The organism is uncultured Arcticibacterium sp., from assembly GCF_964021845.1.
GTDB lineage: Bacteria > Bacteroidota > Bacteroidia > Cytophagales > Spirosomataceae > Arcticibacterium.
On record NZ_CAXHZC010000001.1, the window covers coordinates 807,402 to 922,744 of the forward strand.

General features: G+C 36.8%; 89 protein-coding genes and 1 other RNA gene (2 of these 90 cut by a window edge). 42 read left to right on the plus strand and 48 right to left on the minus strand.

Annotated features, from left to right (window positions below; genetic code table 11):
- A protein-coding gene (locus AADJ06_RS03390; RefSeq protein ID WP_341224994.1) for a M48 family metallopeptidase crosses the window boundary here: on the plus strand, positions 1 to 718 show its 3' portion. The gene continues 116 nt to the left of window position 1, outside the view; 718 of the gene's 834 nt are visible here — the last part of the coding sequence; its start codon lies beyond the left edge, outside the window; the stop codon is at positions 716 to 718.
- 4 nt (positions 719 to 722) lie between these two features.
- Here AADJ06_RS03390 and AADJ06_RS03395 read toward each other — a convergent pair whose 3' ends face one another.
- From AADJ06_RS03395 to sucC, 3 genes are read right to left on the minus strand one after another with little or no spacing between them, the layout of a single operon-like run.
- On the minus strand, positions 723 to 1,568 hold the full coding sequence (locus AADJ06_RS03395; RefSeq protein ID WP_341224995.1) for a mechanosensitive ion channel domain-containing protein: 846 nt from the start codon (positions 1,566 to 1,568) through the stop codon (positions 723 to 725).
- Positions 1,565 to 2,911, minus strand: coding sequence for a TIGR00341 family protein (locus tag AADJ06_RS03400; RefSeq protein WP_341224996.1), 1,347 nt, complete (start codon positions 2,909 to 2,911; stop codon positions 1,565 to 1,567). Before AADJ06_RS03400 ends, AADJ06_RS03395 begins: the two co-directional genes overlap by 4 nt.
- 55 nt (positions 2,912 to 2,966) lie before the next feature.
- A complete protein-coding gene (sucC, locus tag AADJ06_RS03405; protein WP_341224997.1) occupies positions 2,967 to 4,178 on the minus strand; it encodes an ADP-forming succinate--CoA ligase subunit beta in 1,212 nt (403 codons plus the stop codon).
- Positions 4,179 to 4,298: 120 nt separating this feature from the next.
- Here sucC and AADJ06_RS03410 point away from each other — a divergent pair, with 120 nt between their 5' ends.
- The 3 genes from AADJ06_RS03410 to AADJ06_RS03420 are packed head-to-tail and all read left to right on the plus strand — an operon-like array spanning position 4,299 to position 6,576.
- A complete protein-coding gene (locus tag AADJ06_RS03410) occupies positions 4,299 to 4,949 on the plus strand; it encodes an ABC transporter ATP-binding protein (protein ID WP_341224998.1) in 651 nt (216 codons plus the stop codon).
- 50 nt (positions 4,950 to 4,999) lie between these two features.
- Positions 5,000 to 5,809, plus strand: coding sequence for a redoxin domain-containing protein (locus AADJ06_RS03415; RefSeq protein ID WP_341224999.1), 810 nt, complete (start codon positions 5,000 to 5,002; stop codon positions 5,807 to 5,809).
- Entirely contained in the window at positions 5,809 to 6,576 is a 768-nt protein-coding gene (locus AADJ06_RS03420) for a queuosine precursor transporter (RefSeq protein WP_341225000.1), read from the plus strand. Before AADJ06_RS03415 ends, AADJ06_RS03420 begins: the two co-directional genes overlap by 1 nt.
- Here AADJ06_RS03420 and AADJ06_RS03425 read toward each other — a convergent pair.
- From AADJ06_RS03425 to AADJ06_RS03445, 5 genes are read right to left on the minus strand one after another with little or no spacing between them, the layout of a single operon-like run.
- Positions 6,560 to 6,745, minus strand: a complete 186-nt coding sequence (locus AADJ06_RS03425) for a FeoB-associated Cys-rich membrane protein (protein ID WP_341225001.1) — start codon at positions 6,743 to 6,745, stop codon at positions 6,560 to 6,562. The two genes, AADJ06_RS03420 and AADJ06_RS03425, sit on opposite strands and share 17 nt — an antisense overlap.
- The gene (locus tag AADJ06_RS03430) at positions 6,736 to 7,257 is read right to left on the minus strand and encodes a YfiT family bacillithiol transferase (protein WP_341225002.1); all 522 of its coding nucleotides are present in this window, start codon (positions 7,255 to 7,257) and stop codon (positions 6,736 to 6,738) included. The genes AADJ06_RS03425 and AADJ06_RS03430 overlap by 10 nt, the downstream gene beginning before the upstream one ends.
- Positions 7,258 to 7,274: 17 nt before the next feature.
- Positions 7,275 to 8,459 (minus strand): DUF4105 domain-containing protein, encoded by a 1,185-nt coding sequence (locus AADJ06_RS03435; protein WP_341225003.1) that lies wholly within the window; start codon positions 8,457 to 8,459, stop codon positions 7,275 to 7,277.
- A gap of 15 nt (positions 8,460 to 8,474) precedes the next feature.
- Positions 8,475 to 11,015: an ATP-dependent Clp protease ATP-binding subunit gene (locus tag AADJ06_RS03440; RefSeq protein WP_341225004.1), complete on the minus strand. Its 2,541-nt coding sequence runs from the start codon at positions 11,013 to 11,015 to the stop codon at positions 8,475 to 8,477.
- Positions 11,016 to 11,073: 58 nt separating this feature from the next.
- The gene (locus tag AADJ06_RS03445; RefSeq protein WP_341225005.1) at positions 11,074 to 11,667 is read right to left on the minus strand and encodes a WbqC family protein; all 594 of its coding nucleotides are present in this window, start codon (positions 11,665 to 11,667) and stop codon (positions 11,074 to 11,076) included.
- Positions 11,668 to 11,891: 224 nt separating this feature from the next.
- Here AADJ06_RS03445 and AADJ06_RS03450 point away from each other — a divergent pair, with 224 nt between their 5' ends.
- On the plus strand, positions 11,892 to 14,615 hold the full coding sequence (locus AADJ06_RS03450; RefSeq protein WP_341225006.1) for an OmpA family protein: 2,724 nt from the start codon (positions 11,892 to 11,894) through the stop codon (positions 14,613 to 14,615).
- Position 14,616: 1 nt separating this feature from the next.
- On the opposite strand, the gene AADJ06_RS03455 is transcribed toward AADJ06_RS03450, so the two are convergent.
- From AADJ06_RS03455 to truA, 3 genes are read right to left on the minus strand one after another with little or no spacing between them, the layout of a single operon-like run.
- Positions 14,617 to 15,567: an L-threonylcarbamoyladenylate synthase gene (locus AADJ06_RS03455; RefSeq protein ID WP_341225007.1), complete on the minus strand. Its 951-nt coding sequence runs from the start codon at positions 15,565 to 15,567 to the stop codon at positions 14,617 to 14,619.
- On the minus strand, positions 15,567 to 16,028 hold the full coding sequence (locus AADJ06_RS03460) for a GNAT family N-acetyltransferase (protein WP_341225008.1): 462 nt from the start codon (positions 16,026 to 16,028) through the stop codon (positions 15,567 to 15,569). Before AADJ06_RS03460 ends, AADJ06_RS03455 begins: the two co-directional genes overlap by 1 nt.
- Positions 16,018 to 16,773, minus strand: a complete 756-nt coding sequence (gene truA, locus AADJ06_RS03465) for a tRNA pseudouridine(38-40) synthase TruA (protein WP_341225009.1) — start codon at positions 16,771 to 16,773, stop codon at positions 16,018 to 16,020. The genes AADJ06_RS03460 and truA overlap by 11 nt, the downstream gene beginning before the upstream one ends.
- Positions 16,774 to 16,865: 92 nt before the next feature.
- On the opposite strand from truA, the gene AADJ06_RS03470 reads away from it, so the two are divergent.
- The 4 genes from AADJ06_RS03470 to AADJ06_RS03485 all read left to right on the plus strand — a co-directional run bounded on the left by AADJ06_RS03470 (position 16,866) and on the right by AADJ06_RS03485 (position 20,334).
- Complete coding sequence (locus tag AADJ06_RS03470) at positions 16,866 to 17,444, plus strand: pseudouridine synthase (RefSeq protein ID WP_341225010.1); 579 nt, start codon at positions 16,866 to 16,868, stop codon at positions 17,442 to 17,444.
- 56 nt (positions 17,445 to 17,500) lie between these two features.
- Positions 17,501 to 18,904, plus strand: a complete 1,404-nt coding sequence (gene fumC / locus AADJ06_RS03475; RefSeq protein ID WP_341225011.1) for a class II fumarate hydratase — start codon at positions 17,501 to 17,503, stop codon at positions 18,902 to 18,904.
- Between the two features lie 34 nt (positions 18,905 to 18,938).
- Positions 18,939 to 19,238 (plus strand): hypothetical protein, encoded by a 300-nt coding sequence (locus AADJ06_RS03480; protein ID WP_341225012.1) that lies wholly within the window; start codon positions 18,939 to 18,941, stop codon positions 19,236 to 19,238.
- A gap of 61 nt (positions 19,239 to 19,299) precedes the next feature.
- The gene (locus AADJ06_RS03485) at positions 19,300 to 20,334 is read left to right on the plus strand and encodes a hypothetical protein (protein WP_341225013.1); all 1,035 of its coding nucleotides are present in this window, start codon (positions 19,300 to 19,302) and stop codon (positions 20,332 to 20,334) included.
- On the opposite strand, the gene AADJ06_RS03490 is transcribed toward AADJ06_RS03485, so the two are convergent.
- Positions 20,335 to 21,180 carry a DUF2911 domain-containing protein gene (locus AADJ06_RS03490; protein ID WP_341225014.1) on the minus strand — a complete coding sequence of 282 codons (846 nt, stop codon included), beginning with the start codon at positions 21,178 to 21,180 and terminating at the stop codon, positions 20,335 to 20,337.
- A gap of 59 nt (positions 21,181 to 21,239) precedes the next feature.
- Between AADJ06_RS03490 and AADJ06_RS03495 the strand changes: the two genes are divergently transcribed.
- The gene (locus AADJ06_RS03495) at positions 21,240 to 21,782 is read left to right on the plus strand and encodes an NUDIX hydrolase (protein WP_341225015.1); all 543 of its coding nucleotides are present in this window, start codon (positions 21,240 to 21,242) and stop codon (positions 21,780 to 21,782) included.
- Here the strand turns inward: AADJ06_RS03495 and AADJ06_RS03500 are convergent.
- Entirely contained in the window at positions 21,769 to 23,397 is a 1,629-nt protein-coding gene (locus AADJ06_RS03500; protein WP_341225016.1) for a S8 family peptidase, read from the minus strand. The genes AADJ06_RS03495 and AADJ06_RS03500 overlap by 14 nt on opposite strands.
- A 48-nt stretch (positions 23,398 to 23,445) precedes the next feature.
- Positions 23,446 to 24,552, minus strand: a complete 1,107-nt coding sequence (gene mnmA, locus AADJ06_RS03505; RefSeq protein WP_341225017.1) for a tRNA 2-thiouridine(34) synthase MnmA — start codon at positions 24,550 to 24,552, stop codon at positions 23,446 to 23,448.
- A gap of 227 nt (positions 24,553 to 24,779) precedes the next feature.
- Between mnmA and AADJ06_RS03510 the strand changes: the two genes are divergently transcribed.
- The 3 genes from AADJ06_RS03510 to AADJ06_RS03520 all read left to right on the plus strand — a co-directional run bounded on the left by AADJ06_RS03510 (position 24,780) and on the right by AADJ06_RS03520 (position 26,971).
- Positions 24,780 to 25,340, plus strand: coding sequence for a hypothetical protein (locus tag AADJ06_RS03510; RefSeq protein WP_341225018.1), 561 nt, complete (start codon positions 24,780 to 24,782; stop codon positions 25,338 to 25,340).
- Between the two features lie 113 nt (positions 25,341 to 25,453).
- Positions 25,454 to 25,957, plus strand: a complete 504-nt coding sequence (locus AADJ06_RS03515; RefSeq protein WP_341225019.1) for a PspC domain-containing protein — start codon at positions 25,454 to 25,456, stop codon at positions 25,955 to 25,957.
- Between the two features lie 3 nt (positions 25,958 to 25,960).
- The gene (locus AADJ06_RS03520; RefSeq protein WP_341225020.1) at positions 25,961 to 26,971 is read left to right on the plus strand and encodes a DUF5668 domain-containing protein; all 1,011 of its coding nucleotides are present in this window, start codon (positions 25,961 to 25,963) and stop codon (positions 26,969 to 26,971) included.
- 57 nt (positions 26,972 to 27,028) lie between these two features.
- On the opposite strand, the gene AADJ06_RS03525 is transcribed toward AADJ06_RS03520, so the two are convergent.
- Entirely contained in the window at positions 27,029 to 28,252 is a 1,224-nt protein-coding gene (locus AADJ06_RS03525; RefSeq protein ID WP_341225021.1) for an FtsX-like permease family protein, read from the minus strand.
- Between the two features lie 7 nt (positions 28,253 to 28,259).
- On the opposite strand from AADJ06_RS03525, the gene AADJ06_RS03530 reads away from it, so the two are divergent.
- Both AADJ06_RS03530 and guaA read left to right on the plus strand, forming a co-directional pair.
- The gene (locus tag AADJ06_RS03530; protein WP_341225022.1) at positions 28,260 to 29,450 is read left to right on the plus strand and encodes a DUF1343 domain-containing protein; all 1,191 of its coding nucleotides are present in this window, start codon (positions 28,260 to 28,262) and stop codon (positions 29,448 to 29,450) included.
- A complete protein-coding gene (gene guaA / locus AADJ06_RS03535; protein WP_341225023.1) occupies positions 29,450 to 30,979 on the plus strand; it encodes a glutamine-hydrolyzing GMP synthase in 1,530 nt (509 codons plus the stop codon). The genes AADJ06_RS03530 and guaA overlap by 1 nt, the downstream gene beginning before the upstream one ends.
- A gap of 35 nt (positions 30,980 to 31,014) precedes the next feature.
- On the opposite strand, the gene AADJ06_RS03540 is transcribed toward guaA, so the two are convergent.
- From AADJ06_RS03540 to AADJ06_RS03550, 3 genes are all read right to left on the minus strand, one after another.
- Positions 31,015 to 32,193 carry an MraY family glycosyltransferase gene (locus tag AADJ06_RS03540; RefSeq protein ID WP_341225024.1) on the minus strand — a complete coding sequence of 393 codons (1,179 nt, stop codon included), beginning with the start codon at positions 32,191 to 32,193 and terminating at the stop codon, positions 31,015 to 31,017.
- A 112-nt stretch (positions 32,194 to 32,305) separates the two neighbouring features.
- Positions 32,306 to 32,854: a WcaF family extracellular polysaccharide biosynthesis acetyltransferase gene (locus AADJ06_RS03545; RefSeq protein ID WP_341225025.1), complete on the minus strand. Its 549-nt coding sequence runs from the start codon at positions 32,852 to 32,854 to the stop codon at positions 32,306 to 32,308.
- Entirely contained in the window at positions 32,847 to 34,103 is a 1,257-nt protein-coding gene (locus AADJ06_RS03550) for a prephenate dehydrogenase (RefSeq protein WP_341225026.1), read from the minus strand. Before AADJ06_RS03550 ends, AADJ06_RS03545 begins: the two co-directional genes overlap by 8 nt.
- A gap of 334 nt (positions 34,104 to 34,437) precedes the next feature.
- Here AADJ06_RS03550 and hisG point away from each other — a divergent pair, with 334 nt between their 5' ends.
- The gene (gene hisG / locus AADJ06_RS03555) at positions 34,438 to 35,295 is read left to right on the plus strand and encodes an ATP phosphoribosyltransferase (protein ID WP_341225027.1); all 858 of its coding nucleotides are present in this window, start codon (positions 34,438 to 34,440) and stop codon (positions 35,293 to 35,295) included.
- A 48-nt stretch (positions 35,296 to 35,343) separates the two neighbouring features.
- Positions 35,344 to 36,603 (plus strand): histidinol dehydrogenase, encoded by a 1,260-nt coding sequence (gene hisD / locus AADJ06_RS03560; protein WP_341225028.1) that lies wholly within the window; start codon positions 35,344 to 35,346, stop codon positions 36,601 to 36,603.
- A 74-nt stretch (positions 36,604 to 36,677) separates the two neighbouring features.
- Here hisD and fbp read toward each other — a convergent pair whose 3' ends face one another.
- The 10 genes from fbp to AADJ06_RS03610 form a co-directional block, all read right to left on the minus strand.
- Entirely contained in the window at positions 36,678 to 37,688 is a 1,011-nt protein-coding gene (fbp, locus tag AADJ06_RS03565) for a class 1 fructose-bisphosphatase (RefSeq protein WP_341225029.1), read from the minus strand.
- Positions 37,689 to 37,713: 25 nt separating this feature from the next.
- On the minus strand, positions 37,714 to 38,727 hold the full coding sequence (locus AADJ06_RS03570) for a sugar kinase (RefSeq protein WP_341225030.1): 1,014 nt from the start codon (positions 38,725 to 38,727) through the stop codon (positions 37,714 to 37,716).
- A gap of 271 nt (positions 38,728 to 38,998) precedes the next feature.
- Entirely contained in the window at positions 38,999 to 39,763 is a 765-nt protein-coding gene (locus tag AADJ06_RS03575; RefSeq protein ID WP_341225031.1) for an SDR family NAD(P)-dependent oxidoreductase, read from the minus strand.
- Positions 39,764 to 39,792: 29 nt separating this feature from the next.
- Positions 39,793 to 41,091 (minus strand): MFS transporter, encoded by a 1,299-nt coding sequence (locus AADJ06_RS03580; RefSeq protein ID WP_341225032.1) that lies wholly within the window; start codon positions 41,089 to 41,091, stop codon positions 39,793 to 39,795.
- 63 nt (positions 41,092 to 41,154) lie between these two features.
- Positions 41,155 to 41,496, minus strand: coding sequence for a cupin domain-containing protein (locus AADJ06_RS03585; protein ID WP_341225033.1), 342 nt, complete (start codon positions 41,494 to 41,496; stop codon positions 41,155 to 41,157).
- A 150-nt stretch (positions 41,497 to 41,646) separates the two neighbouring features.
- Complete coding sequence (locus AADJ06_RS03590) at positions 41,647 to 43,830, minus strand: alginate lyase family protein (RefSeq protein ID WP_341225034.1); 2,184 nt, start codon at positions 43,828 to 43,830, stop codon at positions 41,647 to 41,649.
- A gap of 49 nt (positions 43,831 to 43,879) precedes the next feature.
- Complete coding sequence (locus tag AADJ06_RS03595) at positions 43,880 to 46,177, minus strand: polysaccharide lyase 6 family protein (protein ID WP_341225035.1); 2,298 nt, start codon at positions 46,175 to 46,177, stop codon at positions 43,880 to 43,882.
- A 1-nt stretch (position 46,178) separates the two neighbouring features.
- The gene (locus AADJ06_RS03600; RefSeq protein WP_341225036.1) at positions 46,179 to 47,009 is read right to left on the minus strand and encodes a cupin domain-containing protein; all 831 of its coding nucleotides are present in this window, start codon (positions 47,007 to 47,009) and stop codon (positions 46,179 to 46,181) included.
- Between the two features lie 147 nt (positions 47,010 to 47,156).
- Positions 47,157 to 48,686 carry a RagB/SusD family nutrient uptake outer membrane protein gene (locus tag AADJ06_RS03605; protein ID WP_341225037.1) on the minus strand — a complete coding sequence of 510 codons (1,530 nt, stop codon included), beginning with the start codon at positions 48,684 to 48,686 and terminating at the stop codon, positions 47,157 to 47,159.
- A gap of 8 nt (positions 48,687 to 48,694) precedes the next feature.
- The gene (locus tag AADJ06_RS03610; RefSeq protein WP_341225038.1) at positions 48,695 to 51,760 is read right to left on the minus strand and encodes a TonB-dependent receptor; all 3,066 of its coding nucleotides are present in this window, start codon (positions 51,758 to 51,760) and stop codon (positions 48,695 to 48,697) included.
- Positions 51,761 to 52,108: 348 nt separating this feature from the next.
- Here AADJ06_RS03610 and AADJ06_RS03615 point away from each other — a divergent pair, with 348 nt between their 5' ends.
- Entirely contained in the window at positions 52,109 to 53,122 is a 1,014-nt protein-coding gene (locus AADJ06_RS03615; protein WP_341225039.1) for a LacI family DNA-binding transcriptional regulator, read from the plus strand.
- A 5-nt stretch (positions 53,123 to 53,127) separates the two neighbouring features.
- Here the strand turns inward: AADJ06_RS03615 and AADJ06_RS03620 are convergent, their stop codons facing one another.
- Genes AADJ06_RS03620 through AADJ06_RS03630 form a run of 3 tightly spaced genes read right to left on the minus strand, consistent with a single transcriptional unit; the run spans position 53,128 to position 58,978 of the window.
- Positions 53,128 to 54,849, minus strand: coding sequence for a PQQ-dependent sugar dehydrogenase (locus tag AADJ06_RS03620; RefSeq protein ID WP_341225040.1), 1,722 nt, complete (start codon positions 54,847 to 54,849; stop codon positions 53,128 to 53,130).
- Positions 54,850 to 54,865: 16 nt separating this feature from the next.
- Entirely contained in the window at positions 54,866 to 55,831 is a 966-nt protein-coding gene (locus tag AADJ06_RS03625) for a ThuA domain-containing protein (protein ID WP_341225041.1), read from the minus strand.
- Positions 55,832 to 55,834: 3 nt separating this feature from the next.
- On the minus strand, positions 55,835 to 58,978 hold the full coding sequence (locus AADJ06_RS03630) for a PVC-type heme-binding CxxCH protein (RefSeq protein ID WP_341225042.1): 3,144 nt from the start codon (positions 58,976 to 58,978) through the stop codon (positions 55,835 to 55,837).
- A 592-nt stretch (positions 58,979 to 59,570) separates the two neighbouring features.
- On the opposite strand from AADJ06_RS03630, the gene AADJ06_RS03635 reads away from it, so the two are divergent.
- Complete coding sequence (locus tag AADJ06_RS03635) at positions 59,571 to 61,169, plus strand: sulfatase (protein ID WP_341225043.1); 1,599 nt, start codon at positions 59,571 to 59,573, stop codon at positions 61,167 to 61,169.
- Between the two features lie 51 nt (positions 61,170 to 61,220).
- Entirely contained in the window at positions 61,221 to 62,999 is a 1,779-nt protein-coding gene (locus AADJ06_RS03640) for an arylsulfatase (protein ID WP_341225044.1), read from the plus strand.
- 13 nt (positions 63,000 to 63,012) lie between these two features.
- Here the strand turns inward: AADJ06_RS03640 and AADJ06_RS03645 are convergent, their stop codons facing one another.
- The gene (locus tag AADJ06_RS03645; protein ID WP_341225045.1) at positions 63,013 to 63,888 is read right to left on the minus strand and encodes an AraC family transcriptional regulator; all 876 of its coding nucleotides are present in this window, start codon (positions 63,886 to 63,888) and stop codon (positions 63,013 to 63,015) included.
- A gap of 212 nt (positions 63,889 to 64,100) precedes the next feature.
- On the opposite strand from AADJ06_RS03645, the gene AADJ06_RS03650 reads away from it, so the two are divergent.
- The 6 genes from AADJ06_RS03650 to AADJ06_RS03675 all read left to right on the plus strand — a co-directional run bounded on the left by AADJ06_RS03650 (position 64,101) and on the right by AADJ06_RS03675 (position 75,425).
- The gene (locus AADJ06_RS03650) at positions 64,101 to 65,123 is read left to right on the plus strand and encodes a zinc-binding alcohol dehydrogenase family protein (RefSeq protein ID WP_341225046.1); all 1,023 of its coding nucleotides are present in this window, start codon (positions 64,101 to 64,103) and stop codon (positions 65,121 to 65,123) included.
- A gap of 11 nt (positions 65,124 to 65,134) precedes the next feature.
- Positions 65,135 to 68,500, plus strand: a complete 3,366-nt coding sequence (locus tag AADJ06_RS03655; protein WP_341225047.1) for a VCBS repeat-containing protein — start codon at positions 65,135 to 65,137, stop codon at positions 68,498 to 68,500.
- Positions 68,501 to 68,764: 264 nt separating this feature from the next.
- Positions 68,765 to 70,261: an alpha-L-fucosidase gene (locus AADJ06_RS03660; protein ID WP_341225048.1), complete on the plus strand. Its 1,497-nt coding sequence runs from the start codon at positions 68,765 to 68,767 to the stop codon at positions 70,259 to 70,261.
- A 272-nt stretch (positions 70,262 to 70,533) separates the two neighbouring features.
- Positions 70,534 to 71,319, plus strand: a complete 786-nt coding sequence (locus AADJ06_RS03665) for a formylglycine-generating enzyme family protein (RefSeq protein ID WP_341225049.1) — start codon at positions 70,534 to 70,536, stop codon at positions 71,317 to 71,319.
- Between the two features lie 87 nt (positions 71,320 to 71,406).
- On the plus strand, positions 71,407 to 75,003 hold the full coding sequence (locus AADJ06_RS03670; RefSeq protein WP_341225050.1) for a TIR domain-containing protein: 3,597 nt from the start codon (positions 71,407 to 71,409) through the stop codon (positions 75,001 to 75,003).
- Positions 75,004 to 75,005: 2 nt separating this feature from the next.
- Entirely contained in the window at positions 75,006 to 75,425 is a 420-nt protein-coding gene (locus AADJ06_RS03675; protein ID WP_341225051.1) for a hypothetical protein, read from the plus strand.
- A gap of 43 nt (positions 75,426 to 75,468) precedes the next feature.
- Here the strand turns inward: AADJ06_RS03675 and AADJ06_RS03680 are convergent, their stop codons facing one another.
- The 5 genes from AADJ06_RS03680 to AADJ06_RS03700 are packed head-to-tail and all read right to left on the minus strand — an operon-like array spanning position 75,469 to position 83,456.
- Entirely contained in the window at positions 75,469 to 76,179 is a 711-nt protein-coding gene (locus tag AADJ06_RS03680; protein WP_341225052.1) for a GDSL-type esterase/lipase family protein, read from the minus strand.
- A 9-nt stretch (positions 76,180 to 76,188) separates the two neighbouring features.
- Entirely contained in the window at positions 76,189 to 77,568 is a 1,380-nt protein-coding gene (locus AADJ06_RS03685) for a c-type cytochrome domain-containing protein (RefSeq protein WP_341225053.1), read from the minus strand.
- Position 77,569: 1 nt separating this feature from the next.
- The gene (locus AADJ06_RS03690; RefSeq protein ID WP_341225054.1) at positions 77,570 to 78,679 is read right to left on the minus strand and encodes a 6-bladed beta-propeller; all 1,110 of its coding nucleotides are present in this window, start codon (positions 78,677 to 78,679) and stop codon (positions 77,570 to 77,572) included.
- Positions 78,680 to 78,691: 12 nt separating this feature from the next.
- The gene (locus AADJ06_RS03695; RefSeq protein WP_341225055.1) at positions 78,692 to 80,209 is read right to left on the minus strand and encodes a DUF1501 domain-containing protein; all 1,518 of its coding nucleotides are present in this window, start codon (positions 80,207 to 80,209) and stop codon (positions 78,692 to 78,694) included.
- Position 80,210: 1 nt separating this feature from the next.
- Positions 80,211 to 83,456 (minus strand): DUF1553 domain-containing protein, encoded by a 3,246-nt coding sequence (locus AADJ06_RS03700; RefSeq protein WP_341225056.1) that lies wholly within the window; start codon positions 83,454 to 83,456, stop codon positions 80,211 to 80,213.
- A gap of 155 nt (positions 83,457 to 83,611) precedes the next feature.
- On the opposite strand from AADJ06_RS03700, the gene AADJ06_RS03705 reads away from it, so the two are divergent.
- The 7 genes from AADJ06_RS03705 to AADJ06_RS03735 all read left to right on the plus strand — a co-directional run bounded on the left by AADJ06_RS03705 (position 83,612) and on the right by AADJ06_RS03735 (position 94,029).
- Positions 83,612 to 84,454, plus strand: coding sequence for an AraC family transcriptional regulator (locus AADJ06_RS03705; RefSeq protein WP_341225057.1), 843 nt, complete (start codon positions 83,612 to 83,614; stop codon positions 84,452 to 84,454).
- Between the two features lie 245 nt (positions 84,455 to 84,699).
- Positions 84,700 to 85,632: an aldo/keto reductase gene (locus AADJ06_RS03710; protein WP_341225058.1), complete on the plus strand. Its 933-nt coding sequence runs from the start codon at positions 84,700 to 84,702 to the stop codon at positions 85,630 to 85,632.
- Between the two features lie 658 nt (positions 85,633 to 86,290).
- Entirely contained in the window at positions 86,291 to 89,368 is a 3,078-nt protein-coding gene (locus AADJ06_RS03715) for a TonB-dependent receptor (protein WP_341225059.1), read from the plus strand.
- A 19-nt stretch (positions 89,369 to 89,387) separates the two neighbouring features.
- On the plus strand, positions 89,388 to 90,959 hold the full coding sequence (locus tag AADJ06_RS03720; RefSeq protein WP_341225060.1) for a RagB/SusD family nutrient uptake outer membrane protein: 1,572 nt from the start codon (positions 89,388 to 89,390) through the stop codon (positions 90,957 to 90,959).
- Between the two features lie 297 nt (positions 90,960 to 91,256).
- A complete protein-coding gene (locus AADJ06_RS03725) occupies positions 91,257 to 92,864 on the plus strand; it encodes a glutamate synthase-related protein (RefSeq protein ID WP_341225061.1) in 1,608 nt (535 codons plus the stop codon).
- Between the two features lie 38 nt (positions 92,865 to 92,902).
- A complete protein-coding gene (locus AADJ06_RS03730; protein WP_341225062.1) occupies positions 92,903 to 93,649 on the plus strand; it encodes a hypothetical protein in 747 nt (248 codons plus the stop codon).
- 98 nt (positions 93,650 to 93,747) lie between these two features.
- Entirely contained in the window at positions 93,748 to 94,029 is a 282-nt protein-coding gene (locus tag AADJ06_RS03735; protein ID WP_341225063.1) for a DUF427 domain-containing protein, read from the plus strand.
- 37 nt (positions 94,030 to 94,066) lie between these two features.
- Here AADJ06_RS03735 and AADJ06_RS03740 read toward each other — a convergent pair whose 3' ends face one another.
- Positions 94,067 to 94,891: an SGNH/GDSL hydrolase family protein gene (locus AADJ06_RS03740; protein ID WP_341225064.1), complete on the minus strand. Its 825-nt coding sequence runs from the start codon at positions 94,889 to 94,891 to the stop codon at positions 94,067 to 94,069.
- A gap of 379 nt (positions 94,892 to 95,270) precedes the next feature.
- Here AADJ06_RS03740 and AADJ06_RS03745 point away from each other — a divergent pair, with 379 nt between their 5' ends.
- Both AADJ06_RS03745 and AADJ06_RS03750 read left to right on the plus strand, forming a co-directional pair.
- The gene (locus AADJ06_RS03745) at positions 95,271 to 96,830 is read left to right on the plus strand and encodes a hypothetical protein (RefSeq protein ID WP_341225065.1); all 1,560 of its coding nucleotides are present in this window, start codon (positions 95,271 to 95,273) and stop codon (positions 96,828 to 96,830) included.
- Between the two features lie 217 nt (positions 96,831 to 97,047).
- A complete protein-coding gene (locus AADJ06_RS03750; RefSeq protein WP_341225066.1) occupies positions 97,048 to 97,776 on the plus strand; it encodes a hypothetical protein in 729 nt (242 codons plus the stop codon).
- A 171-nt stretch (positions 97,777 to 97,947) separates the two neighbouring features.
- Here AADJ06_RS03750 and AADJ06_RS03755 read toward each other — a convergent pair whose 3' ends face one another.
- On the minus strand, positions 97,948 to 98,280 hold the full coding sequence (locus AADJ06_RS03755; RefSeq protein WP_341225067.1) for a hypothetical protein: 333 nt from the start codon (positions 98,278 to 98,280) through the stop codon (positions 97,948 to 97,950).
- 245 nt (positions 98,281 to 98,525) lie between these two features.
- On the opposite strand from AADJ06_RS03755, the gene AADJ06_RS03760 reads away from it, so the two are divergent.
- The 3 genes from AADJ06_RS03760 to nagA all read left to right on the plus strand — a co-directional run bounded on the left by AADJ06_RS03760 (position 98,526) and on the right by nagA (position 102,074).
- Entirely contained in the window at positions 98,526 to 99,869 is a 1,344-nt protein-coding gene (locus AADJ06_RS03760; RefSeq protein ID WP_341225068.1) for a Gfo/Idh/MocA family oxidoreductase, read from the plus strand.
- Positions 99,870 to 100,120: 251 nt separating this feature from the next.
- Positions 100,121 to 100,888 (plus strand): glucosamine-6-phosphate deaminase, encoded by a 768-nt coding sequence (locus tag AADJ06_RS03765; RefSeq protein WP_341225069.1) that lies wholly within the window; start codon positions 100,121 to 100,123, stop codon positions 100,886 to 100,888.
- A 1-nt stretch (position 100,889) separates the two neighbouring features.
- The gene (gene nagA / locus AADJ06_RS03770; protein ID WP_341225070.1) at positions 100,890 to 102,074 is read left to right on the plus strand and encodes an N-acetylglucosamine-6-phosphate deacetylase; all 1,185 of its coding nucleotides are present in this window, start codon (positions 100,890 to 100,892) and stop codon (positions 102,072 to 102,074) included.
- On the opposite strand, the gene AADJ06_RS03775 is transcribed toward nagA, so the two are convergent.
- Positions 102,069 to 103,061, minus strand: a complete 993-nt coding sequence (locus AADJ06_RS03775) for a Gfo/Idh/MocA family oxidoreductase (protein ID WP_341225071.1) — start codon at positions 103,059 to 103,061, stop codon at positions 102,069 to 102,071. The two genes, nagA and AADJ06_RS03775, sit on opposite strands and share 6 nt — an antisense overlap.
- Positions 103,058 to 104,377, minus strand: a complete 1,320-nt coding sequence (locus AADJ06_RS03780; protein WP_341225072.1) for a sugar MFS transporter — start codon at positions 104,375 to 104,377, stop codon at positions 103,058 to 103,060. The genes AADJ06_RS03775 and AADJ06_RS03780 overlap by 4 nt, the downstream gene beginning before the upstream one ends.
- 431 nt (positions 104,378 to 104,808) lie before the next feature.
- Here AADJ06_RS03780 and AADJ06_RS03785 point away from each other — a divergent pair, with 431 nt between their 5' ends.
- Together AADJ06_RS03785 and AADJ06_RS03790 are read left to right on the plus strand one after the other, a co-directional pair.
- Positions 104,809 to 106,023 (plus strand): acetylxylan esterase, encoded by a 1,215-nt coding sequence (locus AADJ06_RS03785; protein ID WP_341225073.1) that lies wholly within the window; start codon positions 104,809 to 104,811, stop codon positions 106,021 to 106,023.
- A gap of 40 nt (positions 106,024 to 106,063) precedes the next feature.
- A complete protein-coding gene (locus AADJ06_RS03790) occupies positions 106,064 to 108,115 on the plus strand; it encodes a hypothetical protein (protein WP_341225074.1) in 2,052 nt (683 codons plus the stop codon).
- Between the two features lie 94 nt (positions 108,116 to 108,209).
- Here the strand turns inward: AADJ06_RS03790 and ssrA are convergent.
- The 5 genes from ssrA to AADJ06_RS03815 all read right to left on the minus strand — a co-directional run bounded on the left by ssrA (position 108,210) and on the right by AADJ06_RS03815 (position 112,412).
- Positions 108,210 to 108,583, minus strand: a transfer-messenger RNA (tmRNA) gene (ssrA, locus tag AADJ06_RS03795).
- Between the two features lie 46 nt (positions 108,584 to 108,629).
- On the minus strand, positions 108,630 to 109,352 hold the full coding sequence (locus AADJ06_RS03800) for a DUF3307 domain-containing protein (protein WP_341225075.1): 723 nt from the start codon (positions 109,350 to 109,352) through the stop codon (positions 108,630 to 108,632).
- Positions 109,349 to 109,936 carry a SatD family protein gene (locus tag AADJ06_RS03805; RefSeq protein ID WP_341225076.1) on the minus strand — a complete coding sequence of 196 codons (588 nt, stop codon included), beginning with the start codon at positions 109,934 to 109,936 and terminating at the stop codon, positions 109,349 to 109,351. The genes AADJ06_RS03800 and AADJ06_RS03805 overlap by 4 nt, the downstream gene beginning before the upstream one ends.
- Positions 109,937 to 110,049: 113 nt before the next feature.
- Positions 110,050 to 110,982 (minus strand): arginine deiminase-related protein, encoded by a 933-nt coding sequence (locus AADJ06_RS03810; protein ID WP_341225077.1) that lies wholly within the window; start codon positions 110,980 to 110,982, stop codon positions 110,050 to 110,052.
- The gene (locus tag AADJ06_RS03815; protein ID WP_341225078.1) at positions 110,982 to 112,412 is read right to left on the minus strand and encodes an arginine deiminase family protein; all 1,431 of its coding nucleotides are present in this window, start codon (positions 112,410 to 112,412) and stop codon (positions 110,982 to 110,984) included. Before AADJ06_RS03815 ends, AADJ06_RS03810 begins: the two co-directional genes overlap by 1 nt.
- A gap of 303 nt (positions 112,413 to 112,715) precedes the next feature.
- Here AADJ06_RS03815 and sufC point away from each other — a divergent pair, with 303 nt between their 5' ends.
- Positions 112,716 to 113,483: a Fe-S cluster assembly ATPase SufC gene (sufC, locus tag AADJ06_RS03820; protein WP_341225079.1), complete on the plus strand. Its 768-nt coding sequence runs from the start codon at positions 112,716 to 112,718 to the stop codon at positions 113,481 to 113,483.
- 19 nt (positions 113,484 to 113,502) lie between these two features.
- On the plus strand, positions 113,503 to 114,810 hold the full coding sequence (gene sufD / locus AADJ06_RS03825) for a Fe-S cluster assembly protein SufD (RefSeq protein ID WP_341225080.1): 1,308 nt from the start codon (positions 113,503 to 113,505) through the stop codon (positions 114,808 to 114,810).
- Here the strand turns inward: sufD and AADJ06_RS03830 are convergent, their stop codons facing one another.
- Together AADJ06_RS03830 and AADJ06_RS03835 are read right to left on the minus strand one after the other, a co-directional pair.
- The gene (locus AADJ06_RS03830) at positions 114,811 to 115,296 is read right to left on the minus strand and encodes an N-acetyltransferase family protein (protein WP_341225081.1); all 486 of its coding nucleotides are present in this window, start codon (positions 115,294 to 115,296) and stop codon (positions 114,811 to 114,813) included.
- A protein-coding gene (locus tag AADJ06_RS03835; protein ID WP_341225082.1) for a hypothetical protein crosses the window boundary here: on the minus strand, positions 115,293 to 115,343 show its 3' end. 624 nt of this gene lie beyond the right edge of the window; 51 of the gene's 675 nt are visible here — the last part of the coding sequence; the start codon falls outside the window, past its right edge — the gene reads right to left on this strand; the stop codon is at positions 115,293 to 115,295. Before AADJ06_RS03835 ends, AADJ06_RS03830 begins: the two co-directional genes overlap by 4 nt.

The window sequence follows — 115,343 nt, forward strand, 5'->3', positions numbered from 1 at the left end:
TCAAATGATGGAGCTAAGTTTTGCTCAATATGATGGATTCAAAGATACCTCTAATGTGGTGCCATTAAGAAAGGCAGATGCTGCAAAAGTAGCTAGGGTAGGAGCAAGAATAAAAACTGCAGTGGAAGATTATCTAATTCAAAACAACTATAGTGCTGTAATTGATGGATACAAATGGGAGTTTATCACTGTTGAAAACGAACAAGTAAATGCTTGGTGTATGCCAGGTGGTAAGGTTTGTTTTTATACCGGTATTTTGCCAATATGCCAATCGGAAGATGGTATAGCTGTGGTAATGGGGCATGAAATAGCACATGCTATAGCAGAGCACGGTAGAGAGCGTATGAGTAGAGCTATGGTGGCTCAAGGTCTTACTCAGGCTGGTGCTATAGCAGCAGGTGTTATTACTCAGAATGAGCAAATAATGAATACGGCTGGCCAAGTTTTAGGTATAGGCACCCAGTTGGGAGGCGTTTTACCAAATAGTAGAAAGCAAGAATCAGAATCAGACCAGTTAGGTTTAATATTTATGGCAATGGCAGGTTATAATCCTGCAGAAGCGGTAGATTTTTGGAAAAGAATGGCTAAGGCAGGAGAAGGCTCTCAGAAGCCACCCCAATTACTTTCAACGCATCCTGCAGATGCTCAAAGAATAGCTGATTTAGAAGCCTCATTGCCAAAGGCTATGAAATATTATCATGCGTACGGAGGAAAATAGAAATTTAAAATTTTCCGCTTTTAACATGAAGGTCTCTCTGAGGGAATGGTATTTCAATGCCATTCTCTTTGAATTTTTGGACTATACTAAATCTCAAATCAGACTTTGTGTTTTCAATTAAGAAACCATTTCTGCTCCAGAAAAGTACTTCAAAGTCTAGGGAACTGTCACCAAAATTGGTAAGCCTAACCACTGACTTGTTCATTTTGTTGTGGGTAACATCTTTATTTTCCTCAACACATTCTAAGAGAATACTTTTTACTAGTTCTGGTTCACTTCCGTAAGCTACACCTACAGTTACTGAGAACCTGGTCAATGTGGCATTATGACTCCAGTTAACTACATTTTCTACAATAAACTTATGGTTTGGCACAATGATGATTATCCCTTCTCTGGTTTGAATTTCGCTGGTTCTTAAATTGATTTTGGTAACTTTTCCTATTAAACCGCCATCCACTTCCATTATATCTCCAATTTTGACACTCCCTTCCACAAGAAGAAAAATACCTGAGACAATATCAGAGAATATTTGCTGGAGCCCTAAACCTAAACCAACAAGTAAAGCTGCCGAACCCGCTAAAAGAATAGTGACTTTAACTCCAAGGGTTTCTAGAATAAGTACGATGGCTATAATCCAGACGAAATATTTAAAGAGCAATTGAAAACTTTGACTGTTTCTGGCATCAAGCGTTTCGCTTTTGACCATTCTGGTAAGAATAGTTCTGAAACCAAAAATAATTAGCCTTGTAAGGAGAATGATAATGGCTACAATAATTAGGTGAGCCACATCAAAGTGATAATCTTTGTATTCAAAAAACCTGAAATCTAGAATGTCTTTTATATTATTCAATTTTGAACGATGTTAATTTTCTCAGTCTTTAATCTAACTTTAAGCCAATCTTTCATTTTCTTTAAGTCGCTGGTTCTAATAGGTTTGACGGCATTAATATAAACCATGGTGACTGTATCTACGGCTGCATCTTTATGATGGATTAGCATGGTATTAAAAGCACTCGCATCTATTTGCGGATACTGTACTTCTAATTCTTTACAAACATCGGCCTGAATTAGTTGATTACTCTTGTAAGCTGAGAGTTCTTTTTCAAGTAAACCAATTTTTTCGTCTTTGTTTTTGACCAAATCCTCATTTTTTCTGTAAAGGTCTTCAATAATACCAGTACGCATACTCTCAGCATCCGGTAAATCAAAGTTTTGCTGATTCTGTCTAATAATCAACTGAGCATCTGCCAAATTATAGTCTCCAAGCTCAGATTCTAATCGCTTTATTTCAAAGGCGTCTATAGGCGAGCCAAAAAGAAAGACCTCAATCTTACTGTCTTTTGGGGTTACATCATGCTCAATAACGTTTGTGTCTGGGTAATCGAATTCGTTTTCAATGAAAAGGTTAGCATTTCTAGCGAATATGCTTCGTTTTACGATATCTACAGCCATGAAAACACTTGGTACAATGGTCACAACAGCTACAAGGAAAACATACGAACGCATTTTCTTTTGTTGTTTTTCATCCACCCATTTTTTACTCGGTATTTTCAAGAACCGAATAATTATCATACTTGAAATACTGATGAATACACTGTTTATAAAAAACAGGTAAAATGCTCCCATGAAGTAGCTCAGGTTAAGCGTGGCAATGGCATAGCCAGCAGTACAAAGTGGTGGCATTAATGCCGTGGCAATGGCTACGCCAGGTATAGCATTACTTTTATCTTTCCTAGTAAAAGCCACGATTCCGGCAAGACCACCAAAGAAACTAATAAGCACATCCCAGACGGTTGGGGTGGTTCTTGAAAGTAATTCTGACTGAGCGTCACTTAATGGAGATAATGCAAAATAAAGAGCAGAGGCCAAAACAGAAATTATGACGGCTGCCGCCAAACTTCGGAATGACTTCTTTATTAATTGGAAATCATAAATACCTACTCCTAATCCCAAACCAATGATTGGTCCCATTAAAGGAGAGATAAGCATGGCTCCAATGACAACAGCAGTGGAGTTCATATTTAAACCAACGGAAGCAACCAAGATAGCGAATATTAAAATCCAGAGGTTAGTACCTCGAAATTCTACACCAGCCTCTATTCGCTCAATAATTTCATTATAGGAAGCCCTGTCTGACTCTAAGTCAAGAAACCTTTTGGTCAGTCCTTTTATTTCATTCCAAATCTGTATCATAAAAAAAGCTCCGTGAAGGGTTAATTCACGGAGCCAATATTAGAAGTAATTCTCCTTATTTTAAAACTTTTTGTATCAATTCGGCCGCTTCTTTCAATTTAACCGCAGAAAATACTTTTAAGCCTGATTCATTGATAATTGCAGCACCTTCTTCGGCATTAGTTCCTTGCAATCTTACTACAATAGGAACTGGTATTTCGCCAATTGACTTATAAGCTTCTACAATACCTGTTGCTACTCTATCACATCTTACAATTCCACCAAAGATATTAACGAAAATTGCTTTTACGTTAGGGTCTTTTAAAATGATTCTGAAACCAGCTTCTACAGTAACAGCATTTGCTGAACCTCCAACATCTAAGAAGTTAGCAGGCTCTCCACCGTATAACTTAATGATATCCATAGTAGCCATAGCCAATCCAGCTCCATTAACCATACAACCTACGTTTCCGTCAAGTTTTACATAGTTAAGATCACTTTCAGAAGCTTCTACTTCCATTGGGTCTTCCTCAGCCTTATCTCTAAGGGCTAATAATTCTGGATGACGGTATAAAGCGTTATCATCTAAATCAACTTTAGCATCAACAGCTAAAATTTTATCATCTGATGTTTTTAAAACTGGGTTAATTTCAAACATTGCAGAGTCTGAAGCTTCGTATGCCTTATAAAGAGAGAAGATAAACTTCACCATTTCTTTGTTAGCTCCACCCGTAAGACCAAGTTTGTTAGCTACTTTTCTAGCTTGAAAACCTTGAAGTCCAACTCTTGGGTCTATCCACTCTTTGAAAATTAATTCAGGTGTGTTTTCAGCAACTTCCTCAATGTCCATTCCACCTTCAGTAGAACACATGATTACGTTACAGCCTTTAGTTCTATCTAAAAGTATAGAAACATAAAATTCTTTAGGCTCACTATCTCCTGGATAATAAACATCTTCGGCTATTAATACCTTGTTAACCACTTTACCTTCCGGGCCTGTTTGGTGTGTAACCAATACATTTCTTAAAAGGTTAGAAGCTGCAGTTTTAGTGTCTTCAGCTGATTTAACTAGCTGTACACCATGTTGCTCCATTCCCACTATCTGGCCTTTTCCTCTTCCACCAGCATGAATTTGAGACTTAATAACAGCAAACTTCGAGTCTGTCATTTTTGCAATTTCCTTATAAGCAGTAACTGCACTTTCAGGTGATTCTGCAACGATTCCTCGCTGAATTCTTACCCCGTATTTCGCTAAGATTTCCTTACCTTGGTATTCGTGAATGTTCATATTTGAGATTATGAGAATTGAACTTTTCTAATTTTTGGGCAAATTAGGTAAATATTCGTTTCATTCATAAGATCAAAAGCTAAAAACTGATAATATTGTTTAACAAAACAAAAGAAATTAATGCTCAAAGCAGAAGGTGTATTTAAAAAATACGGCGAACTAGAAGTTCTGAAGGGAATTGACCTTGAAATCAAGTCAGGAGAGATAGTGGCTATTGTAGGCCCCTCAGGGGCTGGTAAAACCACCTTGCTTCAAATTTTGGGCACTTTAGATGTATCGGATTTAGGGAAGATTTTCTTGGATAATATGGAGGTTAGTTCGCTGTCTGAAAAGCAAATAGTAAAGCTAAGAAATGAACAATTAGGTTTTGTTTTTCAGTTTCATAACCTCATGGCGGAGTTAACGGCTCTTGAAAATGTTTGTTTACCGGGCTGGATAGGGAAACGAAGTGAAAAGGAAGTAAAAGAAAGAGCGATAGAGTTACTAACTACATTAGGACTGAAAGATAGAGAAGAGCATTTACCATCAGAGCTTTCTGGAGGAGAACAGCAGCGAGTGGCTGTGGCCAGGGCATTGATAAATTCGCCTAAAATCATTTTCGCCGACGAACCAACCGGAAATCTCGATACGCAAAATGCTCTTGACTTGCATAATTTGCTTCTTGATATAAGAGAAAAGTTTAATTGTGCTTTTGTGATAGTAACTCATAATAAAGAACTAGCGGAAATGGCGGATAGGGTGATTACGCTTAAAGATGGGAGGGTGGTTTAGGGTTTTCACCAAGAGTATTCAGTTTTAATTAATTTTCAATAGATTGCTCTATGATACAAGTGAACATTTTTAAAACCTTGGTTTATATATTATTTGTCTTTGTGTCAATGTCTTGTTCAGAGTCATTAGAGCAAAAAAGTGCTCAATTTGAGGACTATAAAATTATAGGTGTAGATGTAAAGAATCTTGAACAAAATTTTCGAAAATGGTGGTCATACCACAACAATCATATTATGCTATCCGACGAATTTATAGCATTGAATAATAATTCTGATTCAATTTCGAAAGGAGAATTTCTAGATTCACTTGTAACTGGTAATTATATACCTGTTAAGCTAGCGTCAGTCGATTCGATAGAACTTTATGGTTTATATAAATTATCAAAAGCGGCTGACGCAAGTATCAAGAAGACAATAATTAATAGTGCAAACACTACAATTCATTATTATAGAATGGAAGGTATAAGGTTTCCAGAATTTCATTTTATTGATTTGGATGGAAATGAGTTTACTAATGAGAGCATTAAGAATAAGGATGTTTTAGTTAAATGCTGGTTTATTGGATGCACTGCATGTGTTAAGGAGTTTCCTGAATTAAATAAAATGGTTAGCCATTATAAAGAAAGAGAAGATATGGAGTTCATAAGTCTTGCTTATGACTCCTCCGATGATTTAAGAAAATTTTTGAAGAAAAAGAAATTTGACTATTCAGTAGTGCCAGTTGAGCGTTCTTTTATAGATGAAACTTTAAATATTCATTCCTTTCCGACGCATTTTATTATTAATAAGAAAGGAATTATTAAAAAAGTTATAAATAGCTATGAGGAGCTTGAAGTTGCAATGAAAAGACAAGGGATTTAATGACAAGTAAAAAACAAAAACTATATATAATCCTCTGCGGTATCTTTTTGACCAATGCCATAACGGCTGAGATAATTGGTGCCAAAATATTTAGCCTTGACCAGACCTTAGGCTTCGATGGTGCAGGTTATTCTATTTTTGGTTTTGACATGAGTTTTGCTTTGACCGCAGGTACACTTAATTGGCCCATAGTTTTTATAGTGTCTGATGTTATCAATGAATATTTCGGTAAAAAAGGAGTGAAGTTTATCTCCTATTTAACTGCGGCATTGATAACCTTTAGCTTTCTAGTGATTTATTTGGCGGTTTATGTCAAACCAGCAGCATTTTGGTTGGATGTAAATTCAACTGATTCAAATGGACAGGCCATAAATATAAATGAGGGTTTTGCGATGATATTTCGTCAGGGCTTGGGGATAATCTTAGGTAGCTTATCTGCCTTTTTAGTGGGACAAATATTGGATGCTTTTGTTTTTCATAAACTTAGAAAGTTTACCAAAAATCGTTTTGTTTGGCTTAGGGCTACAGGCTCTACGGTGGTTTCTCAGCTGATAGATTCCTTTGTTGTGATTTTTATAGCATTTTATGTCTTTGGGAACTGGTCTTTAGGGCAAGTTGGTCAGGTTTCTACTAACAATTATATCTTCAAATTTCTTATAGCTATTGCTCTTACACCACTAATTTACCTAGCTCATTATCTCATAGACAAGTGGCTCGGGAAAGAAAATTCGGATGAGCTAATTGACGCTGCTACTTCTGCCGATTAACTATTTCTGGGAAGTCTAGTGGCGTACTGTTCATAGATGAGCATCCTCCAGAAGCACAACCACTACAACCAGTCCCTTCTGAAGAGAATTGCTTGTAAATCATTTTAATTAGGTAGCCTAATGCTAGACCAGCTAGGGCTATAATGACTAAGTTTTCTATTATGACCATTCTCCTTTACAAATTTTAATGTGGGCAATATGGTGTGCTCCATGCCAAGCATAAAGAGCCATCACACTTTCTAATGTGAAACTGTATTCCGTTTCGGGATGTACGTAGCTTCTGTTCAGCGTTTCTTCGTCTAAGTTTTCTAAAAGAGCCACTACTTTAGCGTGTATTACTTTTAGCATATCAATAGACAGCTGAAATGGGAGGGAGTAATCATTCAAAATAGCCCACCTATCTTCGTAGTACGCTTTTATTCTTGGAGAATCTTCTGTCAAAGTCCATTTTAGGCGTGTTAACATATTCATGTGGCTGTCTGCAATGTGGTGAATAACCTGCAGGGCAGTCCAGCCATCAGGCCTGTAAGGCGTGGCTAATTGTTCATCCGTAATTCCATCAACCACCTTCTGAAGTTCAGAAGGAAATTCTTTCAAAGTCTTAAGAAACGCAGCAGCTTCTTCCTTTGTGTAGTCTTTTTTGACCTTGAATTTTCCGATTGGGTATTGCAGATTTTCCATAACCTTAAAACGATAAATTAGTTTGATTGGTTCTTTCTTTTCCAAATAAGATACGACCTCAGCAGCACGGTTCCCTGAATAGGAATAAAGGCAGGATGGAAAGATTGTGGCAAGAAAGAAAAACCAATAATACAAATCAAAGCGAAAATCATTTGAATAAAGAAAAGCGTGCTCAGGCTTTTTTGGGTTCCTTCTGTTCTATTTAAAAATAAGACGGCTGGAAACATTAATGGGAAAGCCCAAAGTAAATTCAGATTTTGATTCATTACTCCATGGTCTGTCAAAAACCACAGAACAAGAAGAAATAGACCTATAATGCCTGTTATGCTAAATAGTATTTTGTCGATAATTAGAAACCACTTTTTCTTTTGATATTCTAAGAATGTAAAATATGCTATAATTAAAAACAGAATACAGAAAAGAATGAAGGGTTTGATTAGAAGTGACTTATGGTCAATGCTGTCATTGTTTAAGTCTGTTTTCCTTTTAACTAAGCTTTCTATTTTACCATTTTTAACCACTTTAGCCGAGTCAAAAGCTGCCATTAAATTATCAGGAATATACATAGCTCCATTGGCTCCTGTTACTTCATCAGCAGGTAAACCGAGAGCTAGGTTCATTCCAAACTCAGTCCAGTCATTATTACTTTTTCTATTATAGATATCCAGCCAATCTCGGTAGCTTTTATCAGCATTTAATGTTTGACTAAAGGTAAGGCTATCGCCGCAGGCAAATTCTAAAACATCCCTAACACGTGTAGAGCAGTTGTCATAAAAGAATTTATAGCGATATTCTCTATTTTCAGGCTGATAGTTATTCATCAAGAAATCAAACATTCGCTGTTTTTGACTTAGGCTTAAGTTCAAAACTTGCTGAGTTACTGTTCTGTTTTCTTGAAACCAGTAGGGAGTTTCTTGTTGGAAATTATAGGCTCCAATTTGATAAGGGAGTGTTCCTTTTAAGAATTTGAGGTAAAATCCTTCCGTTCTGAAATCAAAAACACCATAATTAAAATTGATGTCAATACCTGTTTTGGTATCCTTTACTCTAATAGCCGTATGGCCAGCAAAGGAAAATAACTCATGCCCAGGGGCAATAGTAAGGAGTGAAATTTCACTGCTCTCAGACAGTGTTTGACAAAAAAGTCTGTTACCCGTGAAGAGTAACAGACTTATTATGAGTAATCCTATTTTTTTATTCATTCGAATATCAAATCATTATTTTGATTCAGATTCTGCTGTAGCTTTCTTTTTCTTTTTAGAAAATTTAAGTTCTTCCGCGTCTTTGACGTAGTCAACTAAAATGACATCACCTTCTTTAAGGTCACCTTTAAGTATTTCTTCAGCCATTGGGTCTTCCACATACTTTTGGATAGCCCTGTTAAGCGGTCTTGCACCATATTGTTTGTCATATCCTTTTTCCGCTACAAAATCTTTGGCTGCTGTACTTACCTCAATTTCATAACCTAATCCGTTAATTCTAACGAACAGTTTTTTCAGAAGAATATCAATAATCTGATGAATAGACTCTTTTTCAAGTGAGTTGAATATAATAACATCGTCTAGCCTGTTTAAGAACTCAGGAGAGAATGTTTTTCTAAGAGCATTTTGAATAGTACTCTTAACCGCTTCATCTTGATTGTCTTTTCTAGCTTGCGTTGCAAAACCAATTCCAGCACCAAAGTCTTTTAAGTCACGTACACCAATGTTTGATGTCATGATAATAATGGCGTTTCTGAAATCAACTTTTCTACCAAGACTATCGGTAAGAACACCGTCGTCCAATACTTGTAATAAGATATTGAAAACATCAGGGTGAGCTTTTTCAATTTCATCCAGAAGAATTACTGAATAGGGCTTTCTACGTACTTTTTCAGTAAGTTGACCACCTTCTTCATAACCTACATAGCCTGGAGGGGCTCCTACAAGTCTTGAGATGCTGAATTTCTCCATGTACTCACTCATATCAATTCTGATAAGAGCTTCGTCTTTATCAAATAGGTATTCCGTAAGTGCTTTCGCCAATTCTGTTTTTCCTACACCTGTAGGTCCTAAGAAAATAAAGGAGCCAATAGGTTTTTTAGGGTCTTTTAAACCAACTCTGGTTCTTTGAATAGCTTTTACCAATTTGGCTACAGCTTTATCTTGACCTATAATTCTATTTTTAAGCGAGTCCCCCATTTTGAGCATACGCTCACCTTCATTCATATTAACTTTGTTAATAGGAATTCCGGTCATTTGGGCTATTACTTCACCTACATTATCTTCCGTTACTAGGTGTCTCTTTTCTTTACTTTCTTCTTCCCAAGCTAGTTTTACTCGGTCTAGTTGGTCTATAAGTTTCTTCTCTTTATCACGTAGCTGAGCTGCTTCTTCATAACGCTGGCTTTTTACCACCGCGTTTTTCTCAACTTTAATATTCTCTACAGACTCTTCTAAGTCTATTATTTCTTGAGGAACATGAATATTATTGATATGCACTCTAGCTCCAACTTCGTCAATTACGTCAATAGCTTTATCTGGTAAGAATCTATCAGAAATGTATCTGTCAGAGTACTTTACAGCTGCGGCAATAGCCTCATCCGAATAGTTTACGTGATGATGCTCTTCGTACTTGTCTTTAATATTGTTCAAAATTTCAACAGTTTCTTCTACCGAAGTAGGGTCCACCATCACCATTTGGAATCTTCTAGCCAAAGCCCCATCTTTCTCAATGTACTGACGGTATTCATCTAAGGTAGTAGCACCAATACATTGTACCTCGCCTCTTGCAAGAGCAGGTTTAAACATATTGGAAGCGTCTAGTGAGCCACTAGCTCCACCAGCTCCTACAATGGTGTGAATTTCATCAATGAAAAGAATGACATCTGGAGACTTTTCGATTTCGGCCATTACAGCTTTCATTCGCTCTTCAAACTGCCCTCTATACTTAGTTCCAGCTACTAATGATGCCAAATCAAGTGTTACCACGCGTTTGCCATAAAGCACTCTTGACACTTTCTTTTCTACAATTCTTAAAGCTAAACCTTCGGCAATAGCAGTTTTACCAACACCTGGCTCACCAATTAGAATTGGATTATTTTTCTTTCTCCTTGATAATATTTGAGCAACTCTTTCAATTTCTTTTTGCCTTCCTATAATCTGGTCAAGTTTGCCAGCTTCGGCCATTTTTGTCAAATCTCTTCCGAAATTATCTAAAATAGGAGTTTTTGATTTTTCAGTTTTCGAATCTCTTGAGCCTGTACCTTTTCCACCAGGACTAGAGAATAACCTTCCCTCTTCATCGTCAGTGTCGGCATTTTCCATGCTAGGGTTTTCTCCAGTTAACTGATATTCTAGCATTTCTTTGATAAGTTCGTAATTAACCTTGAAACGATTAACTATTTGACAACCCAAATTATCAGAGTCTCTTAAAATAGCTAGAAGCAAATGTTCAGTTCCTATTACCTCAGAACGGAAAATCTTAGCTTCTAAATGCGTGATTTTTAAGACCTTTTCAGATTGCCTAGTTAAAGGGATATTAGCAAGGTTTTTAATATTATTAGTGGCTGTGCCACGTGTAGCAGATTCAATACTCTGCTTTAAGTCAGTAATTTTAATGCCGGTCTTTCTTATTAATTCTAAGCCCATGCCATCGCCTTCGCGAATCATGCCTAAAATTAAATGCTCGGTGCCAATGTAATCATGACCCAAACGTAAAGCCTCTTCTCTGGCTAAGGAAATTACCTCTTTTACTCTCTGCGAAAATTTGGGTTCCATCTATTATTATTTAGTTCACACGTTTGTGATAGTTTCAAATATAACGAAAATAGAATGTTTAGTGTTCACTCCAACTTTGATTTCTTAAGTAACGGTAAGCTTCAGGGCCTTTGCAAAACAATAAATCTATTATCGATAGGTTAGGTACAAACTCATTGCCAAAGTTTTGTAAATATGGTTCGAAATGGTGCTTTTCGGGTAAAACCTTTGATTTTATGTCTATTACGTCACTATTGGTATTTGGCGTTGCCTGACATATTGTCTTTTTAAGTTGAAGTGCTTTCAGACAAAATGTCAAACTGTCGATTTGCAAATCAATTAAGAAATTATAGTCTTTTTCAAAAAGTGGTATCATCAAGTAGTCGTAAAACTGATAAAAAGCGGAACTTTTGTAGGCAGCTTCTATAGTTCTTAGCTGAGTTCTTTGCCACTGTGATATATTTTCAATACGAACATCTTTGCTAGGGGTAACTTTGGAGCTAGCGTTTACTGGTACTATTAGGTTTTCTACCTTATTAGCACCTAAAATTTGAGCCCTGTTTCTGTATGTTTGCTTTACATACACATCCTCCATATTAATGTTTATGCTATCTGTTTCCATGATTTTTTGGAAATAGGCAACCGATGGCAGAAAATTTGGTGTAAAAAACATATAATAGTGATACGCGAGATTTCTGGTTTGAGATGTCTAAAGCTTTTTCAAACTTATAATATTTAGTTTTTATATCGTTTTAGATCAAAGAAAACCTTTTCAATTAGTGGTAAAATGACAAATTTTTATGAAAATTGCTGTATTCCTGATAGATGTAAAACATATGGCATTTTAGGTTTGCCCTATATGTTTTAAAATACCATTGTGCTATTCTAAAAATGATTTTGAATAATAAAATACTTTCTAAGACTTTATCCAGCATAGGCCTGCTATTGCTTTTCGCTGTTGGAGCTAACGCTCAAAAAAGAATTTACCTTGAAGCAGCTGATTCCTTTAGTGGTGAGAAAATCAACGTGGAATGGCGAGCTATTTCTGGAAAGACTAATAATTCCTATGTCATTAAAACAGAAGATGGGATTCAGTTTATTGATATTGTAGGCGATGATGAGGTACAGCTAAAAGCTATCAATGATTTATATTATGTAGAGGAGAAGAAGGTTTTTGCAGCAGATATAAATGATGGGGAAGAAATTAAAATTGGCATTGAAAAAAGACCTACGGCTACTTTAAAAATAGTAGCTAAATCAAAAGAGACAGATAGAGATGAACCAGCCTTATATGAAATTTTCTTTGAGGGTAGAATGGTAGGTAGAGGAAATACCACTAGGAGTTCACTCAAGTATGAATTGGTGGTGCAGCAGTCTGGTTCTTATCAGATAATTACTAAATCCCCCGGTTATTCTGAAAGCAAAACAAATTTTGAGGTTCAAATAGGAAATCCAAGCAACCTAGTAGAAATGGTGGTTTACCTCGAAAAGCCAGGTAACGAAGTAGCCATTAGGTTCACCGATGAGCAGTCTGGTAAACCTGTTAATGCAGCAGTAACTATTGCCGAAACATCTTCAGGGAAATTAGTTTACAATGAACCCGCTCCTAATGGTGTGGTATTATTTACTTTCAAAAATGGCATCAATTACAAGATAACAGGAACGTCTAAAGATTACAGGGAATATAGCAAAACACTCGAAGGCTCTCAAAGAGAAGATCTGAAGGCTGTCATGCGACCAAATGCTTTTATTGAGTTTAAAATTACTGACAGCCGGACAAAACGACCAATCCCAGCATCAATAAAATTGATTTCGCCTAGTGGAAAATCAAACACATACGCTTATAAAGAAGGAGAGAAAATAAGGCCAGAAGAAACGGGGGATTATAAGGTAGAAATTCAAAGTGATGGTTATGTCCCTAGTTCTGGCACGGTAGGTGTGGCCAGTTTATATGGTAGCAGTGTAGAGCCTGTATTTAGTTTGGTAGAGGCTGATAAGCAGTTCTTCATAAACGTGATTGACCATTATTCTAAAGAACCTGTAGCCAACGCAGATTTCAGGGTATTTGGACCTGGTGGAGAAGAAGTGCCAGGAGTTAAGCAAAATGAGAATGGAGCATATCACTTTATAACTGACCCAGAGAAAAGCTACTTTATAGAATCAGGTGGGAAAGGTTACCAGCCAGTGACCAAATCTTTAAAAGAAGATAACAAGCGATTTACCCTAGAACTCTATTGGACACCAGAAGTGACTCATTCTTTCAAATTGATGGAGCAATTTACCAATAAACCTGTGACTAATGCCAATTTGAAAATCATAAATGGTTTTGGAGAGGAGCTATTTGTATATGACACTAAAAAGGATGGCGTCTTTTTGACACGAATGGAAGAAAAGATAAATGTAAATTATTCAGTTACTGCGGAAGGTTATCAATCAGACGCTATTCCAAAAATAATTTCTAGCAATGCTCAGGAGCTTTACCTAAGCCCAATAGGGAATGCGACCTATAATATAGAGGTGATTGATGATTTGACTAAAGAAAAATTAAAGGCCAGTATAAAGTATTTTTTAGATAAGAAAGAGATAGACCCTGTGTTATTTGATGGTTCTGATAGGGTAGAGGTGTCTTATGGGGCTAATAGAAACTACACCATGGAGGTACGTTTAAAAGGATATACCTCATTTACCGGGCCGGTGAATTCTCAAATGATTAAAGGTAACAGTATAGTAGTTCCTTTAAGTAAAGATGCCTATTTGGTAAGCTTTAAAGTTGTTGGAATTGAAGATAATACAGCCTTAAGGAAAATTCAACTTAGGATAAATGCTAAAGATGGTGAAAGGGCTACGGAGAAGTTTGTAGCAAAAACAGGGCTTTATGAAGCAGAATTAGCTGGTGAGGATAATTATACTATTCAAGTGCTGGCTGATGGTTTTGAAACTTATGCTGATGATTTTAAAGTAGCGGAATTATCGGCAAGTAATTTTGTTAAAACTATTACGTTGAAAAAAGTTCCAGAGCCTGAAAAAGTAGAGCCAGAGCCTATTGTGGTGGTGGAAGAACCAGAACCAGAACCAGAGCCAGTTAAAATTGAAGAGAAAATAGAGGAAGAACCTGTGGCAATAGTAGAAAAACCTGCAGTGAAAGAACCTGTGGTGGAGAAGCCTGTTCCGCAGCCGGTTAAAAAGCCTGTAGCAGCACCTAAGGAGAAAGTGGCCGCTACTATGCCAAGAAGTGCCAGTGAAATGCAAGCTGAGTTTAATAAGGCAGCTTCTTTAGGGAAAAGGTATTTATTAGAAAAGGTATTCTTTGACCAAGGAAGTTCTAAAATTAGAGATGCAGAGGTTGACGAGTTAAATGAGTTGGCAAGAACCTTGAAAGAAAATGAAAACTTCGTTATAGAAATAATAGGTTATACAGATAACGTAGGTGACCCTCGACTTAATCTTGGGCTGTCACAGTTTAGAGCTAAGGCAGTTGCTAACTACCTTTTCTTTAAAGGTGCTGACCCTGACAGAATTCGTAGTAATGGCTTTGGCCAAGAGAAAGCAGTAGCAGAGAATGATACGGAAGAAAATAGAGCTAAGAATAGAAGGGTAGAAATGGTTTTGATAAAGAACTAAGCTATTTGGCTGCCGCTCTTTTAAGTCTATCATTAATAGCCGTTCCTAGTCCTTCTTCTGGAACGAGTTCTATTAAGACGGTTTCAATGTCTAGCTCATCTAGAAAACGTAAGCCTTTAAAGAGGTTTTGAGCAGCCTCATTTAAATCTTTCTCAGGAGAAAGTAAAAATTGGTTTTTTTTAGGTATGTTCTGTATAGTTTCGCAAAATCCTAAATATCCAACCTTATTGAGATTAAAGTCTCCTTTGTACTCCGATTTGAATATCACTTTCTTTTTTGGGGCGTAATGTGATTTTAGCATTCCAGGAGCAGCTGGATTGGAACTTGAATGCTCTTTCATATTAACCTTACCTACCACTTCTTGGATACTTTCTATAGACAAACCTCCCTTTCTGTAAACGGTTAATTTGTCATTTTCAAAACCAATAATGGTAGACTCTAAACCTACCTGACATTCTCCACCATCTAAAATATACGGTATTCTTTGGCCAAGCTGATTTTCTACATGTTGAGCACTGGTAGGGCTTATGTAGCCAAAAGGATTTGCCGAAGGAGCAGCAAGTGGAAAATCAAGTGATTTTAATAATGCTAAACTCAAAGGATGATTCGGGATTCTTACTGCTACACGTTCTAAACCTGATGTTACTAAGTCTGAAATGATGGCTTCTTTAGGAAGCAAAACAGTTATAGGTCCAGGAGAAAATTGATTCAATAAAATTTCTAAATCAAGCGGAATGTATTTGACAAAAGTTTTCACCTTTTCAATAGTATCTGTATGAACTATTAAAGGGTCAAAAGAGGGTCTATTCTTAGCTTCAAATATCTTGGCTACTGCCCTTGGATTTAAGGCGTTCGCCGCCAAACCATACACGGTCTCAGTGGGCAAACCCACTAATTCACCTGCTTCTAAAAGAGCCTTAGCTTTTAAAATATCCTTACCTATTTCTGCCATTAAAGTTTCTTTTGAAAATATAGAACGGTGGCATCTGGATTATAGTTGTAAGCTTTGGTTTTTTCAAAACCAAGTTCTTTGTAGAGTTTAACAGCAGGAGCTAACCTCTCAATGGTGTCCAGTTTCATTATTTTATATTCTTTCACTTTGGCTTCCTCTAAAAGTGCATTGGCCAGCTTTCGGCCATTTCCACCTTTTCTGAATTCGGGAGTAATATATAGACGTTTCATCTCACAAACGCCTTCCTCTAGTTTTTTTAGGCCTACCACTCCCTGTAACGAACTGTCATTATCTTCAACAACCAGGATACATCCTTCTGGCTCAGCATAAACTCCAGGGAGTTTTTTTAGTTCTTCATCAAAACTCTGGAAGCAAAGGTCAACATTTAGTTCTTTGGCGTAGTCTTTAAATAAGGTACGCACCGTTTCCATTTCAGTCGATTCAGCTTTTCTAATTTTCATTATTAAAGTAGTTTACAGGGTAGTTGACTTCTTCTAAAGTAAGGGCGTGTGCCTTTGCTGCACTTCCCGCTTGCCTTCTATCTTGTGAATTTAAAATAGATTGAAACTCGTCTTTAGAGATTTTACCTAGCCCCACATCAAGCAAAGTACCTACAATGGCTCTAACCATACCTCTTAAAAAACGGTTTGCTTTGATATGGAATTCTAAGTGATATCCTATTAAAATCCATTCTGCTGTTTGAATGTTGCAAATGAAGTTATTGACTTCTGTTCTCACTTTACTAAAACATTGAAAATTTGAGTGTTGCAATAGCAATTTGGACACCTCGTTCATTTTGTCAATATCCAAGTTCTTTCTAAAGTAAAGAGAGTTTTCAGTACAGAAAGGGTCTTTTTCTAGGTTAATTCGGTAAATGTATTTTCTATCAATTGCATCAAAACGGCTGTGTTTTTCATTAGAAACGGGGACTACTCTAATAATAGAAATGTCTTTTGGGAGAAAACTGTTCAACTTCCAAACTAGGTCTCTAACCGACATTTTAAGGTCTGGAATTTCTACATGAGCATATTGCTGTCTTGCATGTACGCCAGTGTCGGTTCTGCTGCTACCGTTTACCCTAATTTCGGTTTGAAGAATTTTGGAAAGTCCTTTTTCTATGCACTCTTGTATGCTAATCTCTCTTGGCTGTATTTGCCAACCATGATAGTGAGTGCCCAAATATGAAATTTCGAAAAAGTACCTCATTCTGAATATTTACGCAAAAATAAACTTTTAGGCATCTTGGAAACCTAAATTTATTTCAAAACTTGCAGTCACATTAAATATTTGATACTTACTTGGTCTATTATATCATAAATAAGCCCTACGGGATGCTATCTCAGTTCACCTCAGAAGGTGGGCATAAATCATTGAAAGACCTTGATTTTGATTTCCCTAATGATGTTTATCCAGTAGGAAGACTTGACCATGATAGTGAAGGCTTATTGATTTTGACAAATGATAAAACTTTGAATCAAAGAATTTTGAATCCGAATGCTAAACAGTTTAAAACCTATTTATGTCAGGTAGACGGGGCCATAGAAGGCAAAGCACTTTGGGAATTAGAGCGGGGTGTGGAGATAAAACATAAAGGAAAAGTTCATTTTACAGCTCCTGCGAAGGCAAAAGCGTTTGAAGGTGAAATACCGGAAGAAAGAGACCCGCCTATTAGAGTAAGAATGAGTATTCCTACCAGCTGGCTTACTTTATCTATTGCCGAAGGTAAAAATAGACAAGTGAGAAAAATGACTGCTGCTGTGGGTTTTCCAACTTTACGCTTAATAAGAACTCAAATAGGAGGTCTCTCACTGAATAATTTGAAGGCGGGAGATATTCGCGAGTTACGCTATCAGGATATAAAACAAATCTTTAACTAAATAGCTTGAAAGGCTCTTAAGCCTCTTGTATTTTTGTTGCTCAATTACTAACACTCATGGAATACAGAATAGAAAAAGATACTATCGGAGAGGTACAGGTTCCTGCCAATGTTTATTGGGGAGCCCAAACGCAGCGTTCAATACAAAACTTTGATATCGCAAGAGATATCAATAAAATGCCAAAAGAGATTATCAAGGGTTTTGCATACTTAAAACATGCAGCCGCTTTGACTAACCTTGATGCAGGTGTTTTAGATAAATCAAAGGCAGATTTGATTGGTAAAGTTTGCCAAGAAATATTAGACGGTTCTTTGGATGACCAATTTCCTTTAGTGGTTTGGCAAACAGGTTCCGGAACGCAAAGTAATATGAACTGTAATGAAGTGATTGCTTACAGAGCTCACGTGTTAAATGGAGGTAGCCTGACAGACAAAAGTAAGGCACTTCATCCTAATGACGATGTTAATAAGTCGCAATCGTCAAACGATACTTTCCCTACGGCTATGCACATTGCAGCCTATAAAATATTAATAGAGTGCACTATTCCTGGGATTGAAAAACTTAGAGACACCCTAGAGGCAAAATCTAAAGAATTTATGAATGTGGTGAAAATAGGAAGAACACATTTCATGGATGCTACCCCTTTGACCGTAGGACAGGAGCTTTCAGGTTATGTTTCTCAGTTAAACCATGGCTTAAAAGCTATTAGAAATACATTTGACCACCTTTCTGAATTGGCATTAGGGGGAACAGCTGTAGGTACAGGAATTAATACGCCAGCGGGTTATTCTGAAAATGTGGCAAAGCATATTGCCGTTTTAACAGGTTTACCTTTTGTAACAGCAGAAAATAAATTTGAAGCTTTAGCTGCTCATGATGCCATAGTAGAAGCACATGGTGCTCTTAAAACAGTAGCGGTTAGTTTAATGAAAATTGGTAACGATATCAGAATGTTGTCTTCAGGACCTCGTTCTGGAATCGGAGAATTATCAATTCCAGCAAATGAGCCAGGCTCTTCTATTATGCCTGGGAAGGTGAATCCTACCCAGAGTGAAGCTATTACCATGGTGGCAGCTCAGGTTTTAGGAAATGATGTGGCGATTAATGTTGGTGGAGCAAACGGTCATTTTGAACTGAATGTTTTCAAACCAATGATGATATTCAACTTCCTAAATTCTGCGAGACTTATTGGTGATGCATGTGTTTCATTTAATGATAACTGTGCTGTAGGTTTAGCTCCAATCCATGAGAATATTAAGCGTCAGTTAAATAACTCATTGATGTTGGTTACAGCTCTAAACACTAAAATAGGTTACTATAAAGCAGCTGAAATAGCTCAAACGGCTCACGAAAAAGGTGCTTCTTTAAAAGAAACGGCTATTGATTTAGGATACCTTACTGCAGAGGAGTTTGATGAATGGGTAAGACCTGAGGATATGGTTGGAGAATTACCAAAATAATGTTTACCTTCGTATATAATTAAGGCTTAGAGAAATGAAAAAAGTAATAGTTGCTCTGTTTTTATCGTCGGTTTTCGTTTTAGGTTCTGGTTTCGGAGCTGTAGAAAATAACAGTTATGTGAGAACAGAAGCTGTTTCGGCTGAAAAAGCGGTGGTGAAAGTAGAGAATTCTTCGCTTGAAATTTCTACACTTACTTTAAACGAAGAGTTTGAAAAAGTTGTTCATTTAGATTCATCAGAAAGCTTTTCAGAAAAAGTAGGAGGTTTGATTGTAGAATCTTTTATCTCTGTTTTGAAATCTGTTTCAGCCTTTTTATTAACATTGATACATTAATTTAGTTTTTATAAACTACAGACATACTTAAAAGCGTTGCTATTGTGCAACGCTTTTTTTTATGAATAAACTATTAGTTTTTTTTCTATTGTCCTTTCTCTTATTTGCATGCAAATCAAAAGAGAAGGAGGTAGAACCAGTAAATCTACTTTCTGATGTTGCTTTTGTAGTTTCTGGGGATTCTAGGACTGTGGAGGTTATTGACTTGGTGAATCAGCAGGTATTAACCACTTATTCTATCACTGAAGAAGCAGATAGGTTTCCGCATCATATTTATCTTTCTGCCGACAAGCAAAGACTTGCAATAGCAAACCCAGCCTATGACTTTTCACAAGGTCATCTTGGTTTGCATGGGAAAGAAATACCAGGAGGCATAGTGGTTTTAGACGCACATTCCGGAGAAAAGCTTCATGACATAGCTGTTCCTTTTGCTAATCATAATGCATTGTTTTCACCAGACGACTCTCAAATATGGACAACTGGCTTCAGCCACTCTGGTAAAGCCTATGTTTATAATAGTGATAACGGGAATGCCTTATTTGAAGTACAAGTAGATGCAGACCCCTCTGAAATTCTATTTACTAACGATGGCCAAAACGCCGTGGTTAGAAGTGGGGAAAGCACCTTTGTTCAGTTTATAAATTTAGAGGAAAAAGCAGTAACCAAGATTGTAAAAGTAGATTTATCTGCGGGAAACGTTTGGCCGGGCTATGACGATATTGTTTTGGTTTCAAATTCGGATAGAAACTCTGTTAATTTTGTCAATACCTTGACTTACACAGTGACAGATTTTTTAGACTTTGATTTTTCCCCCGGCTTTTTGACCTATAACGAATTAACCAAAGAACTTTGGGTCTGTAACTCTACAGATAACAATCTAGAAATATTCCAGAAAGAAGAAGGAACTTGGAAGCAGACGGGTGTGATGCAATTTCTAGAGGCTGACCCGCATATGCTTAAGTTTTATGACGGAGGCAAAAAGGCCCTCTTAGTCAACCAAAAAGAAAACACGGCGGTTTTCATTGATGCAGTTAGCAAAGAGAGCCTTAAGACTATTTCCGTAGGTTCAAAACCTAACGGAATAGCGATTCTTTAATTAGTTTTTCGCAGGAACACTCGCTCTTAGTTCTGTGATTGATTCTTCAACAGCTTCTTTATAAAACTGATAAACTGGGTCATTAGCACCTAAGTTTTGAGCTTTTAATGCCATTTTGAGTGCATCGGTGTTTCTTCCCATTTGTTTTTGAATAACAGACTTTATCCAGGTGTTACGGAAAGTTTCAGAAAGCATAATAGATTTGTCAATGTATTCCAAAGCTGTTCCTAAATCCATGTTTTTGTTTACCATGTATTCAGCAGCTTGCTGAAATGCCCCAGCGGCTTCATCATTTCTAGCAGTCACTTCAGAGATGATGGCTTCTTCATTATTAACGCTTAATTGTAAACTCACACCAGTGTGTTCCCAGTAAATATTAAGTTTTGCCATGTCTTCATGTACATCAGAAATGTCAATGGTGAAAGTCTCTGTAAAATCAACCTTATAAGGTTTTACAGTAACAGTAAGGGCATCTTTTGATTTGTCGTAGGTGTTTTGGTTGGTGGTAGTTACGGTATTGAAAACTACTTTCCATTCTTGCTGACCAGGAAAAGATAAGATAGCATATTCACCAGCTTTCAATGTTTGACCATTGACTTTGATATCATTAGATACTTTGATTTTGGTTGCAGCATTGGCACCAGTTCTCCAGACCTCGCCATATTTAAGAAGACCACCAAAAATAGTTCTAGCTTTAACGCCAGGTCTAGAATAGTCTACGCTTATTTTAGTTATTCCTAAAGTTTGAGAGAAACTAGCTCCAGGACTTGGTTGTGGTGTAACTTGGGCTTGCGTGGCAAAAGAAAGAGAAGCCAAAAGTAAGAAAGACAAAAATGACTTTTTCATTGATTGTTTTTTTTGAAAATTGCGATGTTGTAAAATTTTATCAAAACTAACATTATTAGATGAATCGTAACGACCTGATAGTCAATTTAACCCATTATGCAGCTTTTAATGAAAAGGAGGAAGCTATGAGAGAAAAGTTGCTTCTTTTTGTGAAAGAACATGAAAACTGTTTTGAAAGGTCTTTATTGATTGGCCACGTTACAGCTTCTTGCTGGGTGATTAATAAATCAAGAAGTAAAGTTTTGCTAATTCATCATGCAAAACTTAATAAATGGCTACAGCCAGGCGGGCATTGTGATGGAAATGAGCATACATATAAGGTGGCTGAAAAAGAACTATTGGAAGAAACAGGTTTAGTAGCTTTAACAGAGAATTCGAATATTTTTGATGTAGATATTCACGTGATTCCTGAACGAAAAGGAGTTCCGGAACATAAACATTATGACATTAGGTATTTGTTTCAGGTTGATGAGGAAGCTCCATTAGTTCAAAACCATGAAACACTTGGGATGAAATGGATTGCTATGGTAGATGTTCCAACTCTTAGCTCAGAAGAAAGCATCTTAAGAATGATAAATAAGCTTGAACTTAGTCCATCATGATTCGCTCTGTAGAGGAGAAATTCTCATTATATACCTTAAGAATGTATAAGCCTGCTGGAAGGTCATTTGGTGTAATGGCTAATTCGAAAAGCTTGCTTCTGAATGAATCTTGATAAACTTCTACACCGAGTGTATTGGTCAATGTTACATTGAACTCAGTTCCATAGTCTTCTTTAGCCACCAAAACCTTCACTTTACTTGTTGATTCTGATGGATTTGGGAATACTAGGATATCTTTCTCATTACCATTCAAAAGCTGTTTTATAGAAGCCAGGTAGTGAGCTCTTTCAAAATTCGGAATTCCGTAACCCAAGAAATTATCTGGTTGACTTGCCTGTGTTCCTGAAGCTAATAGAATTTCTCTTATTTGCATTGCTGTTAAATCTGGAAAGGCTTCTCTAATACCTGCTACCAAACCTGTTATTAGTGGTGCGGCAAAAGAGGTTCCGTTTGACATACCCACAAAATTACTTGGTGTAGCCACTGTGGTGGAGCCACCTTTTGCTGCCACATCTGGTTTTATTTGAGCATCGGAACTTGGTCCTACGGAACTAAAACTAACATATTCTTGATCAGAATTTACAGCTCCCACAGCTATTACCGAATCGCCATCAGCCGGAGCAGTTATATATTTCCAAGCTTTGTTTCCTTCGTTTCCTGCAGATACTACTACTACTACACCTTTGGCGGTTAACCAATCGGCAGCTCTAGTTATCAGTGCAGTATTGCCATCTAAATCTTGATAAGAATAATCTTGCTCCGTTCCTTGAAAGTCAGCATAACCTAATGAAGAGCCAACAATGTCAACACCTGCAGAATCAGCTCTTTCTGCTGCAAAAAGCCAGTTAGCTTCTTCCATTTTAGTTTCAGAATTCACATTCTCTGTAACATAAAGTAAGAAGGATGCGTCAGGAGCAGTTCCTAATAATTGCCCATCTAAACTAGAAGCTATACAGCTCAATACCGATGTTCCGTGCGAATGAGCATCATAAACTGACTCATTGGTATTGACAAAATTATATGTTTCTATTACTCTATTTTCAGCAAAAAGTGCTTCAAAAACGTCTAATTCATCAGCATTTAAATATCCAGAATCCAATAAGCCAATTAAGACACCCTTTCCTGTAAAACCTTGTGCATGCATGGCATCCGCACCTAACATAGCTAATTGATTAAGAGAACTTCCTGGGTCCGTCATGGTAGTTCCAAGGTTTTTGCTACCCGAGTTTTCACTTTTTTGTCTGAATGAGGGGTTTTCTAGACCAGTTGGGTAATTGCCTTCTAGACCTTTCACAAATGATAGGGCTAATACTTCTTGTAATTTGCTCTCAGGAATGTCTACCAAGGCAGCATTAAGCCATTTACTAGTGAACTTTACGGGTATATCCGCAGCAATAAGAGCTTGAATGTAAGCTGGGTTCACGGGTAAATCCTGTTGCGTAATATTTATGCCTTGTTTTAGTCTTCTGTCTATAGCTTTTTGAGATAAATACTCTTGAGGCTGATCAATACTATAAGGGCTATTTGCTTTGTCGTTAAAAACAACCAAGTATTTGTTTTGAGCAAAAAGTACACTGCTTTGCAAAAGCAGTAAAAGGCATAAAATCTTCTTCATATTCTACATTGTGAAATAAAAATACGCAAGTGGCAGTAAAAAAGAGCTTTATGCGTTAAAACTTTTTAAAATCCAGCCACCGCCAATCACATCATCTCCTTCATAGAAGACAGCGGCTTGACCTGGGGCTATGGCACTTATTGGCTCTTTAAAAATAACTTCCATTTTATCAGGTCCTATTTGGGAAGCTATTGCTGGAGCCGAAGGTGTTTTATATCTAATCTTAGTGAATGTTTCTTTTTCTTGACCTAATAAATCAGGGTATTTCTGCATGTTTAGTTTACCTACATGCATAGCATTTTTAAAGAGGTGTTTTTCTACGCCCAAAATCACCTCATTAGTCTCTTTTCTGATTTCTGTTACATAAACAGGGTATCCTAAAGCTATTCCCAGCCCTTTTCTTTGACCTACAGTATAAAATGGATATCCTTCATGCTTACCTACTTTTTCACCACTTTGCAACACAAAATCTCCTCCTTTAACGCTTTCTTCTAGTCCGTCTACTCTTCTTTTTAGGAAGCCACGGTAATCGTTATCAGGTACAAAGCATATTTCGTAAGACTCTGATTTATTAACTAAATCGTAAAAGCCTCTTTCTACGGCCATCTCTCTAATTTCCTTTTTGGTTAATTGCCCTAAAGGCAATTGTGTTCTAGAAAGGCTTTCTTGAGAGATTCCCCAAAGCACATAACTTTGGTCTTTTAAGACGTCTTTTCCTTTTGAAATAACATGACGGCCGTTTTCTTGTCTGATGTTGGCATAATGGCCAGTGGCCAAATGTTCACAGCCAAGGTTATTTGCCCTTCTGAGTAAAGCATCCCATTTAACATGGGTATTGCATAGTACACATGGGTTTGGAGTTCTTCCTTCTAAGTATTCACCCGTAAAATGGTCAATCACGTAGTCGCCAAACTCTTCTCTGATATCTAGTATATAATGTGGGAAGCCTAAATTAACCGCAATGTTTCTGGCGTCATTTATAGAATCTAGGCTGCAGCAGCCCGTTTCTTTCTTACTTCCTCCTGAGGCCGCGTAGTCCCATGTTTTCATGGTCATACCTATAACCTCGTAGCCTTCTTCATGTAACATAACTGCAGCTAAAGAGCTGTCAATACCGCCACTCATGGCTACTAAAATTCTTCCGTGTTTGCTCATCTAACTAAATGGGTTGAATGCCCATCGTTTATATTTAAAAATAATTTGTGACAAAGGTACAAACAAAAGAAAGCTAATTGGGTAGGAATTAGTTCTATATAATGGCTAAGATTTGAATATTTGCTCATCTAATTTTCTGAATCTGTTAGGTTTGACTTCTTCTTTTAGCCGATAATTATGTCTTTTCTTAAATAGAAGTCTATTTTTGCCTCAAATAAACCGATGGTATGTTAAAGAAAGAAGTTTTAGTTAATGGCATTTCTAACCTTTCAGATGCACGTTATTGTGCTGGAATGTTTGTTGATTATTTATGTTTTGAGTTAAACCCTGAACACCCTGATTTTATTTCAGTTGAGAAAATGGTTGAAATCAAAAATTGGGTAAGTGGTCCAAAGATTGGAGGAAGAATCTCAAATTGGCCAGATAATTTGACTTTAGAGCAATGGCAAGATTTAGCTTTAGATTATTTAATAATTAGTGATTCGAGTTTGATTAATGCCGCAAGAGCTAAGGTAGGGGAGTTGTTTTTTGAAGTAAAGGGTTCAAATAGAAATCAAGATCTAAACGATTTTGAGCATATTCTAATTTCAGATGCCAGTTTAGTAGGCGAAATAAACCATCAGTCATTATTTGTCGGTGGGAATATTGAACTTGATAATTTAGAAGAGAAAGTACAAAACAATGATATAAAAGGTCTTGCACTAAAGGGTAGTCATGAAGAACGCCCTGGCGAAAGCAAATATGAAGACCTTATGGATGTTTTAGAAGCCTTAGAGGAAGATGATTGAAAATCTCAAACCCTAATTTCACAGTTTATCCAGTTTCTTTACCATTCGTGTAGTTTGTATTACATAGTACCCTTTGTGGGATTACCTTTGAAACGAATTAATACAAATTATAAATGGAAAAGAATGAAAAAAGACTTCGAAGAATTAAAAACGACAACTCTGTATTAGGAGGCGTCACAGAAGGTTTAGGAGAGTATTTTGATATAGACCCAACCATATTTAAGGTTATTTTCGTGGTCATGTTTTTCACTCCTTTACCATCAGTAATTACTTATTTAATTTTATGGGTAGTTTTACCAGAGGAAAATAGAGCATTTAGCTACACCAATGATAACTACCAATCAACATTTAAAACATCAAATTTTACTATGAGCAATCACTCATCAAAAAACGGAAACTTAGTAGGTGGCGTTATTCTTATTAGCTTGGGAGCCATTTTTGCATTTCGCACCTTCTTCGATATTAACCTATTCAGCTATATAGGTAAAATGTGGCCACTATTTCTTATCGGCCTTGGGGTTTGGATTATTGTCAGAGATAAAGAGGATGATAATTTCAATCAGAATCAGAACACTGGTGGAACCATCGATAATGAAAACACCGGCGAAACTTTTTAAAATATGAAGAGGAAAAGTAATGTGTTTTTAGGGGCTATTTTGGTAGCCGTTGGAGCTATCTTTTTAGCTTTCAATTATGACCTAGTTGACTTTAATTATTCATTCAGAACTATCGCAAAGTTTTGGCCTGTATTGTTAATATTAGCAGGTGTGGCAGTTTTACTGCATGAGCGTAAGAGTTTTTATAATCCAACTACCGCTCTGCTTGTAGCTTTTGCCATTCCTTTGGGGATTTATAGTGCAGCCTCTGATGGTGTTGATAATCTGAAATCAGACTTTAAAGATGATTTTCATTTTGATTGGCAAGATGATGAAGACTGGGATAGAAATAACGATGACAGAGAATACAGTTATGGTTCGGAAGAGCGTGAGAATGGTGACAGAATAGAGCAAAATTTTAATGTTCCTATTTCAAATAATACGGAAGAAGCTAGCCTTAATTTTGGTGGTGGAGCTGCAGAGTTTCACTTAAAAGAGACTACCAGTGATTTATTTAAGGCCACTACATTGCTTAACACAGGGAGCTATAGACTGTCAGATGAGTTAAAAAGTAATCATCATCAGATTGACTTTGAGATGAAGTCAAGAAAGAATAAGAGTTTCAATTTTGGAGACAATGACCATAATGAAATCTTTCTAGAGTTAAACACTAAACCTATTTGGAACATAGAAATGGGGATAGGAGCTGGTGACCTAGAATTTGATTTTAGCTCTTTTAAAGTGAAATCATTAGAGATTAAAACTGGAGCGGCTGCAGTAGATGTTAAATTAGGTGATAACCTAGAGCGTTCAGAAATTCGTGTAGAAAGTGGCGTAGCCAAAGTCGATATTTCTGTTCCTGAGAGTGTTGGTTGCGAAATAAAAATGGACGGGGCCTTAAATTCTAAAGACTTTAGCGGTTTTGAAAAAGAAGCGGATTCAAGATGGCGTACACCTAATTTTGATAAAGCTCAAAAGAAAATCTACATAAAAGTATCTAGTGGTCTTTCATCAGTTACAGTGCATAGGCACTGATGAACTCTTAATATTTTATTGAAAAGCGAGCTTTCTTATACAGAGCTCGTTTTTTTTTTAGTTTTTATATTTCAATGCCTTAACTGGACTTATTTTTAGAATTGATAAGGTAGGCAATATCACTATCAAACTTACCAAAATTACTGTGGCAATATTAACTAAAAGGAATGTGAGCCATGACCAAGAAATTGGGACATAAGACATGTAATAATTCTCTGGGTCGAGTGGAATGATTTTAAACAGGTCTTGAACAAGACAAAAGCTCAAGGCAATGAAATTTCCCCATGCCAAACCTTTCATGATGATAATAAGGGCGTTAGAAACAAAGATTTTTTGAATCATACCATTCCTTGCTCCCAAAGACTTTAGTAAGCCAATCATGGGTGTTCTTTCCATTATCATTATTAGAAGTACAGAGACCATATTAAAACTAGCAACCACTATAATAAGGAACAAGACAATGATAATGTTTCTATCTAAAAGGTTAAACCAGTCAAAGAATTGTGGTAAGAGTTGGGTTATTCTGTGGATTTGTTGGTCCTGCGGAATGATGTCGTAAAGTCCGTCTACGGTTGGTTCCAGCTGTTCAAAGTCCTTAAGAAAGACTTCCAAATGACCTATCTCATTAGGTTCCCAATCGTTAATTCTTCTAATAAGGTCAATATCTACAATGGCGTAGGAATTGTCAATGTCTTCAATTCCTGTATCATAAAATCCAACAATCTCCACTTTTCTGGCCCTAGGTGGATTTTGAATAAAGTTTATTAGAATGTCATCGCCGAGTTTGACATTCAAGAGTTTTTTCAATGTGTTACTTAGAATTATCTCTTTTCCGTAGCTCTCTGAGGTGTCTTTTTGTAAAATTCTTCCTTCTTTGATGTTTTCTTCAAAAAGCTGCCAATTGTAATTTCCATCTACACCTTTAAGTAAGACACCCGAAATTTCTTCATCAGAACGTAAAAGTGCAGATTTTAAGGCAATTGCATTTATCGAAGCTATGCTTTCATTATTATCAATTAATTCGGACGTTTCTTTATTTATTACAAAAGGAGCTTCTTCAAAAGACTGATTAAGTGTAATTTTACTTATCTGCAAGTGAGCAGACATGCTAAACAGTTTTTCTTTAATGGTGTCTTTAAAACCAAAAAGAACAGAGAAAGAAAGCATTATGGCTGCAACACCAATTGCAATACTTGTAATACCAATATTGATGACAGAAGCAGAAAAGGTCTTACCTTTGGTTTTTCTTATTTTCTGAGCCAAGAAGTATTCAATATTCATTAATTATATGGAGAAATTATCATCCCTGCTTTTTGTTATTCTTATCGGCCTTTTGCCTTTAAGCTGTAAATCTAAGGCAAACTCTTCAAATACCCCCGAAAAAATAGAGGTAGGTGCTGAAGCCATGCAAGAATATTTGCCTTTGCTAAAAGGTAAGAGGGTTGGCTTGGTTATAAATCATACATCTACTATTGGTGAAACGCATCTTTTAGACACCTTATTGAAAAGTGATGTTAATGTTACGGCCATCTTTGCTCCCGAGCATGGATTTAGGGGAGAAGCCGATGCAGGTGCTCACATTGATAATTCTAAAGATGCTAAAACAGGTATTTCTATAGTTTCTCTTTACGGTAAGAATAAAAAACCAACATCTGCTCAAATCAAAGATATCGATATTTTTGTTTTTGATATTCAAGATGTGGGAGTGAGGTTTTATACCTACATAAGCACGCTGCATTATATTGTGGAGTCCGCTGCTGAGAATAATAAACCGCTGATAGTTTTAGACAGACCAAACCCTAACGGGCATTATGTGGCTGGACCAGTTTTAGAAAAAGAGTTTAAGTCTTTTGTGGGCATGAATCCTATTCCAGTGGTTTATGGATTAACCATGGGCGAATTAGCCGGAATGATAAATAGAGAATCTTGGGCAAATGATTTGCAATGTGATTTGACAGTAATTAAGTGTAAAAACTATGACCATAAGTCAAAATATGATTTGCCAATAAAGCCTTCTCCTAATTTACCAAATACACAATCAATTTACCTTTATCCTTCTATTTGCTTTTTTGAACCAACGAAAATAAGTGTGGGAAGGGGAACGGGTAATCAGTTTCAGGTAATAGGTGGGCCAGATAAAAACCTTGGTTCTTATCATTTTGTGCCAACATCAAAACCTGGGGCTCAGAACCCAGTTAATAAAGGCGTAGATTGTTATGGTTTAGATTTGACCGAGGTTGATGCTTTCGGAAATGGTTTTGACCTTAATTTGCTGTTTGATTTTTATAATAAATTTGAAAAGAAAGAGAGCTTTTTTACCAATGAGAAGTTCTTCAATTTACTTGCTGGAAATAGTTATATATTGGAAGACTTAAAAGCTGGCAAGTCAGCCGAGGAAGTTGAGGCAAAATGGCAAGAAGGCCTAACTTCATTTAAAACACTAAGAAAAAAATACCTTTTATACCCAGATTTTAAATAATGGAGGAAAAAATAATAATTATTGACTTCGGTTCTCAGCTTACGCAATTGATAGCCCGTAGGGTTAGAGAGCATAATGTTTATTGTGAAATTCACCCTTTTAATCACGTTCCTGAAATTGACGATACCGTTAAAGGAATTATATTATCTGGGAGTCCGTGTTCTGTTAGAGAAGAAGAGGCTCCTATGGTAGATTTGGAACATTTGATTTCAAAAGGTCCGGTTTTAGGGGTTTGTTATGGGGCTCAACTTCTGGCTCACACCTTAGGTGGAAATGTAGAAGCCTCTACCACTAGAGAATATGGAAGGGCAATTTTAGGCAAAATAGAAGAGAATAACAGTCTGTTTGCAAATATTCCCATAGGAAGTCAAACATGGATGTCTCATGGCGATACTATTACTAATTTACCTGCAAATGCAAGAGTCATAGCCTCTACAGATTCTGTAGAAATGGCAGCTTTTCAATTTAGCGACAAGGAGGTTTACGGAATTCAGTTTCATCCAGAAGTGACCCATACTACAGATGGTAAAGCCATTTTAAAGAATTTTTTGGTAGGAATTTGTGGTTGTAATCAGACTTGGACATCTGACTCCTTTGTTGAAACATCCGTAGCCGAGTTAAAGGAACAATTAGGAGATGATAAAGTAGTTTTAGGCCTCTCTGGAGGTGTTGATTCTTCTGTGGCTGCCATGTTAATTCATAAGGCAATAGGTAAGAACCTTTATTGCATTTTTGTTGATAATGGCTTGTTGAGAAAAAACGAGTTTGAAGAAGTTTTAGAATCTTACAAAGGATTAGGCTTAAATGTCAAAGGTGTTAATGCTAAAGATAAGTTTTATGAAGCTCTTAAGGGTTTATCAGACCCAGAATTAAAAAGAAAGGCTATTGGGAAAACGTTTATTGATGTTTTTGATGATGAATCTCATCAAATTCAAGATGTAAAATGGTTAGCTCAAGGAACCATTTATCCTGATATTATTGAGTCTGTTTCTGTTAAAGGACCTTCCGCTACTATTAAATCTCACCATAATGTGGGTGGTTTACCTGATTATATGAAACTTAAAATAGTAGAGCCACTTAAGCTATTATTTAAAGATGGTGTTAGAGAGGTAGGAGCAGCTATGGATATGCCAAAGAGTATTCTTAGCAGGCATCCGTTCCCTGGCCCTGGCTTAGGAATCAGAATTTTAGGAGATATCACAGCTGAAAAGGTAAGAATTCTTCAAGAAGTTGATTATTTCTTTATTCAAGGCTTGAAAGATTCTGGTTTGTATGACGACGTTTGGCAAGCTGGATCCATGCTTCTTCCTGTACAAAGTGTAGGAGTAATGGGAGATGAAAGAACCTATGAGAGTGTAGTGGCTTTAAGAGCAGTTACCAGTGTAGATGGCATGACTGCGGATTGGGCACATTTACCATATGAGTTCTTAGCAGATGTCTCAAACAAGATAATAAACAATGTAAAAGGTGTAAACAGAGTGGTTTATGATATTAGCTCAAAACCACCAGCAACTATCGAGTGGGAGTAATTCCACTTGTGAAATAATTGGAAATTAGAAAGAAATCAATTCTTAGAAATGGAACCTTCCAAATCTAGAGTTGATTTTTTTGTTCTTGAAGAACCGTTTACATTTTGATTTAATTTAGTTCTATGATTCCTAAATCTTCTAACTTCTAGCCATTGACTAAACGCTAAATAAATAGCAAATACGGATATTACGTAGAAAGAAAGTGCCGTATTACTGAAAAAACTCCTCAAGCTATAAGTGAAAATGGATAAGCCTATGGTCATTCCATAAAGTGTTAATGAAGATGCTAAGTGACTTAATCCATTGTCAACTAACAAATGATGCAAATGGAGCCTGTCTGCTTCAAAAGGAGAACGCCCTTTTAAAATTCTAACACCAAATACTCGTAAAGTATCAAAAATAGGAACACTAAGAAGAGAAAGTGCTAAAACTGGAGCACTTACGAAATGATGTCCAGGAGAAAAATTAGAACTTTCATTTAAACTAATAAAGCTAATAGCTAAAATAGTAACTAAATACCCAATGATAAGCGAACCCGTGTCACCCATAAATATCTTGGACGTTTTGGAGTAATTATACCGTAGAAATCCTAACAATGATGCGGCTAAAGAAAAACCTAGGCAAGCCAAAGACCAATGTTCGTTTATAACAAACCACCAACTAAAACCAGCACTAGCTATCATGGCTATGCCACCAGAAAGTCCATCAATACCATCAATTAAATTGAAAGAATTGATTAATGCTACAAAAATGAAAATGGTAAATAATACACTAATTACATATGGGAGTTCGTGAACACCAAAGATTCCAAAGAAACTTGTGACTCTAAGATCACTACCAACTACTACTAAAACAGAAGCTAAAACTTGAGAGCCTATTTTTTTTAAGGGAGCTAAAGCGTATAAATCATCTTTAAGCCCAAGGAAAAATAAGATTAGAAGACCTGCAAATATTTTATGCATGAGATAGCCTTCGTCTTCAAAGTTCCAAATCATGTAGCCAATCAATGTTCCAGCAAAAATGGCAATTCCTCCGAAAGTTGGGGTAGGCGAACTATGGGAACTCCGTTTTACTGGATTTTCCATCAAACCTCTCAACATACAAATATTCCTTATAACAGGAATGGAACGCCAAGTAACCATTAACGACAAAATTATACTTAGGAAAATTTGCACGTTAGGATCACCAACTATTTCTTCAAATATTAATCTCACTCAAACAAAATCTTTGTATTTAATATAAGCATTCAAAAATAGTAAATTTCATCAATTTGTCTAGCAAATAGTGCCAGCCATTACTTGAAAAGTTTATTATATGGTCAATACTCTATTTTATTATTCTTTTTCTAATGAAAATTGCTGGATTTCCAGACCAAATCTCATTAGCTGGAACATTTTTGCTCAATAAGGAGGCTGCCCCTAAAACGGCGTTCTCTTGACATATGGCACCTGGGGCAACTAAACTTTTTGCACCAATCCACACGCCATCTCCTAATGTTATGTTACCAACCATGAGGTCAAAAGTGCTACTTTTATAGTCATGATTTCCAGTTAATAACATAACGCCCTGAGATAGGCAAACGTTGGCTCCAATCTTAACATAATCCAAATTATCAATCCAGACTTGTTCTCCTATCCAGGTATTGTCACCAATTTCTAATAACCAAGGGTATTTGATATTAACCTTAGGTTTAATCATTATGTTACTACCAAGCTTGGCTCCAAAAAGTCTTAAAACATTAACCTTGAACTTTGCAGGAATAGGAAAATAAGTATTGATGAATAGCCGTCCGATGATAAGCCAAAGAAGTCTTCTTATCAAAGAACCATGGTCATACCAAGAGTTATCATATTTTGCTAAGTCAACTTTACTCATTATTTAACCTTTCAATTAACATACCACTTCTTAAACGACCTTCCTCTAGTTTATCTGATAAGAAAGATTTAGTTCTCTCAAAATGACTTTCATAACCCACTTTGTCACCAATTTCTATGATATGTGCCCATTCCTGGACAGAGGTGTGAAAAGCCAAATCGTCTTTTCTTATTGTTTTATCATAAAGAGCCGTTAGAATAGATTCTTCTAACAAGTCATCATTCATGAAAAGATATTCTGCCATACCTACTCTTAGCTTAAACGGCGGGGTTTGAATTACAGTGTTTTTATAGGGATTAGTCCCTAATTTAGCCCAGGTCAAAACCATGGAAGTGAGGCTTAAGTGCGAATTAGGTTTATATTCATCAGATTGATGGAGCGAGTATTCCTTCATCAATGAATCGTTTAGCATCAGATTTCCATCAAAATCGGCAAACACTTTTTCTTTTGCATCTTTAATTAAAGCTCTAAATGCATCTTCTTCTTCAGAAATCATTAGACCAAAAAGCTGACTTTGCGATTCGGCATAAGCTCTTACATGATTTTTTCCGTAAGGGTTCATGAGTGCCATACCTGCATAAACATGGTGCTTATAACTGTAAATACGAAGGGTCATTAGCATTTTTAAGGTATCTAAACCTCCTGAAAGAAGCGGATTTAACCATGGATAAACACCTCTGTGCATAAATGAGGTTCCAATACTTTCAAATCCAATGTGCGTAACCACCTGAACATCGGCCATCATTTTATCATGTTCTTCCGCCGAACTAAGGATTTCTATTTTTGAGTTGGTATAAGCTAGCAGGTTTAAAAGTTCTTTAAATGTGTTTGGGTCACACCTATGATTTATAGCTATTAATGTTTGTCCTTTAGGATTGACTGCAGGCCCGTGCAGTGGATGAATCGTGGCAATATTTGTTTGAGGCTTTAAGTATTTTTCAAAGGCAGCTATCTCCGGTGCCTTGATAGAAGTCTGACCTGCTACTAAGGCGGTTTCGCTGATTCCGGGAGCTATTTGTTTAACTACGGCATCAATGTTTTCAGTTTCTACGCAAAACAATATGAAATCAGATTGCTTAGCAACCGACAAGCCATCTTGCAACAATTCAATGTTGGTATCCCTTAGTTTCTCCTTTAAAATAGAGAAGTTTTGTGGCAAGTCACATCCAGAAACTTGATAAGAGGCTTCAGAGAAAATTCTAGCATAAAGCAAGCCCATATCTCCCAAACCAATTATTCCTATTCTCATGTACTACATTTTGTGCTACAAAAGTATTGAATATAAAGAAACCGACTAAAGACTAATGAAAGAAAAGATAAATAGGCCCAAAATTATTAGTCCACTTAAAATGGTCGCTGTTTTTGAATATAAGAAGCCTCGCTTTGACGAATGAGAGTAGTAGTTTAATTTTTTCATTTTGAATTATTATTTATGGAAAGCATTTAGTATCACAAGTATATCGATAGAAATTGAATTTTCAAAAATATTTGAAAGTTATTATAATTCTAATTAGAAAAAACTTTTGGCATAGGTCGATGGCTGAGTTACCTTTGTGGCACAAAACAGCAAGAGAAAATCTTAAATGAAAAAACTTAAAATTGCCATTCAAAAATCAGGAAGGCTGAGCGACGATTCTGTTAAACTTTTTAAAGCTTGTGGAATTAAGTTTGAAGTAGGAAAATCGAAGTTAATGTCTGAGTCAAAAAACTTTCCAGCAGAGTTCCTTTTTTTGAGGGATGATGATATTCCTGGATATGTGGCTGATGGCGTAGCAGATGTAGGAATAGTAGGAGATAATGTTCTTGTGGAGCATGAATGCCACGTGAATAGAGTTAAAAGCCTAGGATTTTCTAAATGTAGACTTTCTTTGGCAGTAGCTAGAGATGTGGACTATCCTGGAGTTTCTTATTTTGAAGGAAAAAGTATAGCTACATCTTACCCAAATATTTTAGGAAAGTTTTTGAAAGAGAACGGCGTTGATGCTCAAGTTCACTTCATTAGTGGCTCTGTGGAGATTGCTCCAGGAATTGGTTTGGCAGAAGGTGTTTGTGATATAGTAAGTACTGGTGGAACATTATTAAGTAATGGATTAAAAGAGGTAGAGCCTATTTTTAATTCTGAAGCAATACTAATTTCCAATAACTCGCTTTCTAAAGAGAAGCTTGAATTATTGGACAGAATAGTTTTCAGAATGAATGCGGTTCAAACTGCAGATACACACAAATATGTGTTATTAAATGCTCCAAATGACAAAATAGAAGCTATCATAGATATCATGCCAGGGATGAAAAGCCCTACTATTACGCCATTGGCTAAAGAAGGTTGGAGTTCTATTCACTCTGTTTTAAAGGAGAACGACTTTTGGGAGAATATTGAAGCTATGCGTAAAATGGGTGCTGAGGGAATCTTAGTGATACCTATTGAGAAAATGATATTCTAGATTTTCGGGTATTTTTAATACTAATGAAAGCACAAATTATACTTGGTTATGAAGTTATTTGATAGACCAGAAAGGAAGGATTGGCAGGCTATTTTAGCTAGGCCAACTGCTAACATTTCTGAAATTGAGGGTAGGGTACAACCCATTTTAGAAGAAGTTCGAAATAATGGCGATGAGGCTTTAAGAAAGTTTGCTTTGGTGTTTGATAATATACTTCTAAATGAATTTGAAGTTAGTTCTAGTGATTTAGATTCTGCTGAGGCAGAATTAAGTGACGAACTCAAAGATGCTATCAAACTAGCTTATGCTAATGTTTATAAGTTTCATGAAGCTCAAAAATCAGAACCTGAGGTTATAGAAACGATGTCTGGCGTAGCATGTTGGCGTAAATCTGTGGGAATAGAAAAAGTAGGAATCTATATTCCTGGGGGAACTGCTCCTTTGTTTTCCACGGTTTTGATGTTAGGGATTCCTGCTAAAATAGCTGGCTGTAAAGAAATTGTTCTTTGCTCTCCAAGTAATCACCCTGCTATACTTTTTGCTGCTAAACTGGTTGGTGTTACTAAAGTTTTTAGAATAGGTGGAGCTCAGGCCGTGGCTGCATTGGCTTATGGTACGGAGTCTGTTCCTCAAGTTTCTAAGATTTTTGGACCAGGAAATCAGTATGTTACTGCTGCTAAGCAATTAGTTAGTAAAGAGGGTGTGGCTATTGACATGCCAGCTGGCCCTTCAGAAGTTGCGGTTTTTGCAGATGATTCTGCTGAACCTGCATTTGTAGCGGCCGATTTGCTTTCTCAAGCAGAACATGGAATTGATAGCCAAGTTATTTTGGTTTCGACTTCATCAGAAATGATAGGTTTGGTGCAAAAAGAGGTTTATAACCAGTTGGAAGAACTTCCAAGAAAAGAATTGGCGGCAGCGTCATTAGAAAATTCAAAATGCATTTTTGTGTCTTCTCAGAAAGAGGCTATTGATATTTTAAATGAATATGCGGCTGAGCATTTAATTTTAGCTGTTGAAAATGCAGAAGAAGTAGGGGAGCAGATAGTTAATGCAGGCTCTATATTCTTAGGTAACTATACGCCAGAATCATGCGGTGACTATGCTTCCGGTACAAATCATACATTGCCTACTAATGGCTTTGCAAAAGCATATTCGGGTGTTTCTTTAGATAGTTTTGTAAAGAAAATTACTTTTCAAAAAATAACGAAAGCTGGTTTGGAAAAGTTAGGCCCTGCGGTTCAGATTATGGCAGAGGCAGAATCTCTTCAAGGTCACTCTAATGCTGTGAAAGTTAGATTGAAATAGATTTAGCTCTATTAATAGATTATGAAAAAAGTGCATCTGAATTGTTTCGGATGCACTTTCTGATTTAATACACTCTAATTCTCTTCCTTCAAGAAAGTTTTGAGCTTGTTTACCATATTACTACTACCTGTGAAAAAAGGTACTCTTTCATGAAGTTTTTTTGGTTTTATGTCTAATACAGACTGAAAACCATCTGTCTCTTCACCGCCGGCTTGTTTAGCCAGAAATGCTATTGGATTACATTCGTATAATAAACGAAGCTTTCCTTTTGTGTCGATTTTAGTTTGTGGGTACATATAAATGCCACCCTTTATCAGGTTTCTGTGAAAATCGGCTACTAAGGAACCTACATATCTTGCTTTGTAGGCAGGTTTGTTATTTAGAGGTTGCTTACAGAAATCCAAGTATTCGTTTAGTCCTTTTGAGAAAAAGGCACTATTTCCTTCATTGATAGAATATATCTCGCCATCTTTTGGCTGCTGCATGTTTGGATGAGACAGATAAAATGTACCGATAGCGGGATTCAGAGTAAAACCATTTACACCTTGGCCAGTGGTGAGTACCAGCATGGTAGAGCTACCAAAAATGATATAACCTGCGGCAATTTGTTTATTACCTTCTTGAAGGAAATCTTTCAATTCGACTGGCGTTCCAACAGGTGTAATTCGCTTATAAATAGAGAATATAGTACCTACGGACACATTGACATCAATATTACTAGAGCCATCAAGTGGGTCTATTAATAGGACATATTTGTTCTTATTCTTTAAGTCGAGGCTATTGATATTGATAAAACTTTCTTCCTCTTCAGAGGCTATACCACATACAATTTCACGCTTAGTCAAGGTATCAATAAAGGTTTGATTGGCCATTAAATCCAATTTTTGTTGGGCTTCGCCTTGAATGTTAAAATCACCTACGCCACCTAAAATATCTACCAAGCCAGCTTTATTTACCTCGTGGTTTACTAGCTTGGTCGCCAGTCCAATTCCGTTAAGAAGTTTTGACAATTCACCGGAAGAATAGTTAGAATTCTTTTGATTCTCAATGATAAATTCACCTAGTGTTTGATGCTTTAGATTCATTTGTTAGTTATTTGAAGTGTTGCAACTATCTTTTTATTCTTCCTGAAATATCTCCGGAAACTAAATTCTCTATTTCTTCTATGTTCGCCAAGTTAAAATCTCCTTCAATGGTATGTTTTAAAGCAGAAGCGGCTGTTCCAAAATTGATAGAATCTTGGTCGTTTTGAAGTATAATTTGACCGTAAATAAACCCTCCTAAAAAGGCATCTCCTGCCCCAATTCTATCTACAATAAAGGTTATATCCTGCTTTTGCGACTTAATCAGTTTCTTGCCATTAAAGAGTTTTGAGCTAATGACGTTATGATGACTGCTGTATTGCTTACGCTTTGTGTCAACCACCTTCTTGATATTTGGCATCAATTCCATGGTATTTTCAGATGACTCTATAAAAGCATTGTCTCCTTCAGCATATTGTACGCCCAGTATGTCTTTCATATTTGCTTCATTTGCCAGCAGAATGGTAGAGTAGGAGGCTATTTCTGGTAAAATGTCTTGTGGGGTTTTACCATATTTCCATTGGTCTTGTCTGTAATAAATATCAGACGAAATGGTAATTCCCATTTTGTGAGCGACTTTTACAGCTTCTAAACATGCTGTTGCTGCACTTTGACTTAATGCTGCCGTAATACCACTCCAATGGAACCAGCTGGCATCCTTTAAGATTTCTTCCCAATTAAACCATGATGGATCTAAGTTTTGAAAAGCGGAGTCTTTTCTGTCATAAATGATTTGACTCGCTCGCATGGAAGCTCCTTTTTCAAAGAAGTAGAGACCCATTCTCTCACCAGAGAGGGTTACACCTGAAGTGTCAAGGCCTAAAAGCCTCATATAGGCTGTTGCCTTTTTACCCAATCTGTTTTTTGGAAAAACGGAAACATGTTTTGCCTCCAATCCAAAGTTTCTTAGTGAAGCTGCCACGTTCATTTCGGAACCACCGAATGACACTTCTAAACTATTAACTTGTTCTATTTTTTGATAGTTAGGAGAAGATAACCTCATCATCACCTCTCCAAACGTAACTACTTTTTTAGTATCCATTTCTCAATTTATTGCTTTAGAATAAGCAATACTATGCCGTTTTTTTGACTCTTCCTAAAAACTATTATAGTTCGATATCAATAAAGATGGTAATTTAAAACATTGGTCATAAGGGGTTTTATTTATAAAAGAAGCCATCCGAAATTAACAGAACCTTCTGTATAAAATGGGCGTTTGGAATTTTTAGGAAGGCTAATTTATTTTACCAATGATTAAATAGTTTAAATGAGACTCTAATTAACTAGAGTCTCATTTAAGATTAAAAGGATTCTTAAATTCCTAGAGCTTGTCCGCCACCAATTTGGACAGTTTCAGCAGTCATAAAAGAAGCATCTTTGCTTGCTAAAAATGAAACCACAGATGCCACTTCTTCAGGCTGACCTAATCTACCTAGCATGATATTGTTTTTCCATGAAGCAAAAACCTCAGGCTTGGTCGATTTGATTTGGGCATGAAAAGGAGTGTCGATTGTACCTGGAGATACCGCATTAACTCGAATGCTATATTCAGCTAGATCTTTTGCTAGTGCTCTGGTTATAGCGTGAACACCAGCCTTAGAAGTACCATATATTCCTGCACCTGGCCCACCAGCGTTCCAACCTGCATTAGAAGTATAGTTTATGATGGTAGCGTTTTCTCCTTTTTTAAGGAAAGGTATAGCAGCTCTAGACGTAAAAAATACTGAATCAAGGTTTAAGGCCATTACATTTCTGTAAAATTCAGTGGTCATTTCTTCAAACCTAGATCTTCCACCTAAACCACCTGCGTTATTTACTAAGACGTCAATTCTACCGTATTTCTCACCTATTTTATTAATGTTTGAAGTTACTTCTTCTTCATTAGTAACATCGAAACCGTAGTATTCAGCCGTGATTCCTTGTTCTGTAAGTTCTTTTACTCGCTCAGCACCGCTCTCATTTGATATACCATTTAAAACAACGGTATAGCCATCTTTTCCTAGTCTCTTTGCTACCTCAAATCCTATTCCACCGGTTGCTCCGGTTATTATTGCTATTTGTTTTTCTGATTTACTCATCTTGTCTTTTAAAATTTATTTTTCTTTGATTAAAGTATTCTTTTCAGTCGTTTAATGTTTGGTATCAATACCCAAACACTTAACATGGTAATTAATGCTAGGGCCGCTCCTATAATAAAGGCTGGTGTGTAATTTCCACCACTGGTTAACCACGGTACTAAATAGGTTAAAGCTGCCGCACCAAGTTTTGCCGCCATACCTGAGAAGCCAGATAGAGTACCCACTGTTTTCCCGCTAAAAATGTCGCTAGGTATTGTTTGAATGTTACCAATAGCCGTTTGGAATCCAAATAATATTACAGCCATTATCATTACAGCCGTAGTAGGCCCACCGGGCTTAGCCATGGCTAATAATGCTGGTAACATGATAATACAACCTAGGGTTATGACCATTTTCCTAGTCTTGTTCACTGTCCAGCCTTTTTTTAGTCTGTTTTGTGCTAATAATCCTCCAAACCATGCACCGAGCATTGCACCTGCGTATGGTACCCATCCGTAAAGTCCTATTGATTTTACGTCCATTCCGTATACCTCGTTTAAGTAAATAGGAATCCAGAATACAAATAACCACCAAATAGGGTCAAGTGCTGCCGATGCTAGAATTACACCCCAACTTTCTTTATGAGCTAATAATTCTTTAGTATTTGGATTATACTCATCGATGTCTGTTTCTACATCTTTGTCTTCATTGACTTGTCCGCTTAAAATATACTGACGTTCACTTTCAGTTAACCAAGAGTGGTTTTTTGGTGGTGCTTTTACTAAAACAAACCATGGGATTAACCAAAGTAATCCAATCAGACCTACTAGGATAAAAATATATTGCCAGCTAAAATATATAGTTAATACAGCAATTAATGGCAAAGAAATTATACCACCAATAGCAGCACCTGAGTTAAACAAACCCTGTGCAAAGGCTCTCTCGTTGGTCGGGAACCACTCAGAATTTGCTTTTGCAGCTCCTGGCCAATTCCCTGCTTCTGCCACTCCTAAAATAGATCTAAATAGTGCAAACAAACCAAAGGATGTGGCTAAAGCATGAAGAGCTGTAGCTAAAGACCAAACACCAATGGATAATGCAAAGCCTAAACGGGTTCCTATCCAGTCAAATATTTTACCGAATATCGCCTGGCCAAAAGCGTAAGAGAATACAAATATTATTGAAATATAGGCATAGATCTCTTTTCTTTCATCGCTTGATTTATCAGGATACAACTCATCTGCAATATCTGGCCAAAGCACACTTAGTGTTTGTCTGTCGATATAATTAATTATTGTTGCAAATGCTATTAGGCCTATGACCCACCAGCGTAATCCGTTAATTTTCATGTTTTTATATTTAGGAATAAGAGCATCTCAATCTGCTTAAAATTTAGGTTAGTAAGAGACGATTTATAAAAAATCTTCCCTTACTGGTGAGAAAAAGTCTAGTAATACGCCTTCTTCAATACAAACTGCACCATGTGGGGCATGTGGTTTGATGTAAAATACATCACCTGTTTTTAAAAGAAACTTTTTTCCGTCAATGTTTACTTCAAAAGCTCCGCTTTCTACATATGTGGTCTGGCTATGGAAGTGGTCATGAATAGGGCCAATTCCACCTTTTTTGAAATGTACTTTAACTAGCATAAGACTTTCGTCGTATGACATTATTTTTCTTTTAACAGAGTCGTTTAAAACGTCCCACTCCATAGAATTGTCTTTAACAAATGCTTCTTGCAATTTTTTTATCATCGTATTTTATGTTTATTTATTTTGAAAAGGCTAGGCCTGTGTTGATGTCAATATTTTATAAAAGAAGAAGCTTTGGGACTAGGTATTCTACTTCTTTAGCTCTTTTTAATGGCGTTCTAATCGCTACTTTACTTTTTAAATCGGTCATTCTTACTTTTCTATTAAATTGAAATTAAATGGCCCTTCCCATTTAAGGTTGGAGCCCTTGAAGTTGATTAAATGTTTATTATGAAAATCTTTATTGGCTATGGCTAAGAGGCCTTCCTTGTTATCAGTCTTAATTCTAAGTACTGTGTAATCTTCAGTGTCTAGTTCAATAGTGATAGATCTAATGCTTCCATAAGGATTTATTGATTTTTCATTTACTGGAGAGTATGAACCGTGTGTTTCAGTAACACTGGCAAAAGAAGTAGTTGTGCTATTTTTTCTCCGATGAATTAACAGCGGGTCTCTTCTTAAATTGAAATTTGGGTCGGTAGCACCTAATCTTCCGGCTATAAACTCATCATCCTTAAGACTGGCAGCAGTATATGTATAAAAAGTGCCATGATTTAACCAAGTAAATTGGATATTCGAACCATCTAAAGTGGCTTCAGCTTCCTTCCAAATATGCTGATATCCATTTGCTGAACCTATTTTACTTAAGTTCTCAGGAATTTGGTATTCAAAATTAGTAGCAATCCACTGACCTTTATAATAGAGAGGTAGGTCGTATTGGTTTGGTTTCTCACTGTTTACTTTGAGTAAATCAATGGTAATAGGGTTGTCAAAAAACGAACCGTCAAGCATAAATAGCGTTCTGCTCATTTTAATGCCATCATACGCATTGCTGTCGGAGGCTGAAATTACTTGAATGTTTGTATCAGAAATGTCATTGAAATTAAGATAGGGTGCATGTAATTCGCCTATATCTGTATTTCCTTCAAAATGTGAAGTTTCATTAATTACAAGGGTATTATGAGCTATGCTTTGCTTGGCAAACGTAGTGTTTTCTTTTAGGTAGCCACCGCCATTTTTCTGCTCTATGTTAACAAAACGAGCCATGCCGTAGTCTTGAACCACCTCATTTCCATTGTTGTAGAAAGAGTAGGAGAGTTTGTCAAAATGACCGTGGCCCATACCTTGTGAGCCGAATTTGAAAACGAGTTCTTTTCCATTGCCCGATCTCAGTATTCCTAAGGCTCCCATATCTCCGTTTTTACCATCCTTAACTACCATAGACTTACGAATCATGGGTTTAGCTTTTGACAGGTTTAAAGCTACCGCCATACCTGAAGCATCTAATTTGATAGCATCTTGGGTTTTAGCTATGGAAAGTAAACCTGGGTTTTTATTGCCATAATAATAGGCAATGTCTACAGCTGAAATTAGTGAGGTATTATAAATAGACATTCCTTTCTGAGCATCGTTTAATGGGAAGAAATCACCTTTTTCATTACTTTCTCCCAATAAAGTATTGACAGACTTCAGTAATGAACCGTCTCGATATTTAAATATTTCTAACTCTGGTTTTGCATTTTCAATCCCAACGGCAAACAGTAAAAAAGGATAAATGGCATAGCGATGATAGTAAGGACCTTCAGAGTATAATCCATCAGGAGAAAATAAACCATCAATTTGGGCTAAGAAACCTTTTGTCTCAGACTTTATGAGTGCACCATCATTGTCGTAAGCATTGGCCTTTATGCCATCATTTTCTAAACCGTAAAGAGCATTTTTGACTAATTGTTCATCACCTATAGCAAGACCTGTGAGGCCTACCGCGGCACAAGCCCATGTGCTATGGTTGTGAATTCGATTAAAAAACTGCGGGTTTCCAGTGGAAAGGAACTCTGCATAAGGTTTCAAAAGCTGTGCTTCAATTAGTAAACGATCTCCATTATTCAACCATTCATAAATATTATCATAAGCTTGGCTAACACTTACTAACCAGTTAGCGTCATTTAAGCATTGCCAAAAGAGCTTTCCTCTTGAGTAAGATTTTTTGGCTGGGTGCAACCCTAAAGTAGGGAAGAGTTCTACATATTTTAATAACATGTCTCTAACAAAGGAGGCATATTTTTCATCGCCTGTAATTCTATATACCGCACCAGCTTGCTCCATTAATACGTAATTTTTCTTGTGGGTTTCGTGGGTATAACCACCGGCTAAATCTTTAGGAACAGGTACATCGAAACCAGCGGCTATTTCTGCATCTAAATTTGCTTTAACTTCCGCTAAAGTTTTATCAAATAATGGAGCTTTACCCAGGTTCTCTTTTATAAAAGAAAGCTGTGCTTTATTTATCATGATGTGCTCATGATTATTTTGACCAATGGCTTTGCAATTAGCCATTAGGAAAATAATAGATATGCTATATAAAAGTTTTTTGATCATCGTAACTCTAGTTGAACTTTAGATTTGAACTAGAGTAACCTTCTCCAGTGATGTTAATTTCCTGCGTTTTTTCAATCACACAGTTGTGAATCATATTATGAGGCTCACCTACGGTTAGATTAATATTAAAAGCTCCAGTGTTCTTGAAAACACAGTTTTTTATATCCGCTACTTGAACACCTAAAAGGTTTATTGCACCTTTTTTTAGCCCTACATTTTCAAAAAGTGACTTGTCCACTGTAAGAATGCCGGCAGTGGTACTTTCATCTCTTCCACCACGGTACATGTTTATAGCAGAGCCTTTTACATCTTTAAAGCTGCAGTTTTCTATAATTACCGCCTCGGCATTATAAATACCTATGTCGTCAGTTTCTTTGTTTAAGGCAAGTACATCACCTGAGATTGTACTGAAAGTAGAGTTTGTAAACGCAATGCTATCTGCAAAAGTGGAGGGTGCTACATAAAGCACGTTAAAGAAGTTGTTTACATCAAGGTTTTGGAAGTCACAGTTGTCAACTATCAGTTTATAGTTTTTATTCATCGAATATTTGCTAGTAGCTATTACTGCGTTTAATGGGCCGTCAGGAGCTTCTTCGCCATCAATAGAAAGACCTTCAAGTTTTAGACTACCACCATTTTCTATTTTGAATAGATACTTTGTTTCAAAAAGCAAATTAGCTTTTTCATCTCCGTTACTTCTGATAGTTAAAGGGTGATGAATAAGGATATTCTTAGATGTGTGGTAAACTTTAGAAGACTCTAATAAAAGTATGTCACCAGGAGCTGAATTTTCAATGGCTTCTTGAAGTGAATTAAGACCAATACTTACAGGTATTACTTTTCCGGAACTAAAAGCTACGTCTACCGTTTTTGATTTATACCAGTTAGCACCAGTATTCGTTTTATTTGCGAAGTTGTGGGTGATATTGGCTCCTGTATTGCTAGTCTCATTTTTAGGTACCAATAAACCATTTTTGGCTCTTTCGAATGCTACTTTTTTCGTTTCAAAGCCTTTTTCGGTAGGTTTCTTAACTTCTGGAGATATAAGATTATTACTGAAATCTATGCCTGAGATATCATCAAAAATCCCAAAAATATCAGAAGATTTAGAAGAGATGATATTATTAGAAAATGAAGTGGAACTAGGAATAGCACTTCTTTCAGAATCACTTCCTGCACATAGTTCTATATGGTCGCAGTTGATAACAGTGTTGTTTAAAACTTTAGATTCTTTTACAGGCACATATCTGTTTAGCGGAGAATTTGGCACTCCGTTCATTATGGTCAAGGCACCTCTAAATCTGTTACCTGTAAGGCCTTCTAGGTAATTATTTATTACAGTTTGTTTCTCATTGATAACTCTAATTCCGCCTGTATTAGCTATGCCATTGCCTATTAATACATTTCCTTCTACGTGTGTTTCATTACCATGACGTATGGTTAGTGTACCTTTACTTTCAAAAAAGGTATTGTATCGGTATGTGTTTTGACCAGATTTATTTGAAATAATTTCAATCTCACCATCACATCTGTCAAAGTAGTTGTATTCTACTATTGACTTAGAATTCATCATTGAAAAGTGGCTTGTGCCTATTCTCAAGGTTTCGCCACCATTAGAACCTAGGTTTTGACGTGGCCCAAAATAGTTATGGTCAATCTGATGGTTGTTTTCAACACTTTCGGGTGCATTTAATCTTACTATAAGCGTTACGCCTTGCGTTCTTTTGTTTATAAAACTGCAATGATCTACTCTATTGTTTTTTCCATAAAGTACAGTCCAGGCTTGTACATCATACCTTTCAGGCCCATTGAAATTGTCAATTACCACTTGAGTAAGACGACAGTTATTTGCCAATGTTTTAGAATCCTTTTTGAAAGAAATTACTTCAGAAGTAGGGGAGAACCCGTTTTGAAAAACTAAGCCTTCTACCAATAAATACTTACCAGCAATACGGAGATTTGATTTTCCCGTTAGTATTACTTTCCCTTTTTCTTCAGCCTTAAGAGTAATGTGTTCGTCTGAGGTACCTGAAGCTTCAAAAAGTATTTCAGTGTTTTCCCAAGTACCATTTGCCATGGTTATGACATTACCTGGTTTGGCAGCTTCTATAGCTTGCTGTAACTCTGACGGGTTATTAACTAATTGAGCAGTGGCAACAAAACTTGTCAATAGACCAACAAGAACTAATGAGAAAACTCGAACGACTTTTTTGAAAATTGGACTTAGTTCCATTAATTGTTTACTCAGTAGGTAAGTTTCTGAGTAAACAGAGTCTATAACTTTAATTAAATGTGCTTTTTTCATGTTAGGGTTTTGTAATTGCATTATGTGTTTTTAACCATTCCTCACCTTTTTTATCTAAAAAGAAGTCCATCCAGATGTAGTACATCTCTTTACCTTCATCCACTTTAACTGAATGGCTAGATCCCAGTGGGATGTGTAATAGTGAATAAGCTGGAAGGTTAGTTTGAGCTTCATCGGCATAAACTACAATGTTGTTTCCAGCAAGCCCTAAAAACAATTGCTCTAGCATTCCATGTTCATGTGGAGCCACTTTGTCCGGGCCTGTAGCTTGTACGGTCCCCATGGCTATTCTTGGAATGTACTTGTTAGGGAAAATTGTTCTACTTACGGTGTTAGGGCTTTTTATTGGCTCTGTATAGGCTTGGCAGTCGGTGAATTTTTTAAAATAGATTTCTTGTGTGTTTTCTTTTGGGAATTCCAGTAAGTCTAGTTTGTCTTGTTTAGTTAAAATGCTCGATATTTTCAAAAAGTGAAGTGTATCGTTTTTTTCAGCTTTTAAGGCTATAGTTTTAATTGCGTTTTGAACAAGTACGGTTTCTGGTACAATGTCGAAGTTTTTTTTATTGGCTATAAGCTTTCCGTTTCCTTTTACAAAAAGATAAATGTCTCTGTAGTTTTCATCTTGAAGTTCTTTTTTTGTCACATCTCCCGTAATGGAGAATTGAGTAATGGTAATTCCATCAATTTCATTTTCAAGTATCGTTTTACTATACTCTTTAGTATTTGCGGGTAAAGTGGTAGTTAGGTTTTCTACTTGAATTTCCTGAGCTAAACTTACTGCAGAAGACAAAAGAGCTATGGAAATAGCGATTAAAGTTATTTTACTTTTCATTGATTCCGATATCTTGATTATGGTTTGCTTCCAAATGATTGAAGTTTTTTATCCATTCCTCAGTGGGACTCTCATTATATTTTGAAAGTCCCACCTTGGCTATGGATTATGGTAAAATTAATTACCTTCTATTCAACCTTATAAAACTTAATATCCTGGGTTTTGAGTTAAATTAGGGTTCCTTTCTATCTCATCTGCAGGTAATGGTAATAAGTAATCATCTGCACTAAAGTTTGGTTTTGCCCCTTCTAAACCAGAAGCACTAAAAACCTCTGCACCTATCTTTCTTCTAGCTATGTCGTACCATCTTTTACATTCAAAAGCAAGTTCAAATCTACGTTCTTCTAAAACATCAGAAACAGTAACGGTTCCTGTAATGTCGGCAGGAACAGCACTTGGAGCTATGGTAACTGAAGTACCTGCTCCTGTTCCTACTGAGCCACCCATTCTGGCTCTAGCTCTTACTTGATTTAAATAGGAAGAAGCTGAAGCATTGTCCCCAATTTCGACTGCAGCTTCTGCCGCAATTAATAATACCTCAGCATAACGCATCATAGAGTAATTATGGCTGGTTGCTCTTGCATTTCCACGAGCAAATGCACCTGGAAAACGTGTATATTTTGCATTGTAAGGCTGATTCTTGGCAAATTGATGTCCACTGATATCAAAGTTTTCGTAAGTTACAACTGTTCCACCAATTGATACTTGGTCATCTAAACTGACAGCTCTTCTATAATCAGCTGCAGGCCATGTTTCATATACTTTAAGAGAAGGAACTGTTACAGACCAACCACCTCCTGAATTTCTATCATCTCCTCTGATACCAGTCATTGGAGCTATTTGGTCATAAGCGTTATTGGGAGCTTCAAAATTATTATAGTCTAATGCAAATATTGGTTCTTTAGAGGCATCAATTTTAGTCGCATTAAATAAGTCTTGAAAATTCGACTCTAAAGCTAAATCATACGTTCCAGCATTGTCAATTACCTCTTTTGCTTCGTTAAAAGCATTTTGATAATTACCCATAGTTAAATGTACCAATGCTAAATATGAACTAGCTGCTGATTTAGCAGGGATAGCCCTAGAAGATTGTGTATTTGGTAACCATTTTTTTGCATATTCTAGGTCTTCAATTATTTTGGCATACACTTCTGAAGCAGGTGTTTTGCTGATGCTTGCTGCTGCGGCCGCATCGCTTATAGGTGAATCAACGTATGGTACATCTCCAAAAAGTCTTACTAAATGGAAATAATAGAACGCTCTTATGAAATGAGCTTGAGCAGTCACGGCGTTTTTAACATCTTCAGCTGCATTTACTGATTCCGCACCTGCTATAGCTTGGTTTGCTGCGGCAATTCCTTGGTATGTTTTTGGCCAAAACTCACTTATCATTCCATTACTAGCCAAAGTAGTGAAGTCATTATTTTCAACTCTTCTTGTCTCGTTAGATGCAAGATCTACCATGTCAGAACGCAGCATTAGGGCTATTGATAGCTTTCTTCCCCAAAACTTTTCATTGATAGCATGGGTATATGCACCATCCACTGCAGTTTGGATATCGTTCGTGGTTTTAAAGAAACCATCTGGAGCTAATAAACCTACAGGATCTTCTTTTAAGTCCGAACATCCTACCATCGAAACTCCTATCACAAGGAGTATATATTTTAAGTTTTTCATATTTCTAATTAAATTTTCACATTAAGGTTAAAGCTGAAAGATTTTACTGTTGGATAGTTCCCAAAATCAAATCCTTGAATTGTATTACTAGAGGTGTTATTATCACCATCAGCTCCGAAGTAATTAACCTCAGGGTCTAAACCAGAGTACTTTGTAAACGTTAACAGGTTTTGAGCACTAAATGATAATCTAACACCACCAACTTTTAGCTTATCAGTAATTCTAGTAGGTAAATTATATCCTAGGGCCACATTTTTCAATCTCAGGTAGCTACCATCTTCTACAAATCGTGAAGAAATTTCTCTGTTAGAATTGTTTCCTACACGTGGTTGGTCTGTGTCTGTATTTGAACTTGACCACGCATTGTTAAAATAGTCTCTAGTGGTATTTGCATCGCCATTGTTCAATTGAACATTAGTCATATTAAAAATATCCCCACCTTGAGAACCTTGAAAAAAGACGTTTAAATCAAAGTTTTTAAAAGAGAAGTTATTTGTAAATCCGTATGTGAAGTTTGCATTAGGATTACCTATAATTGTTCTGTCTGCTTCTGTGATTTCACCATTACCATCGGTATCAGCAAATAATGGGTCACCAGCTACACCTCCTGTTAAAGTTTGTGTTCCTGCTGGTAAGTCACCGCCTTGATAAACACCTGCGTACTGATATCCCCAGAATAAACCAACTTCTTCGCCTACTCTTAAGACATAGCTACGGTCATGACTAAAGTAACTAGGAGCTGCATTACCAAATAAATCAGCATCGTTAATTAAGCTTACAACTTTGTTTTTGTTTTTAGATAAGTTAAAATCTGTACTCCATCTAAAATCCCCCTCAACTATGTTTCTTGAATTTAATGAAATTTCAAATCCTCTGTTGTTAATCTCTCCAAGGTTAGTTAAGATTTCATCATTTGAAAATCCAAAATATTCAGGAATACCATTGTTACCTAGAATTAAGTCTTTTGTGTCAATGTTATAATAATCTAAGGATAGATTGATTCTATTATTAAGTAGTCCCATATCCAAACCTACGTTTGTTTGATAAGAAGATTCCCATTTTAAGTCTGGATTCGCAGGTTGGTCTGGCGTAATTGCAAATACAGTTTGTCCATTTCTAGAAGCATAAAGACTTGCAACCCTAGCTAAAGACTGGTAAGGGCTAATGGAAGGGTTACCTGTTACACCATAACTAGCTCTAAGTTTCAAGTTAGAAATTTTGCTGTCTGGGTTAAAAAAGCCTTCATTAGAAATTCTCCAACCAATGGCCGCTGAAGGGAAAATTGCGTATTTTCTGTTTGCTGCAAAATTTGACGCTCCATCTCTTCTTACCGTAGCCGTTATTAAGTATCTGTCATCAAAATCGTAATTTACTCTACCAAATTGTGATTGAATTTCTACTACTGACAGTGATGAAGAAGGCTGTAATATACCTGTAGCAGTACCTAAAGCGTAGTAAGAAAAGGCATCTGAAAGAAAACCTGTACCAGCGGAAGAAAATGCTTCTGTTGTATTCTTTTGATAGGAATAACCTGCTAATAAAGTTAAATCTCCTCTTCCTATTTCGTTAGTATAAGTCAAGTAGTTTTCACTCAAAATAGTAGTTCTTTGAGCATCTGTAATTCTAGCTCTTCCGCCTACACCTGAAGCAGTGATTTTCAGTGTTGAAGGTTGATAAACTCCTCTGGTCAAGTTTTGACTACTTAAACCTAAAGTGGTTTTGAAAGTAAGGTTGTCTAAAATGTCATAATTGGCATAAACATTTGACCTAAAGTTATTAATAGTAGTTTCGTCTACCCTTGCTGTAGCTACAGCAAACGGATTGTCTACTTCATCTCCAATAGCATCATTTGTAGTAAAATTACCATTTGCATCTTGAACAGATTTGTCTGGTGCAAACCTCATTGCCAAAGATATTACGTCATCTCCACCCACTGTTACAGAACCGTCAGATTGTGTAGTAACGCCATCTTTATTACCTCTGCTGCCAAAAAGATTGACTCCTAGTTTTAACTTTTTGGTAGCCTGTGCGTCAATATTCGTTAAGAATGTGGCTCTTTCAAAACCTGAATTAACTACAATACCATCTTGATTGAAATAGTTACCAGAAGCATAAAAGTTCATTTTGTCTGAACCTCCAGAAAAAGAAACCTGATGATTTTGTGTGCTACCTGATTTATAGATTAAGTCTTGCCAATCTGTGTCTGCCTCTCCTTGAGGATAAGGCGTAGAAATATCATTATTAGCTCTTATCTGGTTTTGATAGCTAGCAAATTCGTTTGCATTTAACAAATCAAGTCTGTTTGCTACATCTTGAATAGAATAAGTAGAGTTAAGTTCAACAGTTAGTTTACCGTTTCTACCTTTCTTAGTTGTAACCAATACAACACCATTTGAGCCTCTTGAACCATAAATAGCTGTTGCAGATGCATCTTTTAACACTTCTAGCGATTGAATATCATTAGGTTGTGGCATTGTTCCACCCACAAAACCGTCAACCACTATAAGCGGAGAGCTATTTGCACTAATAGATGTATTACCTCTAATTTTTATATTAATAGGTGCTCCAGGCTCTCCACCATTGTTAGACTGCACTACTACTCCAGCTGCACGCCCTTGAAGTGCTTGTGCCGCATCCAATACAGGAAATGCAGTTAGCTCTTCAGACTTAACAGATGACACAGCTCCAGTAATGTCACTTTTTCTTCGAGCTCCATAACCAACGACCACTATTTCGTCTAAAGCTTCTGAATCTGAGTCAAGGCTAACATTAATTAATGTTTGATTTCCTATGGCTACTTCTTTAGTAGTGTAACCAATGAAACTAAAAACCAATGTACCATTGTCCGGAGAGTTAAGGCTGTACTTACCATCAATGTCTGTTATTGTCCCGTTAGTAGTTCCTTTTATGGTCACACTTACACCAACCATTGGAGTGTTGTCTTCAGACGCAGTAACTACTCCATTTATACTTCGTTCAAATGCAAGCGATACCGTAGAAATCCCCAGAGCCAGAAAAAGCAGAGCCGCCTGCTTTAATCCTTTCTTCCTCTTTTGTAAAAATGTTAATTTCATAGAGTTAATATTTAGGTTTTGATATTAGAATATTACTAGTTTTTGTAAGTTTTTAGGTTTGTTGTTTCCCTCGATTACATCATAAAGTTAGTGGACGAAATGACAATTGTGATAAAAAAACTCAAATAAAAACACGATAAAATGCAATAAAAGCTATGAAAACGTTTCCGGTAACGTTTGTATTTTAAAATATTTTTTTAGGGAGTATTATTGAAAAATTGCAATTATGTTTCTAATATTGAAAAGAATAGACAAATGACTAAAACTGGCATTATTCTATGATTCGGTAATACTGTTTCTTGATTCCATTAATAATACAATTTTTCATCTTCCTTTTAGACTAGACTAATGAAAAGCAAAGCACCCACTATCAAGCTTATAGCCAAAGAGCTTGGTGTTTCCATATCTACTGTTTCAAGAGCTTTAAGAGATATGCCTGAGGTAAATCCTGAAACACGAGAGCGTATAATTAAGTATGCAGAAGAGGTGGATTACCAACCAAACATGGTAGCTACAAGTTTAGTTAAACAAAATTCTCACCTAATAGGTGTGGTGGTGCCAAATATGGATTATTTCTTTTCTTCTGCTGTGAAGGGTATTGATGAGGCGGCCATGGAAGCCGGCTATACGGTGGTAATAAGTCAATCAAATGAATCTTATGGAAGAGAACTGGCTAACACGCAGCGAATAATGAATAGCCAAGTGGAAGGTTTAATAGTTTCATTAAGTAGTGAAACTCAAAATATAGATCATATAAAGAAGATTCTTAAAAGGAATATGCCTGTTGTGTTTTTTGATAGAGATACTCCAGACATAGAAGCTTCTAAAGTAGTTTTGGATAATGAACTCGGTGCTTATAAAGCCGTAAAGCATTTGATAAGTAAGGGTTGTAAAAGAATAGCTTATTTAGGTGCTGAGAAAAATCTTGAAATAAGTAACTCACGAGAGGCTGGGTATTTGAAAGCTTTAAAGGAAGCTGGAATGAGTTCGGATGAATCTTTAATAGTGCATGGTAAATTTGATAAAGACAATGCCTATTTGAAAACCATGGAGTTGCTAAGATTGAAAAATCTTCCTGATGCTATTTTTGCCATTAGCGACAGATTAGCTCTTGGAGCTTATATGGCTATTAAAGATAAAGGCTTAAGAATGCCAGAAGATATTGCTTTGGTTGGCTTTAATGATGAGCCTATTATGAGTTTGCTTTCTCCTTCTATTTCAAGTGTATCACAACCTGCATTTGAAATGGGAAAAATGGCAGCTCGACTGTTTATTGAAGAGTTAAATTCTGAGGGAGAATATGAGCCACGAACCGAGGTTTTTCAACCTGAACTAAAGATTCGTGACTCATCTACTTTTTAAAATTATTATTGTTGGCTTGCTAGCCTATAAACTTTAGCATCGTTCATTGAGAATAAATAGATGTCTCCATTGGCATCTATGCCTAGTCTTAGTTTAGCATGTCCATTGTTAGTCATTTCTAACAAAGTGGTTTCTTTACCGTCCAGTGCTATTCTCATTTCATGGAAATCGATGGCTTTGCCTGCCTCCATTTTGCTTTCGTCCGCAAAGAACAATCGGCCTTTTAAAATATCGCCAAATATATACTTTCCAGTTAAAGAGGGAATGTCTGTACCATAGTACACAAAGCCGCCGCATACCGCATTTCCTTCGTCGTGGTCATATTCTAAAGTAGGGTAGGTGACCCCATCTTGCATTTCTTCTTCACTTAATTTGTAAAGCTTATGCATACTTTCTTGACTGTTTATTCCAAAAGAACCCTCTCTTCTTGGCCATCCGTGATTGGCTCCAGGATTAACCACATAAACGTCTTCCATGTTATGTTGTCCTATATTAGCACTTAGCATTTTGCCTTCTTTGGTCCACGTAAATCTATGTGGATTTCTAAAACCATTGGCGTAAACTTCTTTTACTACTTTCTCGCCGGTGATATTGACAAAAGGATTATCAGATGGAATGCCATACTTTCCATTGGCACTGTTATTTCCCGATGGGTCAATTCTTAGAATACTTCCCCAAGGTGTATGTTTACCATTGGCCACATATGGGAATTTTCTTTCTACCGAACCACCATCTCCTATACCTATGTATAGGTTGCCATAATCTTTATCTCCTTTTTTGGCAGTGGGATTAAAAGAAATATTTTGCATGCCATGAGCTCGGGTAGCCATGTCCATTCTAAATAGTTCACGGTTGGTACCATTGAAAGGCATTCCTTTCGGATTGTTTGTTTTCCATTCCTGAACTATCCACTGAAGCTGGGATGAAACTTCTTCAGGAAGTGGGAAATCAGCTTTTTTAGTATCTGTTGGCTCGGTGTGCGAAGTATAAAGCAAACCATTGTTTTCAAAATCGGGATGAAAAGCATAGCTTCCAAAACCTGTAGCCCAGCCCGACTTCTGTTTGAAGTTAGGCATGAGGGCCTGAACATCCATATATAATTCAGGCTTGTTATTCTTCACACGATAGAGTTTACCATTGATATCACAAACATAAACATCACCAGTATTAGGGTGTGGTTCCATTTTGGTGATTCTGGTAAGAGGTAATTCTTCGCTGGAAGCGGGTATTTGAAAGGCATACTCAAGATTGACCACAAAATCAGCTTTCTCAATCTTCTTAGGAATGGGGTCTTCAATAATACCCTCTTCATCAGATTCAAAAGGTTTGACCAAATCTCTGTAGGTATCCAGGTAAGCTACCAAACTTGCAATTTTTTCCTTGCCTAGAATAAAGTAGGAAGGCATTACTGATTTATACCTTTTTTGAAGTTTAACTGCTCTTTCGTTTCCGGAGTCAATGACTTTTTTAGGGTTTGAAATAAAGGCCATCACTTCATCTTTGCTCAGTTCTCTTGTAACTCCAGCCAGACTTGGGCCAATACCATTACTTTCAAAATTATGACAGGCTGCACAGCTGTTTTCAAAGACACTTCTTCCTTGTGCTATTGTGGCTGCCGTGGTTGTTAATTTATCAGATTTATTACTTTTAGGCCCTGTTTTACAAGCTTGAAAAACAAGTGTGCTTGCTGTTAAAAGACCGAAACTTAATAGGATTGTTTTTTTCAAGGGTATTTTCGATTTACTATTTAATTATTACAGGCTTTAACCCATGTTTGAATTTATCACCCATACCAGAATTATTTGGTTCATACGCATCTACAAACTCGGCATTAACCCCATCCTCTGGAATACTTGCTTCTTTTTCTAAAGCCCAGTAAATGCCATTTAGAGCGAGTTTTCTCATAGATTCATTTTTAAAATCATAAGGATGCCCCAAAGTGGTGAAAAATACTCTGGCAGGCGTACTACTCTGTCCTGCGTAGGTTTTAGTCCATGCCACTGGATTAGTTAGTGGAAATTTGTCCAATTGTCCTTTGGCCTCGTGATTTGATTTTAAGGAAAGACCTTCTAATAAAGGTTTGCTGTCACCATATAATTTCCAGTCGCCTCCATCTACATGATATAACCATGAAAATGCATCAAAAGGTTTAACACCCTTAAGAATAGGTGATTCAACATTTGGTAACAAACTTACAGACGTTAATTCACCATGCCCATCAGCAAAGTGACCATGATGGGTTATCCATTGCTGGCCAAAAACTTTGGTGGTCCATTCATTATTAAGATGCTGCATGGTAGAGTCTGTCTTATACATAAATGCATGGGTAGCAGTTCTAAAACCCACCATTGGTTTACCTGATTCTGCGTAGTCAGTAATGTATTTTGCCTCTTCTTTCGGCAAAGCCCTGAATCTCGTAAACATCACCATTAAATCGGCAGTTTCTAATGCCTCTAAACCTTCAATGTGGTCTAGTCTGTTAGGGTCTATGGTGCCTGTGCTATCAACAGAATAGCATAAAGTTATATCAGCATTCAACTCTCTTTTTAGAATCTTTGCCAACATGGGCATAGATTCTTCAGAGCGATACTCTTCATCACCAATCACAAAAACAATGTGGGGTGGTTTTTCTGTTTTTGTTTCGGTGCTAGTACATGAGCTGAAACCTATCAATAGGAGTGCAGCAAAACTTAAAATTCTTGAAAACATGTTTTATTCGGTTATAGGGTGTTCTTTTAATAATTCTTCTGGCGTGTAAAAGCCTTCTTTTGTTTCTATCTTTTTACGAATAGCGGCTACATGTTCTGGGTAAATGGCTTCTGCATTGTTTCCAAAAGACTTTCTTACATAAGTAAGTACGGAGGCTAGTTCGTCATCAGTGAGCATTCCACCAAAAGGTGTCATTGGAACCTGACCAGGATATTTTTTACCGCTTACAGTAATAGGGCCATAAATTCCTTTCATCACTAATTTAACTAATCGCTCCGGACTTCCAGAAACCCATTCATTTTTAGTTAAAGGAGGAAAACCAGAAGACTCTAAACCTTTCCCGTCTGTTTGATGACAAGTGGCACAGAATCCATCTCTTTCAAAAATCTCCTTTCCATTAAGAATCACTTCTCTTTTTATAACGTTTTCTACCAAAGGAGCCACGTCATCAGGCTTAGCTTTTGGGTCAAAAGGTATCATATGAGCTTCTGCGGCATCAAAAGTCCTTTTCATCCAGTCATCTAATGGGTGCTGTTTAGCTATTGCTAAAACCTCTTTAGCAGAAGTGTCATCAAGCCAAGTTCCTGCTACAAAAGCCTCTAAACGAACTCTGCCATGTGGGTCGGCTGCTGCTACTTTTAACAGTTCAAGCTGGTCTGGTATTTCTTGGCCTACATACCTAAGTACTTTAACAGCCGCTGCTCTTACTTTATGGTCGTTGGCAGATAGGCATTGCTTAAGCAAGCTTTCATCTATTTTATTTAATCCCCAAGATGTCCATAGAGCTTCTAACAAATTATGCTCATATCGCTCATCAGCTTTATCTAAATTACTTACCCATGAAGCTAATGCCGTAAGAACCTCTTCACTATTTCTTTCTCTAAGCTCTCTTCTTGTTCTGTATCTTGTTCTGTATTCTGGAAGTTTAAGATTATCTAAAAGCTCTGTGATACTTGCTCCAGCTACTTTGGCTGGTGTTACCAATGGTCTAGATGGATAAGTTATTCTGTAAATTTTTCCATGAACATGGTCACGCAATGGGTCTCTTGCATTATGCTGCATATGACCTACTAATACATTATGCCAGTCTGCAAGGTATAAAGAGCCATCAGGAGCAAACTCCATATCCACAGGTCTGAAGTTAGTATCTGTACTGCGTACCAAGTCCATTCTATGTTTTGATGTGTAGCCAGTGCCATCGTCTACCATGGTATGCATTTTGGTTCCTAAGAAGCCAATCGTATTATTAATAAGGAAGTCTCCCTGCACATTGTCTGGGAAATGTCTACTATGAATAAACTCCAAACCAGAGGTAGGCCTAACGCGGTGAGCATCCTCTATTAAATTTCTAGAGCCGGGGTTTGATAGCCCATATTTAGATTTTATGCTACCCGGCATCATCCAGTTCATATCAGGTCCAGAAGTATGTGCAAAAAAGTTTTGACCCCATTCGTCAAACGCTATTCCCCAAGGATTAGGAATTGACAGCTGAGCTGTTCTCTCTAGTTTATGCTTTTGTGGAGAATACCTGTAAAAGCCGCCATTTGTAGCTCTAACTGTTCCGTACGGTGTTTCCACATTTGTGTGTAAAAATACACCCTCGCCCATATACAATGCACCAGATGGGTCTGCACAGAAAGCACTAATTACGTGATGTGTGTCATGGTCGTCAAAACCGCTTAATACTATTTCAGACTTATCCGCTATATCGTCGCCATCAGTATCAGTATATAGTTTAAGGTTAGTTCCTTGAGAGATGTATACACCTTCCGGTGCAAATTCAAAGCCAGCAGGTATATGAAGTTTATCCGCAAAAACGGTCAATTTATCAGCTTTAAAATCACCATCCGTATCTTCTAAAATGATCAATTTGTCATTTGGCTTTGCATCCCCTGGTTTATAATGAGGATAAGTAGGCATAACAGCTACCCAAAGTCTTCCTTTATTATCAAATGCTATTTGAGATGGATTAGCTAATTCAGGGAATTCAGCTTCAGAAGCAAAAAGGTCGATTTTATAACCTGGAGCCATGGTGAAGGCGTCCATTATTTCGTCTTGGTCTAGGTAACGCGTCTTATCCTTTAATTTGAAATTTGTTTCAATAGGATGTAAGTCTTGCGTTTTAGCATCTGCAGCAGCTAAATCATAAGGTTTCTCATTGACAGTATTCCAGATAAGTGTATCTCTTATAACCGTCATTTGACGTACTTTAATTAATTCTTCAGGATAGTTGTCGTTTCCAAAAGGGTTATACCTTCGGCCAAAAACATGAACACCATTGGGTATTTTATAATCATTGTGCCAAAACCAGTTTTTTTCTAAAACAGCTTCTTTTACTTCAGCTCGTAAATCTTCGTTTTTTACCGATGATTTTCCAAACACGCCATCAACTAGTAATTCAGAGAATTTTTGATATCCGGCGTCATTAAGTTGTTGTCCGTTCGTAGTGTATTGTAAACCGGAGTCAAACCAATCTTTGCTTGGCCCAAAAGCATCAAGAAAAAGAACTTCATATTTAGCAGCTACTCCTTCTATGGCTGACGCGTATAAAGCTAAATTCTCGTTTTCGGTTTTGCCATTTGGCAAATCAAGCTTATCAGAAAGGTCTTGAAAAGCAATAGGAGAAACCAAAGCTAGTTGAGGAGCTAAGGTGTCATTATATTTTTGAGCCAAAGTATGCTCTATAAAGGCTGAAAGCTCGCCTTTGAAATTATCTAAGCCAGCAGCACCGGCATAAGATTCTGAAAAGCCGAAAGCGGCAATGATTATATCAGTTTTATGTTTTCCAATCCACTCATCAGGTGTTTCAAAATGCCCTTGACTGTTAGATTTTTGAGCTAGATCAGTTTGAAATTTTTCAGCTCCTGGGAATGCCCAGGGAGAAACTCTTCCAGAGTGTGGTCTGAAACCTGGCGTGTCGCCACCATCGCACATATTTCTTATGTAAAGATTTTTTTCAGGGTTTCTGAGATGCATTTCTGTCTCAAAATAACCATAGTTCATCATACTAGAGCACAGGTTATTTCCAATGAGCGTGATGTGACTATTTTGGGAGAGTTTAAGATAGTTTTTGTCTGGCTTACAGCCAATAAAAACAGTAGCCGCAAAAAGGCAAAGGCTAAGGTTTCGAATGAAAGAGTTTAACATTCAGGTTTAAGTATTTATAAGGTTGGTTGAAAATTCGAATCAATTTATAATTTTTTTTTACAAATACAGACTCCTGAATGTGTCAATTCGCTTTAAAACGACATAATTGGGCTATTTATAGTTTATTGAGCGTTTTGGTTCATGATTTTTAGTTTTTCTGGTCGATAGAGTATTTTATTAAATATTAAATTTTATATAACTAAGAGCGATTTGGCATAGCATAAAAAGAGAATTCTATTCTTTAGAATCATATAGGACAAGGTACTTGTTTTTACAATAAGAGGAAAAATACCACATCGTTTAAATTCGCGGTTCAGAGGCGTAGCACTGCTGCTTCTCTACGATTACGCCGCGAACAATCATCAATTACACCGTCTTAGTTAATTTAATATTAGCTATTGCCAATAAAGAGAGGATTATAATTTATGAATGTCTATAATTTGCAAAATAATTATACTTCTAGGAGTTATTGTTTTATTTTAAACAAGAGCCCTATAAAATGATGGTATAATATTGTTACGTCAAAGTCATTTTCTTTAAACTTTGGTGTTTGATTCAAATCATGATTTATAAATTCTATTGAAACAAAAGTATGAGTAAATTCAAATCAGTTTTTGGAGGTTTAAGTTTAGCAATAGCATTCTGTTGCTACTCCCAAATTGGATTAGGTCAAAAGAAACCTAATATCATTTATATCATGAGCGACGACCACACCAGTCAAGCTATTGGGATTTATGGTGGGGCATTAGCTTCTGTTAATCCTACGCCTGTTATTGACGAGTTTGCTAAAGAGGGTATGGTGTTTGAAAACGCTTTTTGTACCAATTCCATTTGTACGCCAAGTAGGGCAAACGTAATGACTGGCCAATACAGTCAAACCAACGGAGTACTCGATTTGGATGGGAACTTGCCACCAGAGAGGCAGTATTTGCCTATTGAAATGAAAAAGCTGGGCTATCAAACTGCTATGATAGGTAAATGGCATTTGAAACAGGAACCGGCTGCGTTCGACTATTATAATGTTTTGCCTGGCCAAGGGAATTATTTTGATCCAAGCTTTAGAGTGAGTACCGAAGGGGCTTGGCCTAATAATATGGAGTCGCATAAAGGATATGTTTCTGACATTATTACTGATGTTACTTTGGAGTATTTGGAAAAAAGAGATAAAAACAAGCCATTTTTCTTGATGCATCATCACAAGGCACCACATGATGACTTTGAATACCCAGAAAGGTATCAGCCGTATTTATCAGATGTGGAAATTCCTGAGCCAGCCAGTATGTATGCTCAGCCATTTTTTGGTTCTGAAGCTACTTTAGGAAGAAATAATACCTTAAGAGATAGAATTGGTACATCGGTTTCTTCAAGACACCCTTATCGTAATTATTCACATCAGTACGGTTTAGACAGTATTGCTAACCAAGATGAGCGAACGCATCAGGCCTATCAGGAGTACACAAAACGTTATTTGAGATGCGTTAAAGGCGTTGATGATAATTTGGGTAGGTTGTTCAAATATTTGAAGGAAAACGACCTTTGGGATAATACCATTATAGTATATACGAGTGACCAAGGAATGATGCTGGGAGAGCATGATTATATGGATAAAAGATGGATGTATGAAGAGTCTATGAGAATGCCTTTTATCATCAAATATCCTAAGCTAATTAAGCCAAATAGTAGAACTAAAGCTATCATTAATAATACGGATTATGCTCCAACTTTGCTTGAGCTAGCAGGAGGTGAGGTACCTTCTTATATGCAGGGGGAAAGTTTTAAGGAGGTATTGACCAATCCTACCAAAGACTTTAGAGATGCAACTTATTATAGATACTGGATGCATTTGACACACCATGACGTACCTGCTCATTTTGGTGTTAGAACAGCTAAGTCTAAGCTAATATTCTATTATGGAGCTCATTACAATACTGAACTGTATGGTAAGAATAGTTTTACTTGGGTAAAAGACCCAAGTGAATCGTACCACTTCGAACCAACTCCTGCTGCATGGGAGTTTTATGATTTGACTCTTGACCCTAAAGAGGTGGTTAACAGATATAAAGATCCAAAATATCAAGCTGAAATTCAGAAACTGAAGGCCGAGATTCTGGCTCAAAGACTAAAGTATAAAGAAGAAGATAAAGCTTATCCAAATATTGAAAGTGTTATTGAGGCTCACTGGAATGATTAAGTTTTATCAAAAAAGAAAGTGTTTAAAGGGGTAGTTGGTTAATTTGCAGTGATGAGAAATTTAGTGTTTTTACTTTGTACGTTATCAATAATATCGTGCCAGCAGAAAGAGGTTTTTGAAAAGCCTAATGTGGTTTTTATACTTACCGATGATCAAGGTTACGGAGATTTGGGCTGCAATGGAAACCCATGGATAAAAACGCCAAATATAGATTCTCTATATAACGAAAGTGTGTCATTTACAGATTACCACGTGGGTACCACTTGTGCACCAAGCCGTGGTGGTTTGATGACTGGTAAGTTTAGTAATAATGTGGGGGTTTGGCATACCATTATGGGTAGGGAGATTTTGAATGAAAATGAAGCCACTATGGCTGAATTTTTCAAAGAAAACTCTTACAAAACATCCATGTTTGGTAAGTGGCATTTGGGAGATAATTACCCTTTTAGGCCACAAGATAGAGGTTTTGATGAGTCTGTAATTCATAAAGGTGGTGGCGTAGGTCAGCAACCAGACTATTGGAATAACGATTATTTCTCAGATACTTATTTTAGGAATGGGGTACCCGAAAAGTTTGATGGCTACTGTACAGATGTTTGGTTTGCTGAAGCTCAGAAGTTTATTGAGAAGAATAAAGAAGAGCCTTTTTTCTGTTATTTAGCTCTCAATGCACCTCATGGACCATATAATGTTCCTGAAGAATATAGTGATTTATACAAAGGTCAAGAAGAAATCACTAATCCTGAATTTTATGGGATGATTACCAATATTGATGAAAACGTGGGTAAGTTAAGAGCTTTTTTAAAGGAGAAAGGCTTAGCGGAAAATACCATTTTCATTTATATGTCAGATAATGGAACTGCAGCGGGAGTAGCATTTGATAAGAATGGTGATGTGAAAAAAGGCTTTAATGCAGGAATGAGAGGAACCAAAGGTTCGGAATATGAAGGTGGGCATCGTGTGCCTTTTATTATGCACTGGCCTAAAGGCGAACTTAGCCAAAGAAGGGATATTAAGACCTTAACTTCTTATGTAGATTTCTTCCCAACATTGGCAGATTTATGCGGTTTACCTTCTCCTGATAATGGTTTTGATGGAATTTCTCTCAGAAATGTAATTTATAAAGACGAGAAACCAGATAGAGTTTTGGTAGTAGATACACAGCGAGAAGACGATTTGATAAAGTGGAAGCAGCCTTCTGTCATGAAGGATAAGTGGCGAATGATAGGCGGAACCGAGCTTTACAATATCAAAAGTGACCCAGGACAAAGAGACAATTTAGCCGAACAGTATCCAGCACTGATGGATAGCTTGAAAGTGGCTTATGAATTATGGTGGAAAGGCACAGAGGAAGCAGCAGGACACATGACTTATATTCCAGTTGGCAATGATATCCCAGAATTGGTTCAATTAAACAGTCATGATTTACATACACCAATAGGTCATCCTACATGGAATCAAGCTCAGGTTAGAAGTGGTAGTGGAGCCATGGGCTATTGGCCAATTGAGGTTAAAAATGCTGGAAAATACGAAGTAGAGCTACGCAGATGGCCAAAAGAGTCAGGCTTAGGTTTAGGTGATGCCGCTCCGATAGGTGATGAGATTCCTGGAAAAAATCAATATAAAAAAGGGGAGCGATGGCTCATTAATGGTGCCGAGCTAATTATTGATGAAAATGTACATGTTTTAGCTGCTCCTAAAATGGGAGAAAGAGCCGTATTTACTTTGGATTTAAAAAAAGGGAAGCAAATAATGAAGGCCTCTTTTGAAGTAAATTCTGGAGATAAAAGGCCAGTTTTTTATGCCTATGTCAAACCTTTAAGTGAATAAAAAACGCTAAGGTTTAAACGTTTTGTGCGGCAGACTTTTTATTCGCATTCTTTAGATATTCCGTTGGCGTCTTTTTAATGAACTTTTTGAAATATCTATTAAAATTAGAGAGGTTATTAAAACCGCATTCAAAGCATATTTGAGAGATGTTCAAATCTGTTTCTAGTAATAGTTTGCACGCGTGACCAATTCTGATTTCTAATAAGAAATTCGTGAAGGTTTTGTTGGTCTTTGTCTTAAAATACCTGCAAAATGAATTGACGCTTAGGTTTGCCACATTGGAGATTTCTTCTAAACTGATTTCTCTGTCAAAGTTGCTTAAAACGTATTGGTATATATTGTCAAGTCGCTCACTATCAATAGAATCATAGGTTTGGGAGAAGCCCAGTGAACTTAGCAAGGTATTGTCGTTATTCAATGTAATGTGAGACATTACATTGAATAACTTGATAATTCTTTGGAAACCTTCTGATTCATGAAGTGACTCAAAAAGGAAGTTATTTTGAATAGGGTCGTTGTTCTTTATTTGAATGCCTCTAGTCGCTTTTGATATAATTTCTTTTATTGATTTCATCTCAGGAAAAGAAAGAAATTCAGAGCTAAAAAAGGTAGGTAAAAAGTGAATCACATACGCATCTGAATAGTTCTGTTCTTCGGTGGTGTCATACCTAAAAAGATGTGGCAAATTAGAGCCAAGCATGAAAATGTCGTTTTCTTCAAAAGGTGCTACGGCATCTCCAATTATAAAAGTGCCTTTACCTTTTCTAATAAGTATTATTTCAATTTCTGGATGGTAATGCCAGCGGTTATGATAAACCGGAACTTCATCATGTCTTATGCTAAAAGACTGCTCTATTTTGTTCGAAATCTTAAGTAATTGAGCTTTCATATTTTAGTTTTTAACTACTTGCTTATATAGTATTACCTATTGCTAGAATTTTTACGATTTGTTGTCTTTTTCTGTGGTTATTTTGTTTATATCTAATAGCGAGACAAATAAAGTAATATTTAATTGTAATTCTAGGAGATGTTATAAATTTTCTTAATTAAAGGAAGTTTTTCAAAATTAATGAGCAGTTTAAGAATTAAAAAAATACCACATTGAGAGCAATTATTCTTAAGGAACCAGGGCAGTTTGACTTTATAGAACAGGAAGATATCAAAGCTGAAAAAGGCAAGGCGATAGTAAAAATTAAAAGAATAGGAATCTGTGGAACAGACTACCATGCATTCAAAGGAGACCAGCCTTTCTTTACATACCCTAGAGTTTTGGGCCATGAATTAGGTGGCGAAATAGTTTCTATATCTGAAAATGGCATAGAACATAGTTTAAAAGTAGGTGATAAGGTGGCTATAGAGCCATATTTGAACTGTGAAACTTGTCAATCTTGTCAGGCAGGACATATAAATTGCTGTGAAAACATCCAAGTAATAGGGGTTCATTCAGATGGTGGAATGGCAGAGTATATCTCTATTCCTTTAAACAAAATTCATAAATCTGCGAGCCTAAGTTTTGACCAATTAGCTTTGGTAGAAACACTAGGAATAGGCCTGCATGCAGTAAACAGAGCGAATGTAAAATCTGGAGAAAAGGTACTTATAATAGGAGCAGGGCCAATAGGCCTTGGTGTGGCTCAGTTTTCAAAATTGAATGGTGCTACAGTTTGCATGGCTGATATTTCAAAAAGTCGTTTAGATTTTATTAAGAAAATAGGTCTTTCAGATAAAAGTATCCAAGTAAGAGGTAAATTAGAAGAAGCTGATTTGAAAAATGCTTTGGATGGGGATTTGCCCAGTGTAGTTATTGACGCTACGGGTAATAAAAACTCCATGTTAAACACATTTAATGTATTAGCTCATGGCGGCAGACTGGTTTTTGTTGGTCTTTTCCAGGGCGATGTTACGTTTTTTGACCCTAATTTTCATAAAAGAGAGCTTACGCTTTTGGCAAGTAGAAATTGTCTTCCAGAGGACTTTAAAGAAATAATTTCACTGATAGAACGGGGCGTCATTGATACAAATCCATGGTTATCTCACCGTACTAGCTTTGAAGATATGCCAGATAAATTTGAGACTTTTTTAGAGCCTAGTCAAGAGGTTATAAAAGCCATTATTGAACTTTAAGCGTTGACTTTATGCGGTTTAAGCTTTATTTATTTTTTATTATTCTAACTTGTCTTTTGACAAGCTTGGGCTGTAGTGATAAAAGTAAAAAGGGTGAGTTAAAATTTACGCAAATTGATGCAAGTCATTCAGGCATTGATTTCAATAATGAGATACTAGAAGACGATTCATTAAATTTCTATCATAACGAGTATGTGTATATAGGCTCGGGTGTTGGAATTGGGGATTTTAATAAAGATGGGCTGCAAGATGTGATTTTTGGAGGTAGTCAGGTCAATAGCAAACTCTATTTAAACAAAGGCGATTTTGAGTTTGAAGACGTAACGCTCTCTGCTGGCATAACTAATACGGAGTGGGTCACTGGTGTTACCGTGGAAGACGTAAATCAAGATGGCTGGGACGACATCTATCTTTGTGTTTCTCACTTCAGGAATCCTAGTCAAAGAAAAAATCTTCTTTTTATTAACCAAGGTACATCAGATTTAAAATTTGTAGAATGTGCGGAAGCGTACGGTTTGGCTGACACTGGTTTTTCTACTAATGCAGCGTTTTTTGACTATGATAAAGACGGCGATTTGGATATGTATTTGCTTAATCATAAGCTTTTTGAGCAGCAACCAAACAGAATAGTAAGAATTGATACGTCTGGGCTAGCTTCATCAGCAGATAAACTTTTTAGGAATGAAGGTGGTGCTGAGCATCCAAAATTTGTAGATGTATCTTTAGCTGCGGGAATAAAGGAAGATGGCTATGGGCTAGGCTTGCTCATTTCAGATCTTAATCAAGATAACCTTCCTGATATTTATGTGGCAAATGACTATTTAAGCAATGATTATCTCTGGATAAATGATGGTAAAGGAGGTTTTACTAATCAAATAGCCGCTGCTACTAGACATCAAAGTTTTAGCAGCATGGGGGTTGATATTGCTGATATTAACAATGATTTGTTGCTAGATATTGGGGTTTTGGATATGATGCCAAACACCAATGAAAGGAAAAAGATGATGACTTTGGGCTTTAGCCCAGATAAGTATGATATGCAAAGAAGGGCAGGCTATAATCATCAATACAGCCGAAATGTACTTCAAGTAAATCAGGGAATACCATCTGGCGATGTTCCTGTTTTTTCAGAGCTTGGTCAACTAGCTCAAATTTCTGAAACAGACTGGAGTTGGAGTATACTTTTTGCCGATTTTGACAATGACCGCTGGAAGGATATTCATATCTCAAATGGTTTAGGAAAGGATTTGACAAATAACGATTTCATCTCTTTTACCAGTGAAGAGCTATCAAAACAGAGCTTTTTTGGAGGTTCGTATGAAAATAGTGTTAGTCAAGAGCAGGTGGTGAGTTGGACAAAGGCTTTGGACGAATTTGGAGCTGTTAGTAAAGAGAATTTCTTGTTTATAAATGACAAGAACTTGGGTTTCTTGGATGGTTCTGAACTCTTAGGAGACGGTGAAAAGTCTGTTTCTCAGGGTGCTGCTTATGTAGATTTTGATAACGACGGTGATTTAGATTTGGTGGTGAATAACATGAACCAATCGGCCTTTGTTTATAGAAATGACTTAAGAGCAAGTGTTGAGGATTCAACCCATAACTTTCTAAAGATTAAGCTAGAAGGAATAAGGGGAAACTTAGGAGGAATAGGGGCAAAAGTGCTGGTATACACTGGAGGTGAGTCACAGGTTTTCGAACAAACGCCTACCAGAGGTTATGCATCTACTGTAGATAAAAGAATTAATATAGGTTTGGGTGAGTTTCAATCAGTTGATTCTGTGAAGGTTTCGTGGAGTTCTGGGAAACTTAGTATTCTTAAAAATGTCAAAGCGAATCAAGAACTTAGAATAAAGGAAACAGAGGCGAATGATGGCGTATTAGATTATTTAAAGAGAAAAGAAGAACCTCTTTTTAAGGAACTTGCATTTAATGCCTTTAAGCCACACAAAGAACAAATATTTTCAGATTACTCTAGAAGGAGAATGCAGCCTCAAAAGTATTCTCAACTAGGACCTGCCATGGCAAAAGCAGATTTAAACGCTGATGGCCTTGACGACCTTTATATAGGAGGGGCAAGAGGGCAGGAGTCTTGTGTTTATATCCAAAATCAGAAAGGTGATTTTACAGAGCATGTTCTAACAGGTAGTTTAGAGCATGAAGATTTAGGTGGAGTTTTCATAGATATTGACAAAGACAATGACCTTGATTTAATCACGGTAGGAGGTAGTACAGAATTTCCAAATTCAGGTCAACAAGGTGTTTCAGTCTATTTAAATAATGGAAAAGGGGAATTCTCTGCTTCCGAAAACCATTTTCCTAAAGGTTTTAAAGTGTTTTCTTCCACTATAAAAGCCGAGGATTTTGATAAGGACGGCGACATGGATTTATTCATCGGTGGTCGTTTAGATAATACTAACTTTCCGAAAAGCTCAGAGAGTTTTTTGTTTGAAAATGTAAATGGAAAGTTCAAGGATATTACGCCTGCCGCAGTGCGTTCTATGGGTATGGTTACGGATGCTGTTTGCATAGATTTTGACCAAGATGGTCTTCAAGATTTGATAGTATGTGGAGATTATATGGAGCTAGAATTCTTTCAGAATACCGAGAATGGTTTCAAGCACTTTACAGAAAAAACAGGTTTGACTGGTAATCATGGTTGGTGGAGAAGTCTTAAACTAGCAGATATTGACCAAGACGGTGATTTGGACCTAGTTGCTGGGAATTTTGGCTTAAATAATAAGTACGATATTAGCTCAGAAAGGCCAGCCTATTTGTTCGCTAAAGATTTAGATAATAATGGGGTTCAGGAATTGATGCCTGCATATTTTATCAAAAACTTGAAAGGTAATTTTAAGCTTTTTCCAGATTTAAGTAGAGACCAGTTTGCTGAGCAAACACCCAAAATAAGGCAATTCTATGCTAAGTATTCGGCATATTCTAATGCAACTATGTCTGATATTATAGACCGTTTTGGTAGAGATAAAATGTTAGAATTACGCTGCGATTATTTAGGTACAGCTTGGTTTGAAAATTTAGGTTTAGGAAAATTTGCTAGGCATGAATTGCCAAAAGAGGCACAGTTTGCACCAGTAAATGTCATAGAAACAGCTGATATTAATTCAGATGGTTTTCCTGATTTAATTTTGGCAGGAAATGAATACCACACTGAAGTGAGTACGGGTAGGTCTGATGCTTCTTATGGCACTGTATTATTGAATAAAGATGGTAAAAGCTGGAGAGCTGTTCCTTCTTACCTTTCTGGCTTGTATTTAATGGGAGATGTGAGGTCAATGATTCTTCTAAATAATGGGAATAATTTGCTCTTTGGTGTGAATAATACCTCGCCCGCATACTTTAGTTTGCCTGTTAATAAGTAAAGGTTGATCGTAAAGTATTAGCTCTTTAATGGCATGCTAAAATCGTATTATGTTATGCTTAAATTGATGTTTTGTACTGTGTATTAATAGTATAATTTTGTTATAGTTTAATATTCAGCAAAGAATATGTAGTGACACTTTAGTTTTGGTGGTACTATCTTATAGAGCTGAAAGGGTTAGAAGAATGGTTTAGTAAATTTTAGTGAAAGATTACAAAAAGAGAGATTTTCTCTCTTTTTGTGTCTTAATCATTTAAAGAAAAGTATGAAAAAAATAGTATTAACTTTTTTATTGGCCGCAGGTTTTCTGTCGGCGTATTCTCAAGAAAGGTACACAGAAGACTGGGACCAAATAGCTGCGAAATATGAGATTCCAGAATGGTTTCAAGATGCCAAATTTGGTATTTTCATTCACTGGGGTGTGTATTCTGTTCCAGGTTATGGTTCAGAGTGGTATGCAAGAAATATGTATATAGATGAGAATTCTAGTACCTCATATCATGGTAATAAAGGAAAACAAGGGCCATCTAAGGATTATTTATATCATACTAAGACGTTTGGGCACCCTAGTGAATTTGGTTACAAAGATTTTATTCCCATGTTTAAGGCCGAGCTATTTGATGCGGCTGAATGGTTAAACATTTTCGAAAAATCAGGAGCCAAGTATATTGTACCAGTAGCTGAGCACCATGATGCTTTTGCCATGTATAATTCTTCTTATACCCTTTGGAATTCTGTGGATATGGGACCTAAGAGAGACATTATTGGTGAGCTTCAAAAAGAGACTGCTAAGCGTGGAATGAAGTTCGGCGTTTCCTCACACTTAGCTTTTAATCAAGACTTTTTTACCAAAAAGCCTGAGTTAGGTAATACAGCACCAAAGTATCAGCAGCTTTATGGCCCAATTATGAAAAGTAGCAATGAAGCTCCTACAGCCGAGTTTAAAGATATGTGGATGAAAAGAACCACTGAACTTATTGACAACTACCAGCCAGATATTCTTTGGTTTGACTTTGGCTGGGACAGACCTGAATATGCTTCTGAGCATATTCAGTTGACTAGTTACTATTATAATAAAGGATTAGACTGGGATAAGGGCGTAGTATTACAAGGGAAAAATCATAAGTATAAATCGTTGGCGGAGGGTGCCTATGTGCACGATATGGAAAGAAGTAAATCTGCAAAAATTAGAGATTTCTTCTGGCAAACAGATACTTCAATAGGGAAGAACTCATGGGGTTATGTGAGCAATTGGGAGTCAAAGGAAACGAATACGTTAATTGACGATTTAGTAGATATTGTAAGTAAAAACGGAAGCATGCTTTTAAATGTAGGACCTAAAGCTGACGGAACCATTCCTTACGACCAACAAAAAGTCTTGTTTGAAATGGGAGACTGGTTAAAAGTAAACGGTGAAGCTATTTACGGTAGCCGACCATTCAAGATTTATGGTGAGGGACCTACTAAAATAGTAGAAGGACACCTTTCTGAAGGAAATAATAAAGATTTAGGTTCTGAAGATATTAGATACACCACAAAAGGTGACCAGCTTTATGCCTTCTTAATGGAGTGGCCAGAAAGCAATGAGATTTTGATTAAAACTTTGGCAAAAGGAAATCCTAATTATACTGAACAAATTAAAACAATTACAATGATGGGTTCTGATGAAACCATCAAGTTTAAACAAACCAAAGCGGGTTTAAAGGTTACTTTACCGTCATACAGGCCATGTGATTTTGCCTACGGTTTGAAAATAAACTAGAAAGAAAATAGGGGGTTGAATAGAATGATTGAATAATTAATTCTCCTAGAGTGTGTGAATTTAGAGTCTGTTTCAGTAATTGAAACAGACTCTTTTATTATAGGCTTTTCCAGTTGAGGGATTTCAGTATGAATTTCTCAAATTTATTATAGGAAGCCCTGCTTATATATTTCTTTAAAGTATTGCAATATTATAAAAGAGAACATTTTCAATACCCTCTTCTATTTATCCCTCCCAAAATTGATTAGTTTAGGTCCTTGAAATAAATACACATGAAAGACTTTACAATCACACACATAGGCAATACCGCACTTAGCCTTCCTATGCCCTTTAAATTTATTAAGGCCAAAGGCGAAGTCTTTTACTTTCAAATGAATGATGGCACTGAATATGGAAGTAAAAAAGAAGGAACACCCATTACCTTTGAAAATGACCTTTGGCTATGTGCTTACCCAACTACTCAAGAGTTTTGGGAAGCTGTGGTAAAAGAGGCTGAGATTGGAGAATTAAAGGAGCTTCCAAGCTATTTTCTTGGAAAGCATAGGCCCTTGGAGAATGCAAGTTGGGATGAAGTTCAATTGTTTTGCAATGCTTTAAATGAACTTAAACAATCAGATAATTTGAAATTTAGGGCGAATAAAAAGATAAAGGGTAGATTTGGCCTCCCCTCTGAAGTTCAATGGGAGTATGCTGCTAAAGCTAATCAAAGTTTCATTTTCTCTGGTTCTCAAAATCTCAACGATGTAGCTTGGTATGATGAAAATAGTAGTAAGCGAACTATGCCAGTAGGGCTAAAGAACCCTAATGCTTTTGGTTTATTTGATATGAGTGGAAATGTTTGGGAATGGTGTGAGGAAGAAAATATCACTAACCTGAATGATATGCCTAAAGGTGGCAGTTTTCTTCAAAAAAATGACGTAAAAAAAGTTCTGCGAGGTGGTAGTTTTTTCAAGAATGCACTGAATTGTTTTTTATTAAGCCGTTTCTCTTTATCATCTAATTCAAGAATGAATAATGGCGGCTTTCGCATGAGTTTTAATAATTCCTTTTTTCGATAGGGTTTAGTCAACTAACGGCAGAACAGTAGTTGTATATATATTCTATTTTTTATTATCCGCTCAAATTATAAGAATACATTTAAAGAAATGGAGATAAAATTTTTAAAGAATCAGGGATTTACTGAAATAAAGAAAATAGAAGAACTCAAAATTTCAAAAGGAAGAGTTGAGTTTGATAAGGATGGAGAAACTTCAAAAATTATTGAACCCGATTTACGATACTATTGGGATGAGGAGCTGTTTGGTCTGCATTTGTCCGATGACACTAGTTCTGGCTTTGACTGGATGGAATTTCTTACGACGTATAATGAAATAGTTTCCAAGGCAAGGGTTCTATATTTTGGTAGAAGTCAGATTGAAAGTTTTAAGACGCTTATTTATGTCTTCGGTGACTTAGAATTTCTTTACTTATCAGAGAATAAGCTTTTAACTTATGTCGAGTTAAAAAATATGCCAGTTCTTGAAACTTTTGAGGCCTCTCATTGCTCATTGTTAAAAACTGTGGACCTAAATGGTAAATTTAATAAACTGAAATGGATTGATTTGTCTTATTCAAATTTGGACGCTTTTAGTTTGCAAAATGCGGATTTCCCTAATTTACAAAACATAAATATGACGAAAAACACCTTTAGAAATAAAGGTGTTTTCACTTTTCATACTTGCCCTAATTTACATTTTGTTTTAGGCTTGGAAGCCCTAAAAGGAATTGATGAAGTATTTTTTGAAGGGAATGACTTGAATGTTAGGAAATTAGTAGCAAAAGAATTAATAAGAAGTTTAGAGGATGAAATAAATATTAATAGACCAAATGTTTCACGAATTCAATTAGCGAATAGTTATAAATTAAGTCAAGAAGACTTTATATATTTTCTTGATTTAGGGCATTTGAATTTAGAGAAAATTCCCGAATCTATTTTAGAGATTAAAAGCATAGAACATTTATGTTTAGGAGCATATTTTCCTAATAAAATAGACTCATTTGGTCCTCTTATTTGGGAGGAATCTTATTACCATAAAAAAACACGTGTAAACCATAATTCTATTCAGTCTAAAGAACTTGAGAAACTTAAGGAACTGAGCAACTTAAGGTCGCTCTATTTAAATTCTATAGACTTAGATTCATTGGTTTTCTTAAAATACACACCAAACTTAATAAGCCTAGATGTTTCTGGAAACAGAAGAATAGAACATTTTAGACACTTAAAAGAATTAAAAGAGCTAAAACTGTTTCATGGTTCAAGCATTAAAGGCTTTGATGATTTACAAACAGCTTACTTACCTCAAAACCTAATTTCTTTATCATTGGAAAGTTGCAGTTTAACTAAGCTAGGTTTCTTGGAAAGTTTAGCAAAATTGGAATATGCTTTTTTAGGATGTAATCAGATTTCAACAAATGAATTATTGACATTTATATTTGATGAGAAAGGAAAACCTAATACTTTAAGAATTTCACGAATCAAATACACTAACTTCGGAGAATCTGGTATATATATAAATGAGAATCCAATAGAAGAAGGTTTGTTCGGATATTTAGATAATAAGGAGCCAAAGGAGAAGCTCAAACTACTACAAAAATATTTCGATGAACACATTAAGGAAGATGAAATTAGTTTTAAGCAGATTAAAATTATTTTATTAGGGAATACACAGGCTGGCAAAACTACTTTTTTTGATATCCTAAATTGTCATACAAAAAGGTACAAAATGAAATCCAAGGATGGTGAAAGTACACATGGTGTTAATATTTCTTCGATAGAGTATTTAGATAAAAACAACGCACCAGAGTTTATTTTGAAAGTTTATGATTTTGGTGGACAAGATTATTACCATAGTACGCATTGGCCTTATTTTACTCAATCTGACACTAAATATTTAGTTATATATAGAAGTGATATTAAAGATGAATATTCTATTAATAATAAAGGAGAATCGCTCTATACTTTAAATTATTGGCTAGATAGTATAAAAAAGTATGCCTTTAAAAATGAGAATCCGAAGGAAAAAGGGGTTAAAACAAATATTATTCAGAATATCTATTCAACAATATCAAGCACGGGAGAAACCCCTATCAAACAAAACCTTAACTTAAAAGACCTCGAGAAAGAATATGAAAAAGTACTGGTTTTAAATGTTTCGAATTCTTTTGACTTTGAAAAGAGGAGAGATAATATTGATAGAGAGCGGCTTAAATTTAAAAAAGGCTTTGTGGGTGCGTTGAAGGACGAGACTAAAGTAAAAACGTCTCTATCGAAGTCGCGATATGCGTTTTTGAAAACCTTGAAAGGGAATCCAAAAGGTATTATTGAAAAAGTTAGTATTTCGTATCCAGATAAGAGTGAAGAATGGATAGAGGTTTCGCTAGATTTTGCACAGAATACAAATGACATAATTTATAATAAAGAAGGTAGCTTAAAGGGTTTTGTAATAACAAATATTGAGAAGTTTAACTCCTATATTTTCCAGATACTTAAAAATGAAAAGGATGGCTATTTTAATAGCAAAGATATTGACGATAGACTAAAAGGCTCAGGTTTAGGTTCAAAAGAAATTCAGTTTATAGTTAATTTTATGCTAGAAAATGAAATTGTCTTTGAAACTAAAGAAAATCATTTTCTGGCACCTGCCTTTTTAAGTAATAAGTTATCCGTTTCAGAAGAGTTGCTGGTGGAGACTTTTAGTGTTCCAATGGTAGAATATATATTTAAGGCTCATTTTCATAGTAATATATTCACCAAAATTGTCATTGCGTTTTCTAAGGATAATTCATTGCTAGAAGATGGGTGGAAATATGTTCTGAAAAAAGGATATGTTTTTCTTTACGAAAAACAGTCAAGCAAAGAGGGTCAAAGTTTGGTTAAAAAAAATCTTCTCCATATTAAATTTGAATTAGAGCCATCCCCTAAAATAAAAGTTTATAATCATGCACTTTTTGGTGTGAAGGATGAGTTTTTTGAAAAAATACATAATCAATTAGATGAATTGGTAGAATATGAAGGGGACAACCTTAGAAATATTGAAAAGCTGGTTTTTAATAAAAATAAAAAGCGTGTTAACTATCAAGACTTAGTTGCCGACAATCAGTTTATTTTAGATGGAAAAGGGACGGCGTTGATCCAATACGAAAACGAATTATTTAGAAAAGGAGACTTTAGGATTTTCTTAAGCCCAGAAGAACGCAAAAAGCTCAAAATGAAGAAAATATTTATTTCCTACTCAAAATTTGATGAAGTTTATAAAGAAGAATTTAAAAGCCATTTAGCAACGCTGAAAAATCAGGATTTAGTTGAGACTTTTGATGATAGGGATATTGAAAGTGGGAGCAAATTCGATACAGTTATTAAACAAAAAATCGTTGAATGCGATTTGTTCATTTGTTTAATCAGTAGGCACTTTTTAAATGTAAAATACATTTTTGAAGAAGAGTTTCCTTATGCCCTTGACCACGGAAAAACCATTATTCCGATAATTATTAGACCATGTGATTGGGAGGCAATGCCTATAGGGAATAAAGGTGAGAAATTAGGGGATTGGAATGCTCCTGACAAAGGCAAAGTAATAACACAAAGACCAGAAGGTCATGACGAAAAAAGTCAAGTAATTATTGGAGAATATACTTCTAATGAACGAGATGCGATGTGGTTGAAATTTGTAAAGAAAATAAGAGAAATAATTCAAAATGATTAAATATGGATCTAATACTACAAGTAGCCCTACACCATCAATTTGATACTCTTCAGGAACTTAGTAAACGAATGTCGGAGAATAGCCGAAATGCTAAGACTTGGTGTCTAAGTTTAGTTTCGGCCCTATTAGTTTTTAGTTCTAAGACTTTGGCTTTGCCATGGTTTATCTTAGTGCTGCCCATTTTGCCTTTGATGTATATTGATATGTATTATTTAGCTTTAGAAACTTTTTACAGGCAAGAATACAGTGCTCTAAAGGCAAAATATAAAGATGGAGGATTAGAGATGAAAAATGTTTATGATATGGAAAGTCCAGCTGGTAACCTTCATATATTCTATCAATTTTGGTCAAAATCTGTTTGGCCGTTTTATGGTTTACTATTTCTTGTTGCAGCGGCTATCGGTTGGTATTTAGAGCATTAGACCAAATGTCTTGGTTTATAGTATTCTAATAACAGAATTCTTGTTAAAGCCCTGACCAATCAATCTCTTTCAAAATAGTTTCCGCAATAACCTTATGCCCTGCTGGTAACGGATGAATACGGTCTTTCCCGAAAGAAATACTTGAGTTACCTAAAACCGGATGGTAGGTATCTATCGTTTTGAAAACTTGGCTGCTTTTGTAGTTAGAGATAAACGCTGCATACTTGCTGATAACCTCCGAATCATATTTAAAGTAAGGCTTTTTATAGCTGTAGCTGTCTAATGCTAAACCGCCATTCGGTTTCATACCGGTTTCCATGAAAGAGGTGGGAGTAAGTAAGATTACTTTAGCACCCGTTTTAGCAATGATTTTAACAGCTTTCGCAATTCCTTTCTTGTACGCCTTAAAACGTTTTGGGTCAAATGGGCTATAAATACCATCATTTATGCCATAATACAGGAAGCAAATGTCAAAAGGACCTTCTGCCAAAATGCTATTTAATCTATCAAAAAGTAAAGGTCTTCTCGGGTCATGAATAGCTTCTGAAAGGCCAGAAACTGTTTCGCTGTTTTTGCCAAAGTTTATTAATTCAAACTTAGATGAGATTTCAGGTTTTTCGCTCAGGTAGTCAATGTAGCCACCGCTAAAGGTGATGCTGTCGCCTATAAAGGCAATTTTCTTTTTCTCACTATTTGCCAAGGCTTGCAAGCTAAGAGCGGATAATCCCGTCATAAGAAACGTTCTTCTTTTCATGCTCATAAGCTATAAAATAATCTCGATACCGCTATTTTCTTTATTAAATTTATCTGCTGCCTCTTTGTTTACTTTAGTACGCCATACATAAATATGCTTGAGGCCTTTATGGTCTTTAAAGACTTCTAAAGCTTTATCACTAACCTGAGTATCATTAAGGTTAAGGGCATTCAGATATTTTAGAGGGGCTATATTTTTAAGGGATTCGTCATCTATCTTAGTGCCATTCAGCTTTAGTTTTTCTAGGTTCTCCATTTGACTAAGACTTTCAAAATCTGCACTAGAAATAGCAGCATCCGTCAGATTAAGCCATATTATATTTTTGGCCAAAGGCAAAAGCTCTTTAAGGTCAATTTTTGGCGAGGTTCTGTTTCTATCAATAGCTATATCAAGCATTAATGGCTCATGATTCATCACGCGATAAGTAAAACCGCCTTTCTCAATTTCTGGAAGTAAACTTAAATCAACATTCGTAGGAATATTCGGATTGTAAGTTTCTGAAATGGCTCCTCCGTGCGAATCACTTCCAGTTGCAGCTTTCTTGTAGCCAAGATATACTTCCACATTATCTAGCACTTCTCCGTGACTTTCTAAGCTTAAAAAGGATATATCTTTATTTACGGCTTCATTGTTTATCCACCATTTTAATATCGCAAGCTCGCCTTCAGTTAGGGGAGTTTTGCCATCGGTTGGCATAAATTCTTCGTGTTCCTTTTCTAAAGTAACTCTTCTTATTAATTCACTTTCATCTATATTTCCTACGTTTAACACCGCACCATTTTTGCCTCCTTTCATGATGTCTTCATAGGAGCTAAGCACCAATTCCCCCTTTTTCTTTCCAGACTGGTGGCATTGCGTACATTTTTTGTCAAGAATCGGTTGTACCAAATCTTCAAAAATCAACACGTCTTCTATTTTCTCTGGTATTTCTCTTTTGGTTTCGGTTAAGGTGGCTAGTGTTAAATATTCTGTGCCATGCGTAAGGTTTCCGCCCTGGTGTCCCGCATAGCTCATTAAGCCTATTATGCTTAAGAAGAGTACTGATAAGACCTTTTTAGGTAATGTTATTATAGACTTTCCCTTGTCTGTAAGAAAGAAAAATAGCAGCAAACTTAAAACTGTAAGACCTATTCCGCTTAGTTTATGATTTTCTAATAATTGATAAGCATAGTCTCCAGAGTTAGAAAGAATCCAGCCCAAAATACAAGCCGAAACGCCTGAAAGTCCACCTAAAAGCAAGGAGAGTTCAGTCGCTTTGCCAAACATATCATACTTCGGGAAATACGTGGCTAAATGAAAAATACCAGCTAAGAGTAAAAAACCAATAGGCAAATGAACCACTAGCGGGTGCAGCCTACCTAAAAAAGTACCTAAATCCAATAAGATCATGTTAAACGCGAGTTAATTTCACTGGAGCCGTATGATTGGCGTTCCATTGGCATACATAAATACTGTCGTCCTCGTCTATGCAAACGTCATGTCCATGAGCAAAAACAGGATTCTTAAGATTTGTGGTGGCTTGAAGTTTGCCATTAGCGTATTGCGGAGCTTGACCACCAGGATTACTTATAACCTTGTTGTTTTGGTCTAGAATAGTTACAAACCCAGAGTCGCCCCAGTTTGTTTTTCCTTCTTCATCTTTACTCCAGCACACACCGGCATATATATTTTGCCCATGAAGTACAGGTCTGCAAACATGCATTCCCGGTAGGTCAATTCTTTCTATAAATTTACCATCTAAGGTGAAGACTTTAAAGCAGTTTTCATTTCTTGAGGTGCAAATCAAAGTAGGTTTTGTTGGATTTCTAGTATCAATAGCCACACCATGAGCATTGGATAAATTGTGCTCTTTGTTTTCATTATGATGCCCACCAAAATGCCTGATATATTCTCCATTACTACTGTATTGAATAATATAATCACTGCCATAACCGTCGGCTACATAAATGTCACCGTTTGGAGCTACAGCAGTTTCCGTCGGCATAAAAGGTTCGTCATCTCGGTAAATTCCAATGGTTTTAGGATGTCCGAGAGCAAAATGCAGCCTACCTTCTAAATCTGTTTTTACTATCTGGCCTGCCTGTTTTTCATAGCCCCCAGTTTTGTTTTGGAACCAGCCGCAGTCTGTAATTAGTAAAAAATCTTCCCCTTGGTCTTTACCTATAGATAGTCCGTGACCACCAGGAAATGCATGACCCCAAGAGTCAAGAAGTTTTCCGGATTTATCAAAAATCAAGATGTTGTTATTGGTATGGTCACCTATCATAATAAGGCGGCCTTGGCTGTCTTGAACCATCTCATGACAGTTTAAAAGTGGGTTATAGCTTACGCTTAATTTCGCCCAGCCTTTATCTACCTTATATTTAAAATCACCGTGGCCTATGATGGTTTCGTCCTCTAAGTTTTGATGTAAAATACCAAAGCTTTTGATAGGCGAGCCAATTGCAGCAATGGCTCCTAGAAGTGTAGTGTTCTTTATGAAATTTCGTCTTTTTTGCATAGGGTTTAAATATTAGCTTAGTATGTCATTTACTATTTTTCCGTGTACGTCGGTAAGTCTGAAACGTCTTCCTTGAGACTTAAAAGTTAGTCTTTCGTGGTCCATGCCGGTCAGTTTCATTAGCGTAGCATGAAAATCATGTACGTGCACAGGGTCTTTTGTGATATTGTAACTAAAGTCGTCCGTTTCTCCGTAAGAAAATCCTTTTTTGACACCAGCACCCGCCATCCACATGGTAAAGCATCTAGGGTGATGGTCTCTTCCGTAGTTTGTTTTGGTGAGTTTTCCTTGGGAGTAGGCTGTTCTGCCAAACTCACCACCCCAAATAACCAATGTGTCTTCTAATAAGCCACGCTGTTTTAAATCTTTGATAAAAGCGGCTGTGGCTTGGTCAGTGTTTTTACATTGATGTGTAATGCCTCCCGGTAGGCCGCCGTGATGGTCCCAACCCTGGTGATATAATTGGATAAATTTCACATCTTTTTCTAAGAGTTTTCTAGCCAAAAGACAATTCGCCGCATAAGAACCAGAGTCTCTACTATCTGGGCCATACATATCAAAAGTCTCTTCAGATTCTCCGGCAGTATCCATTACTTCAGGAACAGAGGTCTGCATTCTAAAGGCCATTTCGTATTGTGCTATTCTAGCATCAATTTCAGGGTCATTAATGGCTTCATTTTGAAATTGGTTTATCTTTTTCAGGTATCCCAGCATTTCTTCTCTGTCTTGTCCATCGTAACCCTCAGGGTTGTTCAGGAATAACACAGGGTCTTTTCCTGCTCTAAACTGTACGCCTTGATGCTCGGTTGGTAAAAAGCCGTTGCCCCATAATCTAGAATAAAGTGGCTGGTCTTTTCCTCCATTTTTTGACACCAAAACTATAAAAGAGGGTAAGTTTTCATTGTCGGAACCCAAGCCATAACTCATCCAAGACCCTATAGAAGGCCTACCCGGAAGCTGATGACCTGTCTGGAAGAAAGTAATAGCAGGGTCATGGTTTATATGCTCTGTATAAACTGATTTTACAATGCATAAATCGTCTACCACTTGTGCGGTATGCGGTAGCAAATCACTAACCCATGTTTGAGATTCGCCATGTTTCTTAAAGCCTGTGAAAGATGGAGCTATGGGTAAGCTACTTTGTGAAGCACTCATTCCTGTTAACCGCTGCCCACCTCTTACAGATTCAGGCAGGTCTTGGCCCATCATATCTACAAGTTTTGGCTTATAGTCAAATGTTTCAAACTGAGACGGCCCACCACTCATAAACATATAAACCACTCGTTTTGCTTTGGGTGCAAAGTGAGGAATACTAGCCAAAATTTGCTGCTGCATTTCTTCATCAGAAATTACGCCGGTACTCGCTTGGGGTTTTGAGTTCAACTTATCAAAACCAAACAGAGAGCCTAGTGCCAAGGTACCTAAGCCTAGCGAGGTTTTGTTGAGGAAGTTTCTCCTATCAATTTTCTTATTCAATTCACCAAAATCTGGCGAATCTATGCTAAAGTCTTTGTGATGATGATGGCTCATTTTATCTTTTCATTAAGGTGGCGTCAGAATTCATTATAAGGTTTGCCACTACGGCATTGGAGGCTATTAAATAGGGCTCCATATTCTTATCAACTTGATAATACCCCGCTTGCAGCCAGCCTTTTGTTTTTGCTGGATGTTTTTTGAAATTCTCTATTTCCTTATTTCTGACATCTAATAATATTTCGAGTTCTTCCGCCTGCGGCGACTTACCCGTAAGTTTCATATAGGCAGTAGAAATAGCCTTTTTAGGGTCCGAAATCTTACACATTTGTTCTCCTAAAACTTTCGAGGCTTCTACATAGGTCGGGTCATTTAAAGTAACCAAAGCTTGTAAAGGCGTATTCGTTTTTTGTCGCCTTATAACACAATAACTCCTAGAGTTTCCATCAAAGGTGGCAAGCGTAGGATTAGGGACAGAGCGTTTTATGAGAACGTACAAGCTCCTGCGGTACACGGCGTCTGTGGTGTCTGCCGTGTAAGTTGTATTATTAATTTCCCAAAGTCCGTCAGGCTGATAAGGTTTTACACTTTTTCCGCCAATGTCTTCCTTTAATAAGCCAGAAGCGGCTAAGGCGTTGTCTCGCATCATTTCAGCCGTGAGTCTGTTTGCAGGCCCCCTAGCCAGCCAGCGGTTTTCTAGGTCTTTTTCACGATGTTCTTCCGTGGCAGTGGAGTTTTGCTGATAGGTGGCAGTCATCACCATCGCCTTTATTAGTTTTTTCACATCCCAGCCTGATTCCATAAAACTTATGGCTAGGTAATCTAGTAATTTAGGATGAGAAGGAAGTTCGCCTTGGTTACCAAAATCTTCCGCAGTTTTGACTAGTCCTGTACCGTAAATATTCTGCCACATTCTGTTCACAGCCACTCTAGCCGTTAAGGGGTGTTCAGGGTTTGTTAGCCATTGAGCCAGTCCATATCTATTTTTAGGCAAGTCCTCAGGCATGGGTAATATACTTTCAGGAGTATTCGGGAATACGTCTTCACCTCTGGCATCATAACTTCCCCTTTCCATGATAAAGCTTTGGCGTGGTTCTGCCATTTCTTTCATTATCATGATTTCTTCCACTTTTTCTGTGGAGTCTGTCAAAGCTTTTCTTTCATGCTGAATCTTAGCCAATTGTTTTAAGGCAGGTTTATGAATAGTCCCAAAGAAGTATTGACGTAGGATTTCTTTTTCCTGTTTCGTGAGATTTGAATGTGTTTTATTAGCAATGCTAGCCCATTTATGAGATTGGGAAATAACACCAACTTCAAAAGGAATTAAAGCTCTATTGTAAACTAATATATCGTCCACCGAGCCATTTTTTAGACCATATCCTCTAGCCCAAGCTCCAATTTGAAGGGGTGGCTCCTGACTAACTTCTTTTCTGTTAAAAAGGATTCCCTTAGTGAGTTCGTCAGTTTCCGTTTTTAAGGCTAATTCTTTTCCATCTAAGTAAACATGAAGCCCTGTGGCTTTTGAAGAGCCATCGTAAGTCATAGTTAGGTTTATCCATTGACCTTTTGGTATAACTTCTTGACTGGCTTTTAGAATAGCATTAGAAGGTGCCGTATGTGCCAAATTAGCTTCTAAGGTGCCATCTTTTCTGATATAAATATGATAGCCACGGAAATTGTAAAGGCGTTCTGCTATGCCCTTATGAAAAATAACGCCCTCGGTGAATTCCTTTGGAATAAGCACATTTAAGGAGACACTAAAAGGGTCTGACTTTTCAAAAACACCAGCTCCACCAGTATTCAGCCATGCGTCCCCATTTATTTTTAAGCCCATTCCATTGGGCGATTTCGTATAATTTGGTTTCTCTCTAGCTCCCGATTCAATACTCATAAAACCCTTTTGACCAGAATTTATGGCATTATTTAGGTTTTGTTGGTCAAAAGTGTATTTGGCGGTAAGCCCCTGCAAAGGAATGGTTTCATTTTTTAATGCTCTATACTTTTCATCTTCTATCCATTTGTTGAAGTCCTTTTGGCCAGCAGTGATTACGTCCTGAAGTTTTGATTCTTCGGAGGTAAGTTGTTCTTTAATAAAACCAATAATCTCTTCTTGTTTTTCGGTAGGAAGTAAAAGTGTAGGCGTAGGAAGTGCATCATCCCACGATATTTGACCGGCTTCTTTTACGTTGTTGAAAAAACTAAAAAGTTCAAAGTAGTTTTTTTGAGAAAAGGGGTCGTATTTATGGTCGTGACATTTGGCACAGCCTACAGAAAGCCCTAAAAAAGCATCTCCAAGGGTGTTAGTCCTGTCCATGACATATTCTGCCTTGAATTCTTCCTCAATAATTCCCCCCTCCATATTTTGCTGGTGGTTGCGATTAAATGCCGTGGCAGTAATCATTTCTTTAGTGGGGTTTGGCATCAAATCTCCAGCCAGCTGCCAGTGCACAAATTGGTCGTAGGGTTTGTTCCCATTGAAAGCCTTAATGACCCAATCTCTATACGGAGACATGTCTCTTACACGGTCTACAGTATAGCCGTGGGTGTCAGCAAATCTTGCAAGGTCTAGCCAGTCTGTAGCCATTCGCTCACCATACTGAGGCGATGCCATTAGTCTGTCTACTATTTTTTCAAATGCCTCTGGGCTATCGTCATTTTTGAAATTCTTAATTTCTTCTAAAGTAGGAGGTAAGCCAGTAAGGTCAAATGTTACACGTCTTATTAATGTCTCTTTATCTGCTTGGGCAGAAGGGGCTAGTTTCTTCTCTTCTAATTGACTTAAAATAAAGTTGTCAATAGGAGATTTTACCCAATCCTCATTGTTCACGGAAGGGACTTTGGGCATTTCCGGCCTTACAAAAGCCCAATGTTCTTTGTATTCAGCACCCTCGTCTATCCATTTTATTAATACCGCTTTTTCATAATCAGAAAGTGTAAGGTGAGAGTCTGGGGTAGGCATTATCACATCAGGGTCGGTAGATGTAATTCGGTGGAAAATCTCACTTCCATTTAAACTTCCCGGGTCAATAGCAACCTTACCAGGGTTTTCAGGCAATTCTGCATAAGAAGTTTCTGCCACGTCTAATCTTAAACCTGCTTTTTGTTTGGCTTTATCTGGGCCGTGGCAGGCAAAACATTTATCAGACAAAATTGGCTTTACATGTATATTATAGTCGAGTTCTTTTGGGAGCTCATTTATGGCTTGTTCTAGCTCAGGAGGAAGCTCTGGCCCACAGGCGGCCAGCGAGCATAGTGCTAATACTTTTCCACTAGTTTTTAAATGCCTAATAAATATTTCAATCATGAAATAATAGTTTTTAATAGGTTGTATAATTCGAGAATAAAGGTAATGCGGTTTAGGTAAAGCTAATTTATCAAAAGAGACTTTGTTGTTAACAAATCCGACTTTTGTATTATTTTTATAAAAAATATACGCTACAATGAAAAGCTTTTTAAATTATGAATGAGTTAGTTTTACTCAATACGGCAAAGGTAAGTTTAGATGAAAAGTGGAATTATAGAAACGTGGTGAGTCCATTTTACCGACTTTATTATATTAGTGAGGGGGAGGCTAAAGTAACTTTTGATAACAAGGTTAGAGCGTTAAGAACTGGTTTTATGTATTTGATACCGAGTTTCACCTTATCAAATTATAGCTGCGATGCTTTTTTTGTGCAGCAATATGTTCACATAGAAGAAGTGCTCAAATCTGAGGCTTCTTTGAAACAAAGGAATACCCTGTTATTTGAGGTGAAAGTAAGTCCGCTTGAAGTAGCCTTATTTGAAAGGTTGCTGGCCATCAATCCTGATATGGCTTTGGTTAATTCTAATCCTAAAGTTGGGCTTGATTTAACTTTGAGTAGGCCAATATCCCAATCTTTAGAGTCACGCTTAATGGAAACCAATGGCATTATTTTGCAGCTTATGTCTAGGTTTATAGTTACGGAAAATAGGGTAGAGCGTACCGAACTTAGCGGGATTAATAAAATGTCGGAGGTGCTTCTTTTTATTCATGAAAACTATGACAAAGACCTTTCTGTAAAAAAACTGGCAGCTATAGTGAGTCATAATGAAGATTATTTTAGCCGGCTATTTCTTAAATATATTGGAGCCAGACCATTGGTTTATATTAATAGGATACGCATAGAGAAAGCCCAGCACTTGTTGTTATTTTCTGACCTAACGGTAAATGAAATTGCCTATCAAGTGGGTTTTGAAAATAGGACTTACTTTTCAACAGTTTTTAAGAAACTTTCTGGTAAATCAGCCACTGAGTATAGACTTGCGTCAAATTTGGTGTAGCTGTTAAATTATATAAGATACTGAATAGTAGTATTTTATATCCCTGTTCAGTACTTCCTATTAAGTAGTATTGTTCCTGATATGTATATCCCAAAATAATACACATAAATGCCAAACATGCTGTATTTGTCCATTTTCTGACTTCCTAATTTTGCATTATCCTATTTAGTCTACTTGTAGACTATACCTATTATATAATACTAAAAAGTTCTCCATCTGAACTGTTTGAAAGAAACTATTGAATAATGAAACCGACCTATTTGAAAGATATCACTGAAGAGAATTTTGATTTTACTCATGGCTCCAGGCTTGTATATGGCTGCTCTGGTTTAGGCGGTGTTTGGGGAGAAACTAATTATGACGAGTCGGTAGATTGCTTATTATATGCTTTTGAAAATGGTATAAAATCATTGGATACTTCTCCTTCTTATAATCAGTCGGAAACTGTGGTAGGCAAAGCTTTGAAACAATGGAAAGGAGAGAGGCCCTTTGTGTCAACCAAGGTGGGCAGACTAAAAAGTGAAAGTGCACATGATACCGTAGTAGATTATAGTGCCGCTAGAATGCAGCAAAGTGTGGAAGAGAGTTTAGAAACTTTGGGCCTTGACTATATTGATTTATTGTTCCTCCATGAGCCACATTTGGTGCCGATGGATAGGATTGAAGAAGTTTTGGAAACGCTAAAAGGGTTTGTTGCCAAAGGTTATGCTCGTTCTTTGGGTGTAGGTGGTAACCCAACGGATGCTTTCAGGCCATATATTACGGCTGATAATTTTAAGGTAGTTTCTGGTTTTCTAAATGTAGATGCTTGCAATTTAAATGGTTTTAAGAAGGATTTGCCGCACAACCATAAAGAAGGTGTGGCGTATTATGCCGCCTCAGCCTTGCATTTTTCATTATTAGGAAACAGATATGAGCAGTATGTCACTAATCCACCAAATGACGAATGGATTTCTCAACAAGATGTGCAGAATGCCATAAAGGTGAAAGCTATTGCCGATAGAGAGGGTATGAAAATATCCACATTGGCTCAGCGTTTCCTTTTTTCTATGAAAGAAGCAAACCGCGTAGTAATGGGTGCCCGTAAAATAGAACAAATTAAATCGACGATATCCGATTGGAAAATTGGAGTTTTACCGCATTCAATTTTCAATGAAATAGTGGAGATTATTAAGTAAGTGTCTTTGCTGTATACTAATCTGTGAGAGGATGAATTTCTATTGAGAATTCATCCTTTTTTTATGTCTTATTTTTCAATTTATGTAATTGTTTGGGTGGCTCGCTTACAGGAATGAATTTACCATGTTTTTCAGATACATTGAACAGAATGAGTAAAATGTAATACTTTATTGGCTTTGCTTGGGTGTTTTAAGGCCAATGTGATGTTATGTTTTCCCTTTGAAACCAAAACTGACTTCTTCGCTTTGAATACAAAAAGAAAATATGTGATTTGTTAGATAAAATCCTTATAAAATTATAATATATTGGATTATTTGATATTTTGTAAACTTTAAATGGTACAACTTTGACATTCATTGCACCCCTTCTTTGTCCTGTTAGAAAACAGATGAAACAGGTTTAAAGTATTATATGAGCTTTTGTTACAAAGATTATCCATGACTATCTGCTTTAAGTTCAATTGCTATAATTAAAGTGTGATGGTAAAATAGTATTGTCTTATGCTTTTTGATGAATAGACTGATTCTTATAAATAATAGAATTTTGTATAGTTGAATCTTCTCCGAAATACTTTAAGAGTTTCTTGTGCATTGAGAAACAGTTGTGAGCTAATCGGACTGGGTTTAGAATTAAAAAACAACCAAAATATTCTTTACTATGAGTAGAAAGTTACATGAATTTCGAAAGCTCTGGATGAAAGTGGTACCTATGACCACAGTTATCTTGAGTTTGTTTATTGGGCAGTCTTTCGGACAGTCAAGACAGATTACTGGTAAGATTACATCTGCCGCAGATAAATCAGGTTTGCCAAGTGCTAGTGTTCTTCAAAGTGGCTCTAGTAATGGAGTTATGACGGATTTAGATGGAAATTTTAAAATTACTGTTAGTGGTGCGGACGCTAAGTTGGTCTTTAGTTATATAGGATATATAGACCAAGAGGTAGTAGTAGGAAATCAATCTATTATTAATGTGGCACTGGCAGAAGATGCCAATGCCCTAAACGAGGTTGTGGTAATAGGTTACGGAAGTCAGAAAAAGAGCGATATGACTGGTTCTGTAAGCTCCGTAGACGCTGAGGAATTAGGCAAATTTGCCACTTCAAACGCAGCAGGAACTCTCCAGGGTAGAATGGCAGGTGTTAGAGTTTCGCCACAAGGTGGTTCTCCAGACTCTCCAATGAAAATTACGATTAGGGGTTCTGGAACACTATCTGATGCAGGACCATTGTATGTTATTGACGGAATGCTTACTGGCGGAATGGGTTCTTTGAATCCTCAGGATATTGAGAGTGTATCTGTTCTTAAAGATGCTTCTGCTACAGCTATTTACGGTTCTAGAGCTGCTAATGGCGTAATAATAGTAACTACCAAGAAGGGTAAAAGCGGTGATTTAAGCATCAATTTTAATGCGAGCACGGGTATTCAAAAGGCTGCAAATTTAATAGACTGGGCAAACGCTCGTCAATATGCAGACATAGTAAACAGAGCTAGAGATAATGATGGTAATCCAAGGTTCCCATCTAACGATGCGGAGTTCAATCCAAATATTGATTCTGATATTCAAAACGAAAGCTTAAGGAATGCTCCAATTTCAAATATTGGTTTAAGTATAGGTGGTGGTTCAAAAAACACGACCATGAATTTCTCCATCAATCACATGGACCAAGTGGGTATTGTAAAAGAGTCAGATTTCTCACGTACAAACATTAGAGTTAATTCAAGTTACTCGAAGGGGAAATTCAAATTACAGCAGACTTTAGGAGTAAATCGCTCTGTTAACAATCCTAATAATTATTTTTCGCGTGAGAGAGATTTAATTCCTACGGTACCTATTTATGATGAGAACGGCGAGTTCACAGGAACAAACGTTCCTGAAGGACAAACTATAAGTTTAGGTAATTATTCAGGGGTAGGAAACTTAATTAACTCTTTGGGCTTAGCCACAATAGAGGACAGAACTGTTACCACAAACGGTTTATTAGGAAATGTAGATGCTACGCTTGAAATAGTTGAAGGCTTGAAATATAGATTTAACGTTGGTTTAGACATGTCAAATGGTAATAATTATACTTTTACGCCAGAATATAAACACAATGATACACCATTAGGAAATAAGCCTTTTGCGGAGCTAAAGGAGACAAATTCTAACTTTTTATCCGTACTTACTGAGCATACTTTAAACTATTTCAAAACTTTAGGAAAAACTAAGGTTGACGTATTAGGTGGTTATTCTTCGCAAGTAGGTAAAGGGCGTTCATTAGGAATAGTAGCTAGAAACTTTCCAAGTAATGATATTAGAGTGGCATCTGCGGCATCTGATAGAGCTCAGGCTCCTTCTAACGCTTACGAAACTGGTCTTATATCATATTTTGGTCGTGCCAATGTTACTATTGACAACAAATACCTTTTAACAGCTACTTTAAGAAGAGATGGTTCTTCTTTGTTTAGAGAAGACTTAAGATGGGGAACTTTTCCATCTGCAGCTGTAGGTTGGAATGTTAGTAATGAGTCGTTTATGAAAAATGTAACCGCCATTTCCAATCTTAAGTTAAGAGCTAGTTATGGTGAAATAGGTTCAAATAACGTAAGTGCTTATGCCATAGACCCTGAATTGAACCTTAACTCTGATTACATCATAGGTGCTGGTCAAACAAGGTTTCAAGGATATTCTATCACAAAAGGTGTGAACCCAAATATTACTTGGGAAACTACCAAGACTACCGATATTGGTTTAGAGTTTAACATGCTTCAAAACAAACTTCAGTTCACAATGGACTACTTCAATAAGATGTCTGAAGATGTGTTAGTGGCTTTGTCTTTACCGCTATATACTGGTTTTGGAAATGCAGTTCCGTTTAATACGGCGAGTGTGAAGAATAATGGTTTTGAGTTCCAAGCTAATTATTATAACAATTTTGGTTCGGACTTTAAGTACTCTGTAAGTGCAAACTTTACAACATTGAAAAACGAAGTGATCGCTTTGGGAAGAGCTACGCCAATTATTCAAGGGCAATTTACATCTAACGGACTAAGCTCCACTAAAACAGATGTTGGTCACCCTATTGGAGCATTTTTCGGATTTGTAACGGATGGTATTTACCAAACAGACGAAGAGGCTACAGCCGCAAATGATTTTAATCAACCTAGAGCTGGTGACTTAAAGTTCAAAGATATTAATGGCGATGGTAAAGTTGACAATGCTGACCAAACTTACATAGGAAATCCAGCCCCTGGTGTTATGTACGGTTTAAACTTTTCAGGAGAGTATAAAAACTTTGACATGACCTTCCTTTTTGATGGAGTGGCTGGCAATGAGATACTTAATGGAACTAGATACAGAGGTTATTTTGACACAGAGGGTAATTATTTGGCAGATGCTTTAAACGGTTGGACGCCGTCAAATACTGACACCGATGTTCCAAGAAACACGCAAACAGACCCAGGTTATAATAGAAGGTTCTCGGATTTCTATTTAGAAGACGGTTCTTTCTTTAGACTTAAAAATGTGCAAATAGGTTATAGCATTGCTAATGAAACTTTAGCTAAAATAGGAATGACCAGTGCAAGGATTTATGTGAGTAGTCAAAACCTGATGACACTTACAAAGTACACAGGCTACTATCCTGAAGTAGGTAGTAATACCAGAGGTAATCCTAGATTATTTAATGAAGGCGTAGACGAAGGAGCTTATCCAATGCCGAAAAACTATCAAATAGGATTACAGGTTAATTTTTAAAACGAATTATTATAACATTATGAAAATAAATTGGAAAATAACATCGGCAGCCTTTATGCTGCTTAGTACGGGAATTTTCTATTCCTGTAATGAAGACATACTAGAGCAGAGTAATCCGAATGCCATTACGCCAAAGTCTTTTTGGAATACTTCGGAAGATGCCACCAAAGGAATATTAGGAGCCTACAGTCCTTTCACTCATATTTGGAACTATTCAAGGTTTGAGATTTTTGTTTCAGATTATAGAGATGATGTAGTAAACGCATACGGAACATCTGAACGTACTGCCGTTGGGGCATTTAATGGTATTTCTACCAGTAATGGTACTTTTTGGGTGTGGAGTACACACTATCAAGCTATTACTAGAGCAAACGAGGTTATTTTTAATGTACCAAACATTGAAATGGACCAAAGCATGAAGGATGCTATTTTGGGAGAGGCTTACTTTTTGAGAGGGTATCATTATTTCCAACTGGTTAATAACTGGAGAAATGTACCTTTAATAACACTTCCTTTCTCAGAAATAGCTGACCCAGAGGCTATAGCACAAGCAGCACCAGAAGAAACTTGGAATCAGGTAGTAGCTGACTTTAAAGCGGCTCAAGGTCTTTTACCTCAAAATTGGGATTCTTCTAATTTGGGAAGAGCTACTTGGGGGGCAGCCACATCTTTCTTAGGTAAGGCATATCTTTATCTAGAAGATTATACCAATGCCAAAACAGAACTAAAAAAAGTGATGGATAGCGGCCTATATAGCCTTACTGCTGATTATGGAGATAACTTCACAGAAGATGCTGAGAATAATTCTGAGTCAATTTTTGAAATTCAGTTTATAGCTGACGGAAATCAAGGCTGGGGTGGAGACGCCGCAGGAACAGGAAAAGGAGCTGCTTTTCATCCAGATTTGTCACCAGCTGGTTTTACTGGACAAGACGGAATGCAGATAAATAAGTGGACTTTAGAGCTTTTCTTGGATGAAAAAACAGTGGATGACCAAATAGATCCTCGTGCTTTTGAAACGCTGTTTTGGGATACTGATGAAACTACTACTTACCAAGGTAGAGAGTTAAAGTCAAGTACGTACTTGGGCAAATCTTATAAAGAAGTTTATAATGATGGTAGAAATACTATTTATGCTAGCAAACACCTAGACGTAAAACAAGGTTATACTGGCTCTCAAGCAGAAGGATGGCACCAGTCAGGAAACAACCTAAGACTAATGCGTTATGCTGATGTACTGCTGATGTATGCAGAGGCTGAAGTAGGTGGCTGGAATGGCGGGGCCGCTACCCAGGCTGCTGTAGATGCTGTAAACTTGGTAAGAGCACGGGCCAATATGCCTGCATTTGACCTTTCAATGACCATGAAAGATATTGAAGATGAGCGTGTAAAAGAGCTTTCTCTAGAAAGAACTAGATACCACGATTTGTTAAGATGGGGACTAGTTAAGGAAAGACTAGTAGACCATCCTGAATTGAAATCTTCTAGTAGCGGAACTGGGGCATACCAGCCTGGTAGAGAGTATATTGATATACCTCAAAACGAAATTGATGCAAATCCGAATTTCCAACATAATCCGGGTTATAACTAAAATTAGGTATAGCCAAGCATCTTAAATGGCATTAGAATCCATCTCTTTTTGAGATGGATTTTTTTTTGTTTAATAAGCTCCAAAGAAACATTTCGTTAGCGTAATGTCAATTTCTAATATTCACAAAAGTTTGAAATGATTTAGAACCAAGATTAATGTTTAATCTAAAAAGTCCTTTGGAAGTATAAATCCAGAGCGACCGAGTTTTCGTTCCTTAAATTCTAGTGCAGCCGAAATAGCCCATCTTTTGATGTACCGTTATTTATAGGTATTATGGGTAACATTAATTTTATAGACATGAAAAAAGTAAAACTCTGCCTTTTAAGCGACTTGACCGATAGGACACCCATTCATAAAGAAGTCAATGGTTTGGACCTAGTGCTAACCAAATTCGACAATAAAATTTCATTATTATATGGACGCTGCCTTCACAGAGGAGCCTTAATGGCGGATGGTTACGTAGACGGTCATAATTTAATGTGCGGACTTCATGGCTGGGATTATAGACTAGATACTGGCGTAAGTGAGTATAACAATGAAGAAGTTCTTCACAGTTTTAAAACAGAAATTTCAGATGGTGTTGTTTACGCCGATGAAGATGAAATCAATGAATATTTAACGGAGTTTCCTCAGCCTTTTAATAGAGATGCCTACCTAGGCGAATTTGCGGATACGCATCCAGAAAATACAGAGCCTTATACAGGTTATACAAAAGATTTGGCTAAAAACGGACTTTCAAAACACGGACATCATGGTCCGTCGGCCTCAATGGGAGTTGACAGAAATCTCTTACCTAAATGGGAGAATATTCAATTTCTTCCTGCTCAGCTTTCTAAAAGACCGCTTTTAGATGAAGACGAAGTGCGTACTAAAACAGTTGTAGGGAAAAAAGCAAAGAAGCCTTTAAGGCTTGATATGCCCATTTTTGTTTCTGATATGAGTTTTGGAGCATTGTCAAAAGAAGCAAAAATTGCCTTAGCAAAAGGTGCTGAAATGGCAGGAACCGGAATCTGTAGTGGAGAAGGTGGAATGCTGGAAGAAGAGCAGCAAAGCAATTCCAGATATTTTTATGAGTTAGCCTCGGCCAAATTTGGTTTCTCATGGGATAAGGTCAAAAAAGCCCAAGCTTTCCATTTTAAAGGTGGTCAGGGAGCTAAAACAGGAACAGGAGGTCATTTACCAGGAAATAAAGTGACTAAAGATATAGCGAAAGTTAGAGGGCTTAAAGAAGGCGAAACGGCTATTTCTCCAGCGGCATTTCCAGATATGTTTACCGTACAAGATTTTAGAGATTTTGCCAATGAAGTTCGTGTTAGAACTGGCGGTATTCCAGTAGGTTTTAAAATAGCGGCGAGTAGGATAGAGGAAGACATTAAGTTTGCTTTAGATGTAGGTGTTGATTATATCATTTTAGACGGCCGTGGTGGTGGAACGGGCTCGGCTCCCAAAGTTCTTAGAGATAATATAAATGTGCCCACCATACCTGCACTGGCCAGAGCCAGAAAGTTTTTGGATGAGTCAGGTGCTACGGATGTTACGCTCATAATAACAGGTGGACTACGAGTGGCAGAAGATTTTGCTAAGGCATTAATGATGGGAGCGGATGCTGTGGCTGTTTCTAATTCTGCTCTTCAAGCCATTGGCTGTTTGGGTATGAGGGCCTGCGGTACTAACAACTGTCCGGTAGGAATAGCTACACAGAAAGAGAACCTCAGAAGTAGGTTAATTATAGAAAACTCGGCCAAACAACTTTATAACTTCTTTACAGCTACAAACGACCTCTTGAAAGTGATAGCTCGCTCGTGTGGCCATAGCGTTATTGCGGATTTTGAAAAGGAAGATTTGAGTACCTTAGATTATGAAATGCACAAATTGACAGGTATTAAATATGCTGGTTTAGGATGAAAATAACTTGTTATACCTAAAACAAACTTGTATTTAATATGATGGAAGAAAGTATTAAGAATATTCATTTAGTTGCTCAATATTTGGCAGCAGCAGGCAAAAGTTTTTTACCAAACAAAGATGATGACAGTCAATCAAATTTGGGGTGGAATGCCAAAACTAATAGTTTAGAAACAAGAGACTTGGGTCATGGGTATAAATTGACTTTTAGCTTAGAAAGTGCTGTTTTAAAATGGTCTGGAATGGCTGAAGGTATGGATCTTAAAAAGCATACGCACCAAGAGATTTTGATTTGGCTAAAAGAAACTAGTTCGGGTTTTGGTTTTGAAAAAATGTATAGCTACGCCGTTAATTATAAGTTAGATTATCCTGAAATAGAACCTAAAGACAGTTATTCATTTGACGCCTCGGAGGCTGCATTGATAGCTCAAAAGTTCACATTGACCCAAAAGGCTTTAGACGCTTTTTTGAAAGCAAATGAATTGACCTCTGAAATTAGGGTTTGGCCACATCATTTTGATATGGGTGTTTATACCAAATTGAGCGATAAGCTTTTCTTAGGAGCGGGTTTGGCTATTCCAGATTCAGTGGAGTCTGAGTTTTATTTTTATGCCTCCGGGTGGAATGATGGACAAGCCATTAATACTAAAAATCTTCCGAAGTTAAGTGTTGGTTCTTGGCATGCTGAGTGGACGGGCGGAACGCTAAAATCTAATGGTGTGCTGCTGAATGACGTCATAATCTTCCTTAATAATGCCAAGGATGCATATATTGAGAACAAATAAGACTAGAAAATCCGCATAATACGAAATAGTAATTTTGTGGATAGTTTGAATCTTGACAATGTATAATTACGTTTCTAGAATAAATAAAAACAGAGATTATGAAAACCGCAACATGGAATAATGAAGTTATAGCAGAAAGTGATGAAACAGTGGTGATAGAGGGAAACCACTATTTTCCACCAAACGCTATCAAAAACGAATTTTTTAAAGAGAACGACACGCATACCACCTGCCACTGGAAAGGGGAGGCGTCATATTATGACTTAGAAGTAAACGGCGAAACAAATACTGACGCCGCTTGGTATTATCCAGAAACTTCGGAGTTAGCAGAGGGTATAAAAGGTTACGTAGCCTTTTGGAAAGGTGTTAAAGTAGCCTAAGCTTATAAGCAAACGGATTTCAAACGAGTCCGTTTGTTTAATATTTCTTCATAATATTAATGAACTCCTTAGCTATTAAGGCATTCCCTTTGTCCGAAGGGTGCAGGCCATCATAAGTAAGGTTTATGGCTTCTATTGGATAAGGATATTCGTCAGAATCAGGATTAAAACCTATCTCAGTAGAGCTCGGATAGCTATAATTTTGATACAATCCGGTTTCTGGATTTTTCAATCTTTTGAAATTAACCAAATTCTCATATTTGAAGGCTTTATGTTTGTAAAGGTCAACTACCTTTAGGTTTTCATGCTTTGCAATGCTCACTACTGCATCCGCAAATTGTTCTAATGATTGCCCATTCTTTTCTTTATAAGAGCCAAAAGCATTGTTTTTGGCATTGGCGATATACACGAAATCTACTCGTTTAAGAGGGCTTACCAAAATTATGGGTGCGTCAGGATTAAGTGTTTTCAGTTTGTCAATGATGATTCGATAAGAGCCGTATACTGTTCCATAGCCAGTATTATTTTCATAATCATTCATGGTGCCCACAGGTTTTCCAGCCCACCAGTCATTAGTACTAAGAAACACCGAATAAACGTCAGCTTTTTCAATGCCTAAATCGTCTATTTTTTCAGCAATTCGGCAGGCCGTCCAGCCATTATGACCTTGGTTTACATAATTAATATACGGTAGTTTTTTAGTCACCCGAGTCATGTAGCCCTCATTTACTCTGTTGCCAGTTTCATCCAGATGGTCATTCAGGTAAGTAATGGAATCTCCTATGGCTACCCATTTAATGCTTTTGGGCGAGAATGAGAAAATTGATAGACATAGTAAAGCTAGAAGTAGGTTTCTTTTCATTTTTGGGTTGAATGTTTGATACGTGAAATTATGGATTTTATGAATTAATTACCTTCATTTTTATTACATATCAGGTGTGCATCAGAGGATACTACACTTATTGGACTAGGTTTTTTATAATTAGTTCACCTACTGAGCCTTCTAATTGCCTTGTTTACCAGAGCTATTGAAAAAGACTTTATAATCTATTCCATTCGTTATTAATAGTTTAAGCGTTTATTTTTCTTCCTATGAAAGAATGCCCATAACTTTTGAAAGAGATGTTAACCTTTTGGTTTTATAAAGCACTAAAGGGTGTCTATGGGTAAGAGGGTACTTGAAGTCAAACCTGTGCTTTAATCCGAAGACTGTTTAAGACTTTAAATAAAAAATTAACAACATGAAAAACTTACTGCTAAGTGGCCTTGTCCTACTTTTTATAATAAGTACTGTGCCTTGCTTTGGTCAAAATGTAACCATAACGCCCAATGGCATTACGCCCGCCGTTTCTGGGGATTTACCTAGATTAACGTATGATGAAATACTTGCTTTACCAACACCATCTGTAGGAGATATGGCTATAGACCTTACTTACAAGACCCTCCGGTTTTATAATGGCTCAGACTGGGTGTATTTTCTTAGTGCATCTCAAGAACAACAACCACTTTTAACAGGATTTGGTCTTAAGGGAGATTCAACGGAGTACATAACCAGTATTGACTTTGACAGCAATGATAATATCTGCATGGCAGGAATTTTCAACGGAACGCTTAAAGGAGTAGGAAATGTGACGTATACAGGAGGGGGTAGTTTTATAGTAAAGTCAAACCTGCAGGGGGAAATATCTTTTGCCAAGGTCTTACCCGGAACGTTGACTATTTTAGATATGGTATTAGATGATGCTGATAATATGTATGTTACAGGTTATTTTACAGGAACACATGAGTTTTCACCATCCCTAATTATAAATTCTGCAGGAAACAACGACATGTTTACCGCCAAGTTTGATAGTAATGGTAATCCCATTTGGGCTATTTCTAGCGGTGGAACAGAAAGGGATGTCGGTTTAAAGATTATATTGGATACATCTGGCGATGTGGTGGTTTGTGGAGAATATAACGGCGTAGCCTCTTTTAGTGGTCTTAATTTAAGTTCGGAAGGCAGCAGCGATATATTTTTAACAGTTTATAATAGCAGTACTGGTGCACTTTCTCGTATAAATAGGCTAGGTGGTACTGGGCATGATGAGCTTGACGGCTTAAGCCTCAAAAGCAATGGCGAAATAGTTTTGGGTGGGTCTTTCACAAATACCTTAGAGATAGGGGCCGACACCTATACTGACGTATATCATAATCCTCATTTTATAGCAACATTAAATTTGGTTTCCAATACATGGGTAGATTCGTTTGTTCTAAAAACAGGCTGTTCTACAATGGCATTTGAAATAGATTCGATAGATAATGTTTTGGTTTCTGGTTTCTTTGAAGATTCAGTTATGCTAAATGGGGCAAATTTAGCAGCTTACAGTGGGGTAGATGAAGGTCTTTTTGTAGTTAAATTAGACGATTCTGAAACACTTCTTTGGAAGCATTTTTTTGAAACCGATAATTCAAATCAACCTTTGTTTCTTAAGCTGGATAAAAGCAGTCAAGATGTATATCTGGCTAGTACTATTCCCTCAGATATTAAGTTTTACGACAAAACCATCAGTGACTATGGTAACGCCAGAAGTTTTTTTGCCAAGATTTCAAGTTTTGGAACTTATAAATGGTCACGTTCTTTTAGAGGTATTTCGGCACCGAATGGTTTGGCCTTTTTTGAAGGAGATGACAGCATGTATGGTTTTGGTTTATTTATTAATGAGTTGGGTCTAGATAATATTATTATTTCACCTACTAATTTTAGCGAACCAATAAGTGAAAATGAGTTAGACAGTTATGTAATCAAGATTCAGGAATGAAACGTATGGCACACCTTAAGTCCATCCTGTTAAATGGGGTGGACTTTGATGTTTGAAATAGAAAAACACCGATAAGTCTAATATGTTAAATAGCTAAGTAGGCTTGGCCTTTGTACTTTGATTGTTTTGTAATCTGCTGAATAGCAGATATTTGTATTTTGTGATACGATTTTGTAAATAGAAATGATTATTTTAGCTGTACAAAAAAAGCTTAGCCATGAAAAATGCTCTGATTAAATTTATTTGTGTTGTATTTTTTATTAGTAGTTGCCCCGCTTTTGCACAGTCAGGCATAGTATTGCCATACGGCATCAAAGTCCCCGAAGTGGCTGATTTAGAACAGGTGGTTTCTCCTATAGAAGGGATGATGGTTTACTCTGAACAGCAGCAAAGCTTATTTTTAAGAAAAGGAAGCTCTTGGGAGGCCATAAGTCAAGAGGTACCTAGCAGTGAAGCTCATATTTTTGTAGAAATATACGGTGAGGACCCAGACTTATATGATGAAACGGTATCTAAAGATATTCATAGTTCGGAGTCAAAGGTGTTAGAGGTTGATTTTAAATTTTATAAAACAGCTCCTCGTGGCTCTGCTTTAGCAAGTTTGAAATTTAAAAAGAAACTTGGAAGGTCAAGTTTAAGAATTCAAAAATCTATTATGGATGGGAAGATACATCAAGAAGTCATTTTTACCTTTTATGTAAGAGACCCTTCCACCTTGATTGATATACCTTATTATAGATACACTTTTGAAGTTGTCACATTTATGTCTGACCAAATTATTGGCCCGCATGCCGAATTAAATACGCTTGTAGATGATTCACCAACAAGAAATGCCAAGAGCTTAGTGGAGGAAATTGAGTTTGTTTATGAAAAAATGACGGTCGAAGATCTTGTGAATAACGCCTCTTTTGTGCATGAGTTTGATACTCCAGCTGGGTCGGAGTGATTCTTAAGCTGACGTTGTTAACTGCCAAACTTTTAGCACTAAAATGAAAAGTTATTGCAGAACTTAAAAACCCAAAGGGTATATTTATTAAATACGAGAAATGTTTATCTGCTTCCAAAGCTAGCTTTATTGGGATAGGGGGGCGTAATGTCATATTCTTTGTAATTGGTTTTATGCCCATGCCCCAATTCTTTTGTCGCTTAGAATAGAATAAATGTTACATATATTGTATACTTTATAATCAGCAAGACGAGGTTTATTTCCCTGAGGCAATGCCTTCTGAAAAAGCTTATAAGTTAGTGGCCTCGAAATTACAGTATCAATATAAATATTGTCATCAGTTCCAAGGCTGTAGGTAAAGGGCTTGCCGGTTTTAGTATAAAATGTTTCGCCAGAATGTCTTAATATTTTTTTCCAGATTTCTTCCATCGCTATATTTTCGTTTAGTATAAACACTCTTTTAGCCAGACAAGCTGCTGCATTTAGCCAGACAAGCTGCTGCATTAAAAATTGATGTAAAATAATAACATAAATTAGTTTTAGCTTTCAAAAGAAAGATAATTGTCAAAGAAATAAGTCATAGGGATGAGTCAAGTGAAGATGGATATTACTTGCAAAGAGAAAGAATAATGGGCAACTAATATTATTAAATCCCCAATTCCATTTTCTAAACCCAAATCAATTTGAGATTAGCTTATTTTAGCTATATCTTAATGCAAAGATTTAACTCACTCTAGGTATTCCATCAAATGAAAAATTCAAGAAGGACATTTATCAAAAAAGCTTCCACTGGTGCTTTTGCTCTAAGTTTGGGTGGTGTTTTACCCGGTTTCTCTGCTCAAAGCTATGCACGCATAAAAGGAGCAAATGAGAAAATTCTTGTCGCTGGAATGGGCGTAAATAGTCGTGGAAATGCTGTTGCCAAGAATTTTGCTATTCAAGAAGGATGCGAAGTGCTACACATTTGTGATGTTGATTCTAGGGCCTCCAAAGTTTGTATTGATGCTGTAAGCGAAATACAAGGTTATAAACCAAAGAATACGCCTGACTTCAGAAAGGCTTTAGAGGATAAAGATTTAGATGTTTTGATAGTCACGGCACCAGACCATTGGCATGCTCCGGCAGGTTTGTTAGCCAGTAGTGCTGGAAAGCACGTTTACCTAGAAAAACCATGTAGCCATAATCCTAAAGAAGGTGAAATGCTGGTGGAATCAGCTGCAAAGCATAAAATTGTGATGCAAATGGGTAATCAGAGACGTTCATGGCCAAATGTGGCTCAAGCCATAAAAGAACTGCATGATGGCGTTATAGGACGCCCATATTACGCTAAAACTTGGTATACAAATAACAGAGCTTCTATTGGTATAGGTAAGAAAACTGCTGTGCCTTCTTGGCTAGACTTTGATTTATGGCAAGGTCCTGCTCCTCGTATGGCTTATCAAGATAATTTGATTCATTATAATTGGCACTGGTTTTGGCATTGGGGCACAGGAGAGGCACTTAACAATGGCACACACATGGTTGACCTTGCTCGCTGGGGATTGGGAGTAGACTACGCCTCAAAAGTAACTTCGGCTGGTGGTAGATACCGCTATCAAGATGATTGGGAAACACCAGATACTCAATCTATTTCTATAGAATTTGCCAATAATAGTATGATTTCATGGGAAGGGCGTTCTTGTAATGGAAGTCATATAGAAGGCAATAGCGTGGGTGTTTTGTTTCATGCCGAAAACGGAACAATGTTGATTGAAAGTGGTAACTCCTATAAAATATTTGACCTTAAAAATAACTTGATCAAAGAAGTTAAAAATGATTTTGTTATTGACACAAGAAACCTTCAAAGCCCTTCGCAGCAACTGGATGCATTGCATATTCAAAACTTTTTTGATGGTATAAAAAGTGGTAAAACACTGGCGTCTGATATAGATGGAGGTTATAAGAGTACTTTACTGGTACAGTTAGGGAATATTGCTCAGCGAACGGGACGAACTTTAGATATTGACCCTAAAAATGGGTATATCCTTAACGATAAAGATGCCATGAAACATTGGTCGCGGACTTATGAGCCTGGTTGGGAGCCTAAAGTTTAATCTGGCGGCCACTTAAAAGCTTCTTGTTCCTACTTAGTTGCGACTAAACATCGCTTAATTCAGGTTTCTAGAAAGTATGTTTTCTAGGCTTATCTGTACGGCTGATGCATTTTTCATATAATTTGTACTGCAATAAGAGGAATCCTTTTTCATTTCAGAGGATGCTTTAGTACTAGTTCTGATGAAATGTTTATTTTTAATAATTCTCAACAATCGTTAAACAATCTTATGGGTTAAAACCCAATTCAACCATGAAATTATCAATTTTCAATACTCCTGAAGAAATGGGAGTATCTGCAGGAAAAAGAGCAGCAGAAATCCTTAGAAATACCATTGCAGAACGTGGCGAAGCCAATATTATCTTAGCAACTGGTGCAAGCCAGTTTGATGTGCTTAAACAAGTACTCTCAGAGAATGACATTGCTTGGGATAAAGTAAGCATGTTCCACCTTGATGAATACATAGGCTTACCACTTTCACACCCTGCAAGCTTTAGAAAGTACCTTTTAGATAGGTTTATCAATGTTATTAAACCGAGTTTTAAAAAAGTAGTATTGATTAATGGAGAAGAGGATGGCGAAAAGGAATGCCAAAGACTTGGTGAATTAATTAAAGAATATCCTATTGATTTGGCATTTGTAGGTTTTGGTGAAAATGGACATTTAGCCTTTAATGATCCTCCTGCAGATTTCGATACAGAAGAGCCATATATAGTTGTGGATTTGGACGATGTTTGTCGTCAGCAGCAGTTTGGCGAAGGTTGGTTTGAAAGTTTTGATGCGGTGCCTAAACAAGCCATTAGCATGTCTATTAAGCAAATAATGAAAACGAAACATCTGATTTGCTCAGTTCCGGATACTAGAAAAGCCGAAGCTGCTAAAAATTGCTTGAATGGAGAGGTAAGCAATCTTCATCCTGCTAGTATTTTGCAAACTCATCTGAGTTGTGAATATTTTTTAGATAAGAATGCGGCTAGCCTTTTACCGGAAAGTATCATAGCCAAATCAAAAATAGCATAGCATGTCGTCAAAAATCAAAATAAGCAATGGCAAAGTAATTACTCCAACGGAAATATTAGAACAAGCATCTGTGCTTGTATCTGATGGTAAAATTATTGGAATAGAAAAGGGTAATCCAGAATTTCCAGATGCTATAGAAATTGATGCCAAAGGCCAATACATTTCTCCGGGTTTTATTGATATACATGTGCACGGTGGGGGTGGTTCTGACTTTATGGACGGTACACCGGAGGCGTTTTTAACTGTTGCGGAAACACATGCAAGGTTTGGCACAACAGGCATGTTTCCAACTACTTTGACGGCAGAACCAGAGGATTTGGAAGCCACCTTAAATTCATTTGAAAAGGCGAAAGAACAGAACAAAAAAGGAGCATCTCTTTTGGGAATCCATTTGGAAGGGCCGTATTTCGCTATGAGTCAAAAAGGAGCTCAAGACCCACGATTTATCCGAAATCCTGATGAAAAAGAGTACAAAGAGCTTATTGCAAATTTTGATTGTATCAAAAGGTGGAGTGCGGCTCCAGAATTACCTGGTGCAATGGAGTTTGGAAAGTATTTGACAGAAAATAATATACTTGCCGCCATAGCACATACAGATGCCATTTATGAAGAAGCTGAAGAGGCTTTTCATAATGGTTATACATTGGCAACGCACTTTTATTCTGCTATGCTTGGGGTTACACGTCGTAATACCTATCGCTACGCTGGCGTGGTAGAAGCTGGCTATCTAATAGATGACATGGATGTAGAGATTATAGCGGATGGCTCACATTTGCCTGCTCCACTATTAAAACTTATTTATAAAATTAAAGGACCAAAAAGAACCGCTCTGATAACAGATAGTATGCGTGCCGCCGCTATGCCAGAGGGTAAGTCCTTATTAGGAGGTTACAAAAACGGTGTTGAAGTAATAGTAGAGGAGGGCGTGGCTAAAATGCCAGACAAAAGTTCTTTTGCAGGGAGTGTATCAACATTTGACCGATTGGTAAGAACAATGCTAAACATGGCTGAGGTGCCAATGTTAGAAACCATAGAAATGGCCAGTCTGACTCCAGCCAGAATAATGAAAGTTGATACTCAAAAAGGCTCTTTGGAAGTTGGTAAAGATGCTGATATCCTGATTTTTGATGAGGGAATTAACATCAAAATGACCATGGTAGAAGGAAGGGTGGTTTATGGTTTATAAACCAACTTCTTTCAAACTCACCGATGCTCCTCCTTTTTTCTTGCTCTCGTCGGCTGCCATCATGAAGGCACACATTTCAAGTGTTTCAGTTTTGTCTACAGGAGATATTCCAGTTTCGAAGAAATTAATGATTTCAACTAAAAGTGGGTCGTAGCCGTTATACGGTCCTAAAGGGCTAATACCTTTTTCGCCAAAAGCGGTACCACCATAATTTTGTTTCCCGTTTTTAATACCCCTAAATGTACCTATCCGTCCATCTTTCCATATTCCAGTCACTACTTCTTGGTCTTCACCTATCGTTCTTTGAACACTTTGACAGCCAGTTCCCATGACAGTAAAAAGCATTTCTACGCCATGTATACCATACCAAAATAAGTCTGGGTGGGTCTTTTCAAATTTCATTGGGCTGTAAGTATCAGCTCCTGAAATTTCACCAATAGACCCATTTTTGATTTCCATCATTCCGGTGGCAAATCTTAGCGATGATGCCGAAAATGTAGGGACACCATATTTCTCAGCAGCTTTGAAAATGGCTTGAGCATCTTTTAATGATGCCGCAATTGGCTTATCAATAAATGTTCTTTTTCCGCTTTTAAATACTTCTAAAGCTTGCTTTAAATGTCTTCTGCCATCGTTGGTTTCTAATAAAACCACATCCACTTTTTTGAGTAGTTCGCTTATTGAACCTACAATCTCTACGTCCATTTTCTTGACGTCCTCAATGTAGCCAGGGATTCTTTCTGTGCTAGAAATTATGTCTAAACTGCCTTGTGGATATGCTGCAACCACTTTATAACCTTTAAAAACAGCATCACCTCTATGTAGTGATTTGGTGAAGGCTACCGAATGTGAAGTGTCTAGGCCAATAATTCCTACACGTTTACCTTTGATGCTTTTTGTAATATCATTGTCTTTTTGGACAAATGATAAGCCAATACTTGCAGCTAAAACAGGTGCAAAGAAATCACGTCTTGTAAGTTTACTCATTTTGAAATATTCCAATTTCTAAATTGATGACCCTTGATAGCATAAAACACTAAGTAAAGATACCCTGGGAAGAGCACCCAATAGGCCGACTTTACATCATACATATCGGCAAAGTGACCGTAGACCAAAGGCATTATAGCATTTCCGCAAAGCATCATTATTAATATTGAAGAGCCTAATTTGGTAAATTTCCCTAAACCATCTAGTGCTAATGGCCAAATTCCTGCCCAAATCAAGGAGTTGGCTAAACCCATTAAGACCAAAAACCAGATAGAAATATCGGCGGTTAGGCCTAAAAACTGAACTTCTCCTTTTGTGAAAATTACTAGAAGTGTTAATACTAAGCCTAATACGGTACAAAATCGAAGTGCATTAACTTGAGATATAATTTTGGGCATTAATACTATTCCTAAAAGGTAACCGCAGATAGTGGCAGCCAGCGTATAAGATGGAAACACTTTGGCTTCCATTAGCTGTATATTCATGGAACCTGCATAGCCAATAATAGTATCTATGGCAATTACTTGTGTACCTACGTGCATGAAAATAGCGACCGCTCCAAGAATCAAATGGGGGAATTGGAAAATACTTGTTTTAGCAGTTTGCTTATCTGTAGACTCCTCTTTGTCTCCGTCCGTGTCAATTTCAGGTAATGGTGAAAAGCGAATACCTAAACCCAATAAGAAGAGCACAATTCCTACTATTAAATAGGGCATAACCACACGTTGAATAAGTTCGTCTAAGGCGGTAGCTTTATCTGCCTCACTCATGCTAGCCAAGTTTTGGAAAAGGTCGCTATCAGTTGCTCTTAAAACTACAGCGGCAAATATTAAAGGGGCAAGAATGCCTGCCGCTTTATTACAAATACCCATAATACTGATTCGCTGTGCCGCTCTTTCTTTTGGCCCCAGAATGGTTATATATGGATTTGCGGCTGTTTGTAAAATAGCCAATCCAGCACCAAGGGTAAATAAACCAAGTAAAAAGATATAATAAGTGCGACTATAAGCTGCAGGAATAAAGATGAACGCACCAATAGACATTATCCAAAAACCAAGCATTATCCCTTTCTTAAAGCCAACCTTTTGTAGTAAAAAAGAAGCAGGTACTGAGATTAAGAAATAAGAGATATAAAAGGCAAAGGCCACTAGATATGCCTGGAAATTAGTGAGTTCACATGCTATTTTAAAATAGGGAATTAAAATAGCATTAATCCAAGAAACAAATCCAAATATGAAAAACATCACTGCAACTATTGCAATGGATATACGAGTTTCGTTTCTGCTCAGAGAGCTTACTGCAACTGCTTCAGGCATTTAGAAGATATATGGTTAAATAATATATATAAATATAGGCTAAAATGTTCAATGTATACTTTGATATTTCGTTGTTTTCCTGCTCAAATTGTGAAATAGGGCAGTTTTTCAAGGTTGGTCTTCTCTTTTTTTAGATAGAGTAGAAGTGGGCTTCTTTTCATTTTGGGTTGAATGCTAAAGCTCTTGAATTTAGTTTTATAATCTATGAGAGCTTTGCTTAAAAGGATTAGTTATTAAACAAGAAATGTTTATTTTAGCCATACAACTATCAACCAGCCATGAAAACAATTCAATTTTAACAATGTGCTTCTTAACACATATTGCGAGAAGCACGGCCTTCGGTCAATCTGGCATTGTCCAACATCATTGTATTGATCAAGTTACCATTAGTTAAAATTCCCTTGTTTTACAGTCGCAAATCACCCTTTGAAATGTTCAAACCTATTCCTATCTATTTAGTCCTTTTCATAATATCTTGTTTTGTGTTGTCTTGCAAAAACAGTAACCAACCAAACGAAGAAACGACACGAGAAAAGTCTGATGCCGGCCAAACCTATCATTGGACGGAAGCTGATGGTAAAAAATATCTTAAGGAATTGGAGCAATCAATAGTTACTCCTGAAGACTGGCGAAAAAGAGCTAAAGAAATTCGGTCACATATATTAGGTGCCTCTCATTTAGAGCCACTTCCTGATAAATGTCCGCTTAATCCCATTTTTGGTGAAATAAGAAAGTTTGATGGTTATAAGGTTCAAAATGTGGCCTTTGAAAGTCTACCTGGGGTATACGTTACTGGTTCGATATATAGCCCTTTAACTGTTCCAGAAAAACCAGCTGGTATTCTTAGCCCGCATGGTCATTGGCCCAATAGAGAGGATTATGGGCGATACAGAGCCGATGTCCAAAATAGATGTGCTTCCATGGCTCGCATGGGGGCGGTAGTTTTTTCTTATGATATGGTGGGTTACGGGCAGCTTGCTGAATTTGGTTGGGTTCATGAATCTCCTGAAACCATGAAATTACAAATTTGGAATAGTATTAGGTCAGTGGATTTTCTGCTTAGTATAGGGGTAGACCCCAAACGTATAGCCAGTACAGGAGCATCGGGTGGTGGAACTCAAACTTTTCATTTGGCTGCGGTAGATTCACGAGTCAAAGTGTCTGTTCCTGTAGTGATGGTTTCATATCGTCATTTTGGTGGATGTGTTTGTGAGCTAGGTATGGACATTCAGAAAGATGGCAAATTCGAATATAATAATGCGGAGATTGCGGCATGTCTCGCACCTAATCCTTTGCTTTTAGTTTCGGTTGGTACTGATGCTACAGTATCTACCCCTAAAGTAGAATTCCCATTTCAGCAATACATATATAATGTCTTTGGAAAGTCTGGAATGGTTGAGAATGCTCACTTTCCGGATGAGGATCATGGATATGAGGCTAGCAAAAGAGCTGCGGTTTACCCTTTTTTAGCGAAGCATCTAGGCCTTGACGTTTCGGCTGTTTTTAATAAGGACGGAACTTTGAATGAAGAGGGCATTATAATCGAAGACATTGAAGCCCTTTATACTTTCAATGAAAAGCATCCTTTTCCTGAGGAAGGAATTAAATCTAACAAGGATGTGGTGTGGGATTGGAAAAGTGAATAAAATATAAAGACAATACATAAACCCTATTAACAATTAGAAAATGATAAATAGAATTCAATTCGTGCTCTTGATTTTAGCCTTAACTAGTTGTCAACAAGGGACTAAGCATAATAAAATACTTTTGGATGATGATTTTAGTTCGATTAGGCGTGGTCCTTACTCCGTGGACGTAGGTGCTCATACAGAATACCATTATTTACATGAGGCCGCTCCTAGGTCTCAATGGGCTGTTTCTACTTTCACTTGGGATTCTGATTTTAAGCGAGCATGGCATGTTCGTCAGGAAGGAGATGATCGTCAAATGATTCAGGTAATGACAAACGACGAAAAAAGACATACACACCCAATGGTGGTTGCTGGAGAGCAGGACTGGGAAGACTATGTTGTCAATTTACAATTCACACCTCAATCGAAAGAATTCCAGTCCGGATTGACTTTTCGTTATAGAAATGACCGAAATTATTACTTCGCAGGAGTAAAAGGTGATTCTTTGATTTTAAAGATGGTGGATGATGCTAAAGGTTTTCATCAACCTTATGAGGTGGAACGAGCCTCAGCCTTATTAAAATGGGAGCCAGATGAATTATTGACACTTCATGTATCCGTAGAGGGGAACAATATTTCATGCTGTATAAAAGACGTGACTATTGAAGCCATAGATGAAACCTATAATAAAGGAAAAGTGGGTCTCTTGGCAGATGTACCAACTAAGTTTCACCAAATAGAGGTGAAAACATCAAGCGATGAATTAGAGCGACTAAAAAAATCAAGAGAGAGTTATGCTATGGAATTAGATAAAGTCAAAGAATCTGTTCCTGAAATGAAAGTCTGGAAGAAAATAAACACAACTGGATTTGGAGTTGGTAGGAATTTAAGATTTGGAGATTTGAATAATGATGGAACGCTCGATGTTTTAGTGGGGCAAGTAGTTAACCATGGCCCTCAGGACAAAAACTCTGAGTTAAGCTGTATGACAGCCATGACTTTTGATGGGGAGATATTATGGCAAACCGGTACCCCAGATCCTTGGAAAGTCAACCTTACAAGTGATGTTGCTTTTCAGATACATGATTTGGATAATGACGGAAAGTCTGAAGTGATATACACCATGAACCGGGAAATGATAGTAGCGGATGGGGCCACGGGAAAGATTAAATATAAAAGAACTACTCCTAAAGTAATGGATCAGGAGATTATTAGCCCTGAAACACATAATATGTTTGGAAACATTCTGGGCGACTGTCTCTATTTCTGTGATTTGAGCGGAAAAGGATATGATAGTGATATAATTATTAAGGACAGGTATGAGCGAGTTTGGGCCATGGACAACAAATTAAATATTCTATGGTATAGTAAATTAAATACCGGCCATTATCCTTTTGCTTATGATGTTGATGAAGATAATAAGGATGAGCTCCTTATTGGTTATTCTTTACTGGATGATGATGGTAGTACTATGTGGACACTGGAAGACCAACTGGACGACCATGCAGATGGCGTGGCTGTGGTAAAATATACAGAAGATTCTGAGCCGATAGTAATGTGTGCTGCGAGCGATGAAGGGCTGTATTTTGCCAATCTTAAAGGTGAAATAACGAAGCATCATTATATAGGTCACGGTCAAAATCCAGCAATAGCCAATTTTAGAGATGATTTACCTGGACTGGAGACTATTTCCATGAATTTTTGGGGAAATCAAGGTATTATTCATTTTTATGATGCCAATGGTGATATTTATCATGATTTTGAGCCAAATCAATACGGGAGTATGTTGCTGCCAGTAAACTGGACAGGGAAATCTGAAGAGTTTTTTATTGTTAATCCAAATGTAGATGAGGGTGGTGTTTACGATGGCTGGGGTAGGAAAGTATTAGATTTTCCGGATGATGGCCACCCTGATATGTGTAATGCTGTGATGGACATTACAGGAGACGGAAGAGATGAAATTGTAGTTTGGGATCCTAATGATATATGGATTTATACACAAGATAGTGAGTCTTCAGAAGATAAATTATATAGCCCAATCAGAAATCCTCTTTATAATTATTCCAACTATCAAACTACAGTTTCATTACCTCAATGGAAGGAGTGAAGGGAAGTTGATCCTGTAATTATCGACTAGATATCGGCTAAAATGCAAACAAAAAACCTCAACTATCTAGTAATGAGATGATTGAGGTTTTTGAGAGTGGAGCTGCAGGGATTCGAACCCTGGTCCGAACATGGCCGATGTCGAGCCTTCTACATGTTTATTCGGTCTTATTTTTCGAGATTGAGAAGCCGTCCGACGTACCTAATTCAATCCTTATTTCCTCCGATACTATTTACTGGTAAGAAAACCGCCAGAAAACGCCTCTGCGTGTCGACACCTCTGGTTCTCCCGCGGCAGAGGTTAGCAGGAGAGAGATGTGGCGTTTGGTTAATCTATCCTAGATTAAGCAGCCATGGCATACTGAGTATTGCCTCTTGTTGTTTGGAAGAATTTTTAAATGGAGGTTCTACCAACTCCATACATGCTTATACTCGCAAAAGCTTCACGCCGTCAAAACCGGTCAGCCCCATTGCGTTGCAACATATTAACGGTAAAACACTTTTAAAGTTCCCGCTTAGAGCGAATTTATTAAATAGTTAGCTAAAATACCTAGAAGAATGGTAGGAGTGATGCTCATTAATGTGCCAATTAACACATATTCCATTTGTTTGGTTTCTGTGTCTTTAAACCTCAAAATAGCCTTTGTAGCTATCAAAAAGCCCATTGCAGAGAATTGACTGGTAAGAATAAAGGTTAAAATAAGCACGCGTTCAAAGATTCCAATCCAAAGGCCTGCTTTTTGTAAAGATTCTTGCCGATCTGGTTCTAATTGTGACCTCCATTTGTGGGTGAAAATATTAATAACTACGCTTAATGGAAAGGTAATAACTCCATATACAAAGACTAAAATCCAAGTTTTAGGCTCATCAACTAGCCAGATAAAAGCATCTCTTAGCCATTCCCATCCACTTATTAGAAACAACCAGGTGATGATTAGGATGAAGGTATGTAAAGCTTGGTCAACTAGAAATAAGATGAATCTGTTTTGTTTACGGTATATTTTACCTAGGTCTATTAGGTAATGCGTTACGCCAATAAATAGAGCAGCCCAGAAATTGCCGGAAAATACCAGAGCGGCTAAAAAAGTAATTAGAATATGTAAATAGAGCTTTTTGGAGCGTATTTTATTGATTTCTTTATCTTTACTCCATGAACTAAATTGCAGGAAATAATCGGAAACCATGTGAGCTATTAGTAGTTTTATCAGAAGGCTTATTTCAGGGTTTGTCAAACTCATAATGTATGGTCAAAGTGGCTTACAATATTCTCAATTAAATTCCAGCCTGAGTTTTTAATTCTTCTATTCACGGAAGACTGACGAATGCCAATTTCTTCTGCAATCTCTTGCTGAGTATTGTCCAAAAGCAGCCAGTAATGTACTTCCATTTGGTTTAATGTATTAGTTCTTTCTAGGTAGTCTAATGTGGCAGCATGGAGTTTCCATTCGGCGTTCTTTAGTTCATCTTCTGTATGAATGCTTATCAAAGTTTTTTCATCTTTCATGACATCTAAACCTTGGCCTGACAGCCAAAAAGCAGGTCCATCTGAGTTTGAAAGTCGTTCTTCTAAAATATTTACAGTACCAATTCCAATGGATATTCTCGCAGAAAGCCCGGTTTTAAGCCTTAATAGGTATTTAATTCGCAATGCTTCTGAAAGCCCTCCTTTTTCTAGCATTACCTGAAAAGAATCACCTCTTATAAAGAAATCATATTGCCCTTTTGAAGAGCTAGCTAAACTTTCTAAAGTTTTGGCAATTCCCTTCCTTTCAGCATTGCTGAGTTTTGTAGAATCTATGATGTCGCCAGTTAATACCTGCATTTATGTACAAATATATACATAATATTTACTTATGCACTCTAGTATGCATATTTTTGTTTTATGCAGTTTAATATGCATAATTTGTCATTATCTAATTAGGTATGCATAATCAGTCAGGAACTAAACTTAGGAGCCAAATGAATTTCTGCCAACATACATCTGGCAGAACCACCACCAAGCGTTTCAATTAAGCCTAGTTCAGCATAAAGTATAGAGGTTATTTCTTCTAAAAATGCAATTTGTTTCGTTTCTAAACTCCTATAAGCTCGTGCCGACATTATCAAAAAACGCTTACCTTCTTTATTTTCCACTTGCAGCATATTTCCTGCAAATTCATTCATCTGATTAAGGCTTATTTCCAAAGGAGGCTTTCCAGATTCTTTTAAAGAATTTAAAACTAATTCTCGTTCTTCTTTATTACGAATAGTTTCACTACAAATCACTGAAAAGTCAGTTCCTATATTCATCATCACATTGGTGTGATAAATAGCAACACCGTCACTATCAGAGGCATTAAAAGTGATGATTTTGTAATCAGGGAAATGGGAGCTCCAATCTTTAATAACCGACTCGTGGGTTCTACTAGAGAGGCAAGCATAGGCCACTTTTTTAGACCTATCTAGCACTAAACTGCCAGTGCCTTCTAGGTACTTTTCATTGTTTTCGTGCTGTTCTAAGCGTATCACACTTTCGACATGGAAGCTTTTATCAATGAAATTGAGAAGTTTTACACACCGTTCAGCCCGTCTATTTTTAGCCTCCATGGGGTAGAGAACTACATGCCCATCAGCATGAAAAGAGACCCAGTTATTTGGGAAAATACTATCTGGAGTTCGTGGTTCTAAGGAGTCATCTATAACAGTAACACTGATTTTAAATTCTTTTAGTTTTTCGACAAAGGCATCAAAGTTTTTAGCAGCATCTTGCTGCGGTTTTTCATTAACCTTTGCTTCATGCATAAAAGCATTGCTTTCCGCGGTTTGTTCATTAAAGCCAAAACAAACGGGACGAACCATAAGCAGGTGAGAACAACATTGTTTTTCCATTATACAGAAGCTCTAAGAATTGGCAAACTCATACAATGAGACCCACCTCTAGCTCTTGAAAGTTCTGCAGACGGCAATAGAATAATGGTGTTTTCTAAAGTTTCTGGAGATTTTGTATTCTTCTCAAAGTCCAATAGGAGGTCTTTGACATTTATCACCGTAAAACCTGCCTCTTCAAATGCTTCTGAAGTCTTATTATTCCTGTCATAGCCTACTGCCACACCTTCTTTAAGCACTAATAAATTACAAGAGTCGGTCCATTGCTCACGAGCTCCATAAGGGAATTCATTGTTTCCAGAGTAAACAAATTTGATAGGTTCTTTACACTTTAAGTCAACTTTAGAAATATCAATCAAAAGGTCTTCTAAGTTTTCAAAAGACTTAGATTTTTCTTTACCGTTTTCCACATAAAACTGCTTAATCATTAATTCTTCGGCCTTATTTCTTTGACCAAGCTCTTCCCAAATTAAATCTTTTTTATGTTTTTCGGCTGCACGACCAATTGATGCTAAAAGCACCCAAACGTTCTTTTTTATTTGCGTAAAAACCGTGTCAATGTGCATATAGTCACGTTTGGCAGGTATTTTCACCAAAGTAACCTTTGTTAAAACTTTTCTGTCAAAAAGCTTACGCATAACTTGCCTGGCAGCTTCTACGCTCGTTCTTTCGCTTATTCCTATCAACAGGTGATTTGGAGCCACCATCATTACATCACCACCTTCCAGGGTTTCTTCTTTGTCGCCTTGTTCATTCTCAGGCATTAAGAATTGTTCATCATTTTCTTCTATTTCAATTAAATTGCTCCTTAAGCTTTTGAAAATAGGATGATTAAAGAAAACATACTTTGCCAGTAAAGACTCTCTACGTCTAGCTAGTTTGGCAGGTTTGTTAAGCAAGAAATGGTCATTAATCATGATTCCAATATCCCTAGTGAAAATAAGGTTGGGAATAGGGGAGAAGTACATGTCTCCAGCACTGGTCATGCCAGTAATCAAAAGTCTTGTTAGCTCTAAATCTGAAAGTGCCAAAAACTGCTCCATTTCTTGATAAGAACATTCCTCTATAGCACTGACGGCCGCCACCAACCTACTTTTAACCGAAGAATCTGCTATAATTTCTCTCACAAGAATCTCAAATTCTATTACTTTTTCAGATTTGAAATAGTCTTTATTTCCTGGTTTGAAGAATCCTCTATCGCTGTCAGCATCTATTTCGGCAAGTTTTCCTTTTACTTTGTCGGTATCTAAAAAGTAGAGCAAAAGTTTGACGTAATAATCATACTCTTCGCTACGCATTGTTTTCAAATGCACAATGTCTTCAAAAAGCCAATCTTGGGCCTTTGATGGTACTACTTTTCCCAAACCACTGTCTGGGCTATGAATGATGAGTTTCTGTAAGGTGGCTACCTCACTATTTACATGAAAGTCCATTTAATTTATTTAATATATGTCATACATAATTTTAACTAGCGAAGTCAAAAGAGCATTACATAAAACCAAAGTGAGCAATATAATAGAGTATCAAACTCTTGATTTTTGGAAAATAGGACGTCATAATTGATGAAGATTTCGTTTCTTGAAACCAGTGGTTTCAAAGTTAACAATAAGTTTCTAATGATTAATTACATTTTCTCGAACGGATTTTACTGAATCTAGGTTTATACAGTGAAATATGATATTGCAAAGAAAAAAGCTATCTTTGCAGCCCAATTTAAGACCAAATAATTGTTTAGAATGCTGAAAATCAGTAACTTACACGCTAGTATTGAAGATAAAGAGATTTTAAGAGGTATAAATCTTGAGGTTAAACCAGGCGAAGTACATGCTATCATGGGCCCAAATGGCTCAGGTAAAAGTACATTAGCCTCTGTTTTAGCAGGAAGAGAAGATTATGAAATCACAGAAGGTTCTGTCGACTTCATGAATAAAGATCTTCTTGATTTAGCCCCAGAAGAAAGAGCAGCAGAAGGTATTTTCTTGGCGTTCCAATACCCAGTAGAGATTCCTGGTGTTAATACCATCAACTTCTTAAAAACTGCCATTAACCAAATCAAGAAATACAGAGGTGAAGAGCCAATGAATGCTGCATCCTTCTTAAAATTGATGAAAGAGAAGGCTAAATTGGTTAAAATTGATGACCAGCTACTTAGACGTTCTCTTAATGAAGGTTTTTCAGGAGGGGAAAAGAAAAGAAACGAAATCTTTCAAATGGCTATGTTAGAGCCTGTTTTAGGTCTTTTAGATGAAACAGATTCTGGTTTGGATATTGACGCTCTTAGAATTGTGGCTGATGGAGTAAATCAGTTAAAAAACAAAGACCGTTCATTTGTAGTTATTACGCACTATCAGCGTTTGCTTGATTATATTGTACCTGATTACGTTCACGTATTATATAAAGGTAGAATAGTGAAGTCTGGAACAAAAGATTTAGCTCTAGAACTAGAAGAAAAAGGGTACGATTGGATTACTGAATCTATTGACGCCAACGAAACAGTAGCATAATTTATCAAAGAGTTTCCTAATGTCTGAAAATAACTTACAAAGTCAGTTAACAGAAGTATATAATGATTTGCAGTCCTCTTTAAATGGGAGTGCGTCAGAAGCATATAACCAAAGGCGTATTGCGGCCATTGATAGCTTCAATAAATTAGGGTTCCCTACTACCAAACATGAGGAATGGAAGTATTCCAATGTGAAAAACTTGGTAAAAGGAGCCTATAACTTAAGTGCAAAGAAAAGCCTGCAATCTGAAGGTTTAAAAAGTCTTGAAATACCTGGTTTAGAGGGTATCATATTGTATTTTGTGAACGGTTACTTTCAGGAAGAACTTTCTGATTTAAGTTTGGCCGAAGGCAAAATTTCAATACAAACTTTCCAGGAAGCTCAATCCAATAATCCTGAAATTCTTAACAAACACTTCTCAAAATATTCGAAAGATAGTGAAGAAGCTTTTACTGCCTTAAATACTGCTGTAGCTAATGATGGAGTGGTAGTTAATGTAGAAGCTAATGCTACCATTGAGCATCCAATCATCTTAAGAATGATTACAGATGTTACACAAGAAAATGTGGCTAGCAATATCAGAAACTTGGTAGTGGTAGGAGAAAATGCAGAAGTTAAAATTGCCGAAATCTTTAGAACTTTAGGAGAGCACTCTTCTTTTGTCAATACGGTAACAGAAATAGTGGTTGCTAAGTCGGCAAGAGCAGATTACTATAAGATTCAAGATGATAATAATTCATCTTATCACGTAGGAACTACCAATGTTTACCAAGAAGATAAGAGTTATTTCTATGCTGCCACCATTACCTTAAACGGTGGTTTTACTAGAAACAATCTAAACCTTGATTTGAATGGTGAATATTTAGAAAGTTTCATGTATGGTCTTTATATCCCAAACGAAAAACAGCATGTTGATAACCATACCGTAGCAGACCACAGAAAACCTAATTCAGTTTCAAACGAACTTTATAAAGGTGTTTTAATGGATAAATCTACGGGGGTTTTTAATGGTAAAATCTTTGTAAGACAAGAAGCTCAACAAACCAACGCCTATCAAAACTGTAGAAACGTAATAACTTCTGATAGTGCTACCATGAATACCAAACCTCAGCTGGAAATTTGGGCTGACGATGTAAAATGTTCTCACGGAGCTACCACAGGTATGCTTAATGATGAAGCTATTTTTTACATGCAATCTAGAGGTATTCCTAAAGAGGAAGCCATCAAAATGCAGCTTTTAGCCTTTGCTGATGATGTAGTCTCTCAAATTAAAATTGAAACTATCAGAGAGTACCTAACAGAGATTATTCACGAAAAATTAGGTTAATTAAAGCATCAGTTGGTAAAAAACGCAGTCTAACCATTCTCCGTTTTTAAAGCCAATTTCTTTGAAAGTGCCTACTTCTCGGAACCCGAATCTTATGTGAAAGTTAATACTTCCTTGATTACGAGTGTCAATACCGGCCGTCATACTATGATGGCCGTCTTTTTTTGCCCTTTCTATTAGGGCGTTCATCAGTTTCTTTCCAAAGCCTTTGCCCTGTAAATCAGGATAAAGGTAAACACCATGCTCTAAGCTGTTTTTATACCCAGAACGAGCCCTAAATTGCCCATATGTGGCATAACCGACTACTTTCCCATCGTCTTCTGCCACAAAAACGGGATAAGAATTTTTCTGCTTTTCAAGAAAGAAGTCCTTAAAGAAAGCCATGTCTTTAGGCTCACTATCGTAATTATATGAGCTATTGATTATATAATGATTCCAAATTTCTGAAATAGGAACTAAGTCTTGCTGTGTAGCCTCTCTAATCATTTTTTTAATAAATGTCTAATGCTTACTAAATGGGAAAATAAAACTGT

Bases quoted from the DNA above. Each gene is read 5' to 3' on its own strand.
- AADJ06_RS03490 (WP_341225014.1), bottom strand. From the start codon at position 21,180: ATGAAAAAGTCATTTTTGTCTTTCTTACTTTTGGCTTCTCTTTCTTTT.
- sucC (WP_341224997.1), bottom strand. From the start codon at position 4,178: ATGAACATTCACGAATACCAAGGTAAGGAAATCTTAGCGAAATACGGG.
- AADJ06_RS03665 (WP_341225049.1), top strand. From the start codon at position 70,534: ATGAAAGACTTTACAATCACACACATAGGCAATACCGCACTTAGCCTT.
- AADJ06_RS03635 (WP_341225043.1), top strand. From the start codon at position 59,571: ATGAGTAAATTCAAATCAGTTTTTGGAGGTTTAAGTTTAGCAATAGCA.
- AADJ06_RS03570 (WP_341225030.1), bottom strand. From the start codon at position 38,727: ATGGATACTAAAAAAGTAGTTACGTTTGGAGAGGTGATGATGAGGTTA.
- AADJ06_RS03710 (WP_341225058.1), top strand. From the start codon at position 84,700: ATGAAACCGACCTATTTGAAAGATATCACTGAAGAGAATTTTGATTTT.
- AADJ06_RS03445 (WP_341225005.1), bottom strand. From the start codon at position 11,667: ATGTTTTTTACACCAAATTTTCTGCCATCGGTTGCCTATTTCCAAAAA.
- AADJ06_RS03510 (WP_341225018.1), top strand. From the start codon at position 24,780: ATGTTAAAGAAAGAAGTTTTAGTTAATGGCATTTCTAACCTTTCAGAT.
- AADJ06_RS03615 (WP_341225039.1), top strand. From the start codon at position 52,109: ATGAAAAGCAAAGCACCCACTATCAAGCTTATAGCCAAAGAGCTTGGT.
- sufC (WP_341225079.1), top strand. From the start codon at position 112,716: ATGCTGAAAATCAGTAACTTACACGCTAGTATTGAAGATAAAGAGATT.
- AADJ06_RS03785 (WP_341225073.1), top strand. From the start codon at position 104,809: ATGTTCAAACCTATTCCTATCTATTTAGTCCTTTTCATAATATCTTGT.
- AADJ06_RS03735 (WP_341225063.1), top strand. From the start codon at position 93,748: ATGAAAACCGCAACATGGAATAATGAAGTTATAGCAGAAAGTGATGAA.
- AADJ06_RS03645 (WP_341225045.1), bottom strand. From the start codon at position 63,888: ATGAAAGCTCAATTACTTAAGATTTCGAACAAAATAGAGCAGTCTTTT.
- sufD (WP_341225080.1), top strand. From the start codon at position 113,503: ATGTCTGAAAATAACTTACAAAGTCAGTTAACAGAAGTATATAATGAT.
- AADJ06_RS03720 (WP_341225060.1), top strand. From the start codon at position 89,388: ATGAAAATAAATTGGAAAATAACATCGGCAGCCTTTATGCTGCTTAGT.
- AADJ06_RS03695 (WP_341225055.1), bottom strand. From the start codon at position 80,209: ATGAGCCATCATCATCACAAAGACTTTAGCATAGATTCGCCAGATTTT.
- AADJ06_RS03790 (WP_341225074.1), top strand. From the start codon at position 106,064: ATGATAAATAGAATTCAATTCGTGCTCTTGATTTTAGCCTTAACTAGT.
- AADJ06_RS03595 (WP_341225035.1), bottom strand. From the start codon at position 46,177: ATGAAAAAAGCACATTTAATTAAAGTTATAGACTCTGTTTACTCAGAA.
- AADJ06_RS03655 (WP_341225047.1), top strand. From the start codon at position 65,135: ATGCGGTTTAAGCTTTATTTATTTTTTATTATTCTAACTTGTCTTTTG.
- AADJ06_RS03610 (WP_341225038.1), bottom strand. From the start codon at position 51,760: ATGAAATTAACATTTTTACAAAAGAGGAAGAAAGGATTAAAGCAGGCG.
- fumC (WP_341225011.1), top strand. From the start codon at position 17,501: ATGGAATACAGAATAGAAAAAGATACTATCGGAGAGGTACAGGTTCCT.
- AADJ06_RS03625 (WP_341225041.1), bottom strand. From the start codon at position 55,831: ATGTTTTCAAGAATTTTAAGTTTTGCTGCACTCCTATTGATAGGTTTC.
- AADJ06_RS03515 (WP_341225019.1), top strand. From the start codon at position 25,454: ATGGAAAAGAATGAAAAAAGACTTCGAAGAATTAAAAACGACAACTCT.
- AADJ06_RS03400 (WP_341224996.1), bottom strand. From the start codon at position 2,911: ATGATACAGATTTGGAATGAAATAAAAGGACTGACCAAAAGGTTTCTT.
- AADJ06_RS03725 (WP_341225061.1), top strand. From the start codon at position 91,257: ATGAAAAAAGTAAAACTCTGCCTTTTAAGCGACTTGACCGATAGGACA.
- mnmA (WP_341225017.1), bottom strand. From the start codon at position 24,552: ATGAGCAAACACGGAAGAATTTTAGTAGCCATGAGTGGCGGTATTGAC.
- AADJ06_RS03545 (WP_341225025.1), bottom strand. From the start codon at position 32,854: ATGAGTAAAGTTGACTTAGCAAAATATGATAACTCTTGGTATGACCAT.
- hisG (WP_341225027.1), top strand. From the start codon at position 34,438: ATGAAAAAACTTAAAATTGCCATTCAAAAATCAGGAAGGCTGAGCGAC.
- AADJ06_RS03700 (WP_341225056.1), bottom strand. From the start codon at position 83,456: ATGATTGAAATATTTATTAGGCATTTAAAAACTAGTGGAAAAGTATTA.
- AADJ06_RS03525 (WP_341225021.1), bottom strand. From the start codon at position 28,252: ATGAATATTGAATACTTCTTGGCTCAGAAAATAAGAAAAACCAAAGGT.
- AADJ06_RS03775 (WP_341225071.1), bottom strand. From the start codon at position 103,061: ATGAGTAAACTTACAAGACGTGATTTCTTTGCACCTGTTTTAGCTGCA.
- AADJ06_RS03800 (WP_341225075.1), bottom strand. From the start codon at position 109,352: ATGAGTTTGACAAACCCTGAAATAAGCCTTCTGATAAAACTACTAATA.
- AADJ06_RS03420 (WP_341225000.1), top strand. From the start codon at position 5,809: ATGACAAGTAAAAAACAAAAACTATATATAATCCTCTGCGGTATCTTT.
- AADJ06_RS03585 (WP_341225033.1), bottom strand. From the start codon at position 41,496: ATGATAAAAAAATTGCAAGAAGCATTTGTTAAAGACAATTCTATGGAG.
- AADJ06_RS03415 (WP_341224999.1), top strand. From the start codon at position 5,000: ATGATACAAGTGAACATTTTTAAAACCTTGGTTTATATATTATTTGTC.
- AADJ06_RS03685 (WP_341225053.1), bottom strand. From the start codon at position 77,568: ATGATCTTATTGGATTTAGGTACTTTTTTAGGTAGGCTGCACCCGCTA.
- AADJ06_RS03765 (WP_341225069.1), top strand. From the start codon at position 100,121: ATGAAATTATCAATTTTCAATACTCCTGAAGAAATGGGAGTATCTGCA.
- AADJ06_RS03730 (WP_341225062.1), top strand. From the start codon at position 92,903: ATGATGGAAGAAAGTATTAAGAATATTCATTTAGTTGCTCAATATTTG.
- AADJ06_RS03680 (WP_341225052.1), bottom strand. From the start codon at position 76,179: ATGAAAAGAAGAACGTTTCTTATGACGGGATTATCCGCTCTTAGCTTG.
- AADJ06_RS03495 (WP_341225015.1), top strand. From the start codon at position 21,240: ATGAATCGTAACGACCTGATAGTCAATTTAACCCATTATGCAGCTTTT.
- AADJ06_RS03705 (WP_341225057.1), top strand. From the start codon at position 83,612: ATGAATGAGTTAGTTTTACTCAATACGGCAAAGGTAAGTTTAGATGAA.
- AADJ06_RS03740 (WP_341225064.1), bottom strand. From the start codon at position 94,891: ATGAAAAGAAACCTACTTCTAGCTTTACTATGTCTATCAATTTTCTCA.
- AADJ06_RS03580 (WP_341225032.1), bottom strand. From the start codon at position 41,091: ATGAAAATTAACGGATTACGCTGGTGGGTCATAGGCCTAATAGCATTT.
- AADJ06_RS03640 (WP_341225044.1), top strand. From the start codon at position 61,221: ATGAGAAATTTAGTGTTTTTACTTTGTACGTTATCAATAATATCGTGC.
- AADJ06_RS03690 (WP_341225054.1), bottom strand. From the start codon at position 78,679: ATGCAAAAAAGACGAAATTTCATAAAGAACACTACACTTCTAGGAGCC.
- AADJ06_RS03440 (WP_341225004.1), bottom strand. From the start codon at position 11,015: ATGGAACCCAAATTTTCGCAGAGAGTAAAAGAGGTAATTTCCTTAGCC.
- AADJ06_RS03480 (WP_341225012.1), top strand. From the start codon at position 18,939: ATGAAAAAAGTAATAGTTGCTCTGTTTTTATCGTCGGTTTTCGTTTTA.
- AADJ06_RS03410 (WP_341224998.1), top strand. From the start codon at position 4,299: ATGCTCAAAGCAGAAGGTGTATTTAAAAAATACGGCGAACTAGAAGTT.
- AADJ06_RS03815 (WP_341225078.1), bottom strand. From the start codon at position 112,412: ATGGACTTTCATGTAAATAGTGAGGTAGCCACCTTACAGAAACTCATC.
- AADJ06_RS03755 (WP_341225067.1), bottom strand. From the start codon at position 98,280: ATGCAGCAGCTTGTCTGGCTAAATGCAGCAGCTTGTCTGGCTAAAAGA.
- AADJ06_RS03590 (WP_341225034.1), bottom strand. From the start codon at position 43,830: ATGGCTAATTGCAAAGCCATTGGTCAAAATAATCATGAGCACATCATG.
- AADJ06_RS03430 (WP_341225002.1), bottom strand. From the start codon at position 7,257: ATGGAAAATCTGCAATACCCAATCGGAAAATTCAAGGTCAAAAAAGAC.
- AADJ06_RS03500 (WP_341225016.1), bottom strand. From the start codon at position 23,397: ATGAAGAAGATTTTATGCCTTTTACTGCTTTTGCAAAGCAGTGTACTT.
- AADJ06_RS03715 (WP_341225059.1), top strand. From the start codon at position 86,291: ATGAGTAGAAAGTTACATGAATTTCGAAAGCTCTGGATGAAAGTGGTA.
- AADJ06_RS03485 (WP_341225013.1), top strand. From the start codon at position 19,300: ATGAATAAACTATTAGTTTTTTTTCTATTGTCCTTTCTCTTATTTGCA.
- AADJ06_RS03760 (WP_341225068.1), top strand. From the start codon at position 98,526: ATGAAAAATTCAAGAAGGACATTTATCAAAAAAGCTTCCACTGGTGCT.
- AADJ06_RS03830 (WP_341225081.1), bottom strand. From the start codon at position 115,296: ATGATTAGAGAGGCTACACAGCAAGACTTAGTTCCTATTTCAGAAATT.
- AADJ06_RS03600 (WP_341225036.1), bottom strand. From the start codon at position 47,009: ATGAAAAGTAAAATAACTTTAATCGCTATTTCCATAGCTCTTTTGTCT.
- AADJ06_RS03810 (WP_341225077.1), bottom strand. From the start codon at position 110,982: ATGGAAAAACAATGTTGTTCTCACCTGCTTATGGTTCGTCCCGTTTGT.
- AADJ06_RS03660 (WP_341225048.1), top strand. From the start codon at position 68,765: ATGAAAAAAATAGTATTAACTTTTTTATTGGCCGCAGGTTTTCTGTCG.
- AADJ06_RS03530 (WP_341225022.1), top strand. From the start codon at position 28,260: ATGGAGAAATTATCATCCCTGCTTTTTGTTATTCTTATCGGCCTTTTG.
- AADJ06_RS03425 (WP_341225001.1), bottom strand. From the start codon at position 6,745: ATGGTCATAATAGAAAACTTAGTCATTATAGCCCTAGCTGGTCTAGCA.
- AADJ06_RS03750 (WP_341225066.1), top strand. From the start codon at position 97,048: ATGAAAAATGCTCTGATTAAATTTATTTGTGTTGTATTTTTTATTAGT.
- AADJ06_RS03675 (WP_341225051.1), top strand. From the start codon at position 75,006: ATGGATCTAATACTACAAGTAGCCCTACACCATCAATTTGATACTCTT.
- AADJ06_RS03460 (WP_341225008.1), bottom strand. From the start codon at position 16,028: ATGAAAATTAGAAAAGCTGAATCGACTGAAATGGAAACGGTGCGTACC.
- AADJ06_RS03630 (WP_341225042.1), bottom strand. From the start codon at position 58,978: ATGTTAAACTCTTTCATTCGAAACCTTAGCCTTTGCCTTTTTGCGGCT.
- AADJ06_RS03520 (WP_341225020.1), top strand. From the start codon at position 25,961: ATGAAGAGGAAAAGTAATGTGTTTTTAGGGGCTATTTTGGTAGCCGTT.
- AADJ06_RS03670 (WP_341225050.1), top strand. From the start codon at position 71,407: ATGGAGATAAAATTTTTAAAGAATCAGGGATTTACTGAAATAAAGAAA.
- AADJ06_RS03550 (WP_341225026.1), bottom strand. From the start codon at position 34,103: ATGAGAATAGGAATAATTGGTTTGGGAGATATGGGCTTGCTTTATGCT.
- AADJ06_RS03780 (WP_341225072.1), bottom strand. From the start codon at position 104,377: ATGCCTGAAGCAGTTGCAGTAAGCTCTCTGAGCAGAAACGAAACTCGT.
- AADJ06_RS03605 (WP_341225037.1), bottom strand. From the start codon at position 48,686: ATGAAAAACTTAAAATATATACTCCTTGTGATAGGAGTTTCGATGGTA.
- guaA (WP_341225023.1), top strand. From the start codon at position 29,450: ATGGAGGAAAAAATAATAATTATTGACTTCGGTTCTCAGCTTACGCAA.
- truA (WP_341225009.1), bottom strand. From the start codon at position 16,773: ATGAGGTACTTTTTCGAAATTTCATATTTGGGCACTCACTATCATGGT.
- AADJ06_RS03575 (WP_341225031.1), bottom strand. From the start codon at position 39,763: ATGAGTAAATCAGAAAAACAAATAGCAATAATAACCGGAGCAACCGGT.
- AADJ06_RS03435 (WP_341225003.1), bottom strand. From the start codon at position 8,459: ATGAATAAAAAAATAGGATTACTCATAATAAGTCTGTTACTCTTCACG.
- AADJ06_RS03805 (WP_341225076.1), bottom strand. From the start codon at position 109,936: ATGCAGGTATTAACTGGCGACATCATAGATTCTACAAAACTCAGCAAT.
- AADJ06_RS03745 (WP_341225065.1), top strand. From the start codon at position 95,271: ATGAAAAACTTACTGCTAAGTGGCCTTGTCCTACTTTTTATAATAAGT.
- fbp (WP_341225029.1), bottom strand. From the start codon at position 37,688: ATGAATCTAAAGCATCAAACACTAGGTGAATTTATCATTGAGAATCAA.
- hisD (WP_341225028.1), top strand. From the start codon at position 35,344: ATGAAGTTATTTGATAGACCAGAAAGGAAGGATTGGCAGGCTATTTTA.
- nagA (WP_341225070.1), top strand. From the start codon at position 100,890: ATGTCGTCAAAAATCAAAATAAGCAATGGCAAAGTAATTACTCCAACG.
- AADJ06_RS03455 (WP_341225007.1), bottom strand. From the start codon at position 15,567: ATGGCAGAAATAGGTAAGGATATTTTAAAAGCTAAGGCTCTTTTAGAA.